Raw genomic sequence first — 92,142 nt, 5'->3', positions numbered from 1 at the left:
CAGCATCCGGCGAAGGCTGCTGTCCGCCCCGTAGACAGCGTCGCCCAGAACGTAAGCGCACGGGACGCCGGCATCGAGCGCCGCCGCGACCATGGCGCGCGCCATCTTTGGCTTGGTCGCAAACTCGACCGTCTCCGGGATCGACGCCCTGGCACATCGCGCCCGATCCTTTGTCCAGCTCTCCGGCAGATAAAGGCGACGATCGACCAGCGCTTGGCCGTAGCGGCTCGCGTAAGCCAAGAACACGCCGATCTGGCTGTTCTCGATCCGCCCCGCCGTTCCCGAGTACTGACGCGCGACACCGGCGGAACGATCGCCCTTCTTCACAAATCCCGTCTCGTCGACGATCAGGACGCCATCCTCATCGCCCAACGCCTCCACCACATAATCGCGAACCTCGTCTCGGAGCCGATCAGCGTCCCAGTGGCTGCGCCCCAACAGCGACTGCATCCGATAGGGCCGCTCCGCTCCGGATTGCTCAGCCATCAGCCAGCCTGTCTTGCGCTCAATGCCGGAAAGAAGGCCGTCAAGGAAATCGGCGCCCGTCTCCCGCAACTCACGACGAGGAAGCACCCGCCCAACCCGCGCCTTCAGCGCTGTGAGCTCCTGCTCCCAAGCCAACAACGACCCTGACCACGAAGCGACAGACATGGTTCCCTCCATAACCTGTCGAAGTGAATCAGAAAATCAAATGATCCGCAACTGTAGTACTAGATCACCTCGTGCTGCGCGACTTTATAGGCAGCACAGATTGCGCGAGCCATGGCCGAAAGATTTAAGGCAGAGATCTTGAAAACTTCCGCAGCTGAAATGGTACACGCTTACATTGCTAGACGGCACGCCTCCGTTCCGGCAAAGCTGCGAATCGCGGGGCCAATGGCAATCCGCAGGTCGGCGGGTTCGGGCAACGCTCATTGAAAAATGGGCCGCCGACTTTCCTTTTGGCTGTAAGCTCGCTTCATGGCGCTTGGACACGCTAGACTAACTCTAGCAATCAACTGTAGCGGCCACCTGAACGAGTAAGTAGCGCCATTACCGGACCCTCACCGCCGCTCTCAACAGCGGACCTTCGCTCTACGGCCGGAGTCGACCCGAAGACGACCTTGGCCCGCCGGGTCATGAATGGCAGCCCTACTCCCGCAACTGCCCTTTCCGACCCCCGCGCTGGATCCCGATATCTGCCACGCGGGCCCTTGCAGTTGTTGTCCGGCTGTTTGCGCATGTCACATGTCAATAGCCACAGCCGCGTGACCGCGATCCTGGTTCATTGAGGTCGAACCGTCCGGAAGAAACGCCCTCTCCGAATCGTTCTTCCGCGTCCTTAACGAAATAATTGACAGTCCAACCAAAACGGCGCTCCGTGGTTCGACGGGGATGGATCTTGGCACTCTTGGCGATGCCGGACTTCGCCGTCACGATAGGGAGGATGCAATGCCGACAGTCATTGGCCACCATAACATCACAAAAGGAGCGAAGCACTGGCTCGACTCGCCGAAGCGCAAAGAGCTTTTTGGTCCGCTCGGCGTGACCAACATACGAACATTTGTAGATCCACAAAATCCGACCCGGGTGGCCGTTCTTATGGACGTTCCGGACATGGACGCCATGATGAAAGCTATGCAGAGCAAGGAAGCCGCGGATGCGATGGCCTTCGATGGAGTGGTGCCAGAGTCCTTGGTGATCCTGGTCGAATCGTAAAGGTGATTGCTCCGCTGGCCAAGGTTAGAAGGGTTTGCTCAGCGATTGCCGTGCGGTTCCGGTCATTCTGGAAAGCGCCCATTATTGGCGTAGAGCCCGCTGGGCACTGGCTTCAAGAGCCGGTCCTGCGCGTGAGCGCCGCCGTTGGTCTCGGTCGTGCCAAGATCAGCCGCTACAGCTTGCGCAATCTAATGCCGGCTCAGGTCCGCAAAGCAACTGTTCCGCGCGTTCACGCTGGACTTCCGCTTGCCACCCCGAGGCTGCCATTGCGCGCATACGCAACGCTGCGAATTTGGCACTTCAACCGAACAGGAAAATGCCTTTCTCTGCGCGGGATTAAGATTACTTAATGGCGACTTTGAGCCGACCGGACCTGAGTGATATTCATAGAGGTGACTGGGTGGATCGCCGGCTGCCGCGTGCATGGCGGCCCTACACGCGGCTCGCGCGGCTGGATCGGCCAGTGGGCATATGGCTGACGTTGTTCCCTGTTGGGCCGCATTGATCCAAGCGGCACATGGTATCCCCGCCGTTCAGCAATTGGCGCTATTCACCCTTGGCGCGTTTCTGATGAGAAGCGCCGGGTCCACGATCAATGACATTGCCGATCGCAGGTTCGACGGCCACGTTGAGCGGACCCGCTTTCGCCCTCTGGCAAGCGGCCAGATCGGCATGGTCCCAGCAATCGCCTTTCTGGCAATTCCGCTTGCGCTTGCGGCGTCGCTCCTGCTGTTCCTGACGCCCTACACGCGCCTGATCGCCACTTGCGTATTGCCGAAGGGCTGGCGGTTTCTAGTTATCGCGTCCGGGAGCCCAGGATCCCGAGTCACGCTATGTGAGGAAAAACATTCCTCATTTAGGGCGAAATAGGCGAAAAATTGCTTCACTAGGCCAAAAAAGGCAACATTGAATGCATCTAAATTCAATTCGGTAGATTTGACGCGAGTTCAACGGAGGCGGAAATGACCAAACCTCATTTCATGAAACTGCTCGGCGCACTGGTCGCCACATCTGTCCAGTTCGGCACGCTCGGTTTCGCGTTTGCCGATACCACCATTCTCAACGTGTCCTATGACCCGACGCGTGAGCTCTACAAGCAATTCGACGAGGCTTTCACCGCCCACTGGAAGTCCGAGACCGGCGAGACCGTCACCGTCCAGCAGTCGCATGGCGGATCGGGCGCTCAGGCTCGCGCGGTAATCGACGGCCTCGACGCCGACGTGGTGACGCTGGGGCTGCAAGGCGACATCGACGCGATCGTCTCGAAAACGAAGAAGATCAATCCCGACTGGCGGACGAAGTTCGAGAACAATTCGGCGCCTTATACCTCGACCATTGTCCTCCTCGTCCGCAAGGGCAACCCCAAGGGCATTCACGATTTTGGCGATCTCACAAAGGACAGCGTCCAGGTGATCACGTCCAATCCCAAGACCTCCGGTGGTGGCCGGTGGGCCTACCTCGCGGCCTGGGCCTGGGCCAACACCAATGATGGCGGCGATGAAGCCAAGACCAAGGAATTCGTCGGCAACCTCTATTCCCATGTTCCGGTGCTTGACACCGGCGCGCGTGGCTCGACCGTGACCTTCGCGCAAAAGGGCCTGGGCGACGTGCTGATCGCCTGGGAAAACGAGGCCTATCTGGCGCTGGACGAGTTCGGCGCCGATCAGTTCGAAATCGTCATCCCGCCGACCTCGATCCTGGCCGAGCCGCCGGTCGCCGTTGTCGACGCCAATGTCGATGCCAAGGGCACACGGAAAGTTGCCGAAGCCTATCTGGGCTATCTCTATTCCAAGGAAGGCCAGACGATCATCGCCAAGAACCACTACCGTCCGGCGAAGCCCGACCTGGTGCCTGCGGAGGATCTCGCCAAACTGCCGGAAATCAAGCGGATCAGCATCGACGATCCAATTTTCGGCGGATGGATGAAGGCGCAGCCTTACCATTTCGGCGACGGTGGTATATTTGACCAGATCTATAAGCCGGCCCAATAGCATTTAGATCAGGACGACATGACCACAGCACGCCCGCCAAGGCGGGGTGGCGGTTCAGACAGCCGAGCGTCATTCCGGGTTTCGGATTGACGCTCGGCTTCTCGCTTGCCTTCCTCACCCTCCTCATTCCGCTGTCCGGGCTGATCTGGCGCTCGGCGGCGCTCGGCTGGACCGACTTCTGGGCGATCGTCACCGATCGCCGCACCATCAACGCGCTTGAAATCAGCTTCGGCACCGCCTTCATTGCCGCCGCTGTCAACGTCGTCTTCGGCACGATCGTCGCCTGGGTGCTGGTGCGCTACAACTTTCCCGGCCGCCGCATCGCCGATGCCATGGTCGACCTGCCCTTCGCGCTGCCGACAGCGGTGGCCGGCATCGCGCTGACCACGCTTTACGTACCGAACGGCTGGATCGGAAGCCTGCTGATGCCGCTCGGCATCAAGGTCGCCTACACGCCGCTTGGCATCGTCATCGCGTTGATCTTTATCGGCCTGCCTTTCGTCGTTCGTACCGTGCAGCCGATCATGGAGGAGATCGACAAGGAGGTGGAGGAAGTGGCCGCAACGCTCGGCGCCAATCGCTTCCAGATCATCAGCCGCGTTCTGCTTCCCGGACTGGCGCCGGCCATCGTCACCGGTTTCGCGCTGGCTTTCGCGCGCGGCGTCGGCGAGTACGGTTCCGTTATCTTCATCGCCGGCAACCTCCCCTACAAATCCGAGATCGCGCCGCTTCTGATCGTCATCGCGCCATCTCGGTCGTGTCGGGCCACATACGCGGGCTAACCAACACCATGCCGCTGCATGTTGAAATCCTTTATAACGAGTACAATGCCGCCGCCGCCTTTGCCGTCGCTTCGCTGCTTGCCGGCCTGGCGCTCGTCACGCTGGTCTTGAAAACACTTCTCGAGATGCGCTACGGCGCCGAGATCGCCGCGACGCGCGGACACTGACAAATGCATGTCGCCCAAAAGTGTGTAGCGGTTTTTGGACAACGACATGCATGAAACAAAGATTTGATGTCGCCCAAAAGTGGGAACCGGTTTTGGGATAACGGCATGCATCAACTACAAAAGGGATTTGCATGGAAGTTCGCGTTGCCAACGTGCGCAAGGAGTTTGACCGGTTTCCGGCCCTCCACGACGTTTCTCTCGACATCAGGTCGGGAGAACTGATCGCGTTGCTGGGGCCATCCGGCTCCGGCAAGACGACGCTGCTCAGGCTGATCGCTGGCTTGGAGCGGCCGACCCGCGGAAAAATCTTCTTCGGCGAAGAGGATGCCTCCCAAAAGTCGATCCAGGAGCGCAATGTCGGCTTCGTCTTCCAGCACTACGCGCTGTTTCGCCATATGACGGTCGCCGACAACATCGGCTTCGGCCTCAAGGTCAGGCACGGGCCGTCACGCCCGTCGGCGAAGGAAATCCGCCGCCGCGCCTTGGAACTTCTCAACCTCGTCCAGCTTTCCGGTCTGGAAAAACGCTATCCGGCGCAGCTTTCGGGCGGCCAGCGCCAGCGCGTGGCGCTGGCCCGCGCCATGGCGATCGAACCGGCCGTGCTTTTGCTCGACGAGCCGTTCGGCGCGCTCGATGCCCAGGTGCGCCGCGAACTGCGCCGCTGGCTGCGCGACATCCACGACGCCACCGGCCATACCACGGTCTTTGTCACCCATGACCAGGAAGAGGCGCTGGAGCTTGCCGATCGCGTCGTGGTGATGAGCCAGGGCCGCATCGAGCAGGTCGGCACCGCCGACGAGATCTACGATACCCCGAACTCGCCCTTCGTTTATGGCTTTATCGGCGAATCGAGCTCGATCCCGGTCAAGGTCGAGGACGGCCAGGTCTGGATCGCCGACCGCCCGATCGGGCTCTCCGCGCCGCACGCACCGCAAGGCGAAGCGACATTGTTCTTTCGCCCGCACGATGTCGAACTGGTGGACGAATGCAACGGCTGCATCGCCGGCACGGTCGCCGCCAGCCGCCGCGTCGCCGGCACCAGGCGCGTGGAACTCGAAATCGGCGGCGAACGTCGGCGGGTCGAGATCGAATTGCCCGTCGACCATCCGGCGGCGCAGAAAAGTCGCGTGGCTTTTAGGCCGCGGCGCTGGAAGCTTTTTCCGGCTGGTTGATTACGAGGCGATTACCAACTTGTGCACAACAAGACGTTTCGCTCTTTCAACGCGCCTTAGCGAGAGCGCAAGGGTCATCGGATTTTTCGGGGAAGCCGCAAAGCCGTAGTGCTCGTAGAAGGCTTTCGCTTCGTCCGATATGGCATGAACAAGAAGGCCGCGAATCCCGAGGATCGTCGCGGCGTAACGCGTGCGCAGAACGGTGTCTTGCAACAGCGCGGCGCCTAACCCCTTGCCTTGCCAGCTTGTGTCCACGCTGCTCGAATGTCGCGCGGTATACGTCGAGCAGCCTGATGGAGCAGGTCTGCACGGCCTTGCCGTTCAAGATGGCTTTGGTGGACCGCGATCACGTTCCCGGCGGAAACTCGCTGTCGGTTGTCTCCCATCCTTTGATGGGCATCCACGTCATCGACCGGCGCAAGCGCTGCGTCAGCGGATAGTGGTGTCGATCCACGCGTCTTCGCCACAGCGGCGCCAGGAGCCACCATTCCCGGCGCTTCTCCAATACTGACCTTCGCGCGCTACGGCTTGACGCGATTCGGAGCTGACCTTCAAAGATATAGCGAATTAAAGAAAACAGCGGTATTTTGACCGATTGAAATCTCCTTGGGGTGCTCATGGCTCTAGATGTCATTGGTGCAGGCATGGGTCGCACTGGCACATATTCGCTGAAGCTCGCGTTGGAGCATCTTGGGTTCGGGCCGTGTCATCACATGGCAGATGTCCACGCCAATCCCGAGCAGAAAGCGCTGTGGCGCGCCGCCGGCCAAGGACAACTCCCGACCTGGGATGCGGCATATGCCGGCTATCTTTCCGCGGTCGATTGGCCAACGGCGCATTTTTGGCGCCAAGTGAGTGACCACTACCCTAATGCAAAGGTTATCCTGACAGTTCGTGACCCGGAAGCCTGGTATGACAGCATGGCGCAAACAATAGGGCTCACGATGGATGCTGCTACCAATGATCCACAGTCCTTTGGTGTGGCGGTGGTTGGAAACACTGTCTTTGGCGGTCGATTTGATAACCGTGATCACGCAATCGCTGTCTATGAAGCACATAACGCTTCCGTGAAATCAACGCTGCCGCCTGAACGCCTTCTCACGTATCAAGTCTCCGAAGGATGGGAGCCGCTTTGTGCCTTTCTCGATGTACAGTTGCCTTCCGAACCGTTTCCACGCACCAATTCGACTGCCGAATTTCGTGCTCGCATAGGGCGCTGAACGGCGGTTTTCCACCCCGGCCGGACCTTCCCGAGCCTCATCAGGCAATCTGATCTATGAACGCGCCAACCGACCACATGCGCCAGTAGCAGTCATCCGATCGGACGAATCGAATGACCGCTTTGGCTAGTTCGGTTCGAAGCCTTAGGCTTTAAAGAGATGCGCTTAAACATCTTGGATTCGAACGCGCAGCAGTTTTGCCGAATTCAGGAACACCAGGACATCTGGCCCCAAGTGCAAAATCGCTGCCTGGATAGGACCGATCCAGCCCATCAGCGCTGCGGTAATGCCCAAAACATGCACAACACCAACGCCGACGAAGATATTCTCCTGAATTGTCCGGTAAGCGCGTCGCGCAATCGCGCGGGCGCTGACAATTCTTGCCAGGTCATCCTTCATCAATGCGATGTCGGCGGCTTCCAGCGCTGCCTGCGTGCCGCCGCCCCCCATCGCAATGCCGACATCGGCCCGTGCCAGCGCCGGCGCGTCGTTGATCCCGTCGCCGACCATCGCCACGCGATGGCCCTGCTTTTGCAATTCGGCGATGGCGGCGACCTTGTCCTGCGGCATCAGATTGGCACGCACTTCATCCACGCCGAGCTCGTTGGCGATGGTCCGCGCTGTGGCCTCATTGTCACCCGTCACCATCACCATGCGCTTGACCCCGGTTGCACGGAGCTTTGCCAGCGCTTCGCGCGCACCTGGTCGCAATGTGTCGGCAATAAAAATCACGCCAGCGAATTTCCCATCGACCGCGACGTGAACCGGCGTCTGTCCGCCCTTTTCGATCGCATCGGAAAGCGGCACGCCGGCCTCGCGCAACAACAATGCATTCCCGACCAGCACGGTGCGTCCGGAGACCGTCGCCTTCACACCGCGCGCCTGCAACTGCTCGTACTGCTCCGGTTCCGGGACATCGATTTTCATCCGGGCGGCATAGTTGACGACCGCTTTCGCCAAGGGGTGAGCGGAGCGCCGATCGGCGGCGGCGGCAAGGCTGATCAGATCAGCTTCCGAAAGCGTGCCGTCCTGCATCTCCACGCCGACAACCTCGGGCTTGTTCGCCGTCAGGGTGCCTGTCTTGTCGAACACCAGGACGTCGACCTTGGCCAAAGACTCCAGATAGACGCCCCCCTTGACCAGAATTCCACTGCGTGCGGCTCGCGCAATGGCTGCGATAATCACCAGAGGAGTCGCCAATCCGAGTTCGGCAGGTGATGTGAAAATCAGCAGAGTGACGATCATCCGAACGTCGCGGGTATAAAGATAAACCGCAACGAGGAAGATCAGCACGACCGGGATCAGCCATGACGCGACCTTATCCGCCAGTTTCTGGACGGGTGCCTGTTCCGCTTCGGCATTCTCGACCAGACTGATGATGCGGGCAAAGGTGGTGTCGGCACCAACCTTCTCGGTCTCGATGTCGAGGGCGCCGGATTCGACGATGGTTCCGGCAAAGACATCGGCGCCATCGCTCTTGTCCTTCGGAATGCTCTCTCCTGTGATCGATGCTTCGTTGACCGAAGCCGCTCCACCGACGACGGTGCCATCGACCGGGATCTTCTCGCCGGCCCGCACCAAGACAACGTCGCCCGCGCGCAAATTCTCGATCGGGACCATGCGTTCGCCACCTGCGTCCCGCACAAGCGCCACCTGCGGCACTGAGCCGATCAGGTCTTTGATCGAGGCTCGCGCTCGTTCCATATTCACATCGGCGATGAACTCCGCGATCAAAATGATCACCATGAGGACCGCGCCGGCGACGGTCTCGCCTCCGATCAGCGCCACCACCGTGGCAATGGTGACGAATATTTCGGTACCGATCTTGCGCTCTTTTACGAGATCAACGACGCCGGTCTTGACGAGCGGATACAAGCCGATGGCAACCGCCACCCACAAGGCTTGTATTGGAATGAGCTGCTGCCAATACAGCAACGCCATCAAGCCGGTAAAAAGGATGCGCGCGACTTCGGTCCAGCGTTCGCGCGTCATCAACACTCGCCAACCCGATGGAACCGTCTTAGGCGCCGGCTCAACGCTTTCCGTGGCTGCTGTCTCGGATTTCATGATTGGCTCGCTATCTCGGATTGCGGTCTTGGGTTGAAGCATGAGCGCATCAGGCCCCCGCGGCGGATAGTCCTGTCCAGCCATGGTATCCGACATAGAGGCCAACGGCGATGAGAAATAGCGCGCCCAGCGCGCGCGACGGTCGGCGGCCCCTACCGTGACGAGAGTAATCCCGAAGCTTGGCGATCCTGTCCCACATGCATGCCTCACGTCCACACCCGGAGGGATTGCTCCAGCCTGTCGGCGATCTGTATGACGACATAGGCGATCACCATGTAGATCACGACGGCAATCACAAAGGCTTCGAGGTAGTAGAAGTTCAGCGCGGCGGTCAGTTGGGACTGCGCGAAGATATCGACGACCTCGATGGCGAATCCGAGTGAAAGCGCCTTCATGATGACCATCATCGAGGTGGTCAGCTCGGGAATTGCCGTGAGGGCCACCTGGGGAAATAGGACCCGTCGGAACAGTTGGCTGCTTGTGTAACCCAGCGAGTAGGGGGTCGGAACAAGAACCGTTCCCAGCGACACGCTAACGTCGAACGGAGCATGAACGTCATGCGGCGTGGCGTAACCGAGCCGGAAGTCTGAGCGAACGGAATCCTTCAGGCATCTGATGTTCTGCATCCCAGGTGTAGATGCCGGTCAGGTTGATGTGCTCCCAACTCAGCCGCGATACGTGCTTGAGCAGATGATCCGGAATCTCGCGATGCGTTTTGCGTAAGTAGGTAACGGCCCGTTCGATATAGACCGTATTCCTACGATCGCACCGACGACGAGGTTGAGGCCGGAGGCGCGGAACGCCTGGCTTTCGAACGACCGGTCACGGATTTCACCACGCTCGTGGAAGAAAACGGCGCGCTTCAGGTTATGCGCAGCCTCACCCTTGTTGAGGCCGGCCTGGCAACGCCGGCGTAGCGCCGAACTTGAGTACCATTCGATCATGAACAGCGATCGCTCGACCCGGCCGAGTCCCGTAGCGCTCGTGCGAGTTGGCTTTCCTTCGGAGATGCGGATAGTTTCTTCAGGATCGTGGACGGCACTAAGGATCGCGTGGTGATCGACGCCGCCAGATGGAGGAGATCATCCCAGTGCTCGAGGATCAGGGTGGTGTTGATCGGCGCGCCGATGTGGTTCGACAGCGCCGGGTATGCATCGCCTTTCTCGAACGTGTGGAATTTCCGGTCCTTGAGGTTGCACAGTCGCGGCGCGAAGCGTTTGCCTATGAGGGCGAACAGACCGAAGATGTGATCACTCGCGCCGCCCCTATCGGTAAAGTGTTCCTGGATGTCGAGGACCGTGTCCTGATCGAATAGCCCATCGAGCACATAAGCAGCCTCACTTTCGGTCGGACTGATGGGCAGAATGCTGAAGTAGCCGTACTGATCGGAAAGGTGGCTGTAGAACTTTGAGCCGGGTTCGCTGCCGTAATGCAGATTGATGTCGCCGCGCTTTGCGGCTCGGTCGCTCGCGCGGAAGAATTGGCCGTCAGATGATGACGTCGTGCCATTGCCCCAAAGGCGAGAATGCGGATGGCGGGTGTGTGCGTCCGTCACGCAGGCCTGCGCCGCGCGGTAGGTCTCCGACCGTGCATGGAAGGTTCTCATCCAACTGATCTGGTGAGCGCTGATGCCTTTGGACGCGCTGGCCATCCGTTTCGGACCAAGGTTGGTCGCATCCGCCAGTACGCCGGCCAGCATGGCCGAGACATTTCTTGGGACGTCGCCGGTGCGAACATGCGTGAAGCTATCCGCAAAGCCGGTCCATTCATGCACTTCCCTCAACAGGTCGGAACCTCGATCATTGGATGCGGCGTCCATCCCTGGATGGCAATCCCGGCACAACACCCAGCGGGGATTGCGAACCTCCACTGTGCCGAACACCGTTTGAATTCGACGCGTCGTATAGTCCTTGACTGGCCGAAAATTGTGGCAATCCGGACAGACCCGTCGAAACAGGGTGTAGGTTTTCGCCTCCTAGGTCGCGACCACTGTTTGCAGGGCGGTCATGATCTTCTTGCCATCCTCGATCGACAGGTCAAGGTCTCCGCCACGCGGACGCTCATCGCTTTTGTCGATCCGGACCTCGTTTCGACATCGCCGAATTCGTTCCTGCTCTCGATCGTGATCGTCCATTCCACCGCCATCGCCGCCGCCTTAAACAAAGTAACGGTGATGGCCCAGTCGGCGCTAACAAATCGTGGCCGCGCTCACCCCAGAGAAGTTACCGGTCCCAATGCCTCGATGCCCTCGAGCGCTTCATCCACCGAGTTACTGCGCAAGAACGTTGCTGATCTCGACCAGGTTCGAGCGCACGCGCAACATGTAGAAGCCAATTGTCGTTAGGTGATTCGGCAACAGCCAGCCATCCTCGCGGCCATTGGCGATGATGAAGGGCTGGATGCGCAGCGCCGAGACGAACTGCGAGTCCATCGTGTCCCACAGGCTCTGCAGGTGCTTTTCGTTGATCACGTCCTCGAAATCGGCCTCGGCGCCTTTCATCAGCCCGTAATAGGCATAGAGCTGGCCATAGGCGAACCAGAAGCGATCGTCGGCGCGGAAATCGAACCAGCCATTGTTGTAGTGCTCAGCGCGCTCCTTGAGGATCGCCGAGGTCGAACCGATGTCGGACGAGATGCGGTCGATATACTGCTTGAGATTGTCAGCGCGGGCATCGAACACCGTCTGGCAGGTTTCCAGCCGGGCGTTGAAGGCGCGCAGCTTGCGCACCGCATCGCGATAGTAGCTCGGCGTCGGCGTCTTCGGGCCGAACGGGTTCAGGCCGAAATACCAGGTCTCTTCATCGAACTGCAGATTGCCGCGCGCGTCCTGAAGATCGGCGTCGATCTGCGAAGTGGTGCGCACGCGGCCGAGATTGTCGGCAAGCTCGGTCGCCGTGCGCCGCACCGCCTGGTTGATGCCGCGCTGGAACGAGGCCTTGTTGTCCATCCACGGCGTGTGGTCCCAGTCGATGCCGAACAGGCCGAGCTTGTAGAGGATCATCGACGACACCCAGGCATTCTGGTTGACGTTGAAGTCGGTCAGGTCGGCCGCCAACTGGGCGATCGCCGAATTGCCACAGGTCCTGGCGGCGTCGGTGCCGGCACCGGCGGCGACCTGCTCGCCGGCCGACAGGTTGCGCTTCTCGAATATATAGGTGTCGGGATAGTTCGGGTTGAAATTGTTCCACCACTGGGTGGCGTAGAAGAAATTGGCGTAGAGGCCGATCAGCATCAGCAGCGCCAGGCCGACCACTGCCTTCAGGATCCAGCCGCGCTGCGTATACCAACGCCCGGCCCACACGAACGGCCACAGGATGACGCCGATGGCTAAGCCGATGCCGCGGCCGATCCACTGGAAAATCCGGGTGAAGAAATTCACGATCGGATCAAGCATGGCGATGTCACCCCCTCAGTCAGTCAAGCCGTAGAGGCGCATGCCAAACGCCACCTTGTCTTTCAAATATGTGGTTTTCAGAGCGTCGCGCTGGGTAAGCCATTCTCAGTTTGGAGCCGCATGGTTATCGACATACGATACCTCGCTTGGCCATCTTGCACGCGACCGGCAATTCCGGCGCGCTTTATGAGTTCGCTTGAGTGCACTGTTTGCTTCCATCTGATGTCGATAGATGTTCGCCAAATGCAAGCGGAATTGGTCTCATGACAGCCAGCTTTTCCGGCATAAATCTGTCCTGCCATCCGACGCAGGTTCGCGAGTGTCCGGCCACCAACCACGATCATTTCGTGCCATCGGTGAGAAGCGCCTTGAGTTCTTCGAGCCTGTCGTTGATGAGCCAGCCGTAATAGTTCTCGACGGGCAGGGTGCGGCCGGTCTTGTCGGTCACGGCTTGCCTCAACTCACGTGCACGTCTGCGCGGCTGGCCAACATTGTAGAGCGTGGCGGTGATTCCGGGATTACCGGATATATCGAACCCCTGTTCCCGATAGGCATCGATCGAATCCCGGATGATCGCGGCGATGTAAACAAGACTGCGATCAGGATCCATGACGTCGCGATAGATCGCCTGCGGGCGATCGGGCAACAATCGGGGAAGCTTGCTGACCCGGCTGACCATGTCTGTGACCTGCAGGGCTGCAAGCGGGCTTATCTGTCCCAGGCCGAAGGTCTGCCCCGCATAGAAGGGTTGGAAGAAGGCCCGCTGGAACGTGATGGGTTCGTAGTCGACGCCATCGACCTTGCGACCCCGGAATGTCTCTTCCCAGACCTGGTCACGGCAGCTCCAAATCAGCGCGCTGCTTTCGAGAGAAGAGCAGGATGCGAATTCGGGCCGCTGGACGAATGACTGGACCGGAGTGCCCCTGTAGCTGAAGGAGAACTTCAGATCGGCATAGGCGAGCGCCTTGACGTAATAGGTCTGAACCGAGTCGACCACGCTGATATTGTAGGTGTGCTCTCCGACGAGAGCCGCGACGATGTGGATCGGATCGATGCCATAGGCGAGCGCCGCCTTCCTGATCTTGCCGACGAGTTTGCGGTCGTCCCGTATCAAGGCGGTTATGGCCCGATACTTCTCCTCGTACGTCGTGTTGAATGCCTTGGAACGAAGCGCGGACGCTCTTGGGATCACCGGTTGCTCGGCAAGACGATTGCCCGTCGGGACGACTGTGACAGTCTGCGCCACGGCTGGGGCCGTTCCGACACAAGTTGCAACGATCGTCACCGTCATGAAAAAGGGCTGCAGCTTGGCTGTTGGCATGAGGCTCCGTTGGCAGCCTCCGGCTCCGTGAAGGGATGCAGAGTGTGCCGTCATATGGTCATGGCAGTGTGCTTTCGAGCCTATAACAGAGAGGCGGAGGTTTTGCGAGCCGGCAAGGTGTTCGGATGTTCGGATGCAAGGACGCTGGAAAAAATGTTCGGCATCGCGTTACCTAAGCGCGCCGACGAGAAGATTGTCTTCGCTTAAGATGGAAACCCACCGTCTCGTGTTGTATTCCGCTTGGCGCTTCAGGTAGTGATGGTTCGTCTCGTACCAGGGACGAACCCCAGATTATCGAGAATGAAATCGCCCTTGTCGGTTCGAACCGCCAATAGAGCGTGCCCTTCGCCATCGGACTTGCGCACTGCCGTCAAGAGCAGACTGGAGACGCGAAGGCCTTTCGCGTCAGCGTTCGCCGATTTTCCAGTGCATAATCCTCGCAATCACCCAGATTATCGTCAGGATAGGACCAATATTCTGGAACTCCATTGTGTTCCATGTCGCTCACCGGCTTGACGCGGTGGTTTACGGATACGTTGACGCCTACCAGCGATCGCAAAAGTCATCGGTCATGGTCGGCGAATGCAGGGCAGCTCACATTCATGCGAACAAACGGACGGACAACGCAGCGATCGGTCATTACGAATACTGTCGGAACTATCGCGATGATTGCTCGATCGTCACGCGCGACCCGAAGCCCGTCGAACTGACCCGCTCCTTGTGTGAGACGCTGATCGAAATCAACAACAGGGCCAACACGACGATCATGGCCATGACGGACATAGATACCCGGTGTCGAGGAGAAATGGGAGTATCCCTATAAGGGATTTGGCGACTGCGACGACATCGTGCTGGAAAAACGTCGCGAACTGATGAGACAGGGCGTGCCCCGCAAAACCTTTTGGATAACGGTGGTCAGGCAGTCGAGCGGCGAGGGGCACGCGATGCTGAGCGTCAACACGACCGCCGGTGACTTCATTCTCGACAATCTGGAGCCGAAGGTCCTGCTGTGGTCGGACACCGGATATACCTACCTGAAGCGCCAGTCGCGATCCAACTCCGGCCATTGGGAAGCGATCGAATCCCAACAGAACATTCTCGTCAGCGGCACGAAATAATCTCAGGACGCTGACAGGAGACCGGCGCCAAGAAGCAGAAATATCGAGGCGCCGAGCCCGATCCGATAATAGACGAAGGGTATGTAGCTGCGCGTCGAGACTAGCTTCAGAAAACCCACGATCGCGACATAGCCGACCGCGAAGGACAGCAGGGTGGCCAGCGCGGTCGGACCGGCGCCGACCGGACTGTCTGCCCCCCAACTCGCATAGAGCTGGAAGAAGCCTGAGGCGAGCACGGCAGGTATCGCCAGCAGGAACGAATACCTGGCGGCGGCCTCTCGCGTGTAAGCCATCAGCAGTCCGGCGCTTATAGTGCCTCCCGATCGCGAAACGCCCGGGATGAGGGCCATCGCCTGGGCGGCGCCGAACAGAAAGCCGTCCCGCCAGCCCAGATCGCGCAAAGCCTTGCGCTTGGCGCCCAGCCGGTCGGCGGCCGCGAGAACCAGCGAAGACGATCAACATGGTTGCCGTGAGATAGAGGTTGCGGGCCGGACCTTCGATCAGGTTCTTCAGCAATAGTCCTAGGATGCCGATCGGCAGGGTTCCTATGATCACCAGCCATCCCATGCGGGCATCCGGGTCCAGCCGTTCACGGCGGCCGGCCAGGGAACGCAGCCATGTGGCGATGATGCAGATAATGTCATGGCGGAAATAGATCAGGGCCGCGATCTCGGTCCCGATCTGCGTAATGGCGGTAAATGCGGCGCCGGGATCGCCGGCCGGTGGCAGGAATTCACCAACGATCCGCAAATGCGCGCTTGAGGAGATCGGAAGAAATTCCGTCAGTCCTTGAACCACTCCTAGGATCGCCGCCTCGCTCCACCCGATTTCAGCCAATTGCACTTCCTTTGCGTCCGTCACGATCTTCCGGCAACCTGAACCGACGACTGTCTTGGGTGTCAATCGCGATAGAGCGTTGGGCATAGGTTTTGTTGGCTTTGACGAAACCGTTTGCAAGGACGAGCAGTTTCCTAATTCGGGCTGCGGTGAGAATTTTTGATGAGCACAAATCGGTTCAGTTTCTGAGTGCCTGCGCCGGCGATTGCCGGTATGCAAGCATCGCCGGCACCAGAGCGATCAGACCCGTGACAGCCAATAACACAAGGGCGGACTGCCAGTCCTCGCTGCGGAACTCGACCGGCAATGTAAAGCCGCTGGCTCCGCTCAAGAGGTGCGCACCCGTCCTGGCGGCCGTGTAGCCCAGCCCGAAGCCGAGAAGCACCCCTGCTGCGATGATTGCGAACGTCTCCAGCCAGACGATTTCAAACACCACCGCGCGCGGCGTCCCGAACGCGCGCAAGGCACCAATCTGCCGGCGCCGCTGCATGACGTGAAGGACCACGACAAGCAGGATCGCGGCGGCGACAAGCGCCTGCGCTCCGCCGGCCACCAAGGAAAGCACGCGTCGCGCATCGCCGAGCGTCCCGTACAGCCTCGTCAGCACCTCGCCCGGGAAGATCGCGACGGTCCGATCGTTGCGGTGCGCCTTCGCAGCTTATAGGCGTCAGCGACCGTACGCGGTTTCACCACGATGGCTGGCAGGCCGGGTGTGGATGGATCGAGGACGGCCTCCGGATGGATCGGCTGGTCGAACTCGCTTGTCTCTGCGGCCCCTTGGGCGGCAGCCTGCAGGAGCGGCGATCCTGTTCCCGCCCGATCGCGTTCATGAATGTGCCAGACCGCTTCGATCGGAACGATGACGGCTCGGTCCCAGGCGGTACCGGTCGGCCTCAGCCGTCCCACGACCCCGTAGGTGACATCATTGTGCATTGCGGTCGCCTGGCGGACCTGGCCGTGCGCCGGGTGAAAGCGGCTTCCCATGTTCTTCGCCACGGACGCTCCGACAAGCGCTTCGCCGAGCTTCTCGAACGTGCGTCCTTCGGAGACGCCGCCCAGTCCGTCGACCAGCGCTTGCGTCGTGCCGACGATCGGGAAATCCTCGACGAAATCACCGAACCCGACGGGGGCCGCCCAGGCCACACGTTCGTCCCTGATCAGCCCCGCCAGTACATTGCCCGGCATGAGCGTCAAGGGCGCTGCCTGTAGGAACACGGCGGACAGCAGCAATTGGGTCTCGCTGCCGGGCGCGCCGACTACCAGATCGAAGGCGCCCGCCGCACGTGCGCTACCCAACCGAAGCGCCCGCTCGCCGAGCGTGACAGCGACGCCGAGCGCGGTCGCGAGCGCGATGAGCAGCGCCACCGCAGCCACGCCGATCCAGTGTCGCTTCAAGTCCGCAGCGATAAACCGCAACAAGGGTCATTTCCTTCGCGTGAGGGCGGCCGCAGAACCGGCAGTATGGTTACCTCGGCTGATCGGATTCGCGACCGATCGTGCGCGGACGTCAAAGAAACGCCTCATCATGCGTGGCCGCGGGCTTGCCGGTGTCGCTGACGACGGCGCCAGACTCCAGATGGATCACGCGATCGAGGCCTTCGATGAGGCGTTTTTGGTGGCTCGCCACGATCAGCGTCGCACCCGCCTGGTTGGAGAGTCGCAGCAACAGGTCCGCGACAGAGGCCCCAGAATCGGCATCGAGACTGGCTGTCGGTTCGTCGGCCACGATGATTGCCGGCCGCCCGACCAATGCCCGAGCCACCGCGATCCGCTGCATCTGTCCACGAGACATGGTTTCGACCGGCTGATCGGGACGATCTATATCGACCAGCTCGAGCAACTGCATGCCGTCCGCTCTGAAGTCGGTATTCGAACGGAGCCGCGACAGTCGGCTCGGCAACAGCACGTTATCGAGCGCCGAGAGGCCGGGGAACAGGTGGATCTCCTGCATGACAAGGCCGACATGCATAGCGCGCCAACGGTCGCGACCAGCTTCCGAAAGACCGGAAAGATCGGTCTCGCCCCATCGAACCGAACCCTTCCGAACGCGATCGAGCCCGGTGACGACGTTCAGGAAGGTCGTCTTCCCGCACCCGGACGGACCGGTAACGGCAACCTTTTCGGTTGGCGCGATTTCCAGCGCGGACAGAGCCAGCGCAGGCCTGCCAAGACCCTGAAACGACATCTCAAGGTCACGGATCGTCAAACGGAGCATTTGCGGTTAGGCCGTGCGGAAATGCGCATCGACGATTCGAAGCAGGCTGACGAAGCCGGTTTCCGGGTCGGTCCATGAACCGACCTCCAGCCGCCCGCTCACCTCGATCGGGGCATTGGCCTGCTCGAAGGTCTGCGCCTCGTCGAGGTAGATGACCACGATGTTGTCCGGCCAGTCGGCGTCGGAGGAACAGAACGGGCAAAGCGCCATCGGGGTTTCCGTGAGCACGAAGAAATTCGCCTCGGCCTTGAGCGGCGGCGCCATGAAGCCTTGCATGGAGACTTCCGCTTCCGCGAGCCCTTTCACCTTGTCCGAAAAGCTGAGCCCGAGAACGCTGATCTTTCCATAGAGCTCATCGAAGCCAAGGGTTGCCGTTGCCGTTGCCGTGGAAGCGGAACTCGCGCCAGTCATCTTGACCAGTGCGACGGCCGAGCCAAGCAGCACCAATTTGCGGCGGGTGATCGGGCGCTGTTTCATAAGCGAAACTTGCTTCCGGCGTTCTGCTCCAGGCGCCGTAGCGTCAGGAGCCATGGCGCGACTTGGTTCATCAAGCCAGATCGGCTAAAGTGCATCAGTTCGTTGCCGGCGCAAGAGCCAGGGTATCGGCAAGCACGCGATAGACGTCGCTCTCTTCCATATAGCCCTTGAATTCCTCGGCGCCAGGGCCGGTCGCCTGGAGCACGACATCGTCAACGGCGTGGACGGCCGTGCCGGCCGTCTTCGGCAGATTGCCGACGCGCAGGACCGCTCCCGGAACGTCCTTGTACTTCTCGTTGGCGATGTACTGCTTCGCCCCGTTCTGCACGGCCGGCTCGAACGGACCATCCAGCTTCGGACGGAAGGTTTCGTAGTAGTCGGGAAAGTTGCTGGCGAATATAGCCAGTCGCCGCGTGACGTCCACCTTGTCGGGATAACCGTCGCCGTTCTCGTCGGTGTAGTTCGGGAAGCCCGCATCGGCATAGACGCCGACCTTGTCGCGCATCTCCTCGCCCGGTTTCTGGTCGTCGATGGTACCGATGATCGACACGCCGTGCGTGTGATCGCCCGTGGCGACGATCAGCGTGTCCGGATGCGTCTTGGCGAACTCCATCCCGATGCCGACGGCTTTGTCGAACTCGATGGTCTCGAACAGCGACCGCTCCCAGTCCATCGGATGCGACATCTTGTCGACGGACGCCGCTTCGACCATGAGGAAGAAGCCGTCCTCGTCCTTGGAAAGCTGATCGAGTGCGGTCTGCGTCATCTCGACAAGGCCGGGCTGGTTCGGGAACTTCTCGACGCTGCCCTTCTTGAGGAATTCACGGTCGAGTGTCGTGTCCATGTTGCCGGTGTGGAAAAGGCCGAGGATCTTGCCGGTGTTGGTTCCCTTGGCGGCCACGAGTTCGGTCTTGTCGGTCGCCAATGTGTAACCGGCATCCCTGAACATTGCGATGTAGTCCTTGTCGTCCTTGCGCTTCGAGCCCGGCGTGCTCTGCGGCAGGAAGTAGGCGGAGCCGCCGCCAAGGACGATTTCGGGCTTGACGACGAAGAACATGCCGACAATGTCAGCCTTGTCGGCACGCAGGCGGGTATGGGCGACGACCGCCGCAGGGGTGGCGTCTTCCACCTCGGCGGTTGAGACAACGCCGATCGACTTGTTGCCGGTGCGCCGCAGCGCCTCTGCGATCGTCTCGACCCTGGGGTCGTCAAGGCTGGCCTTGGTGCGATCCGCATAGACGCCGAGCGCGTTGACAGCCGTCTTGTGGCCCGTCATGTAAGCCGACATCGTGTTGGCGCTATCGGTTGAGATCGCATTGGTCGCGGACGTGCCTATGAAGGCCAGGTGATCGAGGGTCGTCCATGTTGAGGCGCCCGTTGGCTTTGCCTTCCGTCATGCCCTTCGACATGATGCGGGCGCCGGTGCGATGCGCGACCGAAAGCCCGTCGCCGAGGAAGAAGATGACGTTCTTGGCCTTGGGCGTTGCCGGGGTGCCGAAAACCTGCCAGCTCACCGACTTCATTTCGTCGCCGGCCTTCGCCTCCAGCTTGTAGGTACCAGGCTGCGAAATGCTGGCTGCGCGGATCAACAGCGCCGAAGCGTCGAAATCTTCTTCCTTCTCGAGGAATTCGAATTTCTTGCCCAACACGGTTTCCGCCGGCTGGCCGTTGGTCGTAACCGTGACTTGGTCGGCGCTAACGACCTTGTCGAACTCGACCTTCACGTCGAAAGGCGACTGCGCCAGGATCGTGGCCCGATCAAGCGGGTAGACCGTCGCTGCCCCCGCAACGGTGTTCAAGCTTGTTGTTATTGCGAGTGCAGCGATAAGACGGTGCATGGCAGGCTCCGGGTGGGTTCACGGACAATGTTCGGCGATGTCCGTGTCAGCGATGTGACATGGCAGGAAACGCGCGCCGACCAAAAACGACGAATTTGCCACGTGTCGACGTCACAGACCACGAACAAGCGGTCATTATTGCGTCCGAGCGATGACAACCGCGACCCATCTTGCGCGTTTCGAGGCGCATGGTGCGCAGCTCGTCTCGGGCTGTCCCTTCATCGGATCGTCGAAGAGCCGACGTTAGCCGGTGCGGGCCTGCAGATAGGAGAGCATGAGGAACTGCGGGGCGGTCACGCAGCTTTGCTGCGCTGATCGGGTCTTGGATTGTCGTTTGCCATGCCCGGATACCATTCCGCGAAGACTGCTTTGAGACTTCCGTCGAATGTCCGGGTGCGGCTATTGCTTCGCCAGTTGCCTCGTGGGCGCTCAACGCGAGGTGCAGTCGTGATCCAAAAGGCGCTCGGCCGCTGAGCTTTCCCAATTGGTCAGGATGTAAAATCCCGGTCTTGCGCCGGCGAGTTCGGCGCCAACGACGACGACATTTACGTGATGCATGGCGCCCCGGGCCTGCGGCAGGCCGGAAGCGATGATGCCGACTACGTTGGTCGTTTCCAAATCCGGCTTGTCGACTGCCTTGATCCAATAGCGTTTCCCCATCAGAGCCAAAGGGAGAAGCTGCCACGGACCTTCCACCTTCGGCCCCTTCAGGACAAGTTTCTTTTCCACCGACACCGCAACGCAATCGATATGGATGTGGAACTGATCCTGGGATCGCTCAGTCCTGGAATTCACAGCCATGGCGATGGCCGTTCGTGGAAGGTGACGTCCGAGGCTCGCCGAGACCTTGCTTCGTGCTTTCCATGCCCGATTCCAGAGTTGGGAACTGCCCTGCCAACGGACAGACGGGGTTTCAAGGCCGGCAACAGCCGTAAGTGGCGTCAACAGAAACTCGGTCCGGTATCGGGGTGATTTAATGAGAGCTGATCCAGGCACGCCCTGCCTGGGCAGGATCACTTCCTCGCAGGGGAAAGCGCTGCCAAGATGCGCTGCGGCAAGAGCGCAGGTCTGCACAACCTGCCAGAGCGCGTTGCGATGCGCTGAAGCGGAGCCGACGTCGGTGACCGCCGCAGTCAGCAACACGATTGTCAAACAGACCACGGCTGCAGCACGGCAGTGCTGGAACAATGGTAACCTGTGAAGGGATTTTATAGCGAGGGGAATGCCCGAGATGAGGTTTTGAGTCCCGGCGCGCAGTCGGCGAAACCGAAACGGTGAAGGTGGAGCGGCTGGGAGCCTCGCGATGGTTCCGATGGGCGACTGCTCTTCTGCCCGATCACTGGTTTGATGACGTTTCGGCATTAAACCTCGCATCCTTGGCCGTGACCGACGTCAGTTCAGATTCTGCGCCCCGCTCAGCGGCCGGATCGAGATTGCTGTCCTTCCCTACTATGGCCTTGTCAGCGCTTCGCGGCACGTCCTCCATCGCATTCTGAAGCATCGAGCGGGTTTCCTGCAGGTCGAGTTCCTTCTCGGCTTGACGTACGGCGTCGTCAAACTGCTTTCGAAAATCGCCCGCAATCCGATTGAATGTCTTCATCATTGCCCCCGCCGATCGCATGACTTTTGGAAGCTCCTCCGGGCCGAAAACAACCAGCGCCACCACGAAGATAACCAACAGGTGGGTCATGCCAAGTCCGAACATCGGTACGTCCTCTCGCGCATATCGCCGGCAGCGACAACCTCTCCGCGGTTTGCGGCGACCGATCCGGTTGAATGCCTCGACCTACGGCGCCAAATCCAACCATCATACCCTCTCGCCTGAGCCATTCCAGTATGCGGCCGCGGGAATGTCGTTCATACTTCGAGCCATGTGGCACCACTCGTCAACCCGAATATCAGGCGCACGTCTGGTAGGGATATTCGCAACCGTGCTCGCAGCAAGCGGACTCCTCGCTGGAGCCGATGGCACAAGGCCCAGAATATTTGAAGCAGGCGCCTACTCCTTTTCCGACGAACTCGGCGGATTCCGGATCATTGCCGCTTCGGGAGCCGGAACAAGGGCCGATCCCGTCGTGATCACCGAGGAACTCGAGTCGGCAAGCCCGGTAACCCTCACCATACGCGCCATCCGGCCGGTTCAGCCATTCGATGCCTCCGGCAACTATGCCACCGGGTTCATTTCCCTAAGGATCGTTGCCCTCAACAACAGCGGTCACGCCTGGGTCGAATTCGAGTTCGAGTTGCAGGAGATTCTCAACCAGCCAAGCGATTCCAGCGACGGGCTTTCGTTCGACCAGGCGCGCCGCGAAACGGATGCAATTCGGTCCGATAGTTTCGCCGAATTCAGTCGTGAATTCGAACCTTATGACCATCTTCTGTTCCGGAAAGGCGAGGTCGATCCGCTGAGCACGGTTTCGTTCTCATTCCTGGTGACTGATTTCACGCCGACTGCGCGGCTCTATCTCGTTCAGGACCCGCGCATTCCCTCAACCTGAACGTGTCGCGCATCATCGCGGCCGTTGGTTCGAACAACGCTGCTCGTCATGCATGCCGGCAGTTTGGCAGGTGTCGTTGGGCGCGGCATGCCGATGGATTTGCTGGTCATTTTGGTCGCTTGGCCGTGCCTTTGATTCGGGCCACAAAATACGGACAACAGGGCAAAAACCGACGCGAACGACGATTGAGGATCGTGAGCGCCCGCGGTACGAGTTCTCCGCCGAGTTACTTGTGAAGCGTTCACACTAGCGACAGTTCCGGATCGTGCTATGATCTTGCGCATGAGGACGATCACGGCCTCTTACATTCTGGTTTTCGCGGCGCTCGCTGCAACGCCCGCGCGGGCCGAATGCCAGTGCCTCGCCAACGGCCACATTTTCCATCACGGCGAAATCCAACGGCCTTGCGGCCTTCAGGTAGCTGCTTGTAAACTCGAAAGAATGCCTCGATGCGCTGTCGTTCGATGGCCGGAAGATCATCGATGGTCTTGACCCCGTCATATTGCGGATCGATATCCGTAGCCGGCACAGCGATGATCTTGTCATCCGCTTCGCCGCCGTCGACCATGTTGAGCACGCCGATGGCGCGGACTTTGATCAGAGCACCGGGCACAACGGGTTCCCGGGTGAAGACAAGCGCATCCAACGGGTCGCCGTCGCCGCCCAACGAACTGGTAACGGAACCATAGCTGGCCGGATAGACGACCGGCATGGACTGATATCGATCGACGACGACATGGCCTGTCTCGGCATCGATCTCATATTTGGTGAAGCTTCCCGCCGGAATCTCGATAACCGTGTAAAATTCGCTGGTGTCTTTCGGCTGCGGAAAATCGAAAGCTGTGACGAATTCGGCGAAAGCGGGCTGCGTGCCCAGCAGGGCCGCAAGCGCCATGACAGTCGGCAAAGCGCGCATGGTTGTCTCCAGAGGTTGGACGGGCAGGGCGCCCTGCATCCGCCTAGCCACCGTATGTGATGGCAGCATTACAGGGTTCCGTTATTGAAATTGGACGACCGTATTTGCACCGATCCTGCGGCGAGCAGAAATGGGCCGAGATAGAGCGCTGACGAGTGATGAGCGTCTATGGGCGTTTGCGTTTATGGGCGTTTAAGAGACGGTGGCCGCTTCAAATGTGCTATTTCAGGCGAGCCCATTTCCGGCAAGGGGATAGCTTGCGTCGTAACTCCTGCCAATCGGGCACGCTACACCCACAACACGCCGTTCGGCGAGAGCTGCCACGTAGACGCCTCGCGGCTCAGTGCGACGTTGTGTGGCAATCATCAAAAAGCAAGTGAAACTCCAACTTCAGTTGAAGTCCTTCGGAGACTACGCCACCTTGACCTTGAATCATTGCCAGGGTTCGAAATTCGTGAACGAAGAGACAACAACACCACGTCCGCTATACTCCACTGAAAGGGCTGCTTCATGTCGGGAATGTCGCGCAGGGGATTCTTGCTGGGCGGCACGGCAGCAGTAGCTGTCGGCGCTGCAGGCGGGCTGATTGCCGGCAGGGCCGTAGCAGCCGATCTGACCTTGCCGGTTTCAGCGATCACTCGGTCGATTTTGCCCGGCACCGTCACCAAAGGGATGATGAGTTTCGGTGCGGGCGGGCCGCCGCCCACTCTGCGTTTATTGCGAGGTAGGCCGTTTTCCATAGACGTGGTCAATGATCTCGACGAAGCGACGAGTGTGCACTGGCATGGATTGCGCATCGCCAATGCCATGGACGGCGTGCCTTATCTCACCCAGCGTCCCATCGCGGCGGGCGAAAGCTTCCGTTACACTCTGATACCGCCGGATGCCGGCACCTATTGGTATCATCCGCATTGCAACACGCTCGATCAGATGGCCCGCGGTCTGACAGGCATGCTTGTTGTCGAAGATGACGAAGATGCCGGTTTCGACCAGGATTTGCCGCTCAATATACGCGACTTCCGTCTCGGCGAAGACGGCCAGTTCATCGAATTGGTCAAGGCACGCAACGCTGCGCGCGGCGGCACGCTGGGTACGGTCTCGACGGTAAATTGGGAAGTCACCCCGATTTACGATCTGCCGGCGGGCAGCCTTGTGCGCCTGCGTTTGGCAGTCACGGATGTCACCCGTATCGGCACTTATGACCTCGATGGCGGAACGGCCAAAGTGATCGCTCTTGATGCCAACCCGCTGCCGCAGCCTGTTGCGCCTCGGGGCATTGTCATCGCGCCCGGCCAGCGCGCCGATGTCGCCCTCCGCGTGCCTGATGGCGAAGACGAGATCGTCAGCCTGAATCTCAGAACAGCCAAGGGACCTCGCGTTCTCGTCCGATTCCGGCCTATCGGCGCCAGCGCGGGGCGGACGCTTGGCGAACTCAAGCCGCTGCGGCCGAATCGCGTACCGGAGCCGGATCTTGCCGATCCCGAGACAATGGACTTCGTCTTTGGCTGGTCGCCCAATGGTGATGCGCCGGCGCCGGGTGTTTGCGGCACGCTCGGCTACACCTTCTGGTCGATCAACCGCGTCGCCTGGCGAGGGGACGCGCCGGGGCCAGTTGATCCGCTCGCGGCTCTAAAACGAGGCAAAAGCTATGTTCTGCGCCTTCGCAACGAAACGCCGAACGATCATCCGATCCATTTGCACGGTATGTCTTTCCGTCTGCTACGCTCCGACAAGCGCAAAATTGCGTCGCTTGTAACAGATACGGCCCTTCTTAAATCGCAAGAAGTGATGGAAGTGGCGTTGGTCGCTGACAATCCGGGTAATTGGGCATTCCATTGCCACGTCATTGAACATCAGAAGAGCGGCCTGACCGGTTATTTGCGTGTGGAATGACGCGGTCCTCATCCAGGGTTGCGTTGCCGAGGCCGTGAGAGGGTCGAAATTGGGCGAGGCGGAGCGTCCGAGTTCTCGCCGCACTAATGGCGCTACTGCTCACGGGCGCCGGAGCGGCCGGCGACGGGTGCTTATCTGTGCATCTGATCGAGCCTCTGCTGAGTGGCCTCCCGGGCTCGCTCGCCAACGCCGGTTCCCATGCCACCGCGGTCGCGATTGCGTTCGTCATCATCACGGCGCTGTAGCTCATGCTGGGCGATCTGGCGCCCGCTCCGGATCGTGCTATGATTTCGCATGAGGACGTTCCATGCCTCTTGCATCCTGGTTTTCGTGGCGCTTGTTGCAACGCCCGCGCGGGCAGAATGTCAGTGCCTCGCCAACGGCCGGACGTTCCATCACGGTGAATTCGCCTGTCTGCGATTGCCGTCTGGACCGGAACTCGCGCAATGCGACATGGTTCTCAACATTTCGTCATGGAAAAAAATTCAGAGCGGCTGCCCGGAGGCGACAGCGCCATTGAGCGTGCTCGTCGAAGGGGGCGAGCAGCAATCAGGCGAAGCCGGACACAAAGCCTTAACAACGACGAACACTCCGACCTAAGACGAAGAGCAGGCTGCGCATCAGCCACAGAGATCTCTTTCGGCAAGGCGTCAACTTTGGGGTGAACTGTTACACTACCGTCACTTGATTGCGCTGACCAGCGGGTTGTCGCCATCGAGGGAGACCCAGCGCCCCGTGTCGGTGCCGGCTTGCCTCTTCAGGAAGCGGTAGCCGGTCTGGTCCCAGCGGCGCACCGTGTCGGTGAGGTTGTCGAGGATGAAGTCGCCCGTGTCGGTACGAACAGTCAGCACTGCATGACCCTCGCCGTCGGGCTTGCGAACAACCGTCATCAGCAGATCCGACACAGGAATGCCGCTGTTTATCAGACGGCGACGCTTTTCCAGCGCATAGTCTTCGCAATCGCCGAAACCACTGTCCGGATAAGCCCAGAATTCGTCCTGTCCGTACTGGTCGAGATCGCTCATCGGCTTGACGTTGTTGTTGACCGTCAGGTTAACGCTCGTAATCTGCCGCCAGAGTTTTCCGGTCATGTGCTCCGGACCATTGTCGCGTGAGCGGATCTCACATTCGGCCCGATGGGATTTGCAGAAATCGTAGTGACCGATCGGCTGCGAGGTAAAGCCACCGATCGGCATCGACTGTGAAGCCGTCGCCGCCGACCACGTGGACATTATCGCAATGATTGCAACGACCGCACCGCCGCCCAACCGAACGCACAACCGCACTCGTGAGGAACTCATCCGACCCGCCCAACCACCTTTGTTAAGAATGAGTTAAGGTCGATCCCGTGGGTTCTGTCAATCAGAGCGGGAGGAAGATCCTTCTGAATGGTTACTCGCGCCGTGTGCGTTGCTCGGCCGCTACACGTCTGCACGATTTCCGTTTCCTGCGCGGCAGGTCTTTGCCAGAGGGACCGATATGGTGAGATGTCAACCGTCGGTCACGCTTGGTGCGAATTGGAAAGTGATGAATGAGCCTCGATGAGGTCACGCAAGCGACGATCGCGTTTATCCGGATGCATGAAGCATGGGGTGTTCCGCTGGTGCTCGTGCTGGCCTTTGGGGAATCGCTGGCGTTCATCTCTCTGTTGTTGCCTGCAACCGTGATCCTGATCGGTGTCGGTTTTCTCATCGGCGAAAGCGGTATCGCATTCTGCCCCTGTGGCTTGCCGCCGCCATTGGGGCGGCATTGGGGGACTGGCTGTCCTTCTGGATCGGCACGCGGTTGGGAAACGGGGTTTCGCACCATTGGCCCCTGTCACGTTATCCAAACCTCATTCCGCGCGGTCACCTGTTCTTCGAGCGATGGGGGGTGGCCGGGGTGTTCTTTGGGCGCTTCTTCGGTCCTTTGCGCGCATCCGTGCCATTGGCGGCGGGCATCTGTAAGATGCCCGCCTTGACGTTTCAGATTGCCAACATCACCTCAGCCTTCGTCTGGGCCACAGGTATTCTGGCTCCCGGCGCCTTCGGCCTCAAATGGCTGCAGGCGTGGATTTGATGGGCACCAAAGGCGGACCGTCATTGTCTGCCTCTGGCAAGGGCAGGAATCAATCGTAGGCGGCGCGAACGGGTATGCTCCCCAGTTCAGTTCGAGTTCGAATTTCGAAGGCGAAACAATCCGCAACTCAAGAGAATTAGGCACGGTTTCGTCTTGAACTCGTAGCTGGTTCCTTTGACGCCGCTGGCGCAACCATAGGAGCCAGCTCGCCGCCGCTACTCGAGGCCAGATTTGCAGATTTCTAGTGCGACAAAAGGACAGGCAGGCGCAGATCGCCCAGAACGCCCTTGGTTGCGCCACCCACGACAAAATCTCTCATCCGGGAATGGCCGTACGCACCCATGACAAGCAGATCGGCGCCCATGCCGACAGCGCGCTCCTGAAGCGTAACGCCAATGGGGCGATCTTCCGCATCGATTGAGACTCCCTCAGCGGGAAGGCCACGCATTCTCAGGCTTAAAGCAAGGCTTTCGCCAATATCGCGCAGCGGCTTTTCGATTGTCACCGTCAGTACGGTTATCTTTGCCGCACATTGCAGAAACTCATACGCGTCGGCAACGGCCCGGGCCGCAACGCGACTCCCATCCCAAGCGATGATAACATGATCGATTGCACCAACATTTGCGCTTTCCGGCAGAATTATGGTCGGTCGGCCCGAACCAAACAGAACCGCGTCAACGGTCATGCGCGCAGTCTGGTTATTTGGCTCCAACCCAATCAAAGCAAAATCGAAATAGCGTGACTTCACTGCCGCAACATCGCTGACAGATGCCGGCTGAACAGCAATCTCCTCGGTTGTCAGGGACGATCCGACACGTGCCGCTTCAGCTTTCAATGCCTCCAGCAAATCGAGCCCGTGCTTGCGGCTGGTCGCTTCTGTCTCCCGGATCATTTCGGGAAGGTTGATCAAGTATCTCGACACCGGGTTGGAAATACCCGGGATATCGACATTGATCGTTAATGCGTGAAGCGCCGCGCCAATGTGCTTGACCACCGCGATTGCGTTTAAGGCGATTTTGGTGGAATTCGCTTCCGGATACGTCACCAGAGGAAGTAAGGCAATCTTATTCATTAAACCTCAGCTCCATGATTTCGGTCGCTGTCGAGCGACCAATGGCCCAACGCGTGTTACATACCTCAAGCCTCCTACTTCAGCCCGCCAAAAAACTCAGACGACCGAGGTTCGCTATCGCCTACCTCGATATTCCAAGGCGATCTTGCGCCGCATCGATTCCGTCCTGAACGGTCGTGGCTATAATGGCAGGCATCGATGACGAGAAATGTCAACAAAGATTAGCCCGTTTGTTGCCATGAGCGCAGTGGCGCCCGCAAGCATTGTTTTGACAGTAGCGGCAGCCGAGGATGTGGCGGAAACTCCGCTGTTCACGATCCGCGCCGGGGACCATCGGGGTTTGACATCTGGGGATCCGCGTTCTGCGATCATCCTTCCTGAATCCGGATACCGGCCAAACCTGGATGCCTAGCGAAGCTGTAACGCAGCCTGGCGCAACCGACGCGCCAGTGTTGTGGTCCCTACATTATGTCCGGCAGGCTCCAAGCAGACACAAGAGCGGGAGGGGTTGAAGCTGTCGATCGCGCGCTTTCGATCCTCGGGTGCTTCACAGAGCGCGACGAAGGTTTAAGCTTGGCCGAGATTTCTTCTAGAACAGGCCTCTACAAAAGCACGATCCTTCGGTTAACGGAATCCCTTGTCCGGAGTGGCTACATTGTTCGCATGGCGGACAAGCGCTTTGCTGCCGGCCCTACGCCGATGATATTGGGCTCATTCTACCCTCGTCGTTTTAAGATGGAGGCCTTCGTTCGGCCTCTCCTTTTGAGCCTTGTTGAACAGGCGAATGAAAGCGCATCGTTTTTTCGAAAGGAGGGAAATCGCAGCATTTGCCTGTTTCGTGCAGACTGTCGCCATTTGATCCGGGATCAAATCCGAGAGGGCGATGTGCTTTCGCTTGACCATCATGCAGCTGGCCAAGTGCTTGCTCGGTTTAGTCTCGCTAAGCCTAGAATGCGAATAGCTCTTATGGCGAAGATTCCGTTTGTATCGCTCGGGGAGGGAGATTCTGAAACAGCGACGATGGCCGTACCGGTTTTTTCAGGCAGCGAGGGCTTGGCCGGAGCGCTGGCTGTTTCTGGACCGCTGACCAGATTTACACCGGAAAAGCTGGTCAACATGAGACCGCTTTTGCTGGAATTTGACGAACGCCTATCGACATCCCTTGCGAGTAGCCAATATTTACAAGCGCGCTCATAGAATGGTCGTCACTAGAGCGTGTGTGCCCAAGGGCACGGGAGCAGCAGTTGGGGCGGATTGTGGCCTTCTTGCCTTTGAAAGCGGTTAAGCGTGATGACAAGCGAGGCTCCAAATCGGCTACTCTGCTCGATTCATGGCAAGCGGCCCCGCCAAACATAATTGGAATCGACATCGGGCGCTTGAGGACATGACTGCCAGTGAGCGTCCGAGCAACAACGCGCACAATCAAAGCGATAGTGGCGATCTGATCCGCCGGGCGGTGGCTGCTTTCAATTCCGGTAGTCACGACCAAGCGATGCATCTGTGCGCATTGGGCCTGGGGCAGCACCCGGGCGATCCAGCGCTTTGCCATCTTCTGGCGGCGGTCCTGTTCGCAAGGGCAGACATGCCGGGGGCTCGTGCGCGCATCGAAGCGAGCCTTGCCGTTCGCCCGGACAATGTGCCTGCCTTGATTCTGGCATGCAGGATTGCCCGGGCCGAAGGCAGGTTTGAAGCGGCGTTGCAACAGCTGGATCGCGCAGCCAAGCTATCATTGCAGGCGGAAATCCTCATCGAGCGAGCACGTACCCTTGATCAGGCAGGCGACGCCCCGGCCGCGCGCGAATGCTGGACACTTGTCTTGCAGCGGGATCCGAAATCCCAGGAGGCAGCGGCGCGCCTCGGGCGCCTTGCCTGGCAACGCGGTGCGCCTGCCGAAGCGGAGGGCTTCCTCGAACGCGCTGTCGCCGGCGGTGGGCATCCGGCTGCGTGGTTTGACCTCGGGCTGGTGCGTCAGGACATGCGCAAGTTCGGCAGCGCCGCTCAAGCCTATCGGCGGGTGGTGAAGATGAGCCCGGACGCCCCGGAAGCTGCCGTCAATCTGGGTGTCGTCCTGCAGGAAGTCGGCGACCTCGACGGGCCATGGCTGCGTATTCGATTGCCTACAGTCTGCGCCCATCCACGTTCGGCGTCATCGCCATGGCACTCACATCGGCGTCCAGCGGCCGGCTATGGCTTGATGAGGAAGCGCTGCGTCGCTCACTCGCTGGTGGAGCGTCCCCGCCTGGCGCGAAACCGCTTGCGGTACACACCGGGCGTTGACAGGATATCGGCGACCGTCTGCGCATACGATGCCTGCCGCTTTTCATCGAACACCTCGTATTCCAGCTGCGGCTCAACCCGTGGAACCGCAAAGCACTGCGCGACCGGGGTTCCTTTCCTGAGCAAGCCGGAAAACTCGGGCTCAGTCCAGACCGCCGGGAAATTAATGCCCCCATCGTTGAACCGGTCGGAATCCACCAGGCCCGTCACCAGCCTGAAGGGCAGATCGTCGCGATTGACCGGATGCGTCGCGAACAGCGACCAGCCGTCCTCGACCTGTATGGTCCACAAGCTGTTGAATTTGAGGGCGGCTTGACCGGGAGTGGCAAACGGGCTGCCTGCGAGTTGCCCCGGCGTGTGGAAGCTCAAAGGCGCTCGGGGGTGGTTCCCGGTGACCGGGTCCGGAATCTGCCAGTCCTAGGAAAAGGTCCCTTTGTCGGCGACGACGTCGCACGGCAGGAGGATCATGAAGCCATAGGTCATCGCATCGATAACGGGCGGGCACTGCTTGAGCGTGCGAATGTCGCGGCCGTGGATCGCCGAAAAGGAAGTAGCGGGCATTGTGCGCAGCCAATCCGGCAACGCGCCGCGCGCGAGGATCGGGCGTGGCAAATGCTCGACCAACATTGGATCACATCGGAAAATGACACGCATCGTCGCCTCCCGGCATTGCGATACCACGATTGCCGATCACACTCCAAGCGGCGATAAGGCAAGGGCAATGCTCCGTTGACACTTTGGACAAGTTGGCGAGTTTTTTTAATACAGGCGAAACCCATCCGTCCGCTAGCCCAAGCCGTTCCAAAGGCCATCAGGGAAGGGAGCCACGCAGGCAACCAACTGCCGCGTCATCATGACTAACGGCAGAATCACCACCACGACTGCCGGGTTTGCGGGATAAAGCAAGGGCGCCGCCGAGCAACCACGCAAAAATGAAAATGACGACGCCTGTCTTGCAGGAATCCGGGCATTCTTACTCCGATGTTTCTTGCCGCCCCGTGGGAGAGTTCCTTCGTGCGAGCAGTTTGTCGATCCGCCGGCCATCCATGTCCACGATCTCGAAGTGCCAGCCGCCATAATCAAAATGTTCCCCGACCTCAGGCAGATGCCCTAGTCGAAACAGGGCAAATCCTGCGATCGTATGGAAGTCGCCTTCAGTTGGCCGTGCTCGAAAACCAAGGCGATCGAAGGCGTCCTGGGCCGACATCATACCATCCACGAGAAGGGAGCCGTCTTCACGCTCGACGATATCCGGCTCTTCGCCTTCGATGTTGGGCAGGTCGCCGGCGATGGCTTCGAGCAAATCGGTCTGGGTAACAATTCCTTCCAGACTTCCGTACTCGTCGAGGACCATTGCTATGCGGACGGGCGCCTTCCTGAACTGCTCCAGCACTTTGAAAATCGGCGTTGATTCATGAACGACGAGCGGCTCACGGATGATCGCCATCGGATCGAGAACCTGCCCGTCAAGAACCTGGTCGAGCATGTCCTTCTTCAGAACCATGCCGAGCAGTTCATCGATACCGCCCTTGCCGACAAGGAGCTGCTCATGGCGGCAATCGCGGATCGTACGAAGAATCTCGGTTCGGTCATCATTCACGTCGATCCAGTCGATATCCGGCCGAGGCGTCATGATGTCACTGATGCGGCGCTCGCCGATATTGAAGACCCGCTCGACCATCTCCCGCTGCGCCTGCTGCAACAGCCCGCCTTCCTGACTGGCCGAGATCAGAAGCTTCAGCTCGTCTGGCGAGTGCAATGAATCCTCACCGGTTCCCGGGCGCAGGCCGCAGAGTCGCAGAACGAGGTTGCCGAGACCATTCAGCATTAGAATCGCCGGCCTGAGCAGAAAGAGGAACAGACCGAGCGGACGCACGACCCAGAGCGCAGTGTCTTCGCTGCGCTGGAGCGCCAGACTCTTTGGTGCGAGCTCGCCAAGCACGATGTGAAGCGCGGTGATGATGATGAAAGCGATCGCGACGGCGACAGTGTGTGAGCCCGCAGTCGCCAACGACCCCAGCAGCCCGATCAAGAGAGGCTCGACGAGATGCGCGAGAGCAGGTTCGCCGATCCAGCCGAGCGCCAGCGATGAAATGGTGATGCCGAGCTGGGTCGCCGCCAGATTGGCATCGAGATTGTCGACGGCCCGCTGGAGCGCTGCCGCGTTCAGCCGCCCAGCCGCAGCGAGTTCGGCAACTCGGCTTCGGCGCACGGCGACCAGGGAAAACTCGGCGGCGACAAAGAAGCCGTTTGCGGCCACGAGTAGGAGAACCGACAAGATTCCAAGAATGTCGCTCAAACTGCCATCGCCTGTCGGCATGATATCCTCTTAATGACGCAATTGGATACGTCTCTGAAGCGCAAATGATGGCATTGCGCAATCGCTATCAGCATCACGATCGCCAGAAGCATAATCCCCTGATGGCGATGGTGGTGCATCTACTAGCGACTGATCACGGTGCGGTCGAATACGTTGAATGCGGCAAAGTGCGTGGTCCAGCCGTGGCTTGCAGCGCGGGTCATGTACCGACGCGCCGCGTTCTTGGCGTGGATGCGCAGATCAACATGAAGGCAGACGCCATCACGCAGCCCGTCGATAAAGCTCAAATGATTGGACAGCTTAAACTGCTGACGGTAACAGGGCTGAAGCCAACGCGTGATCTGCAGATGATGTCAAGCGCCTCTCCGCAAAGAGGTGACGCTTGATAGGCGGCTGCTTCCGTGCAAATGCTCCGGCATGCGAATTCTCCTCGTCGAAGACACGCGCGACGTTGGCGAGGCTATCAGCCGCCGCTTCGAAACGATCGGCCACGCAGTCGATTGGGAGACGGACGGCCGTGCTGCCGCAGAGATCCTCGATTTCACCTGCTACGATCTCGTCATCCTCGACGTCATGCTGCCCAGCCTCGACGGGTTTGAAATCGTTCGACGGCTCCGGCAGGCAAGGAATACGACCCCGGTTCTGATGTTGACGGCCCGTTCCGAGATAGAGGACCGCGTTGGCGCGCTCGATCTCGGCGCCGACGACTATCTGGTCAAACCGTTCGATTTCCGGGAATTGGAAGCGCGCGCCCGTGTTCTGCTCCGGCGGAAAAGCGGCGAGGCGACCAACATCGTACAGTGTGGCGATGTCGTGCTCGACCGCGGCAGCCGCTCAGTCCGAGTAGGCAGGCGCGAGGTGCAATTGAAACGACGCGAGATGACGTTGCTTGAGATACTGGCGTCGCGGCCAGGCCGCGTCTTCAGCAAAGATGAACTTATCGATCAGCTTTTCGGGTTTGACGAGCCGGCCAATCAGAACGCGATCGAACTTTATGTCGGGCGGCTGCGCAAGAAGCTGGAAGGCGCCAAGGCGCAGATCGTTACCGTGCGGGGCGTGGGATATCAGCTGGCTTCCGATGATACCGGCTGAGCCTTCCCTTTTCACGCGCCTGGCGGTCCGCATCTCGCTGGTGCTGGGCCTGGGTGCGGCTCTTCTGGTGAGTGCGGCGTCGTACTACGCACGTACCGCCGCCGATGACGCCTATGACCGGCTTCTGCTTGGTGCGGCCATCCAGATGGCAGACAGCCTTACGGTTGAATCCGGTTCGCTCATCATCAACCTGCCGGTATCAGCTTTTGAACTCCTGGGCCTCGCCAGCCGCGATCGCATCTTCTATCGCGTGATCGGCCCTTCCGGCGCGACGCTGACAGGTTATGCCGATCTGCAAACAGAAGTTGATCTGGCCGCAATACACGATGTCCCGGTATTGGAATCGGCGCATTATCGCGGCGAACCGGTTCGGATTGCGGTGGTGGCGCGCGCACTGTCCGATCCAGCCGTATCCGGTTGGGCGCATGTCATCGTTGGGCAGACCACGGAAGCCCGTCGCGCGCTCGCGGGTGAATTGACTCTCAGGGCGACCGTCCTCCTGGCGATCATGAGCATATTGGCATTGGCTGGAGCGATGATTGCTATTCGCTATTCTCTGCAACCGGTCAAGCATCTCGGAGCGACGCTCCGCCGTCGCGATCCACAAGACCTGACGCCGGTAACGGTCGTCGTACCGAGAGAATTGCGGCCCTTCGTTACTTCCATCAATTATTTCATGAGTCGGCTCGACGAGCGCGTGAAACTCCTGCAGCGCTTCATCGCCGACGCGGCGCACCAGATCAGAACGCCGCTGACAGCGCTAACGGCGCAGCTCGATCTGTTGAGTCAAGCCAAGCTGGACAAGTCGAGCCGCCAGCATCTCGATCGCGTACAGCAGCGCGCCAGCGAACTTGCGCGCCTGACCAACCAGTTGCTCAGCCACGCCATGGTCATCCATCGTGCCGATTCCGTGCAGCTTCAGCGGCACGATCTGGCAGATGTCGCACGGCGCGCTTTCCGTGCGGCGGTTCCGATAACTATCGATCCGGACATCATCGTCTCCTTCGAGGCGCCTGACGACGAGCCGGTCGTGCTTGCGGACGCCGTCAGCCTTCGCGAAGCGATCGTCAATATCATCGACAATGCCTTGCGCCATGGAGTAGTGTCGCGCCTTGAGGTCAGAGTACGCAGCGACGGTACGCGTGCCCATCTCGAGGTCGAAGATGACGGACCGGGCATTCCGCCGGGCGAGTGGGAGCGGGTCACGCAGCGCTTCGAAACGTCCAAATCTCATGACGGCAGCGCAGGTCTTGGTTTCGCCATCGCGTCGGAGGTTGCGGCGGCTCACGGTGGCGCGCTGACCTTTCGCGAGACAAGCAAGGATGGCGGGAAGGGCACGCAAGGGTTCACCGTCACCTTGACGTTGCCCATCGCCACGGAGAAGACCGGATGATAACGGGAACATTGCCGACATTCGGTTTGATGGCTGCCGTCCTCCTATGCATCGGTCACGCGGCAAGAGCTGCTGAAGGAAGCAGCGCATTTTTCCCTTCGTCTCAGCCGGAGAAGGACCGACTGTCGATCCACGCCGCGACCGATCTGGCGGCTATGCAACCACTGATCCGGGATTTTCAGTCCGTTTTCCCCAACGTGGCAGTCGACTATGTTGAATATGTCACCAACGACTTGCAAAGGAGTGCCAGTGAAGCCTGTCGGACGGACGCGGTGCTGGGCGACATCTTGTTGTCTCCGTCGGTCGACCAACTCGTGAAGCTCGCCAATGACGGCTGCGCGGCGCCGCACGTGTCGGCCGAAACCGCGCATGTCGCCAATTGGGCAAACTGGCGCGACGAGGTATTCGGCTTTACCTACGAACCGGCCGTCTTCGTCTATAACGCCCGCCTCGTGCCGTCCGGCGACGTACCGCGCACCCACATCGAACTCGCCGATCTTCTCAGGCGGCGGATCGATTTTTATCGCGGACGGGTCGGAACGTTCGACATCCGACTTTCGGGCATCGGCTACCTATTGGCGTTCAGTGATGCGCGGCAGACGACGGCGGTCTACGGTCGGCTTCTGGAAAGCATGAGCCGAGCGGAAACTGTGGTGCGTTGTTGCACCGCGGAGACCCTTCAGGACGTTGCAAACGGGAGCCTATATATAGGCTACAATATGATCGGGTCATATGCCTACGCGGCGGCCAGGGGCAATTCCGATTTGAGGGTCGTTGTCCCGCGGGACTATGCGCTGATACTCAGTCGTGGCGCGCTCATTCCGAAGACGGCGCCGAATATGGGCGTTGCCAAACGATTTCTCGACTACCTTCTGTCAGCCCGGGGACAGAAGGTTGCCAGGGATAGCGCCTTCTTTTTTGCCGAGAACGGGCAATTGCCTGAGGGAGCGGACGGCCCGGAAAAACTTGGGGAGTCTGGTATCGCGCGCGCCATACGCATCGGCCCTGCGTTACTTGCCGTACAGGACGAGGCGTTGCGCCGCCGCTTCATCGAGGATTGGAGCAAGTCCATGATCGATGCGCAGGGCCAGCGACCGTGACGCGTAGGATGCCGTCCCAAGATTTCAAAAATTCGGCAATACGTCGATGTGGCCGATCCGGCTGTCGTCGACAATCTGATCACGACCCATCGGGCCTAGTCGGCTGAGCAAACCTCGACATCGCCGTGACAGGTTGGTGACAGGTCAGGATGATACTCGCCTTTGTGCCTGGAGGCGTACGATTTAGGCGAACTTGGAGGAGACCCTAATGAAAAATCGTCTTGCGACGATGATGGCCGCGTTTTCGCTGTCAGCCGCTTTCGCGACGCTTGCCGCCGCTGCCGAGATCCCCGCCGGGTATCCGGACAACTACAAGGATCTGGTGGCCGCCGCCACCGCGGAAGGACAGCTCAGCATCTATTCGACGACCGATGCGGCGCTGGTCCAGCCCTTGCTCAAGGACTTCGAAGCAGCATTCCCCGGCATCGCCGTCGAATATTCCGACCTCAATTCCACCGAACTCTACAATCGCGTCATTGCCGAAACCGCTTCGGGCCAAGGCACGGCAGATGTCGCATGGTCTTCGGCTCCGGATCTGCAGATCAAACTTGCCTCAGACGGCTATGCGCAGGAATACAAATCCGTGGAGGCGGCCCACCTTCCGGCCTGGGCGTCCTACAAGGACATGGTCTATGGTACCACCGCCGACCCGGTGACTTTCGTCTACAACAAGCGTCTCGTGCCTGAAGGCGATGTTCCCGCAACCCACGCCGATCTTCTCAAGCTGATGACCGGGAAGACCGCAGAATATGATGGCAAGATCGCGTCCTACGATCCGGAAAAATCCGGTGTCGGCTTCTATTTCTACAACCAGGACGCCAAGAACTGGACCGATTCCTGGGCGCTTAACAAGGCTTTTGGCAAGGCCCATATCAAGCTCTACAGCTCCGCCGGCTCGATGATCGAGAAGGTCACGTCTGGCGAACATTCCATCGCCTATGGCATCTTCGGCTCATATGGCCTCGCCAAGCAGGCCAAGGACGAGAACCTCGGTGTGATAATCCCGAAGGACTATGTCCTGGTGACCACCCGCGCCACCGTCATTCCGGCGGAAGCCCAGGATCCCAATGCTGCGAAGCTATTCGTAGACTATCTGCTGTCGGCGCGCGCGCAGAAGCTGATCGCCGACGACATCAAGCTCTATGCCGTTCGTGATGACGTTGAAGGGGCAACCACGCTGGCGTCCATAAAGGCCGCCGCCGGTGAAAACGTTCACCCGATCGCGCTCGACGACAAGCTGCTCGAAGGTCTCGACGAGACGACACGGCTGGCGTTCCTCAACGAGTGGCAGAAAGCCATGAAGGGCGAGTAATCGCTTGATCGGGAGTGCCTCCACAGTCGGCTCTCTCACCCTTCTTGCTATTAAGAATCATCGGAACCGCGCGCTTGCGCTCTTGCTAGCGGACGGCCCCCGGCTTTGTTCGAGGCGATCATGCCCTTCCGTGTCTTTCGTGTCAGCACCAACCTCCTCGCCATCCTGGTGGTGCTGGCACCGGTCACCCTGATCATTTATCAGAGTTTTCTGTCCGCGCCTTTCTTCCAGAAAACCGCGCATCTGTCGCTGAACGCCTACAGCTTCATCCTCGCGGACGCGGATTTCTGGCTAGCGCTGACGACTTCGCTCAAGCTCGCGGTGGGCATGACGGTGATCGCAGTTCCGGTGGGAATCCTGCTGGCGTTCATCATCGTGCGCACCGACGTGCCGGGCAAGCGCTGGCTGGAGCCGATCATCCTGATCCCGGTTTTCATGTCGGCGGTGGTGCTGGCCTTCGGCTATGTGATGACACTGGGACCAGTCGGCTTCGTCTCGCTGGCGGTCAAGTCGATGATCGGCTACGTGCCCTGGAATGTCTATTCGGTGACATCGATCGCGATCATTGCCGGGCTCACCCATGTCCCACATGTCTATCTCTATGCATCGGCGGCGCTCCGCAACGTTGGCGCCGACCTCGAAGAGGCGGCACGCACCGCCGGCGCTGGCCCTTGGCGCGTCGCCGCCAGTGTGTCGCTGCCCATGGTGATGCCGGTGGTGCTCTATGCGGCGGTTCTGGTGTTCTTCCTCGGTTTCGAACTTTTCGGCCTGCCGCTGGTGCTTGGCGATCCGGAAGGCGTGCTGGTTCTCGCCACCTATCTCTACAAGCTCACCAACAAGCTCGGTGTCCCTTCCTACCAGTTGATGGCCGTAGTGGTGGTGGCGATCATCATGATCGCGCTGCCGCTGGTCGTGCTGCAGCGCTACATGCTGCGCAACGCCAGCCGCTATGTGTCTGTCAAAGGCAAGGGCAGTCGGCACAACCCCATCCGGCTGGGCGCTCTTCGCTGGCCGGCCTTCGCGCTTGTGGTGGCCTGGTTCGCGGCCACCGTGATCATACCGGTGGGCGGCGTCGCAATTCGTTCACTGGTGACAAGCTGGGGCGTCGGGGTGAATATCTTCCAGGTGCTGACGTTGGATCACTATCGCGATCTCGCTGACTATCCGAATGTCATCAGCGCCATTCTCAACACGGTCGGCGTCGCGGTGGTCGGCGGCGCGGCTTCGATCGCGGCCTATACTGCCGTGGCACTCGCCGGTCACCGCTCGAACGCACCCCTGACTAAAGTCGTCGATTACGTGGCCATGATACCGCGGGCGATGCCGGGCATTGTGGCTGGCCTGGCCATGCTGTGGATATTTCTCTTCTTCAAGCCGATCGCACCCCTGCGTGCCACGATGATCTCGGTATGGCTCGCCTATACCATTGTCTGGTTCGCCTATGGCATGCGGCTGATTTCCGGAACGCTCCTGCAGATCGGCAAGGAGCTCGAGGAAGCCGGCCGGTCAGTTGGCGCCAGCGAGGGCCGGGTCGCCCGGGACATCACGCTGCCGCTCATCCGCGGCGGCATGTTCTCGGCCTGGCTGTTGATCTTCCTGATCTTCGCCCGTGAATATTCGACGGGCGTCTATCTGCTCGGACCGGGAACCGAAGTGATCGGCTCGCTCATGGTTTCCCTTTGGGGCACCGGCGCGATCGATCTGGTCTCGGCTCTCGCCGTCATCAACACCGTCATCATCGTGACCGGTCTTGCCCTCGCGATGCGCTTTGGAGTCCGCCTCAATGACTGACATCATCATAGACGGCCTGCGCCTCAGTTACGGCAACCTTGAAATCCTGAAAGGTGTGTCCTTCTCGGTCGAACCGGGTCAGATCGTCGCCTTGCTCGGCGCGTCCGGGTCCGGCAAGACGACGCTCTTGCGAGCGGTCGCCGGTCTGGAGACACCCAAGAGCGGCAAGATACTGCTCGGTGACAAGCCGCTTTTCGATGCCGGGCAGAACATCAATCTGGCGCCGGAAACGCGCGGTCTCGGGCTGGTATTCCAGTCCTATGCGCTGTGGCCGCATCGGACGGTGTCCGAGAATGTGGGTTATCCCCTGAAGCTGCGCAAAGTGTCCCAGGCAGATGTTGCGAGCCGCGTCCAGAAGGCTTTGGACAGCATCGGCCTCGGCAAACTGGGCGAGCGCTATCCGCATCAGCTCTCCGGCGGACAGCAGCAGCGCGTGGCGTTGGCCCGTGCGCTGGTCTACGAGCCGAACGTGATTCTGCTCGATGAGCCGCTCTCAAATCTGGACGCCAAGCTACGCGAAGAAGCGCGGATCTGGCTGCGCCGCCTCATCACCAATCTCGGGCTATCGGCGCTGTGCGTCACCCATGATCAGGTGGAAGCCATGGCGCTCGCCGACCGCATCCTGCTGCTCAACGGCGGCCAGATCGAACAGGACGGAACGCCCAAGCAAATCTACAACAAGCCGAAGAGCCTGTTTGCAGCAGAGTTCATGGGCGCCAGCAATCGCCTTGACGGCGTGGTTACCGCCATCAACGGCAACCGTGCGGAAATTGTCGCCAACGGCATCCATCTTGTGGGCAGCGCCCAGCAGGAGCTGACCGTCGGCGCCAAAGTCACCGCACTCGTCCGGCTTGAGCGGGTGACGTGGTCCGGGGAGGACGGCCCTGGACGTATTGCCATGACCTGCGTCGAGAGCCTTTTCCTTGGCGATCGGCATGAAGTCATTTTCGAAAGCAATGACCTGACCATCCGGACCTATTCCCGGGACGCCCTTCCGTCCGGCCAATACCATGTCGAGTTCCCCTTCGAGGATCTGATGGTCTTCGCGGCGGAATGAACTTCGGCGTTCACCACCAAGAGGATCATTCTTGCCAACCGGCATGAACATTCTCGAGCGGCTGACCTGCCACGGGCAATTTCCTCCATCTGAGATTAGAGTCCGGCTCGATTGAAGGGCGGACTGATGAAAAGAATGCGGTTTACGGAAGAGCTGATCATCGCGGTCCTGCGTGAGCATGAGGCGGGGCAAAAGCGGGCGACCTGGCGCGCAAGCATGGGATCTGCGAGGCGGTTAGCCTTACACACGTGTTGAACGCGTGTTCGCTTGCGCATCACCGGGTATCAAAGCTAATGAAACCCGGAGAGGACTTGGCTGCTTCTGCAGGTGAAAAGTGCTGACTTTCTCATGGTTCTATCTCGCGTCGTGCCTGCTTGCGCTTATAGCGCTCGTCGCCGTTCTCGAACTCGGGCTGCTTCCGGCACTGCTTTCGGGCCTTCTCGTGTTCAATCTCGTTCATTTCGCCGCACCGATGCTCCATCGAATCGGCGTCTCCAACAGCCTGACGAAAAGCCTTGCGCTGACCTTGGTGGCATTGATCTTCACGCTCCTGATAGCCGCCGCTATCTTTAGCGGCATGTCGCAATTGACTGGCGGTTCGGAGAACGTCGTGACGCTCCTCAAGAAGATGGCCGAGATCATCGATACCGCGCGCGTCCATCTCCCGACCTGGGCGATGGCCTATTTTCCCTCGAACATCGAGGAACTGGAAGTCTTCGCGGCCCGGTGGCTCCGCGAACATGCCGGCCAGCTTCAACTCGTTGGGCGGGATGTTGGCGTCCTGGTGGTCCACATTGTCGTCGGCATGGTGATCGGCGGCTTGATCGCGGTGAGCTCGGCGGCGCCATCGCGCGAGCCCGGCCCACTGGCGGTCGCGCTGGCGGATCGTGTCAACATTCTGAGCAAGGCCTTTCGCAACATCGTGTTCTCGCAAATCCGGATTTCGGCGTTGAATACGTTTCTGACGGCGGTCTATCTCGTCGCTGTTCTGCCGTCCTTCGGCATCGATCTGCCATTCATCAGGACAATGATAGCGCTGACTTTCGTCGCCGGCCTTCTGCCGGTCATCGGCAATCTGATCTCCAACACGGTGATCGTGGTTGTCAGCCTCAGCATCTCCTTCCTTGCAGCGCTCGGCTCGCTTGCCTTTCTCATCATCATTCACAAGCTCGAATACTTCGTAAACGCCAAGATCATCGGTTCGCGGATCAATGCGCGTGCCTGGGAGCTTCTTCTGGCGATGGTTTTCATGGAAGCCTGGTTCGGTATGCCGGGTCTTGTCGCCGCGCCGATCTATTATGCCTATCTGAAGGCTGAACTGACGATGCGCGGGCTAATCTAGGGTTAGGGCAGGTGGCGATTTGACGACGCAAGCAAGGTTGCTGGGAAACCGCGCAAATTTGGCCACTCGCTGAACAGCACCATCTTGGTTAGTGAACCCTCAGGAGTTTCGTGACCGATTTGAAGGTTTAATAGCACGCCCCCTGCAAAGACATTAGACAGCGCTAAAACGTAAATTGTCCGGAGGCATGTAATCTGCTACTGTTTGATCACCGACAAACAGCTCTGGAAAGCCGTGCGTCGGACGTCATGCACAAGATCAACTCAAACCGGAGAACGGCCATGAAACGGCTTCTGACGGTCGCTGCCTTTTTGGCGGCAGGCAGTTTGGTTACGATGCAAGGCGCAGCCGCCGACGACGCTGCGATGATCAAGAGCGCTGAATCTGCTGCACCCCCTGCCGTGGCAAGCGGCGCTGCGGTCTACGCCGCGGATGAAAAGGGCGCCATGCGCACCCTGCGCGAGGGCAAGAACGGCTTCTGGTGCATGCCAGACAGCCCGTCCACGCCCGGCCCGGACCCAATGTGCGGCGATGCCAACGCGATGGAATGGGCGATGGCATGGATGGAAAAGAAGGAACCGCCCAAGGGCAAGGTCGGCTTCATGTACATGCTGTCCGGCGGTACCGATGGCAGCAACACCGATCCCTATGCGACGAAGCCCGAGGAAGGCAACAATTGGATAGAGACCGGCCCGCATGTGATGATCGTCAACGCAATGGACATGATGCAGGGCTATCCGACGGACCCCAAGCCTGACACATCCAAGCCCTATGTGATGTGGCCGGGCACTCCATACGCACATCTCATGATCCCGGTTAAGTAGCTGAAACGGAGTCACGCGGGCGCAAACGCTTGTTTGGCCCGCGCTTGTCCTGATAATTACAAACGCTTGCGGCGTCCGTGACCTTCAATCGAGAGTCTCGGCGGTCGGTAACGTGTTGGCCTGATCTCCCATCACTTTTCCGGCAAACGGAAAATTTCGTGACAGCTCGAACAGTCGCGGCCCTGCAACACCAACAAATTCGTATACTCGTCAGAAAGTGCATAGTCTTTGATGAACGTCGGGAGGAGTTCGCGTTGAACCGAACTATCCGAATGATCGCCACAGTTGCGCTGTGGAGCGTGCCATTATCGGGCCAGGCGCTTGCGCATGCTCGATTGGTCCAGGCTACTCCAGAGATCAATAGCACCATTGCCGCTCCGCCCACTGAGATTCGACTGCGCTTTAGCGAATCCATTGAGGCTCGATTCTCGGGCATCGATCTGTCGGGGCCGGATGGTGCGAAGATCACCACGGAGATCGCGGTGCGCGATGAGGACATGGTGTCACCTGTATCAAGGTCCCTTGCGCCGGGTGTTTATCAAGTTGATTAGCACGCGCTGTCAGCAGACGGGCACAAGGTGAAGGGCAATTTCAAATTTGAAGTCAGACCGTAGAAATGGACGTTGATGGCACTCTGGCCTTCGCCCGGTGGGTCTACTTCCTCTCAGTGATGATTCTATTCGGGTCGGCACTCTTCCCTTTCTATGCGCTAGACAGAACCGCGGCTTCCGCGCTTGCGCCTTTACCCCCTAACATCAATCCTGCCCTCGCACTTGCGGCCGCAATCTTCGCGGCAATTTGGCTGCTGTGCTTTACGGCCGGGCTCTCCGGACGCGAGGGTATGGTTGACACCTTGCACGGCGTTCTCATGGAAAGCGACTTCGGAACTGTTTGGTTTGTTCGCCTTTCGCTCGTTCTCCTGCTCCTGGTGATCAGCTTCTCGGGGCGGCCCGAATTGGTCGTCGGGCCGGCTTTCTTGCTACTGACCTGTGAGGGTTGGCAGGGCCACGCGGCGGCGTTGGGCCTTCTAGCCTCACTGACTCAAGCTCTCCATGTTGCAAGTGCCGGGGCGTGGATAGGTGGCCTCCTGCCCCTCGGCCTGCTAATCGCGGCAGCGCAGCGGCATCCATCCGAAGTCGCAGGCGTGGAAACCGTCCTGTGGCGCTTCTCCCGCTTTGGTATGGTGGCGGTTGCGCTCATTTTTTTTACGGGCGCTATGACCACTTGGCTAATGCTTGGCTCGTTCCCCGATCCGCGCAACAGCTACGGTCGAATTCTCCTGTTCAAGATCAGCCTATTCGTCGCGATGGTCGGTTTGGCGGTCTACAATCGATACGCCCTGGTCAGCCGCATGAAGTCCGAACCGGCCAAAAGTTTGGGCACATTGTCTCGCAACGTTGCGCTGGAGCAGATCATTGGGTTTGGGGTGCTTATGGATGTAAGCGCGCTGGGGCTTATGGATCCGTACGCGTGACGCGCTGACTTTGCAATTATCCGCTGGCAACCGTTTCTGCAATTCGCGATCGACACTCACCTCTATCCGCTTGGCGCACAGAGTGGCTGGCCGGTCTGGCTGCCGATCTCAACCAACGTTAGGACGTGTGGAGCGCGGATATATGCCTGCGACCTAGACACGATTCCATGCGTAAACGAGTAACTGCCAGCCCCAGCCGGCCAGCGTTCATCGCTCCTTTGATCCCCACCCTGGTGGAGAAGCCTCCCGAGGGCCGAGGGAATGGACACACAAGTTCGACGGCTACCGCGGGTCTTCAATGCGGACCGCGTCGGAGAATAACTGGCGAATGATACTACGGGGCGACGGCGCAGCCGCCGACAGTCGGATGCAGGTCGATCTCGTCGCAGCCGCTGGGCCCGCCAAATGGCACTCTTGACTAACGTGCCAGAGGGTCCATTTTTTGACCCTGCGGTGTGCTGATGTCGAAGCCCCTCTTTATCCCGGCGCTCGCTGCTATATGCCTGAGATCGCCGCTGGTGCGTGCCGATAAATGTCGATCTGGCGTTGGAAGCTTTTCACGGTATTTGTCTTGCCCATGGACCTGACTTCGAACGAACCGTCCTGCGGCCAGGAGACGCGGATGGACTCCGGTATCCGGCGACGCAGCACTTGCCCCCGTCGGTGACGTAGGCGCCTTCCAGGGCTGGGAGGCTACCGGTGACGACCTCCCGGCCAAAACCATGATCGCGGTGACAAAAGCCACTTGAATGGCAAGTCCGTGCAACCTTGCTCCATAAACCTATTCGATGTCGACCGCGCGGCATTCGAGGAGCGTTTCTTCGCCCGGACGGATGCCGAAACAATCGGCGAGGACAGAAACGGAATGCAAGTTTCCAAACTCTACATATTGACAGTCGGCAATCGCAAGCACTTGTCCATTTGACGTTCCCGAGGTCCGGATCACATCGAACAGGGTCATTGCAAGCTCGATCGCCGACGACTAGGGCGGATCAGCTGGTGTTATCTGCACGGGACGCGGGGCTTTTTGCGTTTGCAAGGAACTCGCGATAGGAATGCTCTGAATCGATCAGGAGCAGGAAATTGAGCGATCGGCAAAAGATCATCTGGATGATAGTGCTGGCAATCCTTGCTGGTATCGCGGTGATCATGCTCAAACATTGGCTGAAGGGCGACCTTGGGTAGCTGCCTCCTTAGATGAAGCAACACAGCCCTGATCGATCAAGGTTGGTATGGGCTTTGGCCCGTCCCATTTCGGCCTGCTTGCAATGGCAGGTGTCCTGCCTGATGCGGAATCGACGAGCGAAATGTGAGCGAAAAATGCAACTGACAGGCATGGTATCCGGCGCGGCGCTGTTGCTCGCTTCCACCGCGGCAGCGAACGCCCATCCGCATGTCTTTGCCGAAGCGAAGCTGGACCTGACCGTCGGTCCAGACAGGACGCTCAAGTCGCTTCGGCATCTCTGGCGTTTCGACGACCTCTTTTCCAGCACTGTGCTGATGGAATTCGACAAGAATTCCGACCTTGTCCTTGATGCGAAGGAACTCGATGAAGTCGCTCTCACCGTCCATGCGTCGTTGGCCGAGTACAACTACTTTCAGATGGTGACCTTGAACGGCAAGGACGTGACGATGGCGCCACCGCCGAAGTTCAGCGTCAGCTATGAAAACGATCAACTCGTCGTTCAGTTCGAAACGCAGCCGAAGGACCCGTTGGCCCTTGCTGGAAAAGTCAGTATCGGTGTCTACGATCCGACCTTCTACACGGCAATCGATTTTACCGACGACGACAAGCTTGCGGTGGCCGGTCTGCCGCAAGGCTGCTCACGTTCCGTCGTCCGTCCAGATCCGGACACGGCCATCGCGCAGAACCAGAAGAGCCTGACAGACGCGTTCTTCAGTGATCCGACGGGGACCGATCTCGGCAAGATTTTCGCGACGCGCCTCGAATTGACGTGCGGCTGACCCGGAGCCGGTTCGATGGCAATGTTCCAGACGCTGGTCGAGTTCCAACGCACGATCTACCTGGCGCTGGCCGAGCAGATCAAACTGCTTGCGGCCGGCGGCGGTTGGCTGGCGTTCACGGCCTTTCTGCCCATGGGCATTCTGTTCGGTGCGGCGCATGCGCTGACGCCGGGCCATAGCAAGGCTGTCCTGGCCACCTATCTGGCAGGATCGGATGCCAGCGTCCGGCGTGGGCTTCTGGTGTCGCTGACACTCTCCTTCACGCATGTAACGATTGCCGTGCTGATCGCGGCGCTCTCGTTGCCGTTGGTATCGATTGCCCTGGGCAGTGTTGGCCGCGCCCCGCTGCTGGAAGACGTCAGTCGGGGCCTGCTTGGCCTGATCGGCATTTGGATGCTCTGGCGCGCATTGAGCCACGGCCATCACCACAAGCATGAGGGCGAGGCCGTCGGCGTCATGGCCGGCCTGATCCCATGCCCGCTGACGCTTTTCGTGATGACCTTTGCGATATCCAGAGGCGTTCCGGTCGCCGGCATTCTTTTCGCAATCACCATGATGGCCGGCGTGGCGCTGACGCTGTCTTGCGTTGCGGTGCTGTCGATCCTGTTTCGTGAACGTCTGGTGCATTTTTTCGATAGCCGGCCACGCCTGTTCGATGCCATGTCCCGAGCCATTGAGGGCGCTGCCGGCTTGGCGCTTGCCGGCGTAGCCGTTTGGCAGATCACGTCGGGCTGAAATGCGGTGAACCATATCGAGGGGTGGATCAAGACCCGTTTACCTGGAGGTCAGCCGTGTCTTCGTCGCGGCGCAAAGCTTCGACGCGCATCTGCGCTCGTCGGTGGAACAGACGGATAGGTGACGCCCGACGCTCGAAGTGGCGCCGGGCGACCCTGTATGCGCTAGATCATACGCTTGATGTCGATGTAGTCGCCTTCAGTCTGGATCGTCAGGGTCACGTCGCTGCCACCGCGGTTGCGCCAGAACCAACCGTGATTTCCATCGAAGGCGGCTTCAATGGCACCTTCGTCAGCTGGAACGCTGCGACCCTTTTCATAGCTGACGGACTGACCGCCGCCATCGCCGTGCGTCTCGAAGTTCACCACGCCGCCGTCAGCTGTCCAGGAAAAGTTTGCCTTGGCGCCCTGCCGCATCACGAGCTTGACTTCGGCACCCTGGCCTGGCGCCAACGTGAAGGATAGCTCGTCTTGCCTTCCATCTGGCTGGATCGGGGCTTCCGAGGTTGCTTCGGCGGCAGGCGTTATAGCAATGGCCGGAGCCTCGGCAGGAGCGATCTCTCCAACTGTCACATTGTCTTGGGATACGGCCTCCCCAGTTGGCGACGGCTGCAAAGCAGGCCGTTCGGCGGTCAGGGCGACGAGGAGGTTTTCGATTCGGTCCATGCGCGCCATCAACTCGGCCGGAGGGACCATTTGCGTCATCCGCTCGGTTGGTGCCTTCGCGCTGGCCATTTCGTCGGCTGCCGCCTCGGCTGCCAGCTGTGTCTTGATTTCGCCCATTCTGGTGAGGCCGAGCAATCTGCCTGCTCCGGTCGGGTCGATCGCATACTCGGACGGCATGACGACCGTGATGACCAATGCGAAAGCCGTCAGCGCGGCAATGAAGGTGGAGCGCTTCAGCTGCGCTGACGTCGGCAAATCGGCGCGGCTGGGAAGGTCGGTGTTGTACATGATTCGGTTCCTTATGCGGCGACGAACAGGCCGGTGAGCTGATATCCGATCAGCAGGAAACCAGCCGTCATCATGATGACGTTTGCGGTATAGGCGTGGCGCCAGAAACTTCGTGTCCGGCGCCAGTAGCCCATCACGATCAGGATGGCGCCAAGAGCCAAGAGCTGCCCGATCTCGACGCCGACATTGAAGGCCAAAAGGTTGGGCACCAGGCCGTCCGACGAGATGTTGTATTCGATGATCTTCGTCGACAGGCCGAAACCATGGAAGAAGCCGAAGACAAGCGTCGCGACCTTGGTGTTCGGCTGGAAGCCGAGCCAGCTCTGGAAGGCGCCCATATTATCGAGCGCCTTGTAGACCACAGACAGGCCGATGATCGCGTCGATGATGTAGCTGTTGATGCCGACATTGAAGTAGACGCCGAGCAGCATGGTCGTGGAGTGGCCGAGCGCGAACAGGCTGACATAGATGCCGATATGCTTCATCCGGTAGAGGAAGAAGATCACGCCGAACAGGAACAGGATGTGGTCGTATCCCGTCACCATGTGCTTGGCGCCGAGATAGATGAAGGGCAGCACGTTGATGCCCGAGATTTCCTGGATATAGCCCTTGTCGCCGGCGGCGACGGCATGGGCGAAGGCTGCTCCGGCGAGCAGTGGCAGGGTCAGCAGAGCGATAAGCAGGGGCAGGGCGGTTCGCCAACGTGCGCGGCGCGAGCGTGACCGGCCCCGGTGGAAGGGTCCTTGCATGAGATTTCCAATCTTCGTCGTTGAGGGTGGCCGCGCGAGCGGCCGCGATCATGCGGCGAGGAATGGTCTCGGCGGTCGCTCGAGCCGGAATGTCGTGTCCGGATCGACGAAAGTCGGCGGATAATTCAGCCAGCCCCGCTCGACCTGTGGAACGGTCGGTGCGAAGTCGGCGGGCGTACTCGCCGCCTCGTGCGAGTGGTCTGCCGCATTGTGCCCGTGAAAATGATCAGAGTTCTGCTCGCCGGAAACGCCATCATCGTGTGCGTGGCCAAGATCTTCGATCTGCGCGGCGGCTCCGCCGTGACGTTCAACCGCGGCGGCTGCAATCGCGATCGGATCGTGTGAGGTCGAATAGCCGAAAGGACGCAGCACGCCGAACATCATCGCTAAAGCGATGACCAGGCAAAAAACCGTGCGGTGGATCCGATTCGGCATGAACGGCGATTATTCTCTAAAATCCTAACGAATGGTTTTTGCTACCTCAGAATCGAGGCCTCTTTGAGACTTGCATATCCCCTCCGGGAGGATAGTATTAACATATGAGCGACCAATCCCACACCCACGAAACCCACCCCGATATCGTCAAGCGCCTGAAACGGGCTGATGGACATCTCAAGGGTGTCATCGAAATGATCGAGGCGGGCCGGTCCTGCCTCGACCTCGCCCAGCAGCTTCATGCTGTCGAGAAGGCCATTTCGCAGGCCAAGAAGACCCTGATCCAGGATCATCTCAACCATTGCCTTGAAGACGTCGTCGGGCCGTTGGCGCGCGAGCAGCGCCGCTCGATCGACGAGTTCAAGGACATCACCAAGTACCTGTGAGAAGCGCCATGATGGACAAAGTTCGCGATTGGTTTGGGTTTGGCCCGATGACGCATGGCATGGGGGGGAACGGACATGATCACGGTGATGGCGGCCATGGCCACACACACGGTGTCATAGATCCGACGATCGCCACGACGACGCGCGGCATCTGGGCGATCAAATGGTCATTCGTCGTTCTGGCCATCACGGCAGCGCTCCAGCTTGTGGTTGTGTTCCTCTCCGGCAGCGTGGCGCTGCTGGCCGACACGATCCACAATGTCGGCGACGCGGCCACTGCCATTCCGCTGTGGATCGCGTTCGTGCTGGCCCGCCGCAAACCGAGCAAGACGTTCACCTACGGCCTGGGCCGGGTCGAGGATCTGGCCGGGATCGTCATCGTTCTCATCATCCTCTTCAGTGCCATCGTCGCCGGCTACGAGGCGATCGACCGGCTGATCAATCCGCGTCCCATCACGTTTCTTGGCTGGGTCGCCATCGCCGGCCTCATCGGCTTCATCGGCAATGAAGCGGTCGCCGTATTTCGTATCCGCGTCGGGCGAGAGATCAACAGCGCTGCGCTGATCGCGGACGGCTACCATGCCCGCACCGACGGCTTTACCAGCCTGGCGGTTGTCCTGGGCGCTATCGGCGTCTGGCTGGGCTTTCCGCTTGCCGATCCGATCGTCGGGCTGCTGATCACCGTGGCGATCTTCGCCATCGTCTGGCAGTCGTCGAAAGCCGTGTTGACCCGCATGCTCGACGGAGTCGAGCCCGCCATCGTCGATGAAATCCATCATGCCGCCGAACACGTGTCGGGCATCGGGCGCGTTGAAAGCGTGCAGGCACGCTGGATCGGACATCGTCTGCATGCCGACGTGGCCATCAGTGTTCCGGAGATGGCGACGGCCAAGGACGTGCTGGGCGTAACCGAAGCCCTCAAGGAGGAGCTGTTCGCCCACTTGCCGGCGTTGGCGGAAGCCAATGTCCGCCTGGTGAGCCCAGCCGGGCTGGCCGTCACTGGCGCGGAAGCCTCTCATGCTCACCATCATGCGCCGGAGCCCTTCAAAGTCGCCTGCGATCTGGCTGCGGGGACGTTGGAAATCGTCGACACGGCGGCCGGCGAGCGGATGCGGCTGACCATAGAACGGCACACCGATGATTTTACAGCCACGGTGATCATCGACCGACCCAATGGGCCGGAGACGCTTCGCCTCGAACCCGTCGCCGACAACCATCATCGGCTTGAGAGCACCGTCGCCCCTGCCGAACCGCATGAGTTCCAGGCAAGTCTGGTGCTGACCGCGAAAGATCGCGAACAGGTGCTGCCGTTCAAGATGGTCGAACCCGAAGGTCACCATCATTAGATCGACTGGCGGATATCCGGTTCAATGACCGATCTCGCGGCCTATGCTGGTCTGTTCCTGGCGGCCTTGATCGCCGCGACGATCTTGCCGATGCAATCAGAAGCAGTGCTGGTCGGCCTCTTGCTTGCGGATTATTCGCCCTGGCTGCTCATCGCGGTGGCCAGCGTCGGCAATGTGCTTGGATCGGTGATCAACTGGCTGCTCGGGCGAGGCATCGAGCGCTTTCGGGATCGGCGGTGGTTTCCGATGAACCAAGCGCAACTGGAACGCGCGCAAGACTGGTATCGCAGCTATGGGAAATGGTCGCTCCTGCTGAGTTGGCTGCCGGTTGTCGGTGATCCGCTGACCGTCGTCGCGGGCGTCCTGCGCGAGCCTTTTCGGGTTTTCCTTTTGTTGGTCACTGCCGCCAAGGCCGGCCGTTATCTTGTTCTTGCGGCCGTGACACTGAGCGTCATCTGACGTCGCGAATCTTCTCCAAGCTGAGCTGGTTAGGTCGACGGGTTCAAAGGAACCAGCCGAAGAGCCCCGTCTGATTTAATTTAGGCGGACGGGAAGCCCAGCTCTTTTTGACAGCGACCTTGTTGAGGGCCGCGCGCAGGCCTTTCGCCAGCTTCTGCGTATCGCGCGACCGGTCAACCAAGCTACGCCGCGGCGCTCTAGCCAACATCGACATTGTCAAGACATTCTTGTGGCCGCGCGCCAGGCCTGCACAACGAAGCTGTGCTGGTTCCATATCATCAGCGCTCCACTGACAGCCATGAGCGCGACCACAAGGCCGCGGAATTGTCGTCCACTCAGGCGTTCGAGCCAGCGCTTGGCCAGCAGATTGGCAAGCGCGGCGCCCAAACCCGCGGCTACGCCGTATACGGCCGCCTGACCACCGAGCGCGCCAAGTCCAGTGAATACCGCGATCTTGACGACATCGGTCACAAACGAGTTCACCGATTTCGTGGCGACCAACGTCTCCTTCTCCGAACCGTAGTTCAGATAGAGCGAATTCAGGACGGGTCCCACCGTGCCCATCAGCGCCGACAACAGCGCGACGATCAGGCCGGCCGGGAGGAACCACCAGCGCCGGGCTCGGTAGCTCCGCTCGCGCGCCCCGCCGCGAAATTCCCAGACTGCACCGATCAGATAGATTCCTATGAGTATCTGGAGCCATTCCGCCCGACTGTTGGCGAAGAGCCAGGAGCCCGCAGCGGCACCGGCGATGGCGCCCGGCAGGTACCAACGGACCAAGCTCCAATCTATGCGCGGATGGGATTGCCGATGAGTTCGGTCAAGGTGATGACCGGCGCAACCGCGGCGCTGCCTGTGATGAAAGTCACGGCCTATCAGCAATAGACCTCCGCCTCCGGCCGATAGGGTGTTCAGTGTCCAGGTGAGAACCCCGCCAACGCCAGGAGGCCTAGTCTAATCCAGTCCATCCGATCAGAACGAAGCGGGCCTTCGATCGTTCCGAACGCATCGATTCGCAAAAGCCAGGCTCGCCTCTTGAGTCTCGTGTGCGATGGAAATAATCACCCATTACCGGGCCAAACGCGGGCGCCCGGAAGACCGGACTCCGGCGCACCGTACCGCCGATACATTTGAAAACTGGTTGAAAGCGGACCGCTTAACCAGCCGGAGTTACGGTGAAGTCATCAAAATACACGTGACTGTCGGCCTTCGACCACAAGCCAACACGCCCGCTCACCGGCTCAGGCAGCGTGTCCTGGAGGTAGAGCTTGCCGTCGACATAGCCTTCGACCTTGGTGCCGGCGATGCGCACCTTCAGGTCGTGCCATTCATGGGTTGGGGTCGGGGTGTTCTTGACCCAGGTCACCGACGAGCGTTTGCCTTTCTCGAACTTCCACAACACAAGGTTGTTCTCCAGAGGGTTGGCGCGAATCGTGAGATAGTCGCCATTGGGCTTAAGGTTGAACAATATCCCAGCACCCTGGTCGATGCGGCCGCTGATGCCCTCGAAACGGACGGCGATCTCTCCATCGCGGAAATCTGGCGTGCGTTCAAAGACTGCGTAGGGGAAGTATGCATAAGCCTGGACGCGGTCGAGAAACTCGGCGTACCGCTCCTCATAGAGCGCCCGCGCCTTGTCTGCGAGACCAGCGGAAGTCTGTCCCTCCTTCCATTGGCGCCCGTCGACGGCCAACACCTTGTTGTCGGCTTCCATTTCGATCCGCCAAATGCCTACCACGCCGGGCATCGCCTTCGAATCTGTGCCAACTTCCTCGGCAGCAGCAAGGCCACCAAGCCGACACCTGCCGCGGCAATTGTCTTGAGGCGATGTAAGATGTCCACGGCTGATCTCCTTCTGGCTTGAAGTGTATTTGATGGCCGGTGCGCGGCGGCTCCGCCACCAAGCAACCCAGACGAGCAGCGGCAGGCCGCCGAGGAACCAGGGAAGCGCGATCCACGGAGCCGCGACGAGCGGATAGCCGGGATAATCGCCGGCCCCGGTCGCCGGCACGGGCAGAGGTACATTTGCGAGCCCATAAAGGAGCGGCAGTACCTCCTCGGTGCCGGTCGATCGACTGACGGCCGACCGGCCGCCATAGCTGTACTCGACTTCGCCATACGACTCATCGCTTGCGCTGCCGACAACACTCTGCTGGTCGCCTGCAAAACGGATGACAATCCGTGGAATGACCCGCTCGAGCTTCGATAGGACGCTTGTTCGCAAATCGGCGTACCGGGGGTCTTCGGGCGCCAGGTGAACGGTGACGGTCAACTGATCGCTGAGTTGCGCCAGGGCCTGTTGGTCGGCAAGCGAGAAAGAGTTCCGTCGGTCCTCGGTCGCATCGGCGGACCATCTGATCTGGGTAGCCGCGACCATCACAAGACAGGTCGCCACGAGGCAGATGAGCGAACGGACAAGCTTGATGCGCACGGTAGCACCCATGGGGAGCCACATGGCAGCGAGTGCGGCAAATCCAAGAATCGCCGCAAGCACCCCGACGACCAGACTGAGCGACAACAATCCGAGCTCAAAGGTGTGCAGCGTTTGCGTGAGCGACAGCCGCGACGACCAGCCAAGGAGGTCGGGTTGGCTGGCCGCCGCGAAGTCGGTGACCCACGACCGAGTGTGAAGCCGAGTGTGACAATCGCCGCGGTTGCCGCGCTCTCGGTAAGCGCAGCTGCGAATAACGCGATGGCGCCGACCAACAGGCCGTAGAGGAGATGTCCGAGAACAACATTCAGGGTCTCGGCGACGAACAGATGTCCACCCATGAACTCCCAAATCGCGAGCGCAGAGGGCGCAGGGATACTGGCAATGAGCCAAGCTGCGAAGACGGCGACCAGCTTGGCGCCAATCAAAGTCGGCGGTCGATAGGGCAGCTGGATCAGGAGCCGCAAGGCGCCGGACTCCTTTTCGTTGCCGAGCACGCGTATGGCAACAAAGGGAAACAGCAGCGTAACGGCGACGTAGAAGCCGCCGAACGTCGGAACCAGTACGCCGTCCAGCGGGGATAGTGCGCTCGCGAGCCCAGGCGAGGTGAGGGCAGTAGCGCTCGTTTCGCCGTAGAGCGACACGGCCTGAAAGAAGCTGAAGCCGATGAGAGGGCAGAGCATCAGCAGCATTGTCCAGAGCGGCCGGCCGCTCGCCATTTCCCGCAGCTCCTTGGCCAGCAAGGGGCCGAAGGGAGCGCCGAGCGGTACGGCTGCCTCAGGTGAGCGCAAGGAAAACCTCCTCCAACCCACCGGACGAAATTCCCGCACGCGCCCGCAGGTCGCTCAGGGATCCGATGCCGCGCACGCGGCCGTCCGCGAGCAAGACGAAACGGTCGCACATGCGCTCGGCATCGAGCAGTTGGTGTATCGCGAGGACGAGGCTGCGCCCCTGCGCCGCGACCTTGCGAAGCACGCTCATGATCTCGCGGGTCTGTCGTAAGTCGAAGCCGTCAAAGGGCTCGTCCATCAGCAGCACGGGATGCGGCGTGATCAGGGCAAGCGCCAGCATCAGTCGACGGGCATACCCCTTGGACAATTCAGACACGCGCTTGATTAACACCGGTGCAAGTCCGACGGCCCCGACTGTCTCCGCGACGTCGAGATGCGATGTCCGGTAGACATCAGCGAAGAACGCAAGAACATGTTCGACGTACTGGTCGCGCCAGGGCCGCAGGCCGTCGGGAAGGAAGAAGATCGACCTGCGGCGCGATGCAGGCGGCAGAGAGGCGCCGTGCCGGAGAATCCTTCCCGAGTCGGCCGGAAGAAGCCCGGCGATCGCTTCCAACAGCGTAGTCTTGCCGGCGCCGTTCGGCCCGATAAGACCGAGAACTTCGCCGGCCCCCTCGTTGAAGGCAACATCCGCCAACGCGGTTTGCTCGCCATAGCGCTTGGTCAACGCACCGACCTGAAGGGCATATCCTCCCTCTTGCCGTGTAGCGATTTGCGCCTTGTCAGACATCCGGCTTCGCATCAACATCGGCTGATTCCCTCCCTGCGTGCGATCGCGCGGAGGCCCAATATTTAGCTCTTCTTGACGGCGACCTTGTCGAGGGCTGCGCGCAGGCCTTTCGCCAGCTTCTGCGCATCGTCGTTCGCCCAGAAATGCATGAAGAAGAGCCGGGGCTGCTCATCGAGCATGTGGCTATGCAACGCCGTGATCTCGATGCCGTTGTCTTGTATGGCCTTGATAACCGGATTGACCTCCTTGGCGATCAGCACAAAATCACCCGTGATCGCTGCTTTGTCGCCGTCGGTCGATTGGAAGTTGATCGCTATGGCCGTGCCCAAGGCAGCCGGCACGTCCATCCCGTTCTCCTTGACCGGTTCGGCGCGCGGGATACTGAACTGGTAGACGCCGCCATTGGCCTTTCCTTTGTAACCAATAGCCCGGTCGACGGCCGCTGTGTCGAACTCGATCTGCTGCGTGGATGCTTGCGATTGTGACGCACCGGACGCGGCATTCTCCATCGGCGTCTTTGTCAGCGCCAAACCGGAATGAAGCGCTGTGGCGAGCGTGACGGGGTCACCCTGGCCGAAGACGTGCATGTAGAGTGTCATCGGTTCGGCGCGCAACAAGTGGTTGTGCACCGCAGTTATCTCGATCCCACCTTCTTCAAGCTTCTTCATGACCGGGTTCAGCTCGTCCTGGGTTAGAACGATGTCGCCCATGACCATAGTCTGGTTTCCCATGGGTTCGAACGCGACCCAGCCTCCGAGCGCAAAGCCGGGCTGAAGGGCCACACCGTCGAGCGAAACCTTCAGGTCCGTTCGTGGCAACCCGACCCGGTAGACGCCGCCAGGCATTTCCGTTCCGGCTTTGCCCAGTGTTTGCGCGACTGTCTGCCAATTGGATGCCGCCGATGCTGGTTCCAGCAGCGCCGAGACCGCGATCAGCATCGCGCCGCTCACGAGTTTTGCACGCATGGGAGTTCTCCTTGATCTGCCCCCATCGCCCAGCTTTTCAAGCCACGGCCGGTTTCATGGCAGGTGGCCAACTATGCGTTTCCGCCTTGCGGCGCGAAGCCCAGGCATAGAGCGCGTCGTAGATGACGAAGCCGTGCTTGAGCACTTCCTGGTCATCGGGCGTCACGTCCCTGAGCCCCATGGAGATCGCAAGCAGCCCCGCCGACTGTGGAGTAAGATCGTGCCGATCCGTGTCGGCGCCGCGAACGATCGAAGCGATCGTCACGATGGCTGGATCGCGCTCGAGGCCGTATTTCGAGACGAAGGTGTCGAAACTGCAGCCGTCGCCGACATGCGTGAATTCGACGCCCGGCACGTCGTACGGTGTGGCGCCCGTTTCCTGGGCAACACGGATCACCTGATCGGGTGGCACGAACAGGAATTCGGACTCCTTGTCGATGAAGCGGGCGATCAGCCAGGGGCAGGCAATGCGGTCGATGACCGGACGTTCGCGGGTAACCCATTTCACGGCCTTGTCTCCCTTGTTTTGGCAACAAGCCCAGGCGGCCCACTGCCATAAGGAGGTCAAGGCTACGCCCGAATATGAAATGATACAAGTGTTGCATTTATTTGTGCACGTGATACGGTTCACTTATGAGTGAGGGGGAAACGACGGAACAGCGCTGGCTGCTCCTTATCCATCGGCTGCCGAGCAAGCCGGCCTATTTCCGGGTGAAGATCTGGCGGCGGCTGCAAGGCATCGGCGCGGTCGCGGTAAAAAGCACCGTCTATGCACTGCCGGCCAATGCCGAGACGCAGGAGGATTTCGAGTGGCTCCTGAAGGAGATCGTCGCGGGTGGTGGCGAGGCGATGGTATGCGAGGCGCGTCTCGTCGACGGATTGTCGGATGCCGAGGTCCAAGCGCTCTTCGATGCGGCGCGTGATGCCGACTATGCGGAGATCGCCAAGGAAGCGCGTGGTCTCGCCACCGAGATCGGCGCGAACGCCACGCCGGAAAAGCGTGCGGAGACACGGTCGCAGCTCGGCCGAATACGCAAGCGGCTCGCCGAGGTGGACACGATCGACTTCTTCGGCGCCACAGGTCGCCTCGCGGTCGAGGGTTTGCTCGGCGAGCTCGAGACGCATCTCGTGGAGGACCGGCCCATGACCGAGGAGTCAAAGGCGACTGAGCCGATTACTGACCTCAAGGGCCGGATCTGGGTGACACGCCGCGACGTGCACGTCGACCGGATGGCCTGCAGCTGGCTAATCCGCCGCTTCATTGATCCAGACGCCGTCATCCGCTTCGTCCCGGGCAAGAGCTATGCGGCAAAACCGGGAGAGCTGCGCTTTGATATGTTTGACGGTGAGATCACCCATGAGGGCGACCGCTGCAGCTTCGAGGTGCTGCTCACCCGGGCCGGGCTTGACGACCCGGCGCTGCAGGCCATCGCCGAGATCGTCCATGATATTGACCTCAAGGACGGCAAGTTCGGGCGCGACGAGACGACGGGCATTGCCAGCCTAATCGCGGGCATCGCCATGACGAATAAGGGCGACGAGCAGCGGATCGGGCAGGGCGGCCCGGTCTTCGACAATCTCTACCAGTATTTCCGCCAGAAGCGCGGGTGAGGGGAACCAATGACCAGCGTCCATGCCGTCCATCCGAATGCGCTGGGGGATGAACCTTCGCATGCCATCCCCTTCCGCGAAGCAGTGCGGGTCTGGGCGCGAGTCGCTGCATTGAGTTTTGGTGGCCCGGCCGGCCAGATCGCGGTAATGCATCGCATCCTCGTTGAGGAGAAGCGCTGGATCGGCGAGACGCGGTTCCTGCATGCGCTGAACTACTGCATGCTCCTGCCAGGACCGGAGGCCCAGCAGCTCGCCGTCTACATCGGGTGGCTCCTGCATAAAACCCGAGGCGGGCTCGTGGCCGGCACGCTGTTCGTACTGCCGGGCGTCCTCGCCATCATGGCGCTGAGCTGGATCTATGCGATTTTAGGCAATGTCGGCGCGGTGCAGGCGCTTTTCTTCGGTCTGAAGGCCGCCGTCCTCGCCATCGTGCTCGAGGCGGTTATCCGGGTCGGCAAGCGAGCGCTCAAGAACAAGGTCATGATAGGCCTCGCCGCCGCCGCCTTTATCGGGCTCTTCCTGTTCCATCTCCCGTTCCCGCTCATTGTCCTGACGGCCGGAGTGATCGGGTACGTCGGCGGGCGGGCCGGGCTGACAGCGTTCATGGCGGGCAACGGCCATGGCAAGGTCGGCGGCAAGCAGGTCGCCGACGCGGAATCGGCGCTCGGCGAAGGCATTCCTGCCCATGCTCGCCCGCCGGTCAGCTGGTCGTTGAAGATCGGAGGTGTGTTTCTGGTGCTATGGCTGGCACCTGTCCTCGGCCTTTTCGTGCTGTTCGGGTCCGGCAATGTCTTCGCCGATATCGCGGTCTTTTTCTCGAAGATGGCGGTCGTGACCTTCGGAGGCGCCTACGCCGTCCTTGCTTACGTGGCGCAGCAGGCTGTCGATACCTATGGGTGGCTGAAGCCTGGCGAGATGCTGGACGGCCTCGGCATGGCGGAGACGACGCCTGGCCCCTTGATCATGGTGACCCAGTTCGTCGGCTTCATGGGCGCGTTCCGGGCGCCGGGATCGCTTAATCCACTGCTCGCCGGAACGCTGGGCGGCCTGCTCACCACCTGGGTCACCTTCACGCCTTGCTTCCTGTGGATATTTGTTGGTGCGCCATTTGTGGAAACTCTGCGCAGCAACAAGGCCTTGTCCGCCGCGCTGGCGACCATCACGGCGGCCGTGGTGGGCGTGATCCTGAACCTGGCGGTGTGGTTCGCGCTTCACGTCCTGTTTGGAGCACTGCGCGAGGTCAAAGGGTTCGGCATGACATTCGATGTGCCCGTGCCCAGCTCCGTCAACATCGCGTCGCTCGTCCTGACATTGGGTGCGCTGCTAGCGGTGTTTCGCTTCAAGATCGGCATGCTCCCGGTGCTCGCCGGCTGTTCGATCCTCGGGCTGCTCTACGGGATGGCGACAGGAGCGATCTAAGCCGTGCAGCCAGCGCCGCTTACCAGGGGTAAGGAGGCATCGTTGACGTTACAGCGGCTCGTGCACGGCTTGCGCAAAGCTATTCCGAAGCGGCGCTTCAGGCTCCTTCCCGCCGGTGCTGAGCCGACTGCTGCGAACCTGCTGATATCAAGGGGACTGCGGGCGTTCGGTGACGGTCTGGTCAGCATCCTGCTTCCCGCCTATTTGGCCACGCTCGGCTTCGACGCCTTCGAGATCGGAACCCTGTCGACGGCGACGCTCGCCGGTTCAGCCGTCCTCACCCTGGCCGTTGGGATCGTCGCGCATCGCTTCTCCCGTCGTGCCCTGCTGACCGCAGCGGCTGTCCTGATGATAGCCACGGGGATCGTCTTCGCTGCAGTTCACGACTTCTGGCCGCTGCTTCTCATCGCATTCGTCGGCACGCTGAACCCATCTTCAGGGGACGTCAGCGTGTTTCTACCGCTCGAACATGCGCAGCTTGCTCAGAACGTCACCGACCGCGGCCGCACGGCGCTCTTTGCGCGGTACAGCCTCATCGGCTCCCTCGCCGGCGCCGTCGGGGCGCTGGCCGCCGGAGCGCCCGACTTTCTCCGCGACGCCATCGGTCTGGAAATGAAACAGGCCCTCCAGGCAGCTTTTCTACTTTATGCCTCGCTTGGGTTGGCGGCGGTGCTCCTCTATCGGCGGCTGCCGAGTGACGCGCCTGACGCAAACAGAGTGTCGGCACAGCCATTGCGCAGGTCTCGCTCCATCGTTCTAACGCTCGCCGCACTCTTCAGCCTCGATGCTTTCGCAGGCGGCTTCGTCGTCCAGTCGTTGTTGGCCCTCTGGCTCTTTCAACGGTTCGGCCTGTCGCTCGCCGCGACCGGCGCAATCTTTTTCTGGACGGGTGTCCTTTCGGCTGCGTCCTATTTGGTCGCTGTGCGAATTTCCCAGCAGATCGGACTCATAAACACGATGGTGTTTACGCACCTTCCGTCGAGCCTCTGTCTGGTGCTCATCCCGTTCATGCCGAGCGTCGCTCCGGCTATCGTTCTTCTGCTGATTAGAAGCGCGCTGTCGCAGATGGACGTGCCGACCCGCACATCGTACGTCATGGCCGTGGTGACGCCCGAAGAGCGGGCTGCCGCGGCGAGCATCACCGCCGTCCCGCGCAGCCTCGCGGCGGCCGCCAGTCCAGTCCTCGCAGGGGCTCTCCTTGCCGTCTCCAGCTTCGGCTGGCCCCTGATCATCGCCGGTGGGCTGAAAATTATCTACGACCTTCTGCTGCTCGCGACATTTCGCAGTGTTCGCCCTCCAGAGGAGCACGGGGGCGGGAGGAATGACATGTCAGTCGGCGATGATCGAACTGGCAACGACGCGCGGGTTTCCTGGTGGCGTTGAAGGCAGGACCACCAGCCGGACAAATTGCTTACGTCCGCCGGCAATAAGGATGTAGAGACGCGAGAACTCCTCCGTATCGCGATCTTCGGCAATCTTCTCGGCATCCGTACGGGTGAAGAAACTCTTCCGAAATGCCTCATGATCGATATCGGGAAATGCCAGCGTACACGTCTGCACCGGTTTGCCGCTCATCGTTGCCTTGGTGGTGCCGATGATGGTTCCTGCTGGCAATCCTTCCTCCGCTTCGGCCACCAGCCATGCCTCCACTGAGGTTGGATTAGCGATTGGCGCGAGTTCGGCGAAGCCTGCTTCGGCAATAAGTGTCCACCTGCGTTCGTGCGCGGTCTCTATCATGCGCTCGAAATTGGGACCCTCGGCCAGACAGGTACGGTGAAATTGTTCGACAGCCTGATCCGCATCACTGGCGGCCTGCGCCGGCGAGATCGTCAGACCCAAGATGGTCCCTGCCAACGCTAGAAATCGGAACATGTCTATCTCGCGTAGCTGATTGTGGACGAACCACTTATCCTGAACGGGCTACGACACTCGTTGTTCCGGACTGTCGGCGCCTGCATGGCTTGATGGAGGCGCGAAGCGCCTGCGCAGTTGATGCAATGTTCAGGCATCTGGCAACTGACGGAACCATGCCGCACTGGGTTTCGATGACGGACCCTGCTACAGACCCACTCACACCGCCGGGCGGGACCATTTGATCTCGTGCTGAGTTCCTGGAGACATCTCCCGGCGCTCGCCGAGGAACCTGCATGTCGTGCTCGCCGGCAACCAGCCCCGGTGGTTTTTCGGGCACTTGGCCTATGTCCCAGTCCACTGTGGAAACTTGTTAAAATCCCTTACGGCAAAGGTTTTCGAGGTCCGCTTTTGCCATTCCCTCGAAGCCCAGCGCGGGAAGAATATCATTATCTCCCTTAAGATCGCGACCGTAAGCCGCCGAGAATATGGCAATTCCAGATTCATGGAGAATCGCTGAATTTCCGCTGATCTTCCCCAACAAAACGGTCGGCAGCAGCCCGAACGGAACGTCCTCGAGAATATAGCGGCTTTCGATGGTTGACGGGCCGAAGCCGCCGCGGCTTTGGCGATCCATCTCCTGGTTCATTTCCGAAACGGTGGCCATGGGGACGTGAAACGACAATGAAAAATGCTCTTCAACTGTGCGCACGGCAATTCCAAAACGGGCGGCGATCGCCAATCGTTCCGCATCCAGAGCCTCGATAACGCGACCGACAGCCGGCGTGACATTTCCGGCCTGGCTCCATTGTTCTCCCTTCTCCATGCGTGTGAGATTGAGAAGAGCGATCCCGAGATGGTTCTGCGGATTGAGGTTGCTGAGCGCGATAGCAAGCATGCCGTCGCGCTTGACGAAACGATCGCCGAACAAGGTCGTGCAAAGCTCGAACCCTTGGTCCATCGCCTCGAAAGGCAGGGTCGCAACATCGAGCTTCTGGCGAACACTGGCGACATGGACTTCTGTCGGCCCGGACTGACGCCCTGTCACCAGCGTTGTGCCCCAGACGACGATCGGCAGACTAACCTTGCGTTGCGCCAACTGCCTGGAGAGATACAGCGCTCCGAAGGAACTGTGCGAGCTGATGATTACCGGCGTTCCCTCCCTCAGATAAGGAGCGGCAGCATCCATCACTTTCTTGTGCCCATTAGCCGGCATCGCGATCATCACAACGTCTGCAGTGGCAATAGCCTCTTTACAATCCTTGGCGATACGCACCGAGACCGTTACCTCGACAGCACCCGTGGCCGTTAGCGATTCGCCGGTGGCCAGCGCCTTGGTGCGCTCTCCCGACGGCGACCAAAGCATTGGATCGTGCCCCGCCTCCGCCAGGTAGGCAGCAAGGCCGTAAGCAATTGCGCCGGCCCCCAGAATACTCACGCGCATAGGATTTCTCCTGTTCCAGTCCTAATGGATCGCAGCGCGGCGAACGCCATTGCATGCACAGCCAACAGGCAGGCACAGCTCGATCCAAACCCATCGCTTCCTAGAGCCTGGCTACCCATGAAATCGTCATCCACGGGGTTCAGCTGGAACGCGTTCGAGCCACATGGCCGAGACGGCCGACGACGCTCTGTGGGCTTGCGAATTATTCCGACCGTACGGCGAATCACGCGCCTCCGGCCATATTTCATTTCCGCCTTGACATATATCAAATCTGCATGAGACGATCTTACTCATACACAATGCGCATGCAGGCGTAAATGGAAACACGAGATCTCCAGGCCTTTCTTGCCGTTGCCGCCAACGGCAGCATCACCAAGGCTGCCGAGATGCTCGGCTGTTCCCAGCCTTCGGTGACACGCACCATTCAGGACCTCGAGGCGGAGCTCGGCTTCGAATTGCTGCACCGTGTCGGTCGCCGGGTGCAGCTATCTGAAGAGGGTGTAGCTTTCGAAGAGGAGGCGCGGCGACTGCTGATGTCCTTCACCGAGCTTGCCGCGCGGGCCAAGATGATCGCCGCCGGCCGGGGTCGGATCCTGCAGATCGTCACAACCTCTGCGATCGGCACTGGCCTAATTCCGACGGCCATGGCCGAGCTCAAGGGTATCGAGCTTCCGCACGAGACACATCTCGGACAGTTTCTTCCTTCCACCGTCGCCCAGGAAGTACGCAGCGGTCGTGCCGAGATCGGCTTTTCAAGCCTGCCGCTCGATACGCCCGGTCTGGATGTCCTGCGGCTCTATTCGGCGCCCGATGTTGCTGCCGTGCGGGAGGATGATCCGCTGGCAGAACTTGGTGTCATACCGCTTTCGGCCTTTGCCGGCCGTCGCGTCGCTACGTTGCTCAACCCGCTGCGTTTCCAACTGCACGTCTCCAAGGCATTGGCCGCCAGGGGCATCGACACCGGGCCAGTGATCCGGACGAATACTGCCTATGGCGCGTTGCAGCTCGTGCGCCGGACCGGCGTTGCCGCTGTCATTGATCCCCTCACCGCCTATGGCGTGGCCTTGCCTGGGGTCGCCATCCGCCCGATTGACGCGACCGTTCTCTTTTATTGGGGGGTTGTGGCTGCCGAAAAACGTCCCCTTCGTCCAGTCGCGCAGGCGTTGATGGATGCGGTCGAGGCGGTGGCTGAACGGTCGATCGTCGGCTTCAAGAAGCTAGATCCGACCCTCGCTGGCCAATTGGTGAGCGATCCTGCATCCGGCACAAATCACGGAACGGGAATATGAAGCATACCCCCGCCGCGCCAACGCCGACAGGTCTTGCTGCGCTCGAAGCACAGCTCGCGCAAGATCTCGACTTTCTCGAACTGCCCGCCAAGCCATGGGTTCCCAAGCGCACGCACGATGGCGCCCCAGTCCGTGACGTCGTAGTGATCGGCGCCGGCATGTGCGGACTTGCTGCCACGGCAAAGCTTGTGCTGACCGGGATAACCAATGTCGTTGCCTACGATGCGGCTCCGGCCGGGCTCGAAGGACCATGGGTAACGTTTGCGCGTATGCAGACGCTGCGCTCGCCGAAGACCCTCCACGGTCCGTCGCTCGGGCTGCCGCAGCTCACGTTCCGCGCCTGGTTTACGGCACAATGGGGACCTGAGGCCTGGCAGTCGCTGGACAAAATCCCCAAGGGCCAGTGGATGGACTACCTGGTCTGGTACCGGAAGGTTCTTGGTCTGCCGGTGCGCAACAGTGTACGCATGACCGGCGTCGCAGCCGTTGGTGATCTGATTGCAATCGATATCGAGGGCGCGGAAGCCGGCCGGGTTCTCACCCGTCGCCTCGTTCTGGCCACCGGTCGGTCCGGTCTCGGCGGTTTTGCCGTGCCCGATTTCCTCAGGGGCATCGATCGCGCCTATTGGGCCCATTCTGCCGGCGACATCGATTTCGACGCGCTGAAAGGTAAGCGTGTAGCGGTTATCGGCGCTGGTGCCTCGTCCATGGACAATGCCGCAACGGCACTCGAAGCGGGTGCCGGCTCTGTCGACATGTTAATCCGGCGCAAGGAAATGCCGCGCATCAACAAGCTGACCGGCATAGGTAGCCAGGGTGTCGTCCTCGGCATCTACCACCTGCCCGATGCCTGGAAGTGGAAATTCTTCGACTATACCGCCTCGACCCAGACACCGCCGCCGCGTTCATCGACGCTTCGCGTGTCTCGCCACTCGAATGCCCGGTTCTTTCTCGACTGCGGCATAGTTGCGGTGAAGGAAGATGCGGGAGGCCTTCTGGTCGAAACCACACAAGGGCCGATGCGATACGACTTCCTGATCGCGGCAACCGGCTTCTCAAATGACTTCAGCGGCCGCCCGGAATTTGCGGCGATCGCCCCACATATCCGCACCTGGTCGGATGGCCGATATAGGCCGGATATGGGGCCGGCTCGTGCAGGCATGTCGGACGCGCCGGATCTCGGTCCGGCCTTCGAGTTTCGCGAACGCGTCCCCGGCTCCTGCCCGATGCTGGCGCATATCCACTGCTTCAACGACGCCGCGATGCTGACCCATGGCAAGGTCTCCGGCGACATCCCGGCCGTCAGCGCCGGGGCCGACCGTCTCGTCCGCGGCATTGCCGCATCGCTGTTTGCCGAAGATGTCGAAACCCACTTCGCCAATCTGATCGCCTACGACACGCCCGAGCTTCTGGGCGACGAATGGGTCGATTCAACACCCTTGCTGCATAAGGAGGCCGCGCTGTGATCGACGCAATGGACAAGGCCGCCGGTATTTCGCCGAACGATGCACTTTTCGCTGCGCGGCGGTTTCGGCCCGAATTTGTGCAAGGGGCGGAGGAATGTCGCCTCTCCGTCCTGCAGCCGGCAAACGATCAGGGGCTGGCGCCGAATTTGAGGGTTGCTCTGGCCCGTCGCATGGCCGCTCTGAATGCCGATCCCGTCCTGATGGCCGAATATGATGTGCAACTGGCCCAACTTGGTCCGACAGAGCAGCTCAGAGCATTGGCTCGGGGCGAAACGGATCTCGATGAGCCATTGGCGACCATCGCCCGTCACGTCGACCTGATCACGCTGATGCCGAAAAAGGCGGAAGCGAGCCATATCGCCCTCCTCGCCAAGGCCGGATTGAACAATCCTCAAATCGTCGCGCTCTCCGAACTGATTGCCTTTGTGAACTTCCAGACACGGGTGGCGGCCGGCTTGCGCCTGATGAGGTCGATATGATTTCCTCGGTTCGCCTGAAGCCATTGAATTGGCACCCGTACATCGCGCCGGTCGAGCTCTCCGGGGCGACGCCGGAACAGCTTGAAGCGATGAAGGTTACGCCATCGGCCAAGAAAGTTTCGGAATATGTGCGCACCCTTGTGCATGACCCAGAGAGCTATCTTGCCCGCACGATTCTGTTCAACGCGATCATGTATGTCGAAGGCGGGCTTGCCCGTCCCGACCGCGAACTTGGCGCATTGGGTGCCTCGATCGTCAATGGCTGCAAATTCTGCGCCGTTGTTCACGCCCGCCGCCATGCAGAGCTGACCAAGAGCGATGATGTGGTCACCGCGCTTTATCTCGACAAACCCGAGGCGCTCGGGCCGCGCGATGCGGCAATCTACAGCTTTGCCCGCCGTCTGTCGGCGGCGCCGTCGGAAGCAACGGTAGACGACATCGCCTCGCTGCGTGCCGTCGGCATGAATGATGCCGAGATCATCGACCTTGTCCACGCCATAGCGATCTTCGGCTGGGCAAACAGGCTGATGCACGTTCTCGGCCACGCGGAGAGCGGATGATGACGTCGCATACGGTCAAAGCAGTCCGTCCCACTCTGAAGGACCAACCAGAAATGCTTGAACTCAAAGATGTAAAGCTGTCTTACGGAAGCACGCAGGTCCTGAACGGCGTCAATCTCTCGGTAAAGCGGGGTGACGTGGTGTCGATCATCGGCCCCAGCGGCACCGGCAAGACCACGCTGCTGAAATGCATCAACTACCTGGCCAAGCCGTCGTCAGGAACCATCGCGTTCGACCAGATTCGGATGGACTACCAGCGCGCCGACAAGACCGCTGTCCAGGCGATCCGGCTTCGCACAGCGATGGTCTTTCAGCAGTTCAATGTCTTCAAGAACATGACCGTCCTCCAGAACGTGATGGATCCGCTGGTCGTCGTGCAGCGCAAGTCAACGGACGAGGCGCGTGAAATCGCGCTGCGAGAGCTTGACCGGGTCGGTCTCTCAGCGAAGCGGGACAGCTATCCGTCCCAGCTGTCGGGCGGCCAGCTCCAGCGCACCGGCATCGCGCGTGCGCTGGCGGTTCGTCCCAACGTGATGCTCTTCGATGAGCCTACGTCATCGCTGGATCCTGAACTCGTCGGTGAAGTTCTGAAGGTGATCAAGGATGTCACGTCGTCAGGGATCACTTCGCTGCTCGTGACCCACGAGATGCAATTCGCAAAGAACATCTCGAACCGGATCGTCTTCATGGATCGTGGCGTGGTTGCCGCCGATGGCAGTCCAGCTGAGATCTTCGATGCACCATCCAGCCCACGACTTGCTCAATTCCTGCAGTCAGAACTCGCTTTTCAATAGCTCAACAAGAAGGGAACCTAAGAAATGTCTGCAATCACATCCAGTTTTTCCCGTCGCGCTGCCCTGGCTGTTGCCGGCGGCATCGCAATTGCTCTTGCAACCGCGGGGATCAGCAATGGTCAGACCGTTCGCACGATCAAGATCGCGACGTCTGCCGAATCCAAGCCGCTGGCATGGGGTGCGATCGGCGTAGAGCCGCAAGGCTATGAACCCGATCTTCTGAGAGCGATCAACGCAAAGCTGCCGCAGTATAAGTTCGAAATGGAAGGTGTTTCGGATATCGCGCAGGAAACCGGCCTCGCCACGGGCAAGTACGACATCGCCGTCGGTGGCTACTACAAATCCCCTGAGCGCGCCAAGCAGTTCTTCATTCCGGAAAACCCCATGGGCGCCAGCCTGATGAAGATCTACAGCAAAAAAGGCAGCGGCATCAAGGAAATGAAGGACCTGGTCGGCAAGAGGATCGTTCCGACCACGGCCGGCGGCGGCACCTACAAGTTCATCATGAACTGGCAAAAAGAAAATCCACAATACAAGCTTGATGTTACGGCATCGAGCGCCGGTATTCCCTATCCCAACCGACTGGACGAAGTTCAGAACGGCAAATTCGACGCGCTTGTTCTGCCTTCGAATCTCGGTGAGCAGACCGTCATCGAGGAAAAGAAGCTCGATATCGTGGCGTCCGATCCGGTCTTCAGCAACAACACCTACATGCTGATTCATAGGTCGGACGAAAACAAGGTTTTAGCCGACGATGTGAACAAGGTTCTCAAGGAATTAAAAGACGATGGCACGATCGAAAAGCTCTCGCAGAAATGGTTCGGCGAGGACATCGTCAAATACATGAAGTAACAGGACCTTTTCCCAACCATGTAGCGATAGCCAGCGGTAAGGCTGAATTGCAAGAAGGAGCGTTTCAAAGTGGATGTTTCTGCTATGATTCCCGAGTTGGTCTCGGCGTTGCCGCTGACTCTCGCCATCACCGTTACGGCCATGGTCGTCGGCTTTTGCTTGGCTCTCGTCGCGACAACACTCCGAGTTCAGAGGATACCGGTGATCAGTCACCTGACTGACCTCTACGTGTCCTATGCCCGGAGTGTTCCCGTCGTCCTGCAGTTATTCGTCGCGTTCTACGGGCTGCCCTTGTTGGTGATCCTGTTCGGCGCCGAGGATTTTATTTCTGCAACGATCGCTGCGATGGTGGGGCTGAGCCTCTATCATGGAGGGTATCTGTCGGAAGTCATGCGACCTGCATACCTGGCCGTCGATCGCGGCCAGCATGATGCGGCCGACAGTCTGGGATATACCTTCCGACAGAAGATCACCCGCGTCGTCGGCCCGCAAGCGGTGCACTTCGCTTTGCCGGGCTATGGGAACGCCATCATCTACCTGATCCATAACGTTGCGCTGGTCATGTACATCGGGGCGGCCGACGTGATGGCGACTGCGCATCTGATCATGGAGCGCGACTACAACCAGTTCCAGTTCGAAACCTACCTCGTCCTGGCGGTCATCTATTCGCTGATGTGCCTGGTCGCATGGCTCATCGTGCGCTTCTTCGAGCTTCGATCGCCGATGCAAGCGCCTGAGGCGACGACAACAACTCCGATCAAGAATGCGGCCGTCGCCAGCGTCTGACCTAAAGGGTATTAAACCATGTTCGATACCGATATTTTGCTCCAGGACACGCAGGAAATTTTGAGTGCCGTACCCATGACAATTGGAATGGCGCTCATGATCTTCGTCCTGTCGACGATCGTCGGCAGCATATTCGCGCTTATCGAATACAGACGGGTGCCGGTGCTGCGAGAGCTCATCATGACTTACAAGATTGTCTTCAAGGGCGTTCCGATGGTTATCGTGATTTTCCTCGCCTATTTCGGTCTGCCGCCCGCATTCCAGTTCCTGGTCTCATTGCTGGGGATCAACTTCAACGCCCACGAAACCCCCAATTGGGTCATCCTTGTAGTTGCGATTACCGGCTGTGTCGCCGCGTTCCAATCGGAGATTATCAAGGGAGCCCTGAATGCGTTCGACACCGGTCAGTCGGACGCAGCCCATTCGCTGGGCTATACGGGCGGCCAACTGTTCCGACGTATCCTATTTCCCCAGGTGGCCCTCACGGCAATTCCCGACCTCACAACCTCGATGATGGTCATCATGAAGGCGCTTTCTCTCGGATTCGCCATCGAGGTTGTCGACATCTTCGCCCAGTCCCAGTTGACCGCCGCGCTGAACTACTACTACCTCGAAGCCTTCGTGATTGCCGTCGTGATCTACATGGTGATTGCCTATATCGTCACCCAGATTGCCGACAGGCTGGAGCAGGCGCTGAGGGTGCGGACCTGACCGAAGCGTCGTCAGGACCCGCGCAGCAAGGGCGGAGGAACTCAAGGCTCAGTTGAGGCCTGCAAACAGCTGATGGGGCGAACTCGCAGCCAGACCTGCGGGCTCATGTAATCGACACCTCACCCTGGTGGTGCCACGGTCGACGGCTTGGCGACGATGAAGGCGAAGTGTCTAACAGCAGGCGCCGCATTATCGCAGATTGGTCAGATCCACTGGACGATTGTTGATGATCGCTTCCATGGAAAAGAAGCCTGACACCGTAGCCAGGTCGAAGTTCGTGATCAGTTTCTGGTAGAATGCATCGTAGCCGGACATGCCTTGTGTCACGACCTTGATCAGGTAGTCCCAATCTCCTCCGATCCGATTAGAAATCGATCACCTCCGGCAACCGTTCGACATGGGTACGGAACGCCTCACTCCACTCCTTGGAATGGTTCCGCCAGGGGCTGAAGAAAACGGCTGACGTGACCGCCGACCTCCGGGATGGGCTTGTGGGATCGACGGCGAAAATCGTGGGTCCCTACGGGCAAAAGGACTTGGTGTACGCCGACTATGTCGCGTCAGGCCGCGCACTCCGTCAGATCGAGCGCTTTGTGCTTGAGGAGGTCCTGCCGTACTACGCCAACAGCCACACGGAAGCCTCGTATTGCGGAGGCTTCATGACCCGCATGCGTCGGGAAGCGCGCGCCCAGATCGGTCAATTCTGCGGGGCCACCGAACGGCATGCCGTGATCTTCACCGGCTCCGGCGCTACGTCGGGGATCAACCGCCTCGTCAAGCTATTCGGGGTCGCTGAAGCCGTGGCAGCGGGCAAGCGCGCTCGGATCATTATCGGTCCCTATGAGCATCCTCCAACATTCTGCCCTGGCGCGAGAGCGGAGCAGAAATCGTGGAAATCGCTGAGGATACGTCTGGCGGGCCGGACTTGTCTCAGCTCAAGGACGCGGTTGGCGGGGGGTCGTCAGATCTGACGATATGCTCGATGTCCGCGGCCTCGAACGTCACGGGCATCACCAGCGATGTGGCGGCCATCACCGTGATCGTGAAGGCCGCCGGCGCAAAGATGATCTGGGACTATGCGAGCGCAGGTCCTTACCTGCCGATTTCCATGTCGCCCGCCCCAGATGCCGAGATCGACGCAATAGTTGTTTCGCCTCACAAGTTCCTCGGAGGCCCCGGCGCTTCCGGCATCTTGATCGTTCGACGCGACGGATCTTCGACGAAGACGCCGTCGTGGCCAGGTGGCGGGACGGTGAAGTTTGTCTCCCCGAAGACACACGATTACAGCGACAGCCTGGAATCCCGCGAGGAAGCCGGCACGCCGAACGTGATCGGCGACATACGAGCCGCGCTGGCCTTCATCGTCAAAGATGCGATCGGACTCGACGCGATAACAGCGCGCAATCGCGAGCTGGCGCGTCGTGCTTTTCGCGCATGGAAAGCCCTGCCGCGGCTGGAGCTCCTCGGTCTATCGGATCCTCAGCGGCTTCCGATCTTTTCCTTCCGGATCAAAAACGGAAAGGACGGCTACGTCCACCAGCAGTTGATCACGCGCATGCTAAGCGACCGGTTCGGGATCCAGGCGCGCGGTGGCTGCGCCTGCGCCGGCCCGTATGTTCACAGACTGCTGTCGATCGATGACGAACAGTCCGAGGAAATCAGGCAAGCCATTCTCTCCGGCGACGAAATGAAAAAGCCGGGATTCACCCGGCTGAATTTCAGCGTTCTGCTGCCGGACGAGAAGGTGCAGTTCATACTCGATGCCTTGGCGCAGATTGCGTCCGACGCAACGGACTTTGAGCATGACTACGACCTCGATCCTGGCCGGGCGATCTTCTTCCCGCGAGCCGCAGTCGAGGGCATCGCCCATGCAGCAGCCTGAAGTCGCCGGCTTCTATGATGCACGGACGGGCAGCATCCAACATGTCGTTGCATGCCCGAGTTCACGAAGATGCGCCATCATCGACCCCGTACTCGATTTCGACGAAAAGTCTGGCTCGACAGCAACGACAAATGCGGACGCGATCCTCGACTACATCAACAGCCGCAATTTGAAGCTCGAGTGGATCCTGGACACCCATCCGCATGCCGATCACTTTTCGGCCGCGGGTTATCTCAAGGCGAAAACCGGCGTGCCGACAGCGATCGGCGAGCGCGTGAAGCAAGTGCAGCGGATCTGGCAACGGATCTATAACTTCTCGGATCTCCCGTGTGACGGCTCACAATGGGATCGGCTGTTTTGCGACGGCGAGACCTTCAACATCGGCGAGCTGGAAGCGCGCGTCATGCACTCGCCAGGACACACCTTGGCGTCGATAAGCTATGTCATCGGCGATGCAGCGTTCATTCACGACACACTTTTCATGCCCGATAGCGGCTCCGCCCGGGCAGATTTTCCAGGCGGCAGCGCAGCTGATCTGTGGCAGTCCATCCAGGACGTTTTGAGCCTACCCGACCGGACGCGCCTCTTCACCGGGCATGACTACAGGCCGGGAGGGCGCCAGGCTCTGTGGGAGAGTTCGGTAGCGGAGCAGAAAGAGAAAAACCCGCATGTCGCCGGTCATTGTCGGAGTACGTTCATCAGGCTTCGAGAGGCCCGAGACAGGACATTGCCAATGCCAAAACTCATATTGCATGCCCTGCAGGTCAATATCCGCGGAGGGGAACTGCCTCAGGTCGAGGAAAATGGCCGGCGTTATCTGAGGATACCGCTCGACGCGCTGCCAGCATCGGTCTGGGATTAGTTGACGAATTGGATGGCTCTCTCCAGCAGTTCCTGCCCGCGATCGGTTTCAGGATCACTGATCGGGTGTACGCTCGGTCCGATTGGCGGAGGCGAGTCGATCCTCGCTACGCCCTATTGATGTACGTCGTCGGAATGAGCAATCCTCGGATTGCGCTCTCGGAGGTGATCGCGGCAAGCAATTGCGGTGGCGCGTCTGCAACACTATTATCGATCGGAGGGGATATCTCGGATGTGGGATAGGATCATAAACCTTCGGATATCGAGCCACACCTGGGAGGTAATTCTTTTGGGGACGAAAAGCTTGAGGCGAACCGCAAGTAGCCGATGTATGTACTGGTGATTTGGCGCGATTCCAGTCGACTAGAGCAATTTGATAGGTGCTCCAGACAGGCCGGAACTACCGAAGGCTGATCGCGGCTTTCATGTTCCTCGCGCGCAACTAAATAGCCGGATTTGGCGCTCCTAACTCGTTCCCATGGCCGGCACAGTTGACTGCGGGCGACCCGGGCAGCGATCATAGCGATCGCCCACCAAAATCACCGCTTGTTCTCCCGTAGCGCTCTTGGTGTTTGAACGCGATGCCCTCAAACATAGATGCGACCGGTCTTGCCGCATTAAGGCGCGGACGTCTAAGTTACACGACGCGAATGCCAGTCCACATCGTCGAGCGGAGAAGAGCCTGCAAATGCTCGGCCAAGTCGAGTTCACCGCGCGCCTCGATCTTCAAAAGATATCGTGCCTTGGCCCGGCGATCACCTTCCCTGACCGCAGTCCATTTCGTGGATCGCCTTGCCGAACGCAGTGTACATTGCCTTGTGCGCTTTGATCAGCGCCCGCAGATCGCTGGACGGTTCCTGGTCCCAGCGTCGCGGCTCTGTGGCGAGAGCTGTTGCCGCAACCGTCGAGGCGATAACGGCGCTGCCGGCGTTGAGAAGCAAGGCGCGGCGATTGATCCTGGACATGGTGAACTCTCCTCTTCACTTCATGGCAGACTGCCAGATCGGTGCCGTAACACCGGCCCGGCCGCGCTCTCACCGTAGCACGGCTGCCGGCGCATTTATGTCAGGATGGATGGCAGGGTTAGCCGCGTTACAGCCAGGGCATGGCAGGAGCGACCGCGCGGATCGGCATCTCGCGAAACCGTTCGATCAATTGTTTCTCCTCGGCACCGCCACCAAAGAAGATCGCGGTTGCCGAAAAACTCCATCACTTCGAAGATTGCTGGCCCTTGCCGTCCGCCGGAGACGGCCAAAGAAACCGGCTCTTCTCGAGCCGTTTTGCATACAGCGACATGCCGAGCCTATCATGCCAGATAATCTTGATCAGATTGCCGCAATTATCGACATTCTGCATATGGTTTCCGCTTTGCGACGGTTGCCTATCGCTGGCATCCGTTGTTTGGGAGCACGTTGCAGGTTTCGCCATTTCGTCGTGGGAAGGCGTTGACGTGCATCTACACGGAGGAGCGTCCTGACCTTTGCCGCGAACTCCCGAATTGGATGTTCGACGCCGGCTACTGCGCGGGCATGACGCTTGGGCGACCCGAAATCGGCATCGAGGGTCTCAATGAATTGACGATCGTCCTGCCGGCGCTCGGCGCGAATCGCAAGCAAGGCGCACAATCCCGCCCTTCAAGGAAGAAGGAGAGGGACGGTGCGAAGAAGCCGATATCACAATCGCGCGCAGCTCATCCTGCAGCTGGAGCGTCAAATTCCTCATCCGCCAGTGGGCAAAAACACAAAGGGACTGGTCGAGACATTGGCCGACCTTCTGCTGGAAGCGCTGGCGGCCGAAGCGGATCAGGGAGGCGGTGATGAACCCGAAGATCACGCCTGATCACCTCGCCCGCTCGGCGGTAGTTTACGTTCGTCAATCGACCATGTCGCAAGTGACGGGCAATCTGGAAAGTCAGCGCCGGCAGTATGACCTGGCGGGAGCCGCAGAAGCGGTCGGCTTTGCATCGGTGACGGTGATCGACGACGATCTTGGCCGCTCGGGGTCCGGCCTGATGCAGCGACCCGGCTTTGAGCGGCTTGTCGCCATGGTCTGCTCCGGCGATGTCGGTGCGGTCTATTGCATCGAGGCGTCACGACTGGCGCGTAACGGACGGGACTGGCATCATCTGATTGACTTGTGCGCGCTGGCCGGCACGCTGGTCGTCGATCCGGATGGCGCATACGATCCGCGGCTCGTCAACGACCGCCTGCTGCTTGGGCTGAAGGGAACGATGTCGGAATACGAACTGAGCCTGATGCGACAGCGCGGCATCGCCGCCCGTGACTCCAAGGCCAAGCGTGGGGAGTTCCGCTTCATGCTTCCGCCAGGCTTCTGCTGGAGCGAGGCCGATAAGGTCGAGATCGATCCTGACGAGCACGTGGCCGACACCATCCGGCTGGTCTTCGCGAAGTTCCGCGAGTTGGGCAGCGCGCGGCAGGTCTTCTTATGGCTGCGATCGGCAGACATTAAAATGCCCGTGGTCCGGCGCAATGTCGAGGTTTGCAAACTCGTCTGGAAGCCTCCCGCCTACCACAGTGTCATGCAGATTCTTCACAATCCGCTTTATGGCGGCGCCTACGCATTCGGCAGAACGGCGCAGCGGACACGGATTGTCGAGGGGCGCGCCCGTAAGGCCAGCGGCTTCAGGAATTCTCGCGACGAATGGCATGTGTTGTTGCGTGACAATCATCCTGGTTACATCAGCTGGCAGGAATACGAGGAGAATCAGAAGCTCCTGCTCGAGAACGCGCATATGAAGAAGAACTGTGCGCGCAAATCTGCACGTGGAGGCCGCGCCCTGCTCACGGGATTGATGCGTTGTGGGCGATGCGGACGAATGATGCGCGTCTTCTATGGCATGGCGAAAGGCAACGCCCATCGCTACCAGTGCCGCGGCGATGATGCCCATGTCGGCGCTGGCCTGTGCATCGGCATTGGCGGTCTGCGGATTGATCGCGCCGTCGCCCTGCAGATCCTAGAAGCCGTCTCCGATCGTGCCGTGGAAGCCGCGATCTTTGCTTCGGAGCAGGCCGAGCGTTCGCGAAAGGACATCGTTGCCGCCGTCGAGCGGGAGCTGGAAGCAGCCCGATACGATGCCTCGCTGGCCGGGCGTCGTTACGAACTGGTCGACCCCGCCAAGCGCCATGTCGCACGCGAACTCGAGGCTCGCTGGAACGATGCGTTGGACCGCGTGGCCACACTGGAGCGCCGGATCGCGGAGCTGTCGGCTCTGTCGGCGACACGCCCAAAGGTCGATCGCGCCCGTTTGCTTCAGCTTGCCCACGATCTACCGGCGGTATGGAACGCACCCTCAACCGACACTCGGACCAAGCAGCGCCTTATCCATATCCTGGTTCAGGAGATCGTATGTGATCTCGATGAGGCGACCAACGAAGCCGTGCTGCTGATCCATTGGACCGGCGGGCGTCACACCGAGGTGCGTGTTGCCCGCGTCAAGACCGGCCGTTGTCCAGATATGGCGCCGAGCGCCGTCGAAGCACTGCGCAAACTCGCCGGACACTGGCCGGACCGCGAGCTTGCCGTATCGCTCAACCGGATGCGCTGCAAGACCGGCGATGGCGAGACCTGGACGACGGTGCGCGTGCGCGAAATGCGCGAGCGGCTCGGCATACCCGGATACGATCCAGCCAAGGCTGATGGCGAAATGATCAGTCTGATGAAAGCCGCCGAACGGCTTGGCATCTGCGTCGGGTCCGCGAAAAGCTTGGCTCTCAAGGGCATCCTGCCGGCGAAACAGATTCTGCCCGGTTCGCCCTGGCTGGTCCCGGTTGAAGCACTCGCTTCAGAAGCGGTACGCATAGGGGTGCAAGGTATCGTCGCTCGTCGACCGAAGTTCTGCGAGCAATATCAATACGATAAAGTCGTCCGACTGCCCGGACTCTGACAAGGGGATGCATTATGAAACGAACTGCACTGACCGGATCAAGCTGATCTTCTGGGACGGCACCGGCGTCTGCCTCTATGCCAAGCGTTTGGAGGATGGGGAGTTCCGCTGGCTGAAAGTGCATGACGGCATGATGCGGTTGACGGCCGCGCAGCTCTCGGCGCTACTCGAAGGTCTCGACTGGCGGCGCGTCCATGAGGCGCGCCGGACCCGCGTTCCAGCCCAGGCCGGCTGACCCGCGACGAAGTGAATCAGTCTGGATTCCGCTGTCGCGGGCTGTCGGCGAATATGGTCTGATCCGCTCATGGCGATGACGGCTGACCAGCTTCCCGACGATCCGGACGCGCTGAAGGCGATGGTCCTGGCGCGCGACGTCGAGAATGCCCGCCTGATCCAGATCATCAAGGAATTGCAGCGTCATCGCTTCGGCCGTCGTGCGGAGACGCTCCCCGAGGATCAGTTGCTGCTAGGGCTCGAAGAGGCCGAGCAGATCGAGGCCGCCGGTGAGAAAGCGAAGGAACAATCTGCTCTCGCCGAGCGCCAAGCAAAGGCCACGAAGCGCCGGGCGAACCGCGGCGCGTTGCCACTCCATCTGCCGCGCACGGAGATGGTCGTCGACGTCGAGGACCATGCCTGCCCGTGCTGCCGCAATGGCCTGCACCGGATCGGCGAAGATGTTAGCGAGCGGCGATATCGTGCCGGCGCAGCTGCGTGTGATCGTCGTGCGCCGGCCCAAATAGCCGGCGGTCGCGTATTTCCACAGCGCCACCAGCAGCTTGCGGGCGAGCGCGACGATCATCGCCTTCTTGAGGCGGCCGCCGTTGCGCGCCACCCGTTCGCTGAACCAGCGGGCCAGGCCCGAGGCCGGCTGATGGCGCAGCCACAGCCAGGCAAGCTCGACCATCGTCGTTCGCAGCCGCGGATTGCCTGCCTTTGACACGCCTTGTTCGTGATCGATCGTGCCGCTCTTCCATGGGGAAGGTGCCAGTCCCGCGTAGGCGGCCACCTGCCTGCGGTTGTTGAAATGCCGGAACAGCCCTTCGGCGTGGAGGATCGTCGCGAATTCCGGCCCGATGCCCTTCAGCTTGAGCAACATCGCCGCCGGCGTCGAGGCGTCCACCGCCGTCGCGGCGAGCAGCGCGTCGCGCTCGGCCTCCATCGCCTTGATCTGGCCGAGCAGCAATTCGAGACGGTCAAGTTCGCGGCCGATCTGGGCCTTCATGCGGGCCGGCAGGGCGCGGCCATCGCCGGTCCGCAGTTCTTCCAGGCGATCGCGGCGGTCGCGGCGCAAAGGCTCGTAGTCGCGGATGCCCTGGCTGAAGAGCAGGCCTTTGATGCGGTTGACGTGCTCGACCCGTTCGGCGACCAGCGCTCGCGGTTGGTCCGGCGGCGATCCTCATTCTCGGGCGTCGGCACCCGGACCATCGAGCAGACGCGCGGCTCACCCCGCTTGACGGCCAGCAGGGCGCGGATCGAAGGCCGAGCGTCCGATCGCTCATCTCGCAGGCTTCACTGGAATCCTGCAGGTCGACGGCTATGGCGGCTATCGTGTGCTGGCCGACAGGAGCGGCGTGACGCTCGCCTTCTGCTGGGCGCACGTTCGCCGGCGGTTCTATGAATTGGCCGTGTCCGGACCGGCGCCGATCGCCAGCGAGGCGCTGAGACGGATCGCCGAGCTCTACAGAATAGAGGACGATATCCGTGGCCGATCGGCCGATGAACGCCGTGCGATGCGTCAGGAAAATAGCCGCGCTATTGTCGCCGATCTTGAACTCTGGCTGCGCGAAAAGAGTAAGGCGTACTTGCCTTCTCCGACATCGACGGGACCGGCATTTCGTCGGGAGATGCGGTGACTGTCGGAATCCGACCGGAAAACCTCCACGTTCTCGAACCGGCAAACGCCAGCCAGCCATCGTTCCAGGGTCAGGTGCGGCTGGTTGAACATCTCGGGCGGGAAACGGTCCTCTACCTCGACGCCTCCCCCCTTCAGGCGACCAATTCGGACAGCGGCACAGGCAATTTCACCGTCCAGCTCAATATGGTATCGCCAATCAGTGTCGGCGCCCGACTGACGGCCGGGTTCGAGATCGCCGACGCTATCTCTTCGGGCCCGATGGCCGCACCTTAACGCCGGGCAAACCCGTCCCCGCAACCTGACCCTTCAATCCAAGAGTATCATTCGCATGCAGCGCAAGACGCCCGCTCCGCTTTCCGTTTGGCGGCCCCTCAACCTGGACCGCTTCCTGCTGGGAGCACCGCATTATCCCGAACATGTCGACGAAACCTGCTGGCGGCGCGATGCCGAGCGCATGGCTGCGGCCGGCGTCAACACGGTGCGGATGGGTGAACGGGCAATCGAGGGTTCTCGGCGCCGCTGGTATCGACACGATCATGTGAACGCCGACGGCGACGCCGCCGCGCTGGCTGACCATCAACTATCCGGAGGTGCTGCGCGTCGATGTCCACGGCCGCCCGCAAGTCATGGCTCGCGCCAGCATGCCGACACCACCAGCCCGGTGTTCCGCGGCCACAGCCGCCGCATCACCCGCGCCATGGCCGACCACTACCGCAACAATCCTCGCGTCATCGGCTGGCAGACCGACACGAGCTCAACACGACGGTTTCGGAGTCATTCTCACCCGCCACGCGGCTGGAGTTCCAGAAATTCCTGCAGCACAAATCCGGCGCGATCGACGCACTGAACTTCGCCTGGGGTGGCCATTTCTGGGCGACGGCCTATGACGATTTCTCGCAGATCGAGCTGCCGCGGCCGCTTATGCCGTCCTATCCGAGCCCCGGGCATGTACAGGACTACCACCGGTTCCTGGCTGGGGCGACGGCGGCTTTTCAACACGACCAGGTCGAGATCCTGCGCGCCACCAATCCGGGCTGGTTCATCTTCCACAATCTTGGGCAACTCGCCGATATCGATTTTCGTGGGCCGTTCGGTCAGGACCTCGAGTTCGGCTTCGACATCTTTCCGATGCTGTACGACGAGATGCGGCGCACCGGCGGACATGCGGCCACACAGGCGCTGCACCTCGATATCTGCCGCGCATGACGATCTTGATGTCGGAGTTTGCGCGACGCTGGAAAATATTCCACAGCAATTTCAAAAGGTTACATGTTATTTAAACAATCGAGTGGGCGACCCCTAGCTGACATTTGCGTCAGATATTCTCCGGGGTGACTATTTCGAAAGGTATGGACCGCTGAAGAGTAGCTAAGGGCGCCTGTGGTCCAATGACATCAATCATTGTCTGTACAAGAAGGGCCGAAGTGGCTTCAAGGGGGTGGCAGAGAGCTGCTGTGATCAAGCCCTCGGACAGTCCTTTTCGGGTTTCGGGGCCAATGTCACGACATACCACCTTGATACCCGCTCGCCTCTCTGAGGACACCTCCCTCAAAGCACGAAGTACACCGGTAATTCCGCCACCGACGATCAGAATTCCCACAAGATCGTCATTCGTCTTAAGCAACTCGGCCACCATTCGATAAGCCTCGTTCGATTCCTCGTGGGTTGGGCGGCTTTCCTCCACTGTGAGCCGCGGAGCGTGTTCGCGCAAATACGAACGGAAACTGGCGTCTGAGACGTCCTGGCATTGATACCGATGGTTTCCTATGAAAACCGCAATACGACCCGGTCCTTGAGTGGTTTGGGTGATCAGGAAGGCCGCCGTGCGACCCAGCTTCCAATTGTCTGTGCCAACATAAGCTGCACGTTCCGGTGCGGATTGATCCGTAATGTAAGAAACAATCGGTCTTCCCACTTCCGTCAGTGAGCGGATCGCCTGGCCAATAATTGGGTGATCTGCCGCGACCACCGCAACGGCGTCGCATGAATCGCCGAGCGCAATCAGCCGGCTCGCGATTGTCTCGGGTGTCAGCAGATCGACGAAGTCGACTACTGAATCGATGACCTCATCCCGACGCTCACGACAGGCGGCAATAATCTTCTTCCCGAACAACTGATAGAGGTCGCGGGTCGACTGCTGAAGCAGGAAGCCTAGTCGGTAATGTGGAGATATCTTACGAGCCCGATCATCAATGGCTCCGATTCCGTAAAACCCAATCTCTTCCGCTGCGCTTTGAACGCGTTGGACGGTTTTCGGGCGAACTGAAACGGTGCCACTCAGAATTCTGTTCACAGTCGCCACCGAAACGCCTGCCGCGGTAGCGAGATCGTGGATTGTCGGCCGCGTCTCTCGCGATCGGGGGGATTCTTCGCACATTCACCTCATGCCCCGCACGAGGGGAGCGGCGTGGCGCTTACGGTGATCGAGCAGCTCTGATCTTTCTTCGCCTTGGCGGCCGCCGGGATGCAGTGCCCGAAATCACGGGCGCCTGACGCACGAGATCGACGACGCGCGATTGATGAATCGAAAATTAGCGCTCAAGCCCCTTGAGCCAACGTTCGGAGTCGATCCGATCCGGTTGAGAGTATTGGTCGGCATTGTCGGCTCTGCCGCGGGCAAGCAAATACTCGACGACACGGATCGGCTTGAACTCTTCCTTCAGAACGGCAATAGCCTCTTTGGGGCGGGCCCGGCCACACATAAACACATCTAATGCCGCATAGCTGTGCTCTGGCCAAGTATGGATACTGATGTGAGATTCCGCCAATACCAGTACGCCTGAGACACCCTCGGGTGAAAACCGATGGAAGTTTGAAAAAAGTATAGTGGCTCCAGCGGACTGTGCGCTTTTCGTAATGGCTGTTTCGATAAAAGCGGGATTGCCAAACCTGTGCCGCCGAACAGATCGACAATATAATGGGCGCCAGCGCAGATCACGCCGTTAACTGAAACAAAGCTACCTGCACCGCCTTCGCGATTGTGCGACATGCTAAAAGCTCCAAAATATCGAAGGAGATCGCTCAGCTATTTTTCTGGCCGACCCAAACGAAAATGGCGTCGTAAAGTGGGTCCCGCTGTATCTCGATACGACGGCATTCCAGCGGGGTGAGCCCCGCATTCTTCATCGCGCTGGCTATCAGTTCGATGCTCAAATACGAATTGTCGTGCCCATCCTTCTGCGCAAATGACTGCCGCCTTGCCCAATCCGCTCCGATAGTTCGGCCCGTGGGTGCAAGGTGATCAGCGATGTGCTGGAAGCAATCGTCGTACGCGTCAGCTGTCCCCGAAATCGCTAGATTACCGAAGGCAGTGATCAAGTCGTATCGGTGGCTGTCCATCCAACTTGGCCACCGCTTCAGGCAGTCGAAAATCAAGAACTCGGCAAAGCGCTCGCGAAGCTGGTTGACCGAGTGATTGGATATTTTGAAATGATCGGCTACCCAACCGTAACACTCAGGAAGCGGTTGATTGCTCCGTACGAAGTTCGCTAGCACGCTAAGGGCTTCAGGCGCGATGTCGCAGCAAGAGAGGCGATTGACTCCCTTGGTTGGGAGATACCAGAACAGCGTCGAAGTTCCAGATCCCAGATCGAGAGCATTTCCCATAACGCCCCATTCCGCCATCGCCTTCAAAATATCCTCGGCCCCTTGGCCCTTGATGAAGGGGCCGGAGAAATACTCCGTCAGATAGGTCTCAAAATAAGCTCGGACGGACGGACGCATTGGAACCAACTGCAGGTCTTTCGTTCGAAAGGCATCACGGTCGTTCTGGAACCCTCGGCCGAGTTCCCACATAACCCCGGACGGGGGGAGCTGATCGTCCCGAATGTCGGTAGTTGCGCTGAGAAGAAAAATCATTCGGGCGTCGTTCGGCTGGTACCAGTTGCGTCCGTAGTCGCCGAACACCTTTTCAACCTTCAATCCAGCATCGACGCAAAGCGCCGTGAACTCGTCGACGCAGTAAGGCCTAAGTCGAATGGTCGTCTCGGTCTCGTCGATGGCCGTCTCAGTCTCACGAATGTGTCTGAACGACACGTCGACTGTGCCGTCACAATTGTGTTGCTGCATACGATGACGAGACAACGTGAGCCTGGCGGCTAGCGGGCGCGTCCACTCAAAGCGCCAACTGCCATCAGGGGCAGTAGGATCGAAATAGTCTGGCTGGAGGTAGGCCTGTTCTGGCCTGACCTTTGCGAAAGACGATAGGTCGATCATCAATGTCCCATCGTCCGAGAGGTGCCGTCGCAGCGCTTTGAGCGACTGCCGCGCCTGGGACAAGTCCACCAACAGCTGAAATGCCTCTCGGGGCACGAGGATAAGGTCGAACCGCTCTTCGAGGTCCAACGTCCGGAGATCCCCAACGAGTGCTGACACATTGTTGACGCCGAGTTTTTCAGCCTTTTCTGTCAGCCGTTCGACCATAGCCGGTTCGTTGTCGACAGCGACTATCGAACATCCGCTTCGAGCCAAATTAAGCGCGTTACGCCCGACCCCACACGGAATCTCAAGGACCGAGCGCGTAGAACCACCAACAAGACTGGCGAGAAAAGCATGGTCTACAGTGTCCGTATATTCGACATCGTAGTACGCGGCCCGTTCTTTATATGATATCTTATGCCGCATCGCCATGGCCGCCCCCTCACGCGGATTTCTTGGCCAATGCATCGATCAAGGCAAAGTCGCTAATCACGTGCGGATGGATGATCTCACCGTTTTCAACAAATTTGCCCTTTTGGGAAACCGAGTCCTGGAAATCCTTAAGGAAAATCGATTTGCCGAGACTAATAAGATAACGCGTATGGTTTGTGGTTGCCCCGATCGACGCCGTCTGATGCACGTGAGCTGGCATGACGGGATCCTTGTAGTGCCAAACGCCATGCACCTTATATGGTGCCGCGCCCATCCAGGTGAATGTATGGGCCGTCGGGATGTATCCTGCTCCATAGCCGCAAGTGACGTCGATGATCATCGAGCCTTCCTTCATCTTCTTGACGAGTTCGTCTGTGAGCATCGCTGGTGTATCGTAGGTCGAAATCAAAGTCGCTCCGATCACCAGGTCGGCGTCGGGTATCTCTCGCTCCAGGGCTTCTTGCGAGACAATCAGGCATTTGACGTTCGAGGGAACGGTCCCCTCAAATCGGCGGAGGCTTTCCTCGCGGTAGCCAAAGACAACAACTTCGTTTCCGAGACCTGCGGCTGTTCGAGCAGCTGCTGCGCCGACATTTCCATGCCCGATGACGACGACTTTCGGCGGCTTCATCCCCGGTAGGGAAGCCAGCATTATGCCGAGCCCTCCCTGCGTCGATAGCAGGTGATGGGCCCCAAAGAGCACAGCCAATTTCCCGCTGATCTCGCTATCGGGCGTCATGAGCGGAAACGAACCATCTGCGGCCTGAAAGTACTCATAGCTATAGGCTGTCACCCCATGCTCGCGCAGGTGGTGCGTTAGCTCGTAGTTTTCGCCTGGGTAAAAGTATGCGCCAATATGCAGCGGGCGGCACAGGTACCGCCGTTCGGCGACGCTCGGAAACTTATATTTCAAGAGGAATGGAGAAACTGTCCAAGCCTCGTCTGTTGAAACGATTTCGCCCCCTGCCGCCTTGTAGTCCCCATCAAACGCTCCCGAGGCGGCTCCGGCATCATGCTCAACGTAAACCTTAAAACCGGCCTCGACAAACTGTCGAACACCTTGCGGAAGCATGATAACCCGCTTCTCGTTGTCGCGGGTTTCTTTCAGGATAGAGACCGAGAGTTTATCTGTCATATTGGTACTCTTCATTTCGAGATTTTGTAGAAGTGTCGCGCTAGGCCCCTGACCTGCGTCCTGGTTAGATTCGAGCTGTTCGTCGCGTTTTAGGAATAGCGTCAGCCGCACCAGCAGACTGAGAATTCCCACCTAACGCTGCGAAAGCGTTAGCGGACGATGCAGGGCTTTCATTCGGCAGGAGCCTGCAGCAGCGCTTCGTCTGATCTTCTCAACCTTCCGCATTCTCTTCCTCCCGAGCCCGCTCATAACGCTGAGCATTTCCTGACCGATCTCCGTCGCCTCGACGCTTGCGGTATGGGAAGCTCTGACCCGAGCTCTTGCCTGATATTCCCGCCCGCGGTCCCTTCACGTCCAACCTCAGACGGCGAGACAATGCCGACTATTGTGTTTCGCCCGATCGTCAATGAATTGCTTCAACTCGGCTCGCCACATAATCAGTCCCCGTGGCTCGGCATGGTACGCCTGCAGATCTTCAGCCATCTTCAGTTGCTCCGAGCAATTCAGGCCAATTGCCATCGTCATCTCCCTTGGTTTGCGGGCAATTGCCGTCACGATGGCTTCCCAAAGTTGATGTGCAAGTGACGTGCCATCCTGATGATGTAGCTCCGCGCTGATACTCAAGTTGGGCCGGCGCGCCTTCTCCCCGCGCGCGTCTTCTGTTGTTGCTTTGAGGGCTTCGCACGAAATGCAAAACGTTCGACTATAATGCGTCCGTTCGATAGTGGACAGTTTGGGCCAAAGGCCACAATATTGTTTGCATCGGTCGAGACACCATGGGAGCGGCGCCGGCTTGAGCGCTGCCGCCCAAGCCGCTTCGAGGGCATGCCGCTCATCCATCTCATCTGCTTTTGGACCGATTTTGACACAAAACTTTCTCTCCGGTGCGCGACACCCAGGCTGGAGCGCGTATGTTGACATAAAGATGTCTTTATGTGAATTGGACACTACTGTCGTCTTGAGGATGAAAATGTCGCAGAATTCTGCATCGCTGGACGCATTGTTCGGCTCCGTCGCGGCAAAGCCCGACGAGTCGGAAATGCTTGCTGCGCTGACCGCAGCGGTGCACGAACGCATCCTCATCCTTGACGGCGCCATGGGCACGCAGATCCAGGGCCTCGGGTTTGACGAGGACCATTTCCGGGGTGAGGCCTTCGCCGGCTGTGCCTGCCACCAGCAGGGCAACAACGATCTGCTGATCCTGACGCAGCCTGGGGCGATCGAGGAGATCCACTATCAGTACGCCATCGCCGGCGCAGATATCCTTGAAACCAACACCTTCTCCTCGACCTCAATCGCCCAGGCCGATTACGGCATGGAGGATGCGGTCTACGCGTTGAACCGCGATGGCGTGCGACTGGTGCGCCGCGCCGCTGTTCGTGCCGAGCAGGAGGACGGCAAGCGCCGTTTCGTCGCCGGCGCGCTCGGGCCGACCAACCGCACCGCCTCGATGTCGCCAGACGTGAACAATCCCGGCTATCGCGCCGTGACCTTCGACGACCTGCGCCTTGCTTATGGCGAGCAGCTGCGCGGCCTGATCGACGGCGGCGCCGACATCATCCTGATCGAGACGATCTTCGACACGCTCAACGCCAAGGCGGCGATCTTCGCCTGCAACGAGATCTTCATCGAGAAGGGCGTGTACCTGCCGGTGATGATCTCCGGCACCATCACCGACCTGTCCGGCCGCACGCTGTCCGGGCAGACGCCGACCGCCTTCTGGCATTCGGTGCGCCATGCCAGCCCCTTCACCATCGGCCTGAATTGCGCGCTCGGCGCCAACGCCATGCGCGCGCATCTGGCCGAGATATCCGGTGTCGCCGATACGTTCACCTGCGCCTATCCGAATGCCGGCCTGCCCAATGAATTCGGCAGGTATGACGAGAGCCCGGAATTCATGGCCGCGCAGGTCGAGGATTTTGCGCGGGAAGGGCTGGTCAATGTCGTCGGCGGCTGCTGCGGCTCGACACCCGATCATATCCGCGCCATCGCCGAGGCGGTCAAAAAGTATCCGCCGCGCGCCATTCCCGAGATCGAACGCAAGATGCGCCTGTCGGGCCTGGAGCCGTTCACGCTGACCGACGAGATTCCCTTCGTCAATGTCGGCGAGCGCACGAATGTCACCGGGTCGGCCAAGTTCAGGAAGCTGATCACGGCGGGCGACTATGTGACCGCGCTCGACGTGGCGCGCGACCAGGTCGCCAATGGCGCGCAGATCATCGACATCAACATGGACGAGGGCCTGATCGATTCCAAGAAGGCGATGGTCGAGTACCTCAACCTGATCGCCGCCGAGCCGGACATCGCCCGTGTTCCTGTCATGGTCGACAGTTCCAAATGGGAGATCATCGAAGCCGGCCTGAAATGCGTGCAGGGCAAGCCGCTGGTCAACTCCATCTCTATGAAGGAAGGCGAGGCGGCATTCCTGCATCATGCCAGACTCGTGCGCGCCTATGGCGCGGCGGTGGTCGTCATGGCCTTCGACGAGGACGGCCAGGCCGACACCAAAGCGCGCAAGGTCGAAATCTGCACCCGCGCCTACAAGCTTTTGACCGAACAGGCCGGCTTCCCGCCCGAGGATATCGTCTTCGACCCCAATGTCTTCGCCATTGCCACCGGCATCGAGGAGCACGACAATTACGGCGTCGACTTCATCGAGGCGACGGGAGAGATCACCGGGACGCTGCCGCATGTCCATATCTCAGGCGGCGTGTCGAACCTGTCCTTCTCGTTCAGGGGCAACGAGCCGGTGCGCGAGGCCATGCATGCGGTGTTCCTTTACCATGCTATCCAGGCGGGCATGGACATGGGCATCGTCAACGCCGGACAGCTTGCCGTCTACGAATCCATCGATCCCGACCTGCGCGAAGCCTGCGAGGATGTCGTCAACAACCGTCAACCGAAAGGCGGCGGCACCGCCACCGAACGCATGCTGGAGATCGCCGAACGCTTCAAGGGCACGGCGGGCCAGGAAGCCAAGGAGCGCGACCTCGCCTGGCGCGAATTGCCAGTTGCGCAGCGGATCAGCCATGCGCTGGTCAACGGCATCACCGAATTCATCGATGCCGACCCGAGGAAGCGCGGCTGGCCGCCGAGCGCCCGCTGCATGTCATCGAAGGCCCGCTGATGGCCGGCATGAACGTCGTCGGCGACTTGTTCGGCGCCGGCAAGATGTTCCTACCGCAAGTGGTGAAATCGGCGCGGGTGATGAAACAGGCGGTGGCCGGCTTGCTGCCGCATATGGAGGCCGAGAAGCTGGCCAATACCGCCAATGGCATCGACAATGGCGAGCGCCAGACGGCGGGCAAGATCCTGATGGCGACGGTGAAGGGCGATGTCCACGACATCGGCAAGAACATCGTCGGCGTCGTGCTGGCCTGCAACAATTACGAGATTATCGATCTCGGCGTCATGGTTCCGGCGGCAAAAATCCTGCAGACGGCGCGAGAGCAAAATGTCGACATCATCGGCCTGTCCGGCCTGATCACGCCCTCGCTCGACGAGATGGCGCACATGGCCGCCGAGATGGAGCGCGAAGGCTTTGACATTCCGCTTTTGATCGGCGGCGCGACGACCAGCCGCGTGCACACGGCGGTCAAGATCCACCCGCGCTATGCGAAAGGCCAGACCGTCTACGTCACCGACGCCAGCCGGGCGGTCGGCGTGGTGTCGTCCTTGCTGTCGAATGACAGCAAGGCGAAGTATGTCGACACGTTGCGCGCCGAATACAAGAAAGTCGCCGACGCGCATGCCCGGTCCGAAGCCGACAAGCAGCGGCTGCCGTTGGCCAAGGCGAGGGCCAATGCGCATCGGATCGATTGGTCTGAATATGAGCCGCCGAAGCCGTCCTTCACAGGTGTGAAGGTCTTCGAGAACTGGGATCTCACGGAACTCGCGCGCTACATCGACTGGACGCCGTTCTTCCAGACCTGGGAGCTGAAAGGGCGCTATCCCAAGATCCTCGAAGACGAAGCGCAAGGACCCGCCGCGCGCCAGCTGTTCGAGGATGCGCAGGCGATGCTGAAGCAGATCATCGCCGAAAAATGGTTTGCGCCACGCGGCGTCATCGGCTTCTGGCCGGCCAATGCCACCGGCGACGATATCAGGCTGTTCACGGATGAGGGGCGATCGCAGGAGCTGGCGACCTTCTTCACGCTGCGCCAACAACTGACCAAGCGCGACGGCAAGGCCAATGTCGCATTGTCGGATTTCGTCGCGCCGGTGGACAGCGGCAAGCCCGACTACATCGGCGGCTTCATCGTCACGGCCGGCATCGAGGAGGTGGCGATCGCCGAACGATTTGAGAGGGCCAATGACGACTATTCGTCGATCATAGTCAAGGCGCTGGCCGACCGCGTCGCTGAGGCCTTCGCCGAGCGCATGCACGAGAAGGTGCGCAAGGAGTTCTGGGGCTATGCGGTCGACGAAAAGCTGGCGCCGGACGAGCTGATCGGCGAGCCCTATCGCGGCATCCGCCCGGCGCCCGGTTATCCCGCCCAGCCCGACCACACCGAGAAGGCCACACTGTTCCGGCTGCTCGACAGCGAGCGCAATGCCGGGGTGAGCCTGACCGAAAGCTATGCGATGTGGCCCGGCTCGTCTGTGTCGGGGATCTATCTGTCGCATACCGAAAGCTATTATTTCGGCGTCGCCAAGGTCGAACGCGACCAGGTTGAGGACTATGCACGCCGCAAGGACATGCCGCTCGCGGAAGTGGAGCGCTGGCTCGGACCCATTCTCAACTATGTGCCAGCGCACTATGCCGAGGCTGCGGAGTAGTGGCGGCAAGCTCTGCCGTCTTACGCTCCGAGCCGCAACTGCCGTTTCTGTATCATGGAAATGAGGTCCCGGATAAACGCTCAGGTCATAGGAATGTCAGCTGAGGCACAATTTCCATTCACGCGTTTCCGGCCGCCTCGGCGATGGCCATATCCCTCGCGCGCAGGAAGACGCTCTCCATCCGCCAGTGCTCGTTGGTGTAGCGGGGGTCGTGTGCCCATTCGTCCCAGCCATGATTGCGGCGGAATTCGCCGAGCAGGCCGGAAGCCAGGATCTCGTCCTTGTCGACTGGAGTGGCGTTTTCACAATCGGGCGCGACGTAGATCGCGTCTTCCCGGCAGTAGAGCTCGCACATGAAGCAGGTCTGGCAGTCCTCCTGCCGGGCGATGTGCGGCACATTGCTAGACGATTTCGAGCACGTTGGTCGGGCATACTTCGACGCAGGCGTTGCAACCCGTGCAACGCTCGGCGATGACGAGTTCGATCATGATGCGAGTTCCAATGTGGCCGTAATCTGATCTCGTCCAGACCTTGTCCAGGCGGTTCCGTCGCAAACTCCAGCTGAGGTCGCAAGGGCGGGTTGAGCGTCACGCGGCGCTCATGCGGCGAGCATTTCGAACTGCTTGGCAATGGAGGGCGTGGGATTGTAGGCAAACCTGGCCTGTCGTTTGCGCATCATATGAACCATCTCGATGCCCGAGAGGATAGTTTCGGCGGTTGTGGTTGACTCGCCGAGCATGGACCGGACGCGGCGCTTGATGCACCTATGATCCTGTTCGATGCGGTTGTTGAAATACTGGCTCTTGCGGATTCTGATCGACTTCAGTGCTCGTCGCGATCGATCCCGCAGGCGATTTTCAAGATCGCAAGATCGGATGGCCTCGTGATTGGTCTGGCTGCCGTCGATGGCGATACGTTCCGGCCTGCCATGGCGCTGCAGGGCCTTCCGTAAGAAGCGTTTGGCCGCCGGCAGGTCACGGTTCTCGCTGAAAAAGAATTCGACCGTATCGCCGAGGCTGTCGATAGCACGATAGAGATACATCCATTGGCCTCGAACCTTGATGTAGGTTTCGTCCATGTGCCATTTTCCAGTGACGCTCCGCTTGCGCCGGTTGAATCGGTCCAGCAGCTCAAGCGAGAAGTGCACGACCAAGCGGTGGACAGTGGAATGGTCGACGTGAATGCCGCGCTCGGCCATCATCTCTTCCAGATCGCGCAGGCTGAGATTGTAGGCAAGATACCAAAATGGCGGCCTTTGAACATGACAAACTCCCGGAAAAAAGAGCAAGCATCATGCAGCAAATGACCTTTCCGAAAAGGTTGCGACAGAACCTTTCTATCGCTACCCCATTCGTTCTGAGGCGAACGAACCGGGTGATGGTGGAAATACAACCGTCTTGTTCCCGTTTAGGAAAACTCGGCCATGGATGTGGGCGTGTATCGCCCGTGCCAAGGCCTGTGCTTCAACGTCACGACCCAAGCTGACGTAATCCTCATTGGACTGCGCATGTGTCACCCGAATGATGTCTTGCTCAATGATCGGCCCCTCATCCAGATCGGCAGTGACGTAATGAGAGGTCGCGCCGATCAATTTCACTCCGCGTTCATACGCTTGCTTGTAGGGATTGGCGCCCTTGAACGAAGGAAGAAACGAATGGTGGATGTTGATAATGCGGCCGGACATCTTCCGACACATTTCATCCGAGAGAACCTGCATGTAGCGAGCTAGAACGATCAGCTCGGCCTTGGTCTCGGTCACTACAAGCATCTGCTGGGCTTCCGCTTCGGCTTTATTTTCCTTCGTTACCATGATGCAGTGAAACGGAATGTCGTGATTCACCACGACCTTTTGATATTCCATGTGATTGGAGATCACCGCCACGATATCGATCGGGAGAGCGCCAATGCGCCAACGGTAGAGGAGATCGTTGAGGCAGTGGCCGAAGCGAGAGACCATGACGATAACTCTTCGCTTCACGGCCTCGTCAAAGAATTCTGAATCCATCGCGAAGCGCGATGCGATTGGATCGAAGCCGACGCGGAGCTCGTCCAGGTTTCGCCCACCTTCAGACCGGAAGCTCACTCTCATAAAGAAGTTGCCAGTATCAACATCGTCAAACTGCGCACTGTCCGTGATGTTGCAAGTTTGATCAGCGAGAAAGCTGGAGATCGCAGCCACTATGCCCCTGGTGGAACGACATTTCACGCGAAGTGCAAATTTCGACATTGTTCGTTCCTCAGTTGTTTCGCGCCGCCAAGGTGTGACGGAATGCGGAAAGGGTATTCGCGAGCAAACACGCGATTGTCATCGGACCCACGCCGCCTGGGACAGGTGTAATTGCTTGAACGTGAGCAGCCTCTGCAAATGCGACATCGCCAACAAGGCGCGGCTTTCCGCCTTGGGTCACCCGATTGATACCTATGTCGACGACAACCGCGCCTGGCTTGATCCAATCACCTCGGATCATTTCTGCGCGTCCGACCGCGGCGACTAGAAATGTCGGCCATCCTGCAGAGAGCCGGAAGTTCGCGGGTCCGCGAATGAGCGACTGTTACAGTGCAATTCTCAGCCAGCAACAGTTGGGCCATTGGTTTGCCGACGATATTGCTTCGTCCAACTATGATCGCGTGGAGACCAGCTAAATCGCCGAGACGATGCTTCAGGAGCAATAGGCAGCCGCGAGGAGTGCACGGAACGAACCCTTCTTGGCCGGTCGCCAGCCTGCCGGCATTCTGGACATGAAACCCGTCGACGTCTTTGGTCGGATCAATCGCGTTGAGAACCATGTTCGGATCAATCTGAGACGGCAATGGTAGCTGTACCAAAATGCCATGCACAGAAGGGTCCTGATTCAATTCATTAACGATTGACAACAGGTCGTCCTGATTGGTGTCGGCTGGAAGTTTGTGTTCAAAGGACGCCATACCCACCGCAAGCGTCTGACGGTGTTTGTATGCGACATAGACAGCACTCGCTGGGTCTTCTCCCACTAAGATCACTGCCAAGCCCGGCACTTTTCCGGTTGCCGATCTCAGCGCAGCTACATCGGCGGCAATCTGCGTGGTAAGGGTGTTTGCGACTGCTTTTCGTACCCATCCGGTGAAGACCGCAGACGTGTATCCGGCGGCCATGAGGACCTGAGCACCGCGGTGCCGGCGTCAAGTTTTTGATGG

At 59.9% G+C, this 92,142-nt stretch carries 83 protein-coding genes and 20 pseudogenes; 53 read left to right on the top strand and 50 right to left on the bottom strand.

What is annotated here, in order from left to right:
* Positions 1 to 651, bottom strand: a 651-nt coding sequence (locus NKI58_RS24965) for an IS701 family transposase (RefSeq protein ID WP_352853818.1), incomplete at its 3' end; no start/stop codon positions are given.
* Positions 652 to 1,431: 780 nt separating this feature from the next.
* On the opposite strand from NKI58_RS24965, the gene NKI58_RS24960 reads away from it, so the two are divergent.
* The 6 genes and pseudogenes from NKI58_RS24960 (at position 1,432) to NKI58_RS24935 (ending at position 5,810) form a co-directional block, all read left to right on the top strand.
* Positions 1,432 to 1,698 (top strand): hypothetical protein, encoded by a 267-nt coding sequence (locus NKI58_RS24960; RefSeq protein WP_023680946.1) that lies wholly within the window; start codon positions 1,432 to 1,434, stop codon positions 1,696 to 1,698.
* 349 nt (positions 1,699 to 2,047) lie between these two features.
* Positions 2,048 to 2,475: pseudogene (locus NKI58_RS24955) on the top strand (UbiA family prenyltransferase); the annotation flags it as partial.
* 185 nt (positions 2,476 to 2,660) lie between these two features.
* The gene (locus NKI58_RS24950; RefSeq protein WP_352528948.1) at positions 2,661 to 3,689 is read left to right on the top strand and encodes a sulfate ABC transporter substrate-binding protein; all 1,029 of its coding nucleotides are present in this window, start codon (positions 2,661 to 2,663) and stop codon (positions 3,687 to 3,689) included.
* Positions 3,686 to 4,432, top strand: a pseudogene (cysT, locus tag NKI58_RS24945) (sulfate ABC transporter permease subunit CysT); the annotation flags it as partial. The gene NKI58_RS24950 and the pseudogene cysT, both read left to right, overlap by 4 nt.
* 47 nt (positions 4,433 to 4,479) lie before the next feature.
* Positions 4,480 to 4,638 (top strand): hypothetical protein, encoded by a 159-nt coding sequence (locus tag NKI58_RS24940; protein WP_352466292.1) that lies wholly within the window; start codon positions 4,480 to 4,482, stop codon positions 4,636 to 4,638.
* A 131-nt stretch (positions 4,639 to 4,769) separates the two neighbouring features.
* Positions 4,770 to 5,810 carry a sulfate/molybdate ABC transporter ATP-binding protein gene (locus NKI58_RS24935; protein ID WP_352528950.1) on the top strand — a complete coding sequence of 347 codons (1,041 nt, stop codon included), beginning with the start codon at positions 4,770 to 4,772 and terminating at the stop codon, positions 5,808 to 5,810.
* Here NKI58_RS24935 and NKI58_RS24930 read toward each other — a convergent pair.
* Positions 5,811 to 6,068 (bottom strand): annotated as a pseudogene (locus NKI58_RS24930) (GNAT family N-acetyltransferase); the annotation flags it as partial. It abuts the gene before it with no gap.
* A gap of 35 nt (positions 6,069 to 6,103) precedes the next feature.
* On the opposite strand from NKI58_RS24930, the gene NKI58_RS24925 reads away from it, so the two are divergent.
* Both NKI58_RS24925 and NKI58_RS24920 read left to right on the top strand, forming a co-directional pair.
* Positions 6,104 to 6,250, top strand: coding sequence for a hypothetical protein (locus tag NKI58_RS24925; RefSeq protein WP_023680966.1), 147 nt, complete (start codon positions 6,104 to 6,106; stop codon positions 6,248 to 6,250).
* A gap of 177 nt (positions 6,251 to 6,427) precedes the next feature.
* Positions 6,428 to 7,030, top strand: coding sequence for a sulfotransferase family protein (locus NKI58_RS24920; protein ID WP_084641948.1), 603 nt, complete (start codon positions 6,428 to 6,430; stop codon positions 7,028 to 7,030).
* 165 nt (positions 7,031 to 7,195) lie between these two features.
* Here NKI58_RS24920 and NKI58_RS24915 read toward each other — a convergent pair whose 3' ends face one another.
* The 8 genes and pseudogenes from NKI58_RS24915 to NKI58_RS24880 all read right to left on the bottom strand — a co-directional run bounded on the left by NKI58_RS24915 (position 7,196) and on the right by NKI58_RS24880 (position 14,311).
* Positions 7,196 to 9,022 (bottom strand): heavy metal translocating P-type ATPase, encoded by a 1,827-nt coding sequence (locus NKI58_RS24915; RefSeq protein ID WP_352508712.1) that lies wholly within the window; start codon positions 9,020 to 9,022, stop codon positions 7,196 to 7,198.
* 281 nt (positions 9,023 to 9,303) lie between these two features.
* Positions 9,304 to 9,594, bottom strand: a pseudogene (locus NKI58_RS24910) (ABC transporter permease subunit); the annotation flags it as partial.
* Positions 9,595 to 9,652: 58 nt separating this feature from the next.
* Positions 9,653 to 9,799 (bottom strand): hypothetical protein, encoded by a 147-nt coding sequence (locus NKI58_RS24905; protein ID WP_280952151.1) that lies wholly within the window; start codon positions 9,797 to 9,799, stop codon positions 9,653 to 9,655.
* Positions 9,763 to 10,916 (bottom strand): annotated as a pseudogene (locus NKI58_RS24900) (Tn3 family transposase). Before NKI58_RS24900 ends, NKI58_RS24905 begins: the two are co-directional and overlap by 37 nt.
* 156 nt (positions 10,917 to 11,072) lie before the next feature.
* The gene (locus tag NKI58_RS24895) at positions 11,073 to 11,231 is read right to left on the bottom strand and encodes a hypothetical protein (RefSeq protein WP_023680935.1); all 159 of its coding nucleotides are present in this window, start codon (positions 11,229 to 11,231) and stop codon (positions 11,073 to 11,075) included.
* 135 nt (positions 11,232 to 11,366) lie between these two features.
* Positions 11,367 to 12,491 (bottom strand): DUF2333 family protein, encoded by a 1,125-nt coding sequence (locus tag NKI58_RS24890; protein ID WP_352495674.1) that lies wholly within the window; start codon positions 12,489 to 12,491, stop codon positions 11,367 to 11,369.
* A gap of 340 nt (positions 12,492 to 12,831) precedes the next feature.
* Entirely contained in the window at positions 12,832 to 13,782 is a 951-nt protein-coding gene (locus NKI58_RS24885; RefSeq protein ID WP_031213457.1) for a DUF1402 family protein, read from the bottom strand.
* Between the two features lie 278 nt (positions 13,783 to 14,060).
* Positions 14,061 to 14,311 (bottom strand): annotated as a pseudogene (locus NKI58_RS24880) (transglutaminase-like cysteine peptidase).
* Between NKI58_RS24880 and NKI58_RS24875 the strand changes: the two are divergent.
* The gene (locus NKI58_RS24875) at positions 14,303 to 14,635 is read left to right on the top strand and encodes a transglutaminase-like cysteine peptidase (protein ID WP_156937521.1); all 333 of its coding nucleotides are present in this window, start codon (positions 14,303 to 14,305) and stop codon (positions 14,633 to 14,635) included. The pseudogene NKI58_RS24880 and the gene NKI58_RS24875 sit on opposite strands and share 9 nt — an antisense overlap.
* Before the next feature lie 25 nt (positions 14,636 to 14,660).
* The gene (locus tag NKI58_RS24870; protein WP_023680915.1) at positions 14,661 to 14,930 is read left to right on the top strand and encodes a transglutaminase-like cysteine peptidase; all 270 of its coding nucleotides are present in this window, start codon (positions 14,661 to 14,663) and stop codon (positions 14,928 to 14,930) included.
* A 2-nt stretch (positions 14,931 to 14,932) separates the two neighbouring features.
* Here the strand turns inward: NKI58_RS24870 and NKI58_RS24865 are convergent.
* The 7 genes and pseudogenes from NKI58_RS24865 to tatB form a co-directional block, all read right to left on the bottom strand.
* Positions 14,933 to 15,758: pseudogene (locus NKI58_RS24865) on the bottom strand (undecaprenyl-diphosphate phosphatase).
* 187 nt (positions 15,759 to 15,945) lie between these two features.
* Positions 15,946 to 17,186 (bottom strand): annotated as a pseudogene (locus NKI58_RS24860) (ABC transporter permease).
* An 88-nt stretch (positions 17,187 to 17,274) separates the two neighbouring features.
* Positions 17,275 to 17,952: an ABC transporter ATP-binding protein gene (locus NKI58_RS24855; RefSeq protein ID WP_348625954.1), complete on the bottom strand. Its 678-nt coding sequence runs from the start codon at positions 17,950 to 17,952 to the stop codon at positions 17,275 to 17,277.
* A gap of 36 nt (positions 17,953 to 17,988) precedes the next feature.
* Positions 17,989 to 18,459 (bottom strand): hypothetical protein, encoded by a 471-nt coding sequence (locus NKI58_RS24850; protein WP_023680213.1) that lies wholly within the window; start codon positions 18,457 to 18,459, stop codon positions 17,989 to 17,991.
* Positions 18,460 to 18,553: 94 nt separating this feature from the next.
* Positions 18,554 to 20,297: pseudogene (locus tag NKI58_RS24845) on the bottom strand (alkaline phosphatase).
* Between the two features lie 429 nt (positions 20,298 to 20,726).
* Entirely contained in the window at positions 20,727 to 21,659 is a 933-nt protein-coding gene (locus NKI58_RS24840) for a CDP-diacylglycerol diphosphatase (protein WP_198023650.1), read from the bottom strand.
* Entirely contained in the window at positions 21,634 to 22,002 is a 369-nt protein-coding gene (tatB, locus tag NKI58_RS24835) for a Sec-independent protein translocase protein TatB (RefSeq protein ID WP_023680209.1), read from the bottom strand. The genes NKI58_RS24840 and tatB overlap by 26 nt, the downstream gene beginning before the upstream one ends.
* A gap of 226 nt (positions 22,003 to 22,228) precedes the next feature.
* On the opposite strand from tatB, the gene NKI58_RS24830 reads away from it, so the two are divergent.
* Positions 22,229 to 22,795, top strand: a complete 567-nt coding sequence (locus NKI58_RS24830; RefSeq protein WP_023680208.1) for a hypothetical protein — start codon at positions 22,229 to 22,231, stop codon at positions 22,793 to 22,795.
* 292 nt (positions 22,796 to 23,087) lie between these two features.
* On the opposite strand, the gene NKI58_RS24825 is transcribed toward NKI58_RS24830, so the two are convergent.
* Complete coding sequence (locus NKI58_RS24825) at positions 23,088 to 23,750, bottom strand: inorganic diphosphatase (RefSeq protein ID WP_023680207.1); 663 nt, start codon at positions 23,748 to 23,750, stop codon at positions 23,088 to 23,090.
* Positions 23,751 to 24,248: 498 nt separating this feature from the next.
* On the opposite strand from NKI58_RS24825, the gene NKI58_RS24820 reads away from it, so the two are divergent.
* Positions 24,249 to 25,604 carry a multicopper oxidase family protein gene (locus NKI58_RS24820; RefSeq protein WP_352853812.1) on the top strand — a complete coding sequence of 452 codons (1,356 nt, stop codon included), beginning with the start codon at positions 24,249 to 24,251 and terminating at the stop codon, positions 25,602 to 25,604.
* A gap of 294 nt (positions 25,605 to 25,898) precedes the next feature.
* Positions 25,899 to 26,204, top strand: coding sequence for a hypothetical protein (locus tag NKI58_RS24815; protein WP_352853810.1), 306 nt, complete (start codon positions 25,899 to 25,901; stop codon positions 26,202 to 26,204).
* Positions 26,205 to 26,284: 80 nt separating this feature from the next.
* On the opposite strand, the gene NKI58_RS24810 is transcribed toward NKI58_RS24815, so the two are convergent.
* On the bottom strand, positions 26,285 to 26,905 hold the full coding sequence (locus NKI58_RS24810; protein WP_031213004.1) for a transglutaminase-like cysteine peptidase: 621 nt from the start codon (positions 26,903 to 26,905) through the stop codon (positions 26,285 to 26,287).
* Between the two features lie 230 nt (positions 26,906 to 27,135).
* Here NKI58_RS24810 and NKI58_RS24805 point away from each other — a divergent pair.
* Positions 27,136 to 27,662: pseudogene (locus NKI58_RS24805) on the top strand (DedA family protein).
* A gap of 241 nt (positions 27,663 to 27,903) precedes the next feature.
* On the opposite strand, the gene NKI58_RS24800 reads toward NKI58_RS24805, so the two are convergent.
* A complete protein-coding gene (locus tag NKI58_RS24800; protein WP_023680201.1) occupies positions 27,904 to 28,734 on the bottom strand; it encodes a universal stress protein in 831 nt (276 codons plus the stop codon).
* 468 nt (positions 28,735 to 29,202) lie between these two features.
* On the opposite strand from NKI58_RS24800, the gene NKI58_RS24795 reads away from it, so the two are divergent.
* Together NKI58_RS24795 and NKI58_RS24790 are read left to right on the top strand one after the other, a co-directional pair.
* The gene (locus NKI58_RS24795; RefSeq protein WP_031213001.1) at positions 29,203 to 29,931 is read left to right on the top strand and encodes an IclR family transcriptional regulator; all 729 of its coding nucleotides are present in this window, start codon (positions 29,203 to 29,205) and stop codon (positions 29,929 to 29,931) included.
* Between the two features lie 133 nt (positions 29,932 to 30,064).
* Positions 30,065 to 30,748, top strand: a pseudogene (locus NKI58_RS24790) (tetratricopeptide repeat protein); the annotation flags it as partial.
* A gap of 200 nt (positions 30,749 to 30,948) precedes the next feature.
* On the opposite strand, the gene NKI58_RS24785 reads toward NKI58_RS24790, so the two are convergent.
* The 3 genes from NKI58_RS24785 to NKI58_RS24775 all read right to left on the bottom strand — a co-directional run bounded on the left by NKI58_RS24785 (position 30,949) and on the right by NKI58_RS24775 (position 33,331).
* A complete protein-coding gene (locus NKI58_RS24785; RefSeq protein WP_352853821.1) occupies positions 30,949 to 31,380 on the bottom strand; it encodes a hypothetical protein in 432 nt (143 codons plus the stop codon).
* Between the two features lie 48 nt (positions 31,381 to 31,428).
* On the bottom strand, positions 31,429 to 31,638 hold the full coding sequence (locus tag NKI58_RS24780; RefSeq protein ID WP_023680196.1) for a hypothetical protein: 210 nt from the start codon (positions 31,636 to 31,638) through the stop codon (positions 31,429 to 31,431).
* Positions 31,639 to 31,984: 346 nt separating this feature from the next.
* Entirely contained in the window at positions 31,985 to 33,331 is a 1,347-nt protein-coding gene (locus NKI58_RS24775; RefSeq protein WP_023680195.1) for a hemolysin family protein, read from the bottom strand.
* Between the two features lie 44 nt (positions 33,332 to 33,375).
* Here NKI58_RS24775 and NKI58_RS24770 point away from each other — a divergent pair, with 44 nt between their 5' ends.
* The 12 genes and pseudogenes from NKI58_RS24770 to copD all read left to right on the top strand — a co-directional run bounded on the left by NKI58_RS24770 (position 33,376) and on the right by copD (position 44,716).
* Positions 33,376 to 33,717, top strand: a complete 342-nt coding sequence (locus tag NKI58_RS24770) for a hypothetical protein (RefSeq protein WP_352718456.1) — start codon at positions 33,376 to 33,378, stop codon at positions 33,715 to 33,717.
* A 31-nt stretch (positions 33,718 to 33,748) separates the two neighbouring features.
* Complete coding sequence (locus NKI58_RS24765) at positions 33,749 to 34,423, top strand: response regulator transcription factor (protein ID WP_023722098.1); 675 nt, start codon at positions 33,749 to 33,751, stop codon at positions 34,421 to 34,423.
* Positions 34,410 to 35,816 (top strand): sensor histidine kinase, encoded by a 1,407-nt coding sequence (locus NKI58_RS24760; RefSeq protein ID WP_023680193.1) that lies wholly within the window; start codon positions 34,410 to 34,412, stop codon positions 35,814 to 35,816. The genes NKI58_RS24765 and NKI58_RS24760 overlap by 14 nt, the downstream gene beginning before the upstream one ends.
* Positions 35,813 to 36,916, top strand: a complete 1,104-nt coding sequence (locus NKI58_RS24755) for an ABC transporter substrate-binding protein (protein WP_031212986.1) — start codon at positions 35,813 to 35,815, stop codon at positions 36,914 to 36,916. The genes NKI58_RS24760 and NKI58_RS24755 overlap by 4 nt, the downstream gene beginning before the upstream one ends.
* A 208-nt stretch (positions 36,917 to 37,124) precedes the next feature.
* Positions 37,125 to 38,228, top strand: coding sequence for an ABC transporter substrate-binding protein (locus NKI58_RS24750; protein ID WP_023680191.1), 1,104 nt, complete (start codon positions 37,125 to 37,127; stop codon positions 38,226 to 38,228).
* A gap of 120 nt (positions 38,229 to 38,348) precedes the next feature.
* Positions 38,349 to 40,019: an ABC transporter permease gene (locus NKI58_RS24745; RefSeq protein ID WP_352508356.1), complete on the top strand. Its 1,671-nt coding sequence runs from the start codon at positions 38,349 to 38,351 to the stop codon at positions 40,017 to 40,019.
* A complete protein-coding gene (locus NKI58_RS24740) occupies positions 40,012 to 41,076 on the top strand; it encodes an ABC transporter ATP-binding protein (protein ID WP_023680188.1) in 1,065 nt (354 codons plus the stop codon). The genes NKI58_RS24745 and NKI58_RS24740 overlap by 8 nt, the downstream gene beginning before the upstream one ends.
* A 126-nt stretch (positions 41,077 to 41,202) precedes the next feature.
* Positions 41,203 to 41,309, top strand: a pseudogene (locus tag NKI58_RS24735) (transposase); the annotation flags it as partial.
* Between the two features lie 101 nt (positions 41,310 to 41,410).
* Positions 41,411 to 42,418: an AI-2E family transporter gene (locus tag NKI58_RS24730; protein WP_023680187.1), complete on the top strand. Its 1,008-nt coding sequence runs from the start codon at positions 41,411 to 41,413 to the stop codon at positions 42,416 to 42,418.
* Between the two features lie 248 nt (positions 42,419 to 42,666).
* A complete protein-coding gene (locus tag NKI58_RS24725) occupies positions 42,667 to 43,242 on the top strand; it encodes a hypothetical protein (RefSeq protein ID WP_245274844.1) in 576 nt (191 codons plus the stop codon).
* Positions 43,243 to 43,400: 158 nt separating this feature from the next.
* On the top strand, positions 43,401 to 43,793 hold the full coding sequence (locus NKI58_RS24720; protein WP_084641759.1) for a copper resistance protein CopC: 393 nt from the start codon (positions 43,401 to 43,403) through the stop codon (positions 43,791 to 43,793).
* Between the two features lie 65 nt (positions 43,794 to 43,858).
* Entirely contained in the window at positions 43,859 to 44,716 is an 858-nt protein-coding gene (copD, locus tag NKI58_RS24715) for a copper homeostasis membrane protein CopD (RefSeq protein ID WP_023680184.1), read from the top strand.
* A 781-nt stretch (positions 44,717 to 45,497) separates the two neighbouring features.
* Here the strand turns inward: copD and NKI58_RS24710 are convergent.
* Positions 45,498 to 45,677: a hypothetical protein gene (locus NKI58_RS24710; RefSeq protein WP_023680183.1), complete on the bottom strand. Its 180-nt coding sequence runs from the start codon at positions 45,675 to 45,677 to the stop codon at positions 45,498 to 45,500.
* Between the two features lie 359 nt (positions 45,678 to 46,036).
* Between NKI58_RS24710 and NKI58_RS24705 the strand changes: the two genes are divergently transcribed.
* The gene (locus tag NKI58_RS24705; protein ID WP_023680181.1) at positions 46,037 to 46,681 is read left to right on the top strand and encodes a DUF1007 family protein; all 645 of its coding nucleotides are present in this window, start codon (positions 46,037 to 46,039) and stop codon (positions 46,679 to 46,681) included.
* A gap of 21 nt (positions 46,682 to 46,702) precedes the next feature.
* On the top strand, positions 46,703 to 47,416 hold the full coding sequence (locus NKI58_RS24700) for a HoxN/HupN/NixA family nickel/cobalt transporter (protein WP_031212981.1): 714 nt from the start codon (positions 46,703 to 46,705) through the stop codon (positions 47,414 to 47,416).
* Positions 47,417 to 47,580: 164 nt separating this feature from the next.
* Here NKI58_RS24700 and NKI58_RS24695 read toward each other — a convergent pair whose 3' ends face one another.
* The 3 genes from NKI58_RS24695 to NKI58_RS24685 form a co-directional block, all read right to left on the bottom strand.
* Complete coding sequence (locus NKI58_RS24695; RefSeq protein WP_502898842.1) at positions 47,581 to 48,276, bottom strand: hypothetical protein; 696 nt, start codon at positions 48,274 to 48,276, stop codon at positions 47,581 to 47,583.
* A 104-nt stretch (positions 48,277 to 48,380) separates the two neighbouring features.
* Entirely contained in the window at positions 48,381 to 49,118 is a 738-nt protein-coding gene (locus tag NKI58_RS24690) for a HupE/UreJ family protein (RefSeq protein ID WP_023680178.1), read from the bottom strand.
* A 48-nt stretch (positions 49,119 to 49,166) separates the two neighbouring features.
* On the bottom strand, positions 49,167 to 49,499 hold the full coding sequence (locus NKI58_RS24685; RefSeq protein WP_352853801.1) for a hypothetical protein: 333 nt from the start codon (positions 49,497 to 49,499) through the stop codon (positions 49,167 to 49,169).
* Positions 49,500 to 49,657: 158 nt separating this feature from the next.
* Between NKI58_RS24685 and NKI58_RS24680 the strand changes: the two genes are divergently transcribed.
* The 3 genes from NKI58_RS24680 to NKI58_RS24670 are packed head-to-tail and all read left to right on the top strand — an operon-like array spanning position 49,658 to position 51,744.
* Entirely contained in the window at positions 49,658 to 49,939 is a 282-nt protein-coding gene (locus tag NKI58_RS24680) for a metal-sensing transcriptional repressor (RefSeq protein ID WP_023680176.1), read from the top strand.
* Positions 49,940 to 49,947: 8 nt separating this feature from the next.
* The gene (locus NKI58_RS24675) at positions 49,948 to 51,285 is read left to right on the top strand and encodes a cation diffusion facilitator family transporter (protein WP_352718472.1); all 1,338 of its coding nucleotides are present in this window, start codon (positions 49,948 to 49,950) and stop codon (positions 51,283 to 51,285) included.
* 24 nt (positions 51,286 to 51,309) lie between these two features.
* Positions 51,310 to 51,744, top strand: a complete 435-nt coding sequence (locus NKI58_RS24670) for a YqaA family protein (RefSeq protein ID WP_023680173.1) — start codon at positions 51,310 to 51,312, stop codon at positions 51,742 to 51,744.
* Between the two features lie 216 nt (positions 51,745 to 51,960).
* Here the strand turns inward: NKI58_RS24670 and NKI58_RS24665 are convergent, their stop codons facing one another.
* From NKI58_RS24665 to NKI58_RS24640, 6 genes are all read right to left on the bottom strand, one after another.
* Positions 51,961 to 52,626 (bottom strand): sulfite exporter TauE/SafE family protein, encoded by a 666-nt coding sequence (locus NKI58_RS24665; RefSeq protein ID WP_198023649.1) that lies wholly within the window; start codon positions 52,624 to 52,626, stop codon positions 51,961 to 51,963.
* Between the two features lie 274 nt (positions 52,627 to 52,900).
* Positions 52,901 to 54,175, bottom strand: coding sequence for a hypothetical protein (locus NKI58_RS24660; RefSeq protein WP_352718476.1), 1,275 nt, complete (start codon positions 54,173 to 54,175; stop codon positions 52,901 to 52,903).
* The gene (locus NKI58_RS24655; RefSeq protein WP_245274843.1) at positions 54,121 to 54,966 is read right to left on the bottom strand and encodes an ABC transporter permease; all 846 of its coding nucleotides are present in this window, start codon (positions 54,964 to 54,966) and stop codon (positions 54,121 to 54,123) included. Before NKI58_RS24655 ends, NKI58_RS24660 begins: the two co-directional genes overlap by 55 nt.
* Positions 54,953 to 55,696, bottom strand: coding sequence for an ABC transporter ATP-binding protein (locus NKI58_RS24650; RefSeq protein WP_023680169.1), 744 nt, complete (start codon positions 55,694 to 55,696; stop codon positions 54,953 to 54,955). Before NKI58_RS24650 ends, NKI58_RS24655 begins: the two co-directional genes overlap by 14 nt.
* A 62-nt stretch (positions 55,697 to 55,758) precedes the next feature.
* Entirely contained in the window at positions 55,759 to 56,661 is a 903-nt protein-coding gene (locus NKI58_RS24645; protein ID WP_023680168.1) for a DUF1259 domain-containing protein, read from the bottom strand.
* Between the two features lie 37 nt (positions 56,662 to 56,698).
* Positions 56,699 to 57,169, bottom strand: a complete 471-nt coding sequence (locus NKI58_RS24640) for a chromate resistance protein ChrB domain-containing protein (protein ID WP_023680167.1) — start codon at positions 57,167 to 57,169, stop codon at positions 56,699 to 56,701.
* A 203-nt stretch (positions 57,170 to 57,372) separates the two neighbouring features.
* Between NKI58_RS24640 and NKI58_RS24635 the strand changes: the two genes are divergently transcribed.
* The 3 genes from NKI58_RS24635 to NKI58_RS24625 all read left to right on the top strand — a co-directional run bounded on the left by NKI58_RS24635 (position 57,373) and on the right by NKI58_RS24625 (position 61,074).
* Positions 57,373 to 58,272 carry a chromate resistance protein ChrB domain-containing protein gene (locus NKI58_RS24635; protein WP_352853797.1) on the top strand — a complete coding sequence of 300 codons (900 nt, stop codon included), beginning with the start codon at positions 57,373 to 57,375 and terminating at the stop codon, positions 58,270 to 58,272.
* A gap of 9 nt (positions 58,273 to 58,281) precedes the next feature.
* The gene (gene chrA, locus NKI58_RS24630) at positions 58,282 to 59,691 is read left to right on the top strand and encodes a chromate efflux transporter (RefSeq protein ID WP_352718481.1); all 1,410 of its coding nucleotides are present in this window, start codon (positions 58,282 to 58,284) and stop codon (positions 59,689 to 59,691) included.
* An 81-nt stretch (positions 59,692 to 59,772) separates the two neighbouring features.
* Positions 59,773 to 61,074 (top strand): MFS transporter, encoded by a 1,302-nt coding sequence (locus NKI58_RS24625; RefSeq protein ID WP_502895616.1) that lies wholly within the window; start codon positions 59,773 to 59,775, stop codon positions 61,072 to 61,074.
* On the opposite strand, the gene NKI58_RS24620 is transcribed toward NKI58_RS24625, so the two are convergent.
* Complete coding sequence (locus tag NKI58_RS24620) at positions 61,021 to 61,563, bottom strand: hypothetical protein (RefSeq protein ID WP_156937472.1); 543 nt, start codon at positions 61,561 to 61,563, stop codon at positions 61,021 to 61,023. The two genes, NKI58_RS24625 and NKI58_RS24620, sit on opposite strands and share 54 nt — an antisense overlap.
* Before the next feature lie 352 nt (positions 61,564 to 61,915).
* Complete coding sequence (locus NKI58_RS24615) at positions 61,916 to 62,986, bottom strand: NAD/NADP octopine/nopaline dehydrogenase family protein (RefSeq protein ID WP_352718485.1); 1,071 nt, start codon at positions 62,984 to 62,986, stop codon at positions 61,916 to 61,918.
* A 317-nt stretch (positions 62,987 to 63,303) separates the two neighbouring features.
* Here NKI58_RS24615 and NKI58_RS24610 point away from each other — a divergent pair, with 317 nt between their 5' ends.
* From NKI58_RS24610 to NKI58_RS24575, 8 genes are all read left to right on the top strand, one after another.
* Positions 63,304 to 64,275: a LysR family transcriptional regulator gene (locus tag NKI58_RS24610; protein WP_352718488.1), complete on the top strand. Its 972-nt coding sequence runs from the start codon at positions 63,304 to 63,306 to the stop codon at positions 64,273 to 64,275.
* A complete protein-coding gene (locus tag NKI58_RS24605) occupies positions 64,272 to 65,741 on the top strand; it encodes an NAD(P)-binding domain-containing protein (protein WP_352718491.1) in 1,470 nt (489 codons plus the stop codon). Before NKI58_RS24610 ends, NKI58_RS24605 begins: the two co-directional genes overlap by 4 nt.
* Positions 65,742 to 65,749: 8 nt before the next feature.
* Positions 65,750 to 66,220: a CMD domain-containing protein gene (locus tag NKI58_RS24600; RefSeq protein ID WP_198023648.1), complete on the top strand. Its 471-nt coding sequence runs from the start codon at positions 65,750 to 65,752 to the stop codon at positions 66,218 to 66,220.
* Complete coding sequence (locus tag NKI58_RS24595; RefSeq protein WP_352590934.1) at positions 66,217 to 66,780, top strand: peroxidase-related enzyme; 564 nt, start codon at positions 66,217 to 66,219, stop codon at positions 66,778 to 66,780. Before NKI58_RS24600 ends, NKI58_RS24595 begins: the two co-directional genes overlap by 4 nt.
* A gap of 53 nt (positions 66,781 to 66,833) precedes the next feature.
* Positions 66,834 to 67,574 (top strand): amino acid ABC transporter ATP-binding protein, encoded by a 741-nt coding sequence (locus NKI58_RS24590; RefSeq protein WP_031212966.1) that lies wholly within the window; start codon positions 66,834 to 66,836, stop codon positions 67,572 to 67,574.
* Between the two features lie 24 nt (positions 67,575 to 67,598).
* Complete coding sequence (locus NKI58_RS24585; protein ID WP_352484295.1) at positions 67,599 to 68,426, top strand: transporter substrate-binding domain-containing protein; 828 nt, start codon at positions 67,599 to 67,601, stop codon at positions 68,424 to 68,426.
* 69 nt (positions 68,427 to 68,495) lie between these two features.
* Complete coding sequence (locus tag NKI58_RS24580) at positions 68,496 to 69,212, top strand: amino acid ABC transporter permease (RefSeq protein ID WP_352718497.1); 717 nt, start codon at positions 68,496 to 68,498, stop codon at positions 69,210 to 69,212.
* An 18-nt stretch (positions 69,213 to 69,230) separates the two neighbouring features.
* Positions 69,231 to 69,923, top strand: coding sequence for an amino acid ABC transporter permease (locus NKI58_RS24575; protein ID WP_023680150.1), 693 nt, complete (start codon positions 69,231 to 69,233; stop codon positions 69,921 to 69,923).
* Between the two features lie 189 nt (positions 69,924 to 70,112).
* Here the strand turns inward: NKI58_RS24575 and NKI58_RS24570 are convergent.
* Positions 70,113 to 70,362, bottom strand: a pseudogene (locus NKI58_RS24570) (Lrp/AsnC ligand binding domain-containing protein); the annotation flags it as partial.
* A 25-nt stretch (positions 70,363 to 70,387) separates the two neighbouring features.
* Between NKI58_RS24570 and NKI58_RS24565 the strand changes: the two are divergent.
* Together NKI58_RS24565 and NKI58_RS24560 are read left to right on the top strand one after the other, a co-directional pair.
* Positions 70,388 to 71,805 (top strand): annotated as a pseudogene (locus tag NKI58_RS24565) (aminotransferase class V-fold PLP-dependent enzyme).
* Positions 71,792 to 72,667 (top strand): MBL fold metallo-hydrolase, encoded by an 876-nt coding sequence (locus NKI58_RS24560; RefSeq protein WP_023680896.1) that lies wholly within the window; start codon positions 71,792 to 71,794, stop codon positions 72,665 to 72,667. Before NKI58_RS24565 ends, NKI58_RS24560 begins: the two are co-directional and overlap by 14 nt.
* A 754-nt stretch (positions 72,668 to 73,421) precedes the next feature.
* On the opposite strand, the gene NKI58_RS24555 is transcribed toward NKI58_RS24560, so the two are convergent.
* The 3 genes from NKI58_RS24555 to NKI58_RS24545 form a co-directional block, all read right to left on the bottom strand.
* Positions 73,422 to 73,631, bottom strand: coding sequence for a hypothetical protein (locus NKI58_RS24555; protein ID WP_023680898.1), 210 nt, complete (start codon positions 73,629 to 73,631; stop codon positions 73,422 to 73,424).
* A 244-nt stretch (positions 73,632 to 73,875) separates the two neighbouring features.
* The gene (gene tnpB, locus NKI58_RS24550; protein ID WP_023680899.1) at positions 73,876 to 74,022 is read right to left on the bottom strand and encodes an IS66 family insertion sequence element accessory protein TnpB; all 147 of its coding nucleotides are present in this window, start codon (positions 74,020 to 74,022) and stop codon (positions 73,876 to 73,878) included.
* Positions 74,023 to 74,232: 210 nt separating this feature from the next.
* Complete coding sequence (locus NKI58_RS24545; RefSeq protein WP_156937518.1) at positions 74,233 to 74,499, bottom strand: hypothetical protein; 267 nt, start codon at positions 74,497 to 74,499, stop codon at positions 74,233 to 74,235.
* On the opposite strand from NKI58_RS24545, the gene NKI58_RS24540 reads away from it, so the two are divergent.
* The 3 genes and pseudogenes from NKI58_RS24540 to NKI58_RS24530 form a co-directional block, all read left to right on the top strand.
* On the top strand, positions 74,483 to 76,570 hold the full coding sequence (locus NKI58_RS24540) for a recombinase family protein (protein WP_352718502.1): 2,088 nt from the start codon (positions 74,483 to 74,485) through the stop codon (positions 76,568 to 76,570). The two genes, NKI58_RS24545 and NKI58_RS24540, sit on opposite strands and share 17 nt — an antisense overlap.
* 7 nt (positions 76,571 to 76,577) lie before the next feature.
* Positions 76,578 to 76,805, top strand: coding sequence for an IS66 family insertion sequence element accessory protein TnpB (tnpB, locus tag NKI58_RS24535; RefSeq protein ID WP_352718505.1), 228 nt, complete (start codon positions 76,578 to 76,580; stop codon positions 76,803 to 76,805).
* Positions 76,806 to 76,874: 69 nt separating this feature from the next.
* Positions 76,875 to 77,307, top strand: a pseudogene (locus tag NKI58_RS24530) (IS66 family transposase); the annotation flags it as partial.
* Between the two features lie 2 nt (positions 77,308 to 77,309).
* Here the strand turns inward: NKI58_RS24530 and NKI58_RS24525 are convergent.
* Positions 77,310 to 78,040, bottom strand: a pseudogene (locus NKI58_RS24525) (IS110 family RNA-guided transposase); the annotation flags it as partial.
* A 5-nt stretch (positions 78,041 to 78,045) separates the two neighbouring features.
* Between NKI58_RS24525 and NKI58_RS24520 the strand changes: the two are divergent.
* The 3 genes and pseudogenes from NKI58_RS24520 to NKI58_RS24510 all read left to right on the top strand — a co-directional run.
* A pseudogene (locus NKI58_RS24520) lies at positions 78,046 to 78,360 on the top strand (IS66 family transposase); the annotation flags it as partial.
* Positions 78,361 to 78,419: 59 nt separating this feature from the next.
* Positions 78,420 to 78,698 (top strand): TOBE domain-containing protein, encoded by a 279-nt coding sequence (locus NKI58_RS24515; RefSeq protein WP_352718508.1) that lies wholly within the window; start codon positions 78,420 to 78,422, stop codon positions 78,696 to 78,698.
* A gap of 55 nt (positions 78,699 to 78,753) precedes the next feature.
* Positions 78,754 to 79,625: pseudogene (locus NKI58_RS24510) on the top strand (beta-galactosidase); the annotation flags it as partial.
* A 115-nt stretch (positions 79,626 to 79,740) separates the two neighbouring features.
* Here the strand turns inward: NKI58_RS24510 and NKI58_RS24505 are convergent.
* From NKI58_RS24505 to NKI58_RS24485, 5 genes are all read right to left on the bottom strand, one after another.
* Positions 79,741 to 80,802, bottom strand: coding sequence for a LacI family DNA-binding transcriptional regulator (locus NKI58_RS24505; protein WP_031213459.1), 1,062 nt, complete (start codon positions 80,800 to 80,802; stop codon positions 79,741 to 79,743).
* Between the two features lie 154 nt (positions 80,803 to 80,956).
* Positions 80,957 to 81,358 carry an adenosylmethionine decarboxylase gene (speD, locus tag NKI58_RS24500; RefSeq protein ID WP_198023679.1) on the bottom strand — a complete coding sequence of 134 codons (402 nt, stop codon included), beginning with the start codon at positions 81,356 to 81,358 and terminating at the stop codon, positions 80,957 to 80,959.
* 88 nt (positions 81,359 to 81,446) lie between these two features.
* On the bottom strand, positions 81,447 to 83,048 hold the full coding sequence (locus tag NKI58_RS24495) for a methyltransferase domain-containing protein (RefSeq protein ID WP_245274899.1): 1,602 nt from the start codon (positions 83,046 to 83,048) through the stop codon (positions 81,447 to 81,449).
* 16 nt (positions 83,049 to 83,064) lie between these two features.
* Positions 83,065 to 84,321: an NAD(P)-dependent oxidoreductase gene (locus NKI58_RS24490; RefSeq protein WP_023680904.1), complete on the bottom strand. Its 1,257-nt coding sequence runs from the start codon at positions 84,319 to 84,321 to the stop codon at positions 83,065 to 83,067.
* A gap of 228 nt (positions 84,322 to 84,549) precedes the next feature.
* A complete protein-coding gene (locus NKI58_RS24485) occupies positions 84,550 to 85,029 on the bottom strand; it encodes a hypothetical protein (protein ID WP_023680905.1) in 480 nt (159 codons plus the stop codon).
* A gap of 130 nt (positions 85,030 to 85,159) precedes the next feature.
* Here NKI58_RS24485 and metH point away from each other — a divergent pair.
* A pseudogene (metH, locus tag NKI58_RS24480) lies at positions 85,160 to 88,968 on the top strand (methionine synthase).
* A gap of 118 nt (positions 88,969 to 89,086) precedes the next feature.
* Here the strand turns inward: metH and NKI58_RS24475 are convergent.
* From NKI58_RS24475 to folD, 5 genes and pseudogenes are all read right to left on the bottom strand, one after another.
* Positions 89,087 to 89,365 (bottom strand): hypothetical protein, encoded by a 279-nt coding sequence (locus tag NKI58_RS24475; RefSeq protein WP_023680280.1) that lies wholly within the window; start codon positions 89,363 to 89,365, stop codon positions 89,087 to 89,089.
* 4 nt (positions 89,366 to 89,369) lie between these two features.
* Entirely contained in the window at positions 89,370 to 89,456 is an 87-nt protein-coding gene (locus tag NKI58_RS35610) for a 4Fe-4S binding protein (RefSeq protein ID WP_502895652.1), read from the bottom strand.
* A 110-nt stretch (positions 89,457 to 89,566) separates the two neighbouring features.
* On the bottom strand, positions 89,567 to 90,256 hold the full coding sequence (locus NKI58_RS24470) for an IS6 family transposase (RefSeq protein WP_352853788.1): 690 nt from the start codon (positions 90,254 to 90,256) through the stop codon (positions 89,567 to 89,569).
* Positions 90,257 to 90,310: 54 nt separating this feature from the next.
* Positions 90,311 to 91,195 carry a formyltetrahydrofolate deformylase gene (gene purU / locus NKI58_RS24465; RefSeq protein ID WP_352808726.1) on the bottom strand — a complete coding sequence of 295 codons (885 nt, stop codon included), beginning with the start codon at positions 91,193 to 91,195 and terminating at the stop codon, positions 90,311 to 90,313.
* Positions 91,196 to 91,205: 10 nt separating this feature from the next.
* Positions 91,206 to 92,100 (bottom strand): annotated as a pseudogene (gene folD / locus NKI58_RS24460) (bifunctional methylenetetrahydrofolate dehydrogenase/methenyltetrahydrofolate cyclohydrolase FolD).
* Positions 92,101 to 92,142 lie beyond the last annotated feature (42 nt).

Source organism: Mesorhizobium sp. M0522 (genome assembly GCF_040321085.1).
Lineage (GTDB): Bacteria > Pseudomonadota > Alphaproteobacteria > Rhizobiales > Rhizobiaceae > Mesorhizobium.
The sequence above is the reverse complement of the archived record's forward strand: the minus strand, read 5'-3'. Positions and strand labels throughout refer to the sequence as shown.

What these genes read in the sequence shown, in the direction of transcription:
- NKI58_RS24795 (WP_031213001.1), top strand. Translation starts at nt 29,203, where the DNA reads ATGTCCGGCAGGCTCCAAGCAGACACAAGAGCGGGAGGGGTTGAAGCT.
- NKI58_RS24505 (WP_031213459.1), bottom strand. Translation starts at nt 80,802, where the DNA reads ATGTGCGAAGAATCCCCCCGATCGCGAGAGACGCGGCCGACAATCCAC.
- NKI58_RS24680 (WP_023680176.1), top strand. Translation starts at nt 49,658, where the DNA reads ATGAGCGACCAATCCCACACCCACGAAACCCACCCCGATATCGTCAAG.
- NKI58_RS24750 (WP_023680191.1), top strand. Translation starts at nt 37,125, where the DNA reads ATGAAAAATCGTCTTGCGACGATGATGGCCGCGTTTTCGCTGTCAGCC.
- chrA (WP_352718481.1), top strand. Translation starts at nt 58,282, where the DNA reads ATGACCAGCGTCCATGCCGTCCATCCGAATGCGCTGGGGGATGAACCT.
- NKI58_RS24560 (WP_023680896.1), top strand. Translation starts at nt 71,792, where the DNA reads ATGCAGCAGCCTGAAGTCGCCGGCTTCTATGATGCACGGACGGGCAGC.
- NKI58_RS24485 (WP_023680905.1), bottom strand. Translation starts at nt 85,029, where the DNA reads ATGGATGAGCGGCATGCCCTCGAAGCGGCTTGGGCGGCAGCGCTCAAG.
- NKI58_RS24950 (WP_352528948.1), top strand. Translation starts at nt 2,661, where the DNA reads ATGACCAAACCTCATTTCATGAAACTGCTCGGCGCACTGGTCGCCACA.
- NKI58_RS24555 (WP_023680898.1), bottom strand. Translation starts at nt 73,631, where the DNA reads ATGTCCAGGATCAATCGCCGCGCCTTGCTTCTCAACGCCGGCAGCGCC.
- NKI58_RS24645 (WP_023680168.1), bottom strand. Translation starts at nt 56,661, where the DNA reads ATGCGTGCAAAACTCGTGAGCGGCGCGATGCTGATCGCGGTCTCGGCG.
- NKI58_RS24740 (WP_023680188.1), top strand. Translation starts at nt 40,012, where the DNA reads ATGACTGACATCATCATAGACGGCCTGCGCCTCAGTTACGGCAACCTT.
- NKI58_RS24620 (WP_156937472.1), bottom strand. Translation starts at nt 61,563, where the DNA reads ATGTTCCGATTTCTAGCGTTGGCAGGGACCATCTTGGGTCTGACGATC.
- NKI58_RS24810 (WP_031213004.1), bottom strand. Translation starts at nt 26,905, where the DNA reads ATGAGTTCCTCACGAGTGCGGTTGTGCGTTCGGTTGGGCGGCGGTGCG.
- NKI58_RS24940 (WP_352466292.1), top strand. Translation starts at nt 4,480, where the DNA reads ATGCCGCTGCATGTTGAAATCCTTTATAACGAGTACAATGCCGCCGCC.
- NKI58_RS24840 (WP_198023650.1), bottom strand. Translation starts at nt 21,659, where the DNA reads ATGCCGAAACGTCATCAAACCAGTGATCGGGCAGAAGAGCAGTCGCCC.
- purU (WP_352808726.1), bottom strand. Translation starts at nt 91,195, where the DNA reads ATGTCGAAATTTGCACTTCGCGTGAAATGTCGTTCCACCAGGGGCATA.
- NKI58_RS24575 (WP_023680150.1), top strand. Translation starts at nt 69,231, where the DNA reads ATGTTCGATACCGATATTTTGCTCCAGGACACGCAGGAAATTTTGAGT.
- NKI58_RS24700 (WP_031212981.1), top strand. Translation starts at nt 46,703, where the DNA reads ATGTTCCAGACGCTGGTCGAGTTCCAACGCACGATCTACCTGGCGCTG.
- NKI58_RS24675 (WP_352718472.1), top strand. Translation starts at nt 49,948, where the DNA reads ATGATGGACAAAGTTCGCGATTGGTTTGGGTTTGGCCCGATGACGCAT.
- copD (WP_023680184.1), top strand. Translation starts at nt 43,859, where the DNA reads ATGGACGTTGATGGCACTCTGGCCTTCGCCCGGTGGGTCTACTTCCTC.
- NKI58_RS24770 (WP_352718456.1), top strand. Translation starts at nt 33,376, where the DNA reads ATGATGGCATTGCGCAATCGCTATCAGCATCACGATCGCCAGAAGCAT.
- NKI58_RS24600 (WP_198023648.1), top strand. Translation starts at nt 65,750, where the DNA reads ATGGACAAGGCCGCCGGTATTTCGCCGAACGATGCACTTTTCGCTGCG.
- NKI58_RS24705 (WP_023680181.1), top strand. Translation starts at nt 46,037, where the DNA reads ATGCAACTGACAGGCATGGTATCCGGCGCGGCGCTGTTGCTCGCTTCC.
- NKI58_RS24960 (WP_023680946.1), top strand. Translation starts at nt 1,432, where the DNA reads ATGCCGACAGTCATTGGCCACCATAACATCACAAAAGGAGCGAAGCAC.
- NKI58_RS24815 (WP_352853810.1), top strand. Translation starts at nt 25,899, where the DNA reads ATGAGGACGTTCCATGCCTCTTGCATCCTGGTTTTCGTGGCGCTTGTT.
- NKI58_RS24755 (WP_031212986.1), top strand. Translation starts at nt 35,813, where the DNA reads ATGATAACGGGAACATTGCCGACATTCGGTTTGATGGCTGCCGTCCTC.
- NKI58_RS24495 (WP_245274899.1), bottom strand. Translation starts at nt 83,048, where the DNA reads ATGCGGCATAAGATATCATATAAAGAACGGGCCGCGTACTACGATGTC.
- NKI58_RS24825 (WP_023680207.1), bottom strand. Translation starts at nt 23,750, where the DNA reads ATGCAGGGCGCCCTGCCCGTCCAACCTCTGGAGACAACCATGCGCGCT.
- NKI58_RS24605 (WP_352718491.1), top strand. Translation starts at nt 64,272, where the DNA reads ATGAAGCATACCCCCGCCGCGCCAACGCCGACAGGTCTTGCTGCGCTC.
- NKI58_RS24890 (WP_352495674.1), bottom strand. Translation starts at nt 12,491, where the DNA reads ATGCTTGATCCGATCGTGAATTTCTTCACCCGGATTTTCCAGTGGATC.
- NKI58_RS24765 (WP_023722098.1), top strand. Translation starts at nt 33,749, where the DNA reads ATGCGAATTCTCCTCGTCGAAGACACGCGCGACGTTGGCGAGGCTATC.
- NKI58_RS24595 (WP_352590934.1), top strand. Translation starts at nt 66,217, where the DNA reads ATGATTTCCTCGGTTCGCCTGAAGCCATTGAATTGGCACCCGTACATC.
- NKI58_RS24585 (WP_352484295.1), top strand. Translation starts at nt 67,599, where the DNA reads ATGTCTGCAATCACATCCAGTTTTTCCCGTCGCGCTGCCCTGGCTGTT.
- NKI58_RS24615 (WP_352718485.1), bottom strand. Translation starts at nt 62,986, where the DNA reads ATGCGCGTGAGTATTCTGGGGGCCGGCGCAATTGCTTACGGCCTTGCT.
- NKI58_RS24685 (WP_352853801.1), bottom strand. Translation starts at nt 49,499, where the DNA reads ATGTTCGGCGTGCTGCGTCCTTTCGGCTATTCGACCTCACACGATCCG.
- NKI58_RS24745 (WP_352508356.1), top strand. Translation starts at nt 38,349, where the DNA reads ATGCCCTTCCGTGTCTTTCGTGTCAGCACCAACCTCCTCGCCATCCTG.
- NKI58_RS24915 (WP_352508712.1), bottom strand. Translation starts at nt 9,022, where the DNA reads ATGACGCGCGAACGCTGGACCGAAGTCGCGCGCATCCTTTTTACCGGC.
- NKI58_RS24540 (WP_352718502.1), top strand. Translation starts at nt 74,483, where the DNA reads ATGAACCCGAAGATCACGCCTGATCACCTCGCCCGCTCGGCGGTAGTT.
- NKI58_RS24855 (WP_348625954.1), bottom strand. Translation starts at nt 17,952, where the DNA reads ATGTCGTTTCAGGGTCTTGGCAGGCCTGCGCTGGCTCTGTCCGCGCTG.
- NKI58_RS24895 (WP_023680935.1), bottom strand. Translation starts at nt 11,231, where the DNA reads ATGGACGATCACGATCGAGAGCAGGAACGAATTCGGCGATGTCGAAAC.
- NKI58_RS24775 (WP_023680195.1), bottom strand. Translation starts at nt 33,331, where the DNA reads ATGCCGACAGGCGATGGCAGTTTGAGCGACATTCTTGGAATCTTGTCG.
- NKI58_RS24850 (WP_023680213.1), bottom strand. Translation starts at nt 18,459, where the DNA reads ATGAAACAGCGCCCGATCACCCGCCGCAAATTGGTGCTGCTTGGCTCG.
- NKI58_RS24590 (WP_031212966.1), top strand. Translation starts at nt 66,834, where the DNA reads ATGCTTGAACTCAAAGATGTAAAGCTGTCTTACGGAAGCACGCAGGTC.
- tatB (WP_023680209.1), bottom strand. Translation starts at nt 22,002, where the DNA reads ATGTTCGGACTTGGCATGACCCACCTGTTGGTTATCTTCGTGGTGGCG.
- NKI58_RS24725 (WP_245274844.1), top strand. Translation starts at nt 42,667, where the DNA reads ATGCACAAGATCAACTCAAACCGGAGAACGGCCATGAAACGGCTTCTG.
- NKI58_RS35610 (WP_502895652.1), bottom strand. Translation starts at nt 89,456, where the DNA reads ATGATCGAACTCGTCATCGCCGAGCGTTGCACGGGTTGCAACGCCTGC.
- NKI58_RS24935 (WP_352528950.1), top strand. Translation starts at nt 4,770, where the DNA reads ATGGAAGTTCGCGTTGCCAACGTGCGCAAGGAGTTTGACCGGTTTCCG.
- NKI58_RS24780 (WP_023680196.1), bottom strand. Translation starts at nt 31,638, where the DNA reads ATGTTGGTCGAGCATTTGCCACGCCCGATCCTCGCGCGCGGCGCGTTG.
- tnpB (WP_023680899.1), bottom strand. Translation starts at nt 74,022, where the DNA reads ATGCAGAATGTCGATAATTGCGGCAATCTGATCAAGATTATCTGGCAT.
- NKI58_RS24885 (WP_031213457.1), bottom strand. Translation starts at nt 13,782, where the DNA reads ATGACGGTGACGATCGTTGCAACTTGTGTCGGAACGGCCCCAGCCGTG.
- NKI58_RS24710 (WP_023680183.1), bottom strand. Translation starts at nt 45,677, where the DNA reads ATGACCCTGTTCGATGTGATCCGGACCTCGGGAACGTCAAATGGACAA.
- tnpB (WP_352718505.1), top strand. Translation starts at nt 76,578, where the DNA reads ATGCATTATGAAACGAACTGCACTGACCGGATCAAGCTGATCTTCTGG.
- NKI58_RS24800 (WP_023680201.1), bottom strand. Translation starts at nt 28,734, where the DNA reads ATGAATAAGATTGCCTTACTTCCTCTGGTGACGTATCCGGAAGCGAAT.
- NKI58_RS24650 (WP_023680169.1), bottom strand. Translation starts at nt 55,696, where the DNA reads ATGTCTGACAAGGCGCAAATCGCTACACGGCAAGAGGGAGGATATGCC.
- NKI58_RS24925 (WP_023680966.1), top strand. Translation starts at nt 6,104, where the DNA reads ATGGAGCAGGTCTGCACGGCCTTGCCGTTCAAGATGGCTTTGGTGGAC.
- NKI58_RS24690 (WP_023680178.1), bottom strand. Translation starts at nt 49,118, where the DNA reads ATGCAAGGACCCTTCCACCGGGGCCGGTCACGCTCGCGCCGCGCACGT.
- NKI58_RS24670 (WP_023680173.1), top strand. Translation starts at nt 51,310, where the DNA reads ATGACCGATCTCGCGGCCTATGCTGGTCTGTTCCTGGCGGCCTTGATC.
- NKI58_RS24610 (WP_352718488.1), top strand. Translation starts at nt 63,304, where the DNA reads ATGGAAACACGAGATCTCCAGGCCTTTCTTGCCGTTGCCGCCAACGGC.
- NKI58_RS24760 (WP_023680193.1), top strand. Translation starts at nt 34,410, where the DNA reads ATGATACCGGCTGAGCCTTCCCTTTTCACGCGCCTGGCGGTCCGCATC.
- NKI58_RS24920 (WP_084641948.1), top strand. Translation starts at nt 6,428, where the DNA reads ATGGCTCTAGATGTCATTGGTGCAGGCATGGGTCGCACTGGCACATAT.